The organism is Bradyrhizobium sp. KB893862 SZCCT0404, assembly GCF_018130885.1.
GTDB classification, from domain to species: domain Bacteria; phylum Pseudomonadota; class Alphaproteobacteria; order Rhizobiales; family Xanthobacteraceae; genus Bradyrhizobium; species Bradyrhizobium stylosanthis.
Genome location: NZ_JAFCLT010000005.1, coordinates 1 through 110967, shown reverse-complemented (window position 1 = coordinate 110967; position 110967 = coordinate 1). Strand labels below are relative to the sequence as shown.

At 65.3% G+C, this 110967-nt stretch carries 108 protein-coding genes, 1 tRNA gene and 1 pseudogene (1 of these 110 only partly in view); 53 read left to right on the top strand and 57 right to left on the bottom strand.

Annotated features, from left to right (window positions below):
• Together leuD (JQ617_RS21120) and JQ617_RS21115 are read right to left on the bottom strand one after the other, a co-directional pair.
• On the bottom strand, positions 1-285 hold the 5' portion of the coding sequence (leuD, locus tag JQ617_RS21120; protein ID WP_063685094.1) for a 3-isopropylmalate dehydratase small subunit. It extends 321 nt beyond the left edge of the window; only the first 285 of its 606 coding nucleotides appear in the window; it begins with the start codon at positions 283-285; the stop codon falls past the left edge of the window.
• Positions 286-385: 100 nt separating this feature from the next.
• Positions 386-955: a pyridoxamine 5'-phosphate oxidase family protein gene (locus JQ617_RS21115; protein WP_212027978.1), complete on the bottom strand. Its 570-nt coding sequence runs from the start codon at positions 953-955 to the stop codon at positions 386-388.
• Between the two features lie 83 nt (positions 956-1038).
• Between JQ617_RS21115 and JQ617_RS21110 the strand changes: the two genes are divergently transcribed.
• Positions 1039-1857, top strand: a complete 819-nt coding sequence (locus JQ617_RS21110) for a helix-turn-helix transcriptional regulator (protein WP_212027977.1) — start codon at positions 1039-1041, stop codon at positions 1855-1857.
• Here the strand turns inward: JQ617_RS21110 and JQ617_RS21105 are convergent.
• The gene (locus JQ617_RS21105; protein WP_212027976.1) at positions 1833-2243 is read right to left on the bottom strand and encodes a metallopeptidase family protein; all 411 of its coding nucleotides are present in this window, start codon (positions 2241-2243) and stop codon (positions 1833-1835) included. The two genes, JQ617_RS21110 and JQ617_RS21105, sit on opposite strands and share 25 nt — an antisense overlap.
• A gap of 173 nt (positions 2244-2416) precedes the next feature.
• Between JQ617_RS21105 and JQ617_RS21100 the strand changes: the two genes are divergently transcribed.
• Both JQ617_RS21100 and JQ617_RS21095 read left to right on the top strand, forming a co-directional pair.
• The gene (locus JQ617_RS21100) at positions 2417-2704 is read left to right on the top strand and encodes a hypothetical protein (protein ID WP_212027975.1); all 288 of its coding nucleotides are present in this window, start codon (positions 2417-2419) and stop codon (positions 2702-2704) included.
• A 44-nt stretch (positions 2705-2748) separates the two neighbouring features.
• Positions 2749-3012: a hypothetical protein gene (locus JQ617_RS21095; protein WP_212027974.1), complete on the top strand. Its 264-nt coding sequence runs from the start codon at positions 2749-2751 to the stop codon at positions 3010-3012.
• 4 nt (positions 3013-3016) lie between these two features.
• On the opposite strand, the gene JQ617_RS21090 is transcribed toward JQ617_RS21095, so the two are convergent.
• Complete coding sequence (locus JQ617_RS21090) at positions 3017-3316, bottom strand: DUF1330 domain-containing protein (RefSeq protein ID WP_212027973.1); 300 nt, start codon at positions 3314-3316, stop codon at positions 3017-3019.
• Positions 3317-3476: 160 nt separating this feature from the next.
• Here JQ617_RS21090 and JQ617_RS21085 point away from each other — a divergent pair, with 160 nt between their 5' ends.
• On the top strand, positions 3477-4028 hold the full coding sequence (locus JQ617_RS21085) for a hypothetical protein (protein WP_212027972.1): 552 nt from the start codon (positions 3477-3479) through the stop codon (positions 4026-4028).
• Positions 4029-4184: 156 nt separating this feature from the next.
• Here the strand turns inward: JQ617_RS21085 and JQ617_RS21080 are convergent, their stop codons facing one another.
• The 7 genes from JQ617_RS21080 to ffh form a co-directional block, all read right to left on the bottom strand.
• Entirely contained in the window at positions 4185-4394 is a 210-nt protein-coding gene (locus JQ617_RS21080; protein WP_212027971.1) for a hypothetical protein, read from the bottom strand.
• Between the two features lie 92 nt (positions 4395-4486).
• A complete protein-coding gene (gene leuC / locus JQ617_RS21075; RefSeq protein WP_145657884.1) occupies positions 4487-5893 on the bottom strand; it encodes a 3-isopropylmalate dehydratase large subunit in 1407 nt (468 codons plus the stop codon).
• 408 nt (positions 5894-6301) lie between these two features.
• Positions 6302-6682: a 50S ribosomal protein L19 gene (rplS, locus tag JQ617_RS21070; protein ID WP_063685080.1), complete on the bottom strand. Its 381-nt coding sequence runs from the start codon at positions 6680-6682 to the stop codon at positions 6302-6304.
• Between the two features lie 108 nt (positions 6683-6790).
• A complete protein-coding gene (gene trmD, locus JQ617_RS21065; RefSeq protein ID WP_212027970.1) occupies positions 6791-7546 on the bottom strand; it encodes a tRNA (guanosine(37)-N1)-methyltransferase TrmD in 756 nt (251 codons plus the stop codon).
• Between the two features lie 124 nt (positions 7547-7670).
• Positions 7671-8243 carry a ribosome maturation factor RimM gene (gene rimM, locus JQ617_RS21060; RefSeq protein WP_212027969.1) on the bottom strand — a complete coding sequence of 191 codons (573 nt, stop codon included), beginning with the start codon at positions 8241-8243 and terminating at the stop codon, positions 7671-7673.
• Between the two features lie 9 nt (positions 8244-8252).
• Entirely contained in the window at positions 8253-8585 is a 333-nt protein-coding gene (rpsP, locus tag JQ617_RS21055; RefSeq protein ID WP_063685070.1) for a 30S ribosomal protein S16, read from the bottom strand.
• Positions 8586-8671: 86 nt separating this feature from the next.
• Entirely contained in the window at positions 8672-10216 is a 1545-nt protein-coding gene (gene ffh / locus JQ617_RS21050) for a signal recognition particle protein (RefSeq protein WP_212027968.1), read from the bottom strand.
• A gap of 379 nt (positions 10217-10595) precedes the next feature.
• Here ffh and JQ617_RS21045 point away from each other — a divergent pair, with 379 nt between their 5' ends.
• The gene (locus JQ617_RS21045; RefSeq protein WP_212027967.1) at positions 10596-11660 is read left to right on the top strand and encodes an MBL fold metallo-hydrolase; all 1065 of its coding nucleotides are present in this window, start codon (positions 10596-10598) and stop codon (positions 11658-11660) included.
• Positions 11661-11783: 123 nt separating this feature from the next.
• Here the strand turns inward: JQ617_RS21045 and JQ617_RS21040 are convergent, their stop codons facing one another.
• The gene (locus JQ617_RS21040; RefSeq protein WP_212027966.1) at positions 11784-12485 is read right to left on the bottom strand and encodes an SIMPL domain-containing protein; all 702 of its coding nucleotides are present in this window, start codon (positions 12483-12485) and stop codon (positions 11784-11786) included.
• Positions 12486-12490: 5 nt separating this feature from the next.
• The gene (locus JQ617_RS21035; RefSeq protein WP_212027965.1) at positions 12491-13288 is read right to left on the bottom strand and encodes a GyrI-like domain-containing protein; all 798 of its coding nucleotides are present in this window, start codon (positions 13286-13288) and stop codon (positions 12491-12493) included.
• A gap of 233 nt (positions 13289-13521) precedes the next feature.
• Here JQ617_RS21035 and dapF point away from each other — a divergent pair, with 233 nt between their 5' ends.
• Complete coding sequence (dapF, locus tag JQ617_RS21030) at positions 13522-14397, top strand: diaminopimelate epimerase (RefSeq protein ID WP_212027964.1); 876 nt, start codon at positions 13522-13524, stop codon at positions 14395-14397.
• Positions 14397-15650, top strand: a complete 1254-nt coding sequence (gene mtaB / locus JQ617_RS21025; RefSeq protein WP_212027963.1) for a tRNA (N(6)-L-threonylcarbamoyladenosine(37)-C(2))-methylthiotransferase MtaB — start codon at positions 14397-14399, stop codon at positions 15648-15650. Before dapF ends, mtaB begins: the two co-directional genes overlap by 1 nt.
• A 214-nt stretch (positions 15651-15864) precedes the next feature.
• Here the strand turns inward: mtaB and JQ617_RS21020 are convergent, their stop codons facing one another.
• Both JQ617_RS21020 and JQ617_RS21015 read right to left on the bottom strand, forming a co-directional pair.
• Positions 15865-16974 (bottom strand): DUF2336 domain-containing protein, encoded by a 1110-nt coding sequence (locus JQ617_RS21020; RefSeq protein ID WP_212027962.1) that lies wholly within the window; start codon positions 16972-16974, stop codon positions 15865-15867.
• Positions 16975-17241: 267 nt separating this feature from the next.
• A complete protein-coding gene (locus JQ617_RS21015; RefSeq protein ID WP_063685054.1) occupies positions 17242-17943 on the bottom strand; it encodes an RluA family pseudouridine synthase in 702 nt (233 codons plus the stop codon).
• Positions 17944-17990: 47 nt separating this feature from the next.
• Here JQ617_RS21015 and ftsY point away from each other — a divergent pair, with 47 nt between their 5' ends.
• Both ftsY and JQ617_RS21005 read left to right on the top strand, forming a co-directional pair.
• Positions 17991-18938 carry a signal recognition particle-docking protein FtsY gene (gene ftsY, locus JQ617_RS21010; RefSeq protein ID WP_212027961.1) on the top strand — a complete coding sequence of 316 codons (948 nt, stop codon included), beginning with the start codon at positions 17991-17993 and terminating at the stop codon, positions 18936-18938.
• Between the two features lie 142 nt (positions 18939-19080).
• A complete protein-coding gene (locus JQ617_RS21005) occupies positions 19081-19683 on the top strand; it encodes a septation protein A (protein ID WP_063685050.1) in 603 nt (200 codons plus the stop codon).
• Positions 19684-19830: 147 nt separating this feature from the next.
• On the opposite strand, the gene JQ617_RS21000 is transcribed toward JQ617_RS21005, so the two are convergent.
• From JQ617_RS21000 to ccmA, 5 genes are all read right to left on the bottom strand, one after another.
• Entirely contained in the window at positions 19831-20427 is a 597-nt protein-coding gene (locus tag JQ617_RS21000) for a DsbE family thiol:disulfide interchange protein (protein ID WP_212027960.1), read from the bottom strand.
• A complete protein-coding gene (ccmD, locus tag JQ617_RS20995) occupies positions 20424-20609 on the bottom strand; it encodes a heme exporter protein CcmD (RefSeq protein ID WP_212027959.1) in 186 nt (61 codons plus the stop codon). Before ccmD ends, JQ617_RS21000 begins: the two co-directional genes overlap by 4 nt.
• Positions 20606-21385, bottom strand: coding sequence for a heme ABC transporter permease (locus JQ617_RS20990; RefSeq protein WP_212027958.1), 780 nt, complete (start codon positions 21383-21385; stop codon positions 20606-20608). The genes ccmD and JQ617_RS20990 overlap by 4 nt, the downstream gene beginning before the upstream one ends.
• A 90-nt stretch (positions 21386-21475) precedes the next feature.
• Positions 21476-22144, bottom strand: a complete 669-nt coding sequence (gene ccmB / locus JQ617_RS20985) for a heme exporter protein CcmB (protein WP_063685042.1) — start codon at positions 22142-22144, stop codon at positions 21476-21478.
• A 325-nt stretch (positions 22145-22469) separates the two neighbouring features.
• Positions 22470-23072 (bottom strand): heme ABC exporter ATP-binding protein CcmA, encoded by a 603-nt coding sequence (gene ccmA / locus JQ617_RS20980; RefSeq protein ID WP_212028299.1) that lies wholly within the window; start codon positions 23070-23072, stop codon positions 22470-22472.
• Between the two features lie 241 nt (positions 23073-23313).
• Between ccmA and acnA the strand changes: the two genes are divergently transcribed.
• The 3 genes from acnA to JQ617_RS20965 all read left to right on the top strand — a co-directional run bounded on the left by acnA (position 23314) and on the right by JQ617_RS20965 (position 28012).
• Positions 23314-26034, top strand: coding sequence for an aconitate hydratase AcnA (gene acnA / locus JQ617_RS20975; RefSeq protein ID WP_212027957.1), 2721 nt, complete (start codon positions 23314-23316; stop codon positions 26032-26034).
• Between the two features lie 220 nt (positions 26035-26254).
• Complete coding sequence (locus JQ617_RS20970; RefSeq protein WP_212027956.1) at positions 26255-27034, top strand: DUF1223 domain-containing protein; 780 nt, start codon at positions 26255-26257, stop codon at positions 27032-27034.
• Between the two features lie 606 nt (positions 27035-27640).
• The gene (locus JQ617_RS20965) at positions 27641-28012 is read left to right on the top strand and encodes a DUF2794 domain-containing protein (protein WP_212027955.1); all 372 of its coding nucleotides are present in this window, start codon (positions 27641-27643) and stop codon (positions 28010-28012) included.
• Between the two features lie 328 nt (positions 28013-28340).
• Here the strand turns inward: JQ617_RS20965 and JQ617_RS20960 are convergent, their stop codons facing one another.
• The 4 genes from JQ617_RS20960 to JQ617_RS20945 all read right to left on the bottom strand — a co-directional run bounded on the left by JQ617_RS20960 (position 28341) and on the right by JQ617_RS20945 (position 33507).
• Complete coding sequence (locus tag JQ617_RS20960) at positions 28341-28871, bottom strand: GNAT family N-acetyltransferase (RefSeq protein WP_212027954.1); 531 nt, start codon at positions 28869-28871, stop codon at positions 28341-28343.
• A gap of 287 nt (positions 28872-29158) precedes the next feature.
• Positions 29159-29950, bottom strand: a complete 792-nt coding sequence (locus JQ617_RS20955) for a Bax inhibitor-1/YccA family protein (RefSeq protein WP_063685032.1) — start codon at positions 29948-29950, stop codon at positions 29159-29161.
• A 270-nt stretch (positions 29951-30220) separates the two neighbouring features.
• Positions 30221-32791: an ABC transporter permease gene (locus JQ617_RS20950; protein WP_212027953.1), complete on the bottom strand. Its 2571-nt coding sequence runs from the start codon at positions 32789-32791 to the stop codon at positions 30221-30223.
• Complete coding sequence (locus JQ617_RS20945) at positions 32788-33507, bottom strand: ABC transporter ATP-binding protein (RefSeq protein WP_063685028.1); 720 nt, start codon at positions 33505-33507, stop codon at positions 32788-32790. The genes JQ617_RS20950 and JQ617_RS20945 overlap by 4 nt, the downstream gene beginning before the upstream one ends.
• 55 nt (positions 33508-33562) lie before the next feature.
• On the opposite strand from JQ617_RS20945, the gene JQ617_RS20940 reads away from it, so the two are divergent.
• From JQ617_RS20940 to JQ617_RS20885, 12 genes are all read left to right on the top strand, one after another.
• The gene (locus JQ617_RS20940) at positions 33563-34198 is read left to right on the top strand and encodes an arylesterase (protein WP_212028298.1); all 636 of its coding nucleotides are present in this window, start codon (positions 33563-33565) and stop codon (positions 34196-34198) included.
• 173 nt (positions 34199-34371) lie between these two features.
• Positions 34372-34908: an RNA 2',3'-cyclic phosphodiesterase gene (gene thpR, locus JQ617_RS20935; protein WP_063685026.1), complete on the top strand. Its 537-nt coding sequence runs from the start codon at positions 34372-34374 to the stop codon at positions 34906-34908.
• A 179-nt stretch (positions 34909-35087) separates the two neighbouring features.
• Complete coding sequence (gene zapE, locus JQ617_RS20930; protein WP_212027952.1) at positions 35088-36275, top strand: cell division protein ZapE; 1188 nt, start codon at positions 35088-35090, stop codon at positions 36273-36275.
• Between the two features lie 230 nt (positions 36276-36505).
• The gene (mdh, locus tag JQ617_RS20925; protein ID WP_008145224.1) at positions 36506-37474 is read left to right on the top strand and encodes a malate dehydrogenase; all 969 of its coding nucleotides are present in this window, start codon (positions 36506-36508) and stop codon (positions 37472-37474) included.
• Between the two features lie 211 nt (positions 37475-37685).
• Complete coding sequence (gene sucC, locus JQ617_RS20920) at positions 37686-38882, top strand: ADP-forming succinate--CoA ligase subunit beta (protein ID WP_063685023.1); 1197 nt, start codon at positions 37686-37688, stop codon at positions 38880-38882.
• 4 nt (positions 38883-38886) lie between these two features.
• The gene (locus JQ617_RS20915) at positions 38887-39366 is read left to right on the top strand and encodes a DUF1579 family protein (RefSeq protein ID WP_063685021.1); all 480 of its coding nucleotides are present in this window, start codon (positions 38887-38889) and stop codon (positions 39364-39366) included.
• 36 nt (positions 39367-39402) lie between these two features.
• Positions 39403-40287 (top strand): succinate--CoA ligase subunit alpha, encoded by an 885-nt coding sequence (sucD, locus tag JQ617_RS20910; protein ID WP_035702902.1) that lies wholly within the window; start codon positions 39403-39405, stop codon positions 40285-40287.
• 137 nt (positions 40288-40424) lie between these two features.
• Positions 40425-43382 (top strand): 2-oxoglutarate dehydrogenase E1 component, encoded by a 2958-nt coding sequence (locus JQ617_RS20905; protein ID WP_212027951.1) that lies wholly within the window; start codon positions 40425-40427, stop codon positions 43380-43382.
• A gap of 161 nt (positions 43383-43543) precedes the next feature.
• Entirely contained in the window at positions 43544-44782 is a 1239-nt protein-coding gene (gene odhB / locus JQ617_RS20900) for a 2-oxoglutarate dehydrogenase complex dihydrolipoyllysine-residue succinyltransferase (RefSeq protein WP_212027950.1), read from the top strand.
• A gap of 55 nt (positions 44783-44837) precedes the next feature.
• Positions 44838-45599 (top strand): SDR family oxidoreductase, encoded by a 762-nt coding sequence (locus JQ617_RS20895; RefSeq protein WP_212027949.1) that lies wholly within the window; start codon positions 44838-44840, stop codon positions 45597-45599.
• Positions 45600-45656: 57 nt separating this feature from the next.
• The gene (gene lpdA, locus JQ617_RS20890) at positions 45657-47057 is read left to right on the top strand and encodes a dihydrolipoyl dehydrogenase (protein ID WP_212027948.1); all 1401 of its coding nucleotides are present in this window, start codon (positions 45657-45659) and stop codon (positions 47055-47057) included.
• A 34-nt stretch (positions 47058-47091) separates the two neighbouring features.
• A complete protein-coding gene (locus tag JQ617_RS20885; RefSeq protein WP_212027947.1) occupies positions 47092-47622 on the top strand; it encodes a hypothetical protein in 531 nt (176 codons plus the stop codon).
• 139 nt (positions 47623-47761) lie between these two features.
• Here JQ617_RS20885 and JQ617_RS20880 read toward each other — a convergent pair whose 3' ends face one another.
• A complete protein-coding gene (locus JQ617_RS20880) occupies positions 47762-48352 on the bottom strand; it encodes a DUF4337 domain-containing protein (RefSeq protein ID WP_212027946.1) in 591 nt (196 codons plus the stop codon).
• Positions 48353-48469: 117 nt separating this feature from the next.
• Here JQ617_RS20880 and JQ617_RS20875 point away from each other — a divergent pair, with 117 nt between their 5' ends.
• Entirely contained in the window at positions 48470-49039 is a 570-nt protein-coding gene (locus JQ617_RS20875; RefSeq protein WP_212027945.1) for a hypothetical protein, read from the top strand.
• Between the two features lie 9 nt (positions 49040-49048).
• Here JQ617_RS20875 and JQ617_RS20870 read toward each other — a convergent pair whose 3' ends face one another.
• Entirely contained in the window at positions 49049-50014 is a 966-nt protein-coding gene (locus JQ617_RS20870; RefSeq protein WP_063685005.1) for a tyrosine recombinase XerC, read from the bottom strand.
• A gap of 112 nt (positions 50015-50126) precedes the next feature.
• On the opposite strand from JQ617_RS20870, the gene JQ617_RS20865 reads away from it, so the two are divergent.
• Positions 50127-52337, top strand: a complete 2211-nt coding sequence (locus JQ617_RS20865) for a primosomal protein N' (protein ID WP_212027944.1) — start codon at positions 50127-50129, stop codon at positions 52335-52337.
• A gap of 462 nt (positions 52338-52799) precedes the next feature.
• Here JQ617_RS20865 and JQ617_RS20860 read toward each other — a convergent pair whose 3' ends face one another.
• Entirely contained in the window at positions 52800-53300 is a 501-nt protein-coding gene (locus JQ617_RS20860; RefSeq protein ID WP_063685001.1) for a septal ring lytic transglycosylase RlpA family protein, read from the bottom strand.
• A gap of 649 nt (positions 53301-53949) precedes the next feature.
• Here JQ617_RS20860 and JQ617_RS20855 point away from each other — a divergent pair.
• The 6 genes from JQ617_RS20855 to JQ617_RS20830 all read left to right on the top strand — a co-directional run bounded on the left by JQ617_RS20855 (position 53950) and on the right by JQ617_RS20830 (position 60962).
• A complete protein-coding gene (locus tag JQ617_RS20855) occupies positions 53950-54510 on the top strand; it encodes a F0F1 ATP synthase subunit delta (RefSeq protein ID WP_212027943.1) in 561 nt (186 codons plus the stop codon).
• Positions 54510-56039: a F0F1 ATP synthase subunit alpha gene (gene atpA / locus JQ617_RS20850; RefSeq protein ID WP_212027942.1), complete on the top strand. Its 1530-nt coding sequence runs from the start codon at positions 54510-54512 to the stop codon at positions 56037-56039. The genes JQ617_RS20855 and atpA overlap by 1 nt, the downstream gene beginning before the upstream one ends.
• A gap of 175 nt (positions 56040-56214) precedes the next feature.
• The gene (locus tag JQ617_RS20845) at positions 56215-57090 is read left to right on the top strand and encodes a F0F1 ATP synthase subunit gamma (protein WP_212027941.1); all 876 of its coding nucleotides are present in this window, start codon (positions 56215-56217) and stop codon (positions 57088-57090) included.
• A gap of 51 nt (positions 57091-57141) precedes the next feature.
• Positions 57142-58587, top strand: coding sequence for a F0F1 ATP synthase subunit beta (gene atpD / locus JQ617_RS20840; RefSeq protein WP_212027940.1), 1446 nt, complete (start codon positions 57142-57144; stop codon positions 58585-58587).
• A 139-nt stretch (positions 58588-58726) separates the two neighbouring features.
• Complete coding sequence (locus JQ617_RS20835; protein ID WP_212027939.1) at positions 58727-59134, top strand: F0F1 ATP synthase subunit epsilon; 408 nt, start codon at positions 58727-58729, stop codon at positions 59132-59134.
• 151 nt (positions 59135-59285) lie between these two features.
• Positions 59286-60962, top strand: coding sequence for an adenylate/guanylate cyclase domain-containing protein (locus JQ617_RS20830; protein ID WP_212027938.1), 1677 nt, complete (start codon positions 59286-59288; stop codon positions 60960-60962).
• A 267-nt stretch (positions 60963-61229) separates the two neighbouring features.
• Here the strand turns inward: JQ617_RS20830 and JQ617_RS20825 are convergent, their stop codons facing one another.
• The 10 genes from JQ617_RS20825 to proB all read right to left on the bottom strand — a co-directional run bounded on the left by JQ617_RS20825 (position 61230) and on the right by proB (position 70940).
• Entirely contained in the window at positions 61230-61730 is a 501-nt protein-coding gene (locus JQ617_RS20825; RefSeq protein ID WP_212027937.1) for an RNA pyrophosphohydrolase, read from the bottom strand.
• 63 nt (positions 61731-61793) lie between these two features.
• The gene (locus JQ617_RS20820) at positions 61794-62300 is read right to left on the bottom strand and encodes an RNA pyrophosphohydrolase (RefSeq protein ID WP_212027936.1); all 507 of its coding nucleotides are present in this window, start codon (positions 62298-62300) and stop codon (positions 61794-61796) included.
• A gap of 75 nt (positions 62301-62375) precedes the next feature.
• Positions 62376-63596, bottom strand: coding sequence for a divergent polysaccharide deacetylase family protein (locus tag JQ617_RS20815; protein WP_212027935.1), 1221 nt, complete (start codon positions 63594-63596; stop codon positions 62376-62378).
• 160 nt (positions 63597-63756) lie between these two features.
• Positions 63757-65112 (bottom strand): S41 family peptidase, encoded by a 1356-nt coding sequence (locus JQ617_RS20810; RefSeq protein WP_212027934.1) that lies wholly within the window; start codon positions 65110-65112, stop codon positions 63757-63759.
• The gene (locus JQ617_RS20805; RefSeq protein ID WP_212027933.1) at positions 65109-66476 is read right to left on the bottom strand and encodes a murein hydrolase activator EnvC family protein; all 1368 of its coding nucleotides are present in this window, start codon (positions 66474-66476) and stop codon (positions 65109-65111) included. Before JQ617_RS20805 ends, JQ617_RS20810 begins: the two co-directional genes overlap by 4 nt.
• Positions 66477-66508: 32 nt before the next feature.
• Positions 66509-66991 (bottom strand): 23S rRNA (pseudouridine(1915)-N(3))-methyltransferase RlmH, encoded by a 483-nt coding sequence (gene rlmH / locus JQ617_RS20800; protein ID WP_145657928.1) that lies wholly within the window; start codon positions 66989-66991, stop codon positions 66509-66511.
• Between the two features lie 96 nt (positions 66992-67087).
• The gene (gene rsfS / locus JQ617_RS20795) at positions 67088-67444 is read right to left on the bottom strand and encodes a ribosome silencing factor (protein WP_063684975.1); all 357 of its coding nucleotides are present in this window, start codon (positions 67442-67444) and stop codon (positions 67088-67090) included.
• A 197-nt stretch (positions 67445-67641) separates the two neighbouring features.
• A complete protein-coding gene (locus JQ617_RS20790) occupies positions 67642-68286 on the bottom strand; it encodes a nicotinate-nucleotide adenylyltransferase (protein ID WP_212027932.1) in 645 nt (214 codons plus the stop codon).
• Between the two features lie 21 nt (positions 68287-68307).
• The gene (locus JQ617_RS20785; protein ID WP_212027931.1) at positions 68308-69603 is read right to left on the bottom strand and encodes a glutamate-5-semialdehyde dehydrogenase; all 1296 of its coding nucleotides are present in this window, start codon (positions 69601-69603) and stop codon (positions 68308-68310) included.
• 215 nt (positions 69604-69818) lie between these two features.
• Positions 69819-70940: a glutamate 5-kinase gene (proB, locus tag JQ617_RS20780; RefSeq protein WP_063684969.1), complete on the bottom strand. Its 1122-nt coding sequence runs from the start codon at positions 70938-70940 to the stop codon at positions 69819-69821.
• A 203-nt stretch (positions 70941-71143) separates the two neighbouring features.
• Here proB and JQ617_RS20775 point away from each other — a divergent pair, with 203 nt between their 5' ends.
• Positions 71144-72103 (top strand): Bug family tripartite tricarboxylate transporter substrate binding protein, encoded by a 960-nt coding sequence (locus tag JQ617_RS20775; RefSeq protein ID WP_212027930.1) that lies wholly within the window; start codon positions 71144-71146, stop codon positions 72101-72103.
• Between the two features lie 148 nt (positions 72104-72251).
• On the opposite strand, the gene JQ617_RS20770 is transcribed toward JQ617_RS20775, so the two are convergent.
• The 4 genes from JQ617_RS20770 to JQ617_RS20755 all read right to left on the bottom strand — a co-directional run bounded on the left by JQ617_RS20770 (position 72252) and on the right by JQ617_RS20755 (position 76582).
• Positions 72252-73883: an alkaline phosphatase family protein gene (locus JQ617_RS20770; RefSeq protein WP_212027929.1), complete on the bottom strand. Its 1632-nt coding sequence runs from the start codon at positions 73881-73883 to the stop codon at positions 72252-72254.
• Between the two features lie 246 nt (positions 73884-74129).
• A complete protein-coding gene (obgE, locus tag JQ617_RS20765; protein WP_212027928.1) occupies positions 74130-75170 on the bottom strand; it encodes a GTPase ObgE in 1041 nt (346 codons plus the stop codon).
• Positions 75171-75280: 110 nt separating this feature from the next.
• A complete protein-coding gene (locus JQ617_RS20760) occupies positions 75281-75997 on the bottom strand; it encodes an ATP-dependent Clp protease adaptor ClpS (protein ID WP_283842077.1) in 717 nt (238 codons plus the stop codon).
• A gap of 105 nt (positions 75998-76102) precedes the next feature.
• Positions 76103-76582, bottom strand: coding sequence for a MaoC family dehydratase (locus JQ617_RS20755; RefSeq protein ID WP_212027927.1), 480 nt, complete (start codon positions 76580-76582; stop codon positions 76103-76105).
• A gap of 119 nt (positions 76583-76701) precedes the next feature.
• Between JQ617_RS20755 and JQ617_RS20750 the strand changes: the two genes are divergently transcribed.
• Positions 76702-77616: a DMT family transporter gene (locus JQ617_RS20750; RefSeq protein ID WP_212027926.1), complete on the top strand. Its 915-nt coding sequence runs from the start codon at positions 76702-76704 to the stop codon at positions 77614-77616.
• An 86-nt stretch (positions 77617-77702) separates the two neighbouring features.
• Here JQ617_RS20750 and JQ617_RS20745 read toward each other — a convergent pair whose 3' ends face one another.
• The 3 genes from JQ617_RS20745 to rplU form a co-directional block, all read right to left on the bottom strand.
• Positions 77703-78296, bottom strand: a complete 594-nt coding sequence (locus JQ617_RS20745) for a GNAT family N-acetyltransferase (protein WP_212027925.1) — start codon at positions 78294-78296, stop codon at positions 77703-77705.
• A 151-nt stretch (positions 78297-78447) separates the two neighbouring features.
• The gene (gene rpmA / locus JQ617_RS20740) at positions 78448-78717 is read right to left on the bottom strand and encodes a 50S ribosomal protein L27 (protein WP_024338898.1); all 270 of its coding nucleotides are present in this window, start codon (positions 78715-78717) and stop codon (positions 78448-78450) included.
• 103 nt (positions 78718-78820) lie between these two features.
• Entirely contained in the window at positions 78821-79195 is a 375-nt protein-coding gene (gene rplU, locus JQ617_RS20735) for a 50S ribosomal protein L21 (protein ID WP_063684958.1), read from the bottom strand.
• A 329-nt stretch (positions 79196-79524) separates the two neighbouring features.
• Between rplU and JQ617_RS20730 the strand changes: the two genes are divergently transcribed.
• A complete protein-coding gene (locus tag JQ617_RS20730) occupies positions 79525-80667 on the top strand; it encodes an ROK family protein (protein WP_212027924.1) in 1143 nt (380 codons plus the stop codon).
• Positions 80668-81236: 569 nt separating this feature from the next.
• On the opposite strand, the gene JQ617_RS20725 is transcribed toward JQ617_RS20730, so the two are convergent.
• Complete coding sequence (locus JQ617_RS20725) at positions 81237-82100, bottom strand: alpha/beta fold hydrolase (protein WP_212027923.1); 864 nt, start codon at positions 82098-82100, stop codon at positions 81237-81239.
• Positions 82101-82327: 227 nt separating this feature from the next.
• Between JQ617_RS20725 and JQ617_RS20720 the strand changes: the two genes are divergently transcribed.
• The 4 genes from JQ617_RS20720 to JQ617_RS20705 all read left to right on the top strand — a co-directional run bounded on the left by JQ617_RS20720 (position 82328) and on the right by JQ617_RS20705 (position 85567).
• Positions 82328-82417 (top strand) — tRNA-Ser (locus tag JQ617_RS20720).
• A gap of 348 nt (positions 82418-82765) precedes the next feature.
• Positions 82766-84082 carry a DUF4365 domain-containing protein gene (locus tag JQ617_RS20715; RefSeq protein ID WP_212027922.1) on the top strand — a complete coding sequence of 439 codons (1317 nt, stop codon included), beginning with the start codon at positions 82766-82768 and terminating at the stop codon, positions 84080-84082.
• Positions 84069-84998 carry an argonaute/piwi family protein gene (locus tag JQ617_RS20710; RefSeq protein WP_212027921.1) on the top strand — a complete coding sequence of 310 codons (930 nt, stop codon included), beginning with the start codon at positions 84069-84071 and terminating at the stop codon, positions 84996-84998. The genes JQ617_RS20715 and JQ617_RS20710 overlap by 14 nt, the downstream gene beginning before the upstream one ends.
• A gap of 26 nt (positions 84999-85024) precedes the next feature.
• Positions 85025-85567: an argonaute/piwi family protein gene (locus tag JQ617_RS20705; protein WP_212027920.1), complete on the top strand. Its 543-nt coding sequence runs from the start codon at positions 85025-85027 to the stop codon at positions 85565-85567.
• Between the two features lie 27 nt (positions 85568-85594).
• Here the strand turns inward: JQ617_RS20705 and JQ617_RS20700 are convergent, their stop codons facing one another.
• Positions 85595-86551: a hypothetical protein gene (locus tag JQ617_RS20700; RefSeq protein WP_212027919.1), complete on the bottom strand. Its 957-nt coding sequence runs from the start codon at positions 86549-86551 to the stop codon at positions 85595-85597.
• 146 nt (positions 86552-86697) lie between these two features.
• Here JQ617_RS20700 and JQ617_RS20695 point away from each other — a divergent pair, with 146 nt between their 5' ends.
• Complete coding sequence (locus JQ617_RS20695) at positions 86698-87600, top strand: hypothetical protein (RefSeq protein WP_249157341.1); 903 nt, start codon at positions 86698-86700, stop codon at positions 87598-87600.
• Between the two features lie 139 nt (positions 87601-87739).
• On the opposite strand, the gene JQ617_RS40260 is transcribed toward JQ617_RS20695, so the two are convergent.
• Together JQ617_RS40260 and JQ617_RS20690 are read right to left on the bottom strand one after the other, a co-directional pair.
• Positions 87740-87874, bottom strand: a complete 135-nt coding sequence (locus tag JQ617_RS40260; protein WP_283842076.1) for a hypothetical protein — start codon at positions 87872-87874, stop codon at positions 87740-87742.
• A gap of 13 nt (positions 87875-87887) precedes the next feature.
• Complete coding sequence (locus JQ617_RS20690; RefSeq protein ID WP_249157340.1) at positions 87888-88979, bottom strand: Bug family tripartite tricarboxylate transporter substrate binding protein; 1092 nt, start codon at positions 88977-88979, stop codon at positions 87888-87890.
• A 438-nt stretch (positions 88980-89417) separates the two neighbouring features.
• Between JQ617_RS20690 and JQ617_RS20685 the strand changes: the two genes are divergently transcribed.
• The 7 genes from JQ617_RS20685 (at position 89418) to JQ617_RS20655 (ending at position 96484) form a co-directional block, all read left to right on the top strand.
• On the top strand, positions 89418-90371 hold the full coding sequence (locus tag JQ617_RS20685) for a LysR family transcriptional regulator (RefSeq protein WP_212027918.1): 954 nt from the start codon (positions 89418-89420) through the stop codon (positions 90369-90371).
• Between the two features lie 142 nt (positions 90372-90513).
• The gene (gene leuC / locus JQ617_RS20680; protein WP_212027917.1) at positions 90514-91947 is read left to right on the top strand and encodes a 3-isopropylmalate dehydratase large subunit; all 1434 of its coding nucleotides are present in this window, start codon (positions 90514-90516) and stop codon (positions 91945-91947) included.
• Positions 91948-92574: a 3-isopropylmalate dehydratase small subunit gene (gene leuD / locus JQ617_RS20675; protein WP_212027916.1), complete on the top strand. Its 627-nt coding sequence runs from the start codon at positions 91948-91950 to the stop codon at positions 92572-92574.
• 19 nt (positions 92575-92593) lie between these two features.
• Positions 92594-93733: a 3-isopropylmalate dehydrogenase gene (gene leuB, locus JQ617_RS20670; RefSeq protein ID WP_212027915.1), complete on the top strand. Its 1140-nt coding sequence runs from the start codon at positions 92594-92596 to the stop codon at positions 93731-93733.
• Positions 93733-94782, top strand: coding sequence for an ABC transporter substrate-binding protein (locus tag JQ617_RS20665; RefSeq protein ID WP_212027914.1), 1050 nt, complete (start codon positions 93733-93735; stop codon positions 94780-94782). The genes leuB and JQ617_RS20665 overlap by 1 nt, the downstream gene beginning before the upstream one ends.
• Positions 94779-95612, top strand: a complete 834-nt coding sequence (locus tag JQ617_RS20660; RefSeq protein ID WP_212027913.1) for an ABC transporter ATP-binding protein — start codon at positions 94779-94781, stop codon at positions 95610-95612. Before JQ617_RS20665 ends, JQ617_RS20660 begins: the two co-directional genes overlap by 4 nt.
• Entirely contained in the window at positions 95609-96484 is an 876-nt protein-coding gene (locus JQ617_RS20655) for an ABC transporter permease (RefSeq protein WP_212027912.1), read from the top strand. Before JQ617_RS20660 ends, JQ617_RS20655 begins: the two co-directional genes overlap by 4 nt.
• Positions 96485-96490: 6 nt before the next feature.
• Here JQ617_RS20655 and JQ617_RS20650 read toward each other — a convergent pair whose 3' ends face one another.
• On the bottom strand, positions 96491-97384 hold the full coding sequence (locus JQ617_RS20650; protein ID WP_212027911.1) for a LysR family transcriptional regulator: 894 nt from the start codon (positions 97382-97384) through the stop codon (positions 96491-96493).
• Between the two features lie 108 nt (positions 97385-97492).
• Between JQ617_RS20650 and JQ617_RS20645 the strand changes: the two genes are divergently transcribed.
• Complete coding sequence (locus tag JQ617_RS20645) at positions 97493-99133, top strand: FAD-dependent oxidoreductase (protein WP_212027910.1); 1641 nt, start codon at positions 97493-97495, stop codon at positions 99131-99133.
• 78 nt (positions 99134-99211) lie between these two features.
• Entirely contained in the window at positions 99212-100192 is a 981-nt protein-coding gene (locus JQ617_RS20640; RefSeq protein ID WP_212027909.1) for a Bug family tripartite tricarboxylate transporter substrate binding protein, read from the top strand.
• A gap of 27 nt (positions 100193-100219) precedes the next feature.
• Here JQ617_RS20640 and JQ617_RS20635 read toward each other — a convergent pair whose 3' ends face one another.
• Positions 100220-101584: an aminotransferase-like domain-containing protein gene (locus JQ617_RS20635; protein ID WP_212028294.1), complete on the bottom strand. Its 1365-nt coding sequence runs from the start codon at positions 101582-101584 to the stop codon at positions 100220-100222.
• A 156-nt stretch (positions 101585-101740) separates the two neighbouring features.
• On the opposite strand from JQ617_RS20635, the gene JQ617_RS20630 reads away from it, so the two are divergent.
• The gene (locus tag JQ617_RS20630) at positions 101741-102601 is read left to right on the top strand and encodes a DMT family transporter (protein ID WP_212027908.1); all 861 of its coding nucleotides are present in this window, start codon (positions 101741-101743) and stop codon (positions 102599-102601) included.
• 10 nt (positions 102602-102611) lie between these two features.
• Here the strand turns inward: JQ617_RS20630 and JQ617_RS20625 are convergent, their stop codons facing one another.
• The 3 genes from JQ617_RS20625 to JQ617_RS20615 form a co-directional block, all read right to left on the bottom strand.
• Positions 102612-103826, bottom strand: coding sequence for an EAL domain-containing response regulator (locus tag JQ617_RS20625; RefSeq protein WP_212027907.1), 1215 nt, complete (start codon positions 103824-103826; stop codon positions 102612-102614).
• A gap of 283 nt (positions 103827-104109) precedes the next feature.
• Positions 104110-104535 carry a hypothetical protein gene (locus JQ617_RS20620; RefSeq protein WP_063684942.1) on the bottom strand — a complete coding sequence of 142 codons (426 nt, stop codon included), beginning with the start codon at positions 104533-104535 and terminating at the stop codon, positions 104110-104112.
• Between the two features lie 356 nt (positions 104536-104891).
• A complete protein-coding gene (locus JQ617_RS20615) occupies positions 104892-106055 on the bottom strand; it encodes a hypothetical protein (protein ID WP_212027906.1) in 1164 nt (387 codons plus the stop codon).
• Between the two features lie 339 nt (positions 106056-106394).
• Between JQ617_RS20615 and JQ617_RS20610 the strand changes: the two genes are divergently transcribed.
• Entirely contained in the window at positions 106395-107018 is a 624-nt protein-coding gene (locus tag JQ617_RS20610; RefSeq protein ID WP_063684940.1) for a helix-turn-helix domain-containing protein, read from the top strand.
• Between the two features lie 48 nt (positions 107019-107066).
• On the opposite strand, the gene JQ617_RS20605 is transcribed toward JQ617_RS20610, so the two are convergent.
• The 4 genes from JQ617_RS20605 to JQ617_RS20590 form a co-directional block, all read right to left on the bottom strand.
• Positions 107067-107315, bottom strand: coding sequence for a hypothetical protein (locus JQ617_RS20605; RefSeq protein WP_212027905.1), 249 nt, complete (start codon positions 107313-107315; stop codon positions 107067-107069).
• Between the two features lie 96 nt (positions 107316-107411).
• On the bottom strand, positions 107412-107789 hold the full coding sequence (locus JQ617_RS20600; RefSeq protein WP_212027904.1) for an Hpt domain-containing protein: 378 nt from the start codon (positions 107787-107789) through the stop codon (positions 107412-107414).
• 149 nt (positions 107790-107938) lie between these two features.
• Positions 107939-108637, bottom strand: coding sequence for a Crp/Fnr family transcriptional regulator (locus JQ617_RS20595; protein WP_212028293.1), 699 nt, complete (start codon positions 108635-108637; stop codon positions 107939-107941).
• 189 nt (positions 108638-108826) lie between these two features.
• Entirely contained in the window at positions 108827-109534 is a 708-nt protein-coding gene (locus JQ617_RS20590; RefSeq protein WP_212027903.1) for a Crp/Fnr family transcriptional regulator, read from the bottom strand.
• A gap of 224 nt (positions 109535-109758) precedes the next feature.
• Here JQ617_RS20590 and JQ617_RS20585 point away from each other — a divergent pair, with 224 nt between their 5' ends.
• Both JQ617_RS20585 and JQ617_RS20580 read left to right on the top strand, forming a co-directional pair.
• Positions 109759-109965, top strand: a complete 207-nt coding sequence (locus JQ617_RS20585) for a hypothetical protein (RefSeq protein WP_212027902.1) — start codon at positions 109759-109761, stop codon at positions 109963-109965.
• An 81-nt stretch (positions 109966-110046) separates the two neighbouring features.
• Positions 110047-110455 (top strand): annotated as a pseudogene (locus tag JQ617_RS20580) (response regulator).
• Positions 110456-110967: the final 512 nt, after the last annotated feature.

Below are 110967 nucleotides of genomic sequence, written 5' to 3'. Positions count from 1 at the left end.
GATGCCGAAGTCGAGCAGCGCCCAGGGGGCGTGCTCGCGGCTCGAGCCGCAACCGAAATTGTCGCCGGCGACCAGCACCTTCGTGTTGCGATAGGCGGGCTGGTTGAGGACGAAATCCGGGTTCTCGCTGCCGTCGTCCTTGTAGCGCTGCTCGGAGAACAGCCCCTTGCCAAGGCCGGTGCGCTTGATGGTCTTGAGGTACTGCTTCGGAATGATCATGTCGGTGTCGACATTGATGATCTTCAGCGGCGCCGCGACGCCTTCCAGCGTGGTGAACTTGTCCATCTTGGGCTTCCCGGTTTGTCGTCAGGGAGGGCTGTTTAGCCCGGTTAGCAGGTAAATCCTAGGCCGGATTCGGCAATCTTGGTCTGTCAGACCTGATCTGTCAGCCCTGCGGAGCCATGCTGTCAGGGACAAAGCCGGTCGGCAGGCCGTCGATGCTCTTGGTGTTCTTCAGGCCCCAGTATTTTCGCAAATTGTCGACGCTCCGCGCCGCCCAGTAGCGCACGAGGCTGCCGCGCTCTTGCTTGTAGTCGAACAGCGGCACGCCCATGCCGCATGAGGTCTGCACGAGGTCCACCGAGAGGCGTACGATCTGGCGGGCGCCGGCAATCTCCTCGAACTGCGGAACGAGATCGGCGTATTCCGGCGTACCACGCATCAGCGATCGGCCCTGGCCATAGAGCCGCAAAATCATCGGCGGGCCTTCGAAAGCGCAGAACATGATGGTCAACCGCCTGTCGTCCGAGGCCATCAGGTGCGCGCGGGTCTCGCTGCCGCTGCCCGTGCAGTCGAGGTAGGCGACATCGGTGTCTCCGAGGACCCGGAACGACGATAGGCCCTTGGGGGACACGTTGATGCGTCCCTTTGGCGGGGCGCTCGCGACGAAGAACATCTTCTGCCGCTCGATGAAAGCTTGGTGCTCGGGTTCGATCCTGCCGAATTGCTTGCCCATGTCTGCTCATCCTTTCCGGACCGACTCTAACATGCTGAAGGTACCAGTTTAAGAAGACTAGTTATGCTGGTATAAGAACCACCATGAAGGGACAGGTTCCACCCGCTCCGGCTCTCTCGCTCAGCGCATTCCTGCGGGCGCTCCGGGAGCGCCAGTCGCCGGCAGAATTCGGCCTCGCCGCCGGACCACGACGACGCACGCCCGGCCTCCGGCGTGAGGAGGTCGCTCAGCTCTGCGGATTGAGCGTCACCTGGTACACCTGGATCGAGCAGGGGCGCGATGTGTCCGTCTCTGCTCCCGCGCTTGCGCGCCTCGCCCGCGGACTGCGCCTGTCACCGGCCGAGCGCAGCTATCTGTTCGAAGTCGCAGGCAAGCGCGATCCCGAGCGGCCGGGCCACAGAGATGATCCACCCGAGGAGATCCTGGCCTGCGTCGACGCGATCGACGGTCCCGCCTACATCCTCGATCGCACATGGCGCGCACGTCGCTGGAATGCGAAAGCGTCGCTGCTGTTTGCAGGATGGCTCGATGCAGACGGCGAAAAAAATCTGCTGCGCTACATCTTCCTCAGGCCTGAAGCCAAAACCCTGATCCTCGACTGGACCTCCCGTGCGCGTCGCGTCGTGGCAGAGTTCCGCGCTGCGGTGACCGCCTATTCCGACGATCCCGAGATTCGCCGTCTCGTGGAGGAACTGAGACTGGGAAGCACTGATTTCGAACGATGCTGGGACACCCAGGGCGTTCTGGCCCGCGAAGGCGGCGAGCGTGCGTTCAACCATCCGACGATGGGGCTGCTGCATTATCAGCAGGTGTCGCTGTCTCTCGCGGGCTGGCCCGACTATCGGCTGACGATGCTTCTCTCTGCACAACGCCTTGATCAATCCGCGTCCTGTTCTGCCTGAGCCTCGATCGCGGCCATGTCGTCGTCCGAGAGGCCGAAATGGTGGCCGATCTCGTGGATCAGGACGTGGCGGACGATATGGCCGAGGCTTTCGTCGTGCTCGGCCCAATAATCCAGGATCGGCCGGCGGTAGAGCCAGACCATATTGGGCAGCCGCGCCACGTCGCCAAGACTCTGCTGGGGCAGGCCGACGCCCTGGAACAGGCCGAGCAGGTCGAACTCGCTCTCGCATTCCATCTCGTCCAGCACTTCCTCGGTGGGGAAGTCGTCGACACGGAGAATCACGCCCTCGCAGAGGCCGCGAAATTCCGCCGGCAGGCGCTCGAACACGTCATGGGCCATCGCTTCCATCTCGGCCAGCGAGGGCGCTTTCAATTCCGTCCACATGGCTTTTGTCTTACCGCGGGTTCCGCAGCGATGCATCCCGCTTTATAAGACCTCGCCAAGAAGGAGCGTTGACGTCGCGCGCGAAAACGAGGAGCGTACGGCGCATCAAGGGGATGGCTCAGGCCAGTGGTGATGTGATGCGGGCGGGAACAGCAGTACCGGTTCTACTGTGCATGGGGTTGTTTTCGACTTTTTTTGTCGGCACCGAGGCCAAAGCCCAGACGGCCGGGCCCGAGATCCGGCTGGCCCAGGCGGTCTTGCCCGACGATGTCCCCCCGCCGCGCAGGCGGCCTCCGGCGCGCTTGCGCGTCACACCCTATTACACGCCTGACGGCGTCTATCCGCGCTACAATCCCGGCCCTGACGCTGTGCGCGAATGCAATGTCGCCTATGTCCAGGAACACCGGCCCAGCGGCACCGTGATCACGCCGCATATGAGCTGCTACTGGCGCCGGGGCTGACGCCCGAGGCCAACGCGCAGCGTGGAGGCCTCGTGAGGGTCGTCATGGCGAGATGGATTGCACTGGCCGTCGTTGCCGTCGCGCTTGCCGCGGGCCTGCCTCGCGCCTCCGCTGCGCACAGGGCGACGATACCCGAGGCGTCGGCGGGCATCGCGGTTTTCGATGCGCGGCGACATCCGCGGGCCCACGTCGTCGTGCGGCCTGCCGTGCGCCGTGATCCCCGCTATTACGCGCGGCCTGTCTATTACCGTCCCTATCCCTACGGCGTGCCCACGCCCTTCGTGTTCGGCTACGGGCCGTTCTGGTGACGCTCTAGCCGCCCGGCGCAAATCCCTTGACCAGCAGCACCGTCGCCTGCGCGCCCGCCTTGCGATCGCGCGAGATGTCTTCGTATTCGGGCGAGTTCGAGAAGGCGAGAAACGAGGCCTCGTCCGGAAACGACATCATGACAAGCTTGTCGTGCGGCCATGCGCCCTCGAGCACGCGCGGATTTTCGTCGGCCGCGAGCAGTCGCCCGTTGTGCTGCCTGAACACGTCGAAGAAGCGCGCCTGATAGCGGTCATAGGCCGCGCGGTCAGTCATCTTCAATTGCGCAATCGCATAGACGGTCATCTCGAAATTCCCTGTGGCACCACGTCGCGGCGGAAACGCATTCATTCATGAGGCATTCACGTCGCTGTCCGTAACTTAATCTCGGGAGCGACTGCAAATGAACAGAGGCGGCGCGCGACGCTGCGCCACAATGCCGCTGTCCAAATTCAGGGAGAAGTCCATGCTGAGGAGTTTGGGTCTCAGGGCAAGCCCGATGCGCTTGCTCGGGATTGCGGCGGCCGCGACGCTGATGCTGTCGGCCGGGAGTGCGCAGCGCGCTGAAGCGCTCACCTTGATCAATCCGGCAACGTCACCCGCGACGAAAGCAGCAACCGACGATCTCGTCACGCAGGTCCGGCATGGTGGCGGCGGCGGCGGGCATGGCGGTGGCGGACATTTTCACGGCGGCGGTGGCTTCCGCGGTGGCGGAGCACATTTCGGCGGCTTCCGCGGCGGCGGCTTTCATGGCGGCGGTTTCCGCGCCGCGCCGGCCTTTCATGGCGGCGGCATTCGTTACGGCGGGTTTCGTCATTACGGCGGCTATCACCGCCACTGGGGCTATCGCCCCCATTTCGGCTATCGCCACTTCCACCGGCGCTATTACGGCGGTTACTATCCCTACTATCACTATCCGCGCCGCTGCCGGGTCATCTGGACCTATTACGGCCCGCGCCGCATCTGCCGCTGGCACCATTGGCACCGCTGGCACAATCCGTACCGCTACTATTGGTGATGTGAGCTGCTAGCTCCGCACTCGTCATGGCCGGGCTTGTCCCGGCCATTCACGTTTTTGGAGCTTGCTGAAAAGTTCGTGGATGCCCGGGACATAGGCGAGCGGAAGCGACGCCGTCCTGCGGACGGCTATGCCCGGGCATGACAGAGAGAGTTGCTAGAGCCAATCCTTCAGCTTCCACGACGAAGCCTTCCACCGCGTCAGGTTCTCCAGCTTCCACTGCTTGAATATGGCCGGCGGCCAGCGGCTGAGCTTCGAAGTCTCCTCAGGCTCAGGCTTTGCAACGACGCGCAGCGGTGTCGCGCGCCGGCGGTGCTGGCGCGTCGCCTCGCTGATCAGATCGACATATTCAGGCTTGTTGGCCATGAGGCATCCTCGCGAAACCGTCGCGAGGACGCAGTGTCGTTGCCGGCGATTAACGGCGGTTTGCCGCGATCGCTACAATTGCAGGGAGCAGCTTAGCGCCAGTCCCGGACGTCGACGAAGTGGCCCGCGATCGCCGCGGCCGCGGCCATTGCCGGCGACACCAGATGCGTGCGGCCCTTGAAGCCCTGGCGGCCCTCGAAATTGCGGTTCGAGGTCGAGGCGCAGCGCTCTTCCGGCTTCAGCTTGTCCGGGTTCATGGCAAGGCACATCGAGCAGCCCGGCTCGCGCCATTCGAAGCCGGCCTTGATGAAGATCTTGTCGAGACCCTCGGCTTCCGCCTGCTCCTTCACGATGCCGGAGCCCGGCACCACCATGGCGTTGACGCTCGCCGAAACGGTCTTGCCTTCCGCGATCTTCGCCGCCGCGCGCAAATCTTCGATGCGGCCGTTGGTGCAGGAGCCGATGAAGACGCGGTCGAGCTTGATGTCGGTGATCTTCGTGCCCGCGGTCAGGCCCATGTACTTCAGCGCCCGATGCTTGGAGAGGCGCTTGGCCTCGTCCGCGATCTTGTCGGGATCGGGCACGATGCCGGTCACGGAGATCACGTCCTCGGGCGAGGTGCCCCAGGTCACGATCGGCGGCAGCTTTGCAGCATCGAGGCGCAGCTCGTGGTCGAAATGCGCGCCTTCGTCGGAGCGCAGCTTCTCCCAGTAGCGCATCGCCGCGTCCCAGGCCGCGCCCTTCGGCGACTTCGGACGGTCGCGCAGGAAGTCGTAGGCCTTCTGGTCGGGCGCGACGAGGCCGGCGCGGGCGCCGCCTTCGATCGACATGTTGCAGACCGTCATGCGGCCTTCCATGCTGAGCGCGCGGATCGCATCGCCGGCGTATTCCAGCACGTAGCCGGTGCCGCCCGCGGTGCCGATCTCGCCGATGATGGCCAGGATGATGTCCTTGCCGGTCACGCCGTCAGGCAATTTGCCGTCGACGGTGACGCGCATGTTCTTGGCCTTCTTCTGGATCAGCGTCTGCGTCGCCAGAACGTGCTCGACCTCGGAGGTGCCGATGCCGTGCGCGAGCGCGCCGAACGCGCCGTGCGTCGAGGTGTGGCTGTCACCGCAGACGATGGTGGTGCCGGGCAACGTAAAACCCTGCTCGGGGCCGATGACGTGGACGATGCCCTGGCGCTTGTCGAACTCGTTGTAATATTCGATGCCGAATTCCTTGGCGTTCTCGGCCAGCGCCTTGATCTGCTCGATGCTCTCGGGGTCGGGATTCGGCTTGGTGCGGTCGGTGGTCGGCACGTTGTGGTCGACGACGGCGAGCGTCTTCTCGGGCGCGTGGACCTTGCGGCCCGTGGCGCGCAGGCCTTCGAACGCCTGCGGCGAGGTCACCTCGTGCACCAGATGACGGTCGATATAGAGCAGGCAGGTGCCGTCCTCGGCTTCGTGCACCAGGTGGTCGTTCCAGATCTTGTCGTACAATGTGGTCGGCTTGGACATGAGCTTAAGCTCCGGAGAATGTGTGAAGGCGATGAGCGCGGCTTGCGCGCGGGCAACAAAATCGTCAGCGCAGCTTTTAGGCTGCGCGCGTAAGCTCTGACGTTGCCGAGGTCGCGAAGCGTCCGAAGAACCGGCCAGGCAGCCGCGAGCGATCGTCGATGACGATGCGCTGGACGGGGGCGAAGCTGGTCAGATCTGGAAACATTCTAGAAGCTATATAGCACGCGGAAGTTAAAGCGCGAGAGTTTCAGCCGTCATTGCGAGCGCAGCGAAGCAATCCAGAAATGCATCCGCGGAGCCGGTCTGGATTGCTTCGTCGCAAGGGCTCGTCGCAATGACAGCGGAGCCAAACAAAAAAGCGCGGAGCCGAGCCCCGCGCTTTCGAAAGACGTAGCCTGGTGGCGAAGCTTACTCGCCGACGGCCGCCTGGCGGTCCTGCTTCTCGACGATGCGGGCCGACTTGCCGCGAAGGTTGCGGAGGTAATAGAGCTTGGCGCGACGCACCTTGCCGCGGCGCACCACCTTGATCGAGTCGATCATCGGGGAGAGCAGCGGGAACACGCGCTCGACGCCCTCGCCATAGGAGATCTTGCGGACGGTGAAGCTCTCGTTGAGGCCACCGCCGGAACGGCCGATGCAGACGCCTTCATAGGCCTGCACGCGGGTGCGGTCGCCTTCGACGACCTTCACGTTGACGATCACGGTGTCGCCGGGGGCGAATTCCGGGATTTCCTTGGTAGCGGAGAGCTTGTCGAACTGCTCTTTTTCAAGCTGTTGGATCAGGTTCATGGGGTAATCTCCATCGGCGCGCCCAGCCGCAGATCGGGGGCTGCGCGAAATTCGTCTATCCAGCTATTGCGGATTTGGCCGCTCCTATAAGGCAAGCCGGAGCGTTTGTCACCCGTCTGTCTTGTTTTTTGGCGTTTTTTGGCGACCGGCCCGATTCGGGGGCTTAGGCGGGATTTGGGCCCATAAATCAGGCCGCCGGGCCGCCGTCAGGGCCTCCGATTGTGCCCGCCGCCAGCTCGCAACCTTGGCGTGGTCGCCCGAGGTCAGGATTTCCGGGATCGGGGCCCCCTCGAACAGCTGCGGGCGGGTGTATTGGGGGTATTCGAGCAGGCCGTCCGAAAAGCTCTCCTCGGTTCCCGAGGCTTCCTTGCCCATCACCCCCGGCAGCAGCCGGACGCAGGCATCGATCAGGGCCAGGGCGGCGATCTCGCCCCCGGACAGCACGTAATCGCCGATCGAGACCTCCTCCAGGCCGCGTCCGTCGATCACCCGCTGGTCGATCCCTTCGAACCGCCCGCAGACGATCAGCGGGCCGGGGCCCTGCGCGAGTTCGCTGACGCGGGCCTGGGTCAATGGCCGACCCCTGGGGCTCATGAGCAGGCGCGGCCGCTCCGGGGTGATCCCGGCGGCATCGATCGCGGCGGCCAGAACATCCGCTCGCAGCACCATGCCCGGGCCGCCGCCGGCCGGCGTGTCGTCGACGCTGCGGTGGCGATCGGTGGCGGAGGCCCGGATGTCCCGCGCCTCGATCTCCCACAGCCCGGAAGCCAGCGCCCGGCCGGCCAGGCTCACGCCGAGCGGCCCCGGAAACATCTCCGGGAATAGCGTCAGCACGGTCGCGCGCCAGGGGGAGGGGTTGGTCATTCGATCTCAGTTGCTGTCGTCCCGGCCTAGTGCGCAAAGCGCACGGGGGCCGGGACCTATAGCCACCGCACTTCGTTTTGCGATGGCTGGAGCGATCAGCTTAGCGAAAAATTCCGGCCTGTGGTTATGGGTCCCGGCCCCCGTGCGCTTTGCGCACTAGGCCGGGACGACTCGGGGCTTCGTCCTCGTCCCGGTCGCCCTCGATCTCCTGCGGCAGCGCGATCACCACGCGTTCGCCTTTGAGGTCGACCTCGGGCACCACTGCATTCGAGAACGGCAGCAGCATCGTCGCGCCCTTGAGAGGTGCGATCTCGATGATGTCGCCGGCGCCGAAATTGTGGATCGCGAGCACGCGGCCGAGCGGCTCGCCATCCGTGGTGACGGCGGCGAGCCCGATCAGGTCGGTGTGGTAATATTCGTCCTCGTCCGTCGCGGGCAGTCTTTCGCGCGGGACGTAGAGCTCGATGCCGTTGAGGCGCTCGGCGTCATCGCGGGTTGCGACGCCCTTGAACGTCGCGACCAGATGGTCCTTGGCCTCGCGCGCCGTCGCGACCTCGAACTGGCGCTTGCCGTCCTTGGACAGCAGCGGACCATAGCGGCGCACGGCAAACGGATCCTCCGTGAAGGTCCACAGCTTGACCGCACCGCGCACACCATGCGCGGCGCCGATCCGCGCGACGCAGACCAGCGCCGACATGATCTAGCCTTAGCCCTTCGCGGCGGCTTCGGCCTGCGCCTTGCGCTCCTTGCGCGGCACGGCCTTCTCGGGGTTGTTGCGCGCTTCGCGCTTCTTGACGCCGGCGGCGTCGAGGAAACGCATCACGCGGTCCGACGGCTGCGCGCCCTTGGCGAGCCAGGACTTCACCTTCTCCATGTCGAGCTTGAGACGGGTCTCGTTGTCCTTCGGCAGCAGCGGGTTGAAATAGCCGAGACGCTCGATGAAGCGGCCATCGCGGGGGAAACGCGAGTCGGCGACGACGACGTGATAGACGGGACGCTTCTTGGTGCCTGCGCGGGCGAGGCGGATAACGACGGACATTCAGTTCTCCTTCAAAGTACGTTTTGTTCGGTTGATTGGTATTCCGCGTCACACAAGACCGGTTGCGATCCCGTGCGACGAATTCCTCATTTCTTCTTGCCGGGGAAACCGCCGAGGCCCGGCAATGTCGGCTTGCCGCTCAGCCCGGTCAGTCCGGGGACATTCGGCAGGCCGCCGCGAAGACCGGCCGGCAGATCCTTCGGCAGATTCGGCAAGCCTTGGCCGCCGCTCTGCATCTTCTCCTGCAGCGCCTTCATCTCTTCCGGCGAGGGCATCTTCATGCCGCCGCCAAAGCCCATCGCCTGCGCGATGCCGGCGAGCGGGCCGCGCTTGCCCGAGCCCATGGCCTTCATCACGTCGGCCATGTTCCGGTGCATCTTGAGCAGCTTGTTGACGTGCTCGACACTCTGGCCGCTGCCGGCCGCGATGCGCTTCTTGCGGCTTGCTTTGAGCACGTCAGGATGACGGCGCTCGTCGCGCGTCATGGAGTCGATGATCGCGACCTGACGCTTCAGGATCTTGTCGTCGATGCCGGCCGCCGCGATCTGGTTCTTCATCTTGGAGATGCCGGGCATCATGCCCATCAGGCCGCTGATGCCGCCCATGTTGGACATCTGCAGCAGCTGCTCGCGCATGTCGTTGAGGTCGAACTGACCCTTGCGCATGCGCTCGGCGGTGCGCGCGGCCTTCTCGGCGTCGATATTGGCTGCTGCGCGCTCGACCAGCGAGACCACGTCGCCCATGCCGAGGATGCGGCCGGCGATACGATCGGGGTGGAAATCCTCCAGCGCGTCGGTCTTCTCACCGGTGCCGATCAGCTTGATCGGCTTGCCGGTGACGGCGCGCATCGACAGCGCGGCGCCGCCGCGGCCGTCGCCGTCCACACGAGTGAGTACGATGCCGGTGAGGCCGACGCGCTGATCGAACGCGCGCGCGAGATTCACCGCGTCCTGGCCGGTGAGGCTATCCGCGACCAGCAGAACTTCATGCGGGTTCGCTGCAGCTTTGATCGCCGCGGCTTCCGCCATCATCTCTTCGTCGAGCGTGGTGCGGCCGGCGGTGTCGAGCAGCACGATGTCGTAGCCGCCGAGCTTGCCGGCTTCCAGCGCACGCTTGGCGATCTGCGGCGGCTGCTGGCCGGCGACGATCGGAAGCGTCGGAATATCGAGGTCGCGGCCGAGCACGGCCAGCTGCTCCATCGCCGCCGGACGATAGACGTCGAGCGAGGCCATCAGCACCTTGCGCTTGTCGCGCTGGACCATGCGGCGGGCGAGCTTTGCGGTGGTGGTGGTCTTACCGGAGCCCTGCAGGCCGACCATCATGATCGGCACCGGCGGCACGGAATTGACGTCGATGGTCTGGCCTTCGGCGCCGAGCGTGTTGATCAGCTCGTCATGGACGATCTTGACCACCATCTGGCCGGGGGTGACCGACTTGACGACGGTCGCGCCGATCGCCTGCTCGCGGACGCGCTCGGTGAAGCTGCGAACGACCTCGAGCGCGACGTCGGCCTCCAGCAGCGCGCGGCGCACCTCGCGCATCGCGGCGTCGACGTCCTTTTCGGTCAGCGCACCGCGCCCCGTCAGACGATCGAGAATGCCACCAAGCCGTTCCGACAGATTGTCGAACAATGCCGTTGTCCCTTGTCCTGCTCGCGCAGGGTTGCCGCGTTCACCACTGTCATGCCCCGCCTTCGCGGGGGATGACGCCACTTCCCTGGCCGAACGATCTTCCAAACACCTTTGCGCCCGAGGGCGCATCGCGCTGTCGGGCGTTGACCTCCGGCCTCCAGGGCCGGTCGGCGGGTCGAAAAGAAAGCCTTTCCGAGAAAGTGGCGGGGTTAAACGCCGCTCCCGCCCAAAAGTCAAGGAAAGTTAGGGCGAGGGCCGGCCCCTGCCAGGGCAAGGTCTTGAAAATGCGTCTTTTTTTGCGACGGGTTCCTTTTCACGCCGCCCGGCCCATATAGACGGTGATGTCTTACCGCCCCCTCCATCCCTAGAAGCCCTGCCCGTGCCGGTCACCCGCCGCCGCTTTTTCGGACTGCTTGCCGGAACCGGGGCTCTGGTCGGTGTTCCCTCCCTCTGGATGTCCAGCATGAAGACCTATGACGGACCTGCCTCCGACCATTTCAACGGCCTGCACTTCTTCGATCCGGATGGGGCGCCGCCGAAATCGCTTCGTCAGGTGCTGCGCTGGCAGCTCGGCGGCAAGCGGCAGCGGGCGGCCTGGCCGGACTGGGTCCCGAACCCGCATGCCGACACCCCGCCGCAGCGGGTCGATGGCGGCAAGGTGCGCCTCTCCTTCGTCGGGCACGCGAGCTGGCTGATTCAGACCGGCGGGCTCAACATCCTCGTCGACCCCGTCTGGTCGTCGCGGGTGTCGCCGGTCAGCTTCGCCGGGCCGAAGCGGCACAACGATCCCGGCATCGCCTTCGAGAAGCTGCCGAAGATCGACGTCGTGCTGGTCTCGCACGGGCACTACGATCACCTCGACATGGCGACGCTGTCGCGGCTCGCGAAGAATTTCGCCCCGCGCGTGGTCACCCCGCTCGGCAACGACGTGACGATGCGCGGCGCCGATCCCACCATCAAGGCCGAGGCCTTCGACTGGCACGACCGTGTCGAGCTCGGCGGCGGCATCGCCGTAAACCTGGTGCCGACCCGGCACTGGACCGCCCGCGGCATGTTCGATCGCAACAAGGCGCTGTGGGCGAGCTTTGTCTTGGAAACGCCGGCCGGGAAAATCTACGTCGTCTGCGATTCCGGTTATGGCGACGGCCGGCATTTCCGCCGCGTCGCCGAGAAGCACGGGGCCCTGCGCCTCGCGATCCTCCCGATCGGCGCCTACGAGCCGCGCTGGTTCATGCGCGACCAGCACATGAACCCGGAAGACGCGGTGAAGGCTTTGGCGGATTGCGGCGCCGAGGCCGCGCTCGGACACCACCACGGCACGTTCCAGCTGACGGATGAAGCGATCGACGCGCCGGCCAAGGCACTGGTGGAAGCGCTCGATGCGGCAAGTATCCCGCAGGAGCGGTTCGTGGCGATGCAGCCGGGGCAGGTGGTGGAGATTTAGGTCGCGCCGCATCCCCCGCTCGTGCCCCGGACGCGGCGCAGCGTCTCTTCGACGGCAGCCTTCTGGGTCCCGGCTCTGCGCAGCGTCACTGCGTGCCGCAGCGCGTCCGGGACACGAGACTTATTATTCCTTCGCCTTGATCGCCCAGCTCACATTCACCGTCACCGACAGCGTTTCCTCGCCCGGCGCAACCGCTGCGGGCGCGGCCATCGGGGCCGTTGCCATCCGCGCCTTGAACAGCGGCACCGGAGCGCCGCCCTCCGACACGCTGAGCGGTGCGCCCAGCGTTACGCCGGTGGCCTTCGCATAGATCTCCGCCTTGCGCCGCGCATCGGCCACCGCCTGCTCGCGCGCATCGTCGAGCAGCTTCGAGGCTTGCGTGACCTCGAACGAGATGTTGCCGATGTCGTTGGCGCCGGCGCTGACCAGCGTGTCGATGATGCCGGCAACCTTGCTCACGTCACGGAGCTTGACGGTGACGCGGTTGGAGGCGCGGAATCCGACCACGGGCGAGGCCCCGGTAGATTTGTTCTGGCCGTATTGCGGCTGCAGCGACAGGCGCGAGGTCTGGTAATCCTTCTCGGCGATGCCGGTGCCCTTCAGCGCCAGCAGCACCTTGCCCATCGCCGCGTTGTTGGCATCGGACGCTTCCTTCGCCGTCTTGGCGTCATTGGCGACACCGGCGTCGATCTGCGCGAGGTCGGGCGCGACCGACACGGAGGCTTCGCCGCTCACGGAGATCGCGGAGGGAAAATCGTCGGCGCGCGCGGGCGCTGCCAGCAGCGTGGTGGCAAGGACGGCGGCGAGTACGGCAGGCTTTTTCATCACTCTCACTTCAGCGGTACGAAAACATTGATCACGAGCTTGTCCTCCGCCGTCTTCAGGGGATCGGTGAGGTACTCCTCGATGAAGGTGTCCTTGGCTTCCAGTCGCTTGTCGTCGAGGTGATTGGTGATCGCCTCATAGGTGTTGTCCATGTTGTCGTAGGAGCCGCGATGGACGAATTTCAGCGCCTTGCCCTCCGGCGATTTGCCGATGCTCATGTCCTTGGGCAGGTTCTTCGGATCCTGGTCGACCGGGATCTCGGCGAGGAAGGTGAAGCCGGTGTCGTCGGTCGAGGTGTAGACGATCATCGAGTTGCCGGCGTGCTTGATGCCCTGCTTGTCCAGCAGCGTGTTCAGCGCCTTGAAGGCATCGACCAGCGTATCGAAGGCCGAGTCCCAATTGGCGGTGCCCTTGACCATCACGACCTTCTTGGGCTCGAGCGTGGTCTCGAGACCAAAGGGATCGGCCGTCTGCACCGGCGCGGGGGTGGCGGCCGCAGCGGGCGGCGGGGCCTGCGGGCTGGGCGAGGCGCTGGCGGCGGGTGACGGCGAGGCTGCAGGCGCGGGCGAGGCGCTGGCCGCCGGCGACGGTGTCGCGACAGGGGCGGGCGATGCACTCGCGGCCGGGGCGGGCGAGGCCGATGGCGCAGGCGAAGGGCTTGCCGAGGCAGCCGGCGCCGGGCTCGGCGACTGCGCCAGGGCGCCTGACAGCCCAAGCGGCGTCAGGCCAAACGACATCAGGCCAAACGACATGGCCGCTGCCGGGATCAGCGCGGCCAGAGCGAGACGACGAAAACTGGTCATTCTATTCTCCCCGAGGCCCTGCTTCGTCAGGGCCCTAATTCATCAAGACCTTACCCACCAAGGCCTTAACCTGGCCGCGCGTCCCGGTTCGCGCGAACCGCGCCGTTCTAACACGCGAGCGCCGAATTCGTCCCATGACAGATGCGTCATGGCAGGTCCCGGCTGCCGGCGGCAAATCACTGGCCAAGCGGGCAAGGATCGCCATATAAGACGGGCGAAATTCGGGAATTTTCATGAGCGCGCTGGCCAACCATGCATTTGCCAAGATGAACGGCATCGGCAACGAGATCGTCGTTGTCGACATGCGCGATTCCGCGGGCAAGGTCACGCCGGACGATGCCCGCGCAGTGGCGTCCGCGCAGGGCGGCGTGGCTTACGACCAGCTCATGGTGCTGCAGAAGCCGCGGCTCGACGGCACCGAGGCCTTCATCAGCATCTACAATAATGACGGCTCCGAAGCCGGTGCCTGCGGCAACGGCATGCGCTGCGTGGTCCGCCGCATCTTCGAGAAGACCGGACAGGCCACGGCGACGTTCGAGACGGCCGCTGGCCTGCTCAATGCCTGGCAGGGTCCGGCGCCGGACCTCTACACCGTCGACATGGGCGCGCCGAAGTTCGGCTGGCAGGACATTCCGCTGGCCGAAGAGTTTCGCGACACCCGCTACATCGAATTGCAGATCGGGCCGATCGACAATCCGATCCTGCATTCGCCCGCTGTCGTGAGCATGGGCAATCCGCACGCCGTGTTCTGGGTCGACGACGTCAACGCCTACGATCTCGGGCGCTTCGGTCCGCTCTTGGAAAACCACCCGATCTTCCCCGAGCGCGCCAACATCACGCTGGCCCATATCGTCGACCGCGAGCACATCACGATCCGCACCTGGGAGCGCGGCGCGGGCCTGACCCGGGCCTGCGGCTCGGCGGCCTGCGCCACGGCCGTGGCGGCCGCACGGCTGAAGCGCGCCGAGCGCAAGGTCGAGATCACGCTGCCCGGCGGCAAGCTCGGCATCGAATGGCGCGAGCGCGACGACCACGTGCTGATGACGGGCACGGCGACCTTCGAATATGAGGGCAATTTCGATCCGGCGCTGTTCGCGCCGGTCGGGTAATGCCTGTCGACATCGTCACCTTCGGCTGCCGCCTCAATGCCTTCGAGGCCGAGGTGATCCGCCGCGAAGCCGAAGGCGCGGGACTTTCCGACACCATCGTCATCAACAGCTGCGCCGTCACCAACGAGGCGGTGGCGCAGGCGCGCCAGTCGATCCGCAAGTTGAAGCGCGAGCGCCCCTCGGCGCGCATCGTCGTCACCGGCTGCGCGGCGCAGACGCAAAGCGCGATGTTCGCCGACATGGCCGAGGTCGATCGCGTCGTCGGCAATGACGACAAGATGCGCGGCGAAGCGTGGCGCGAGACGCGCGATGCGTTCGACATCGGAGCGAGCGAAAAGATCGCCGTCAGCGACATCATGGCCGTGAAGGAGATGGCGCCGCATCTGATCGACGGTTTTGCGAGCAGGCTGCCGCGGGTGTTCGTGCAGGTGCAGAACGGCTGCGACCATCGCTGCACCTTCTGCATCATCCCGTTCGGCCGCGGCAATTCACGTTCGGTGCCGATGGGCGCCGTGGTCGAGCAGGTGCGGGCGCTCACCGAGCGCGGCCATGCCGAGATCGTGCTGACCGGCGTCGATCTCACCAGCTATGGCACTGATCTGCCCGGCGCACCGAAGCTCGGCATGCTGACGAAGCAGATCCTGCGGCATGTGCCGGAGCTCAAGCGCCTGCGCATCTCCTCGATCGATTCGATCGAGGCGGACAGCGACCTGCTCGATGCCATCGCCGAGGATGCGCGGCTGATGCCGCATCTGCATTTGTCGCTGCAGTCCGGCGACGACATGATCCTGAAGCGCATGAAGCGGCGGCATTTGCGCAGCGATGCGATCGCATTCTGCGACCAGGTCCGCCGCCTGCGTCCCGATGTTGCGTTTGGCGCCGACATCATCGCGGGCTTTCCGACCGAGACCGAGGAGATGTTCTCGCGCTCGCTCGATCTCGTCGAGGAATGCGGCCTGACCTTCCTGCACGTCTTCCCATACTCCCCGCGCCCCGGCACACCCGCCGCGCGGATGCCGCAGGTTGCGGGCAATGTCATCAAGGAGCGCGCGAAGCGGCTGCGGGCCGCGGGTGAAGCCGCGCTGCGCCGCCGGCTGCAAGCGGAGATCGGCGCGACACGCGATGTGCTGATCGAAAGCGAAGGGCAGGGGCGGACGGAGCACTATCTGCCGGTGGCGATTGCGGGCGAGCGGGTGGGGAGTGTGGTGCCGCGCAGGATCGCCGGGAGTGATGGCGAGCGGCTGCGGACGTAATCGGTTGCGGTGAGTTGCGCCGCCGCATCTCCAACGTCGTCCCGGCGAAGGCCGGGACCCATACCGCGTGATCTATGGATGATGCGCGGTGCCTGTCCCAACAAAGCAGAGTAACTGCCGGCCCTCGCCAAACTGCTCCCTGTGGTTATGGGTCCCGGCCTTCGCCGGGACGACAGCGGAGTATTTGGCCGCAGTGCGCGCCAAATGCGCTCCCCTACGACGCCCGCACCTGCCAGAACCGCAGCGTGCGCCGCGCGTTCTCCGGCGTCATCCTCGCAAAGTGCCCTTGCGCCCTCGCCACGTCCGCGGGCTTCATCGCGCCTGTCGCGAAACGGGATTCGAGCACGGCGACGGTCGTGTCCCAGCTGAGCTGCGCCGCCTTGCACGGCACCAACAGGCCATCCTCGCGCAGGCTCTGCATCAGCGGACGAATCACCTCGACGGTCGATCCGGAGAGCGCCGCGAGGGCCGCGGCGGTCTCTTCATAGCGCCGCTGCCTGGCGAAGCCGAGCAGCATGGCCTCGTTGAGCTGGCCGGTGGCCTTGAGGCCTGCGATGGCGCGCTTGGCGCCTTCGAAGTCACGGACGGCAGACATCTCGCGCTCGACGCCGACGGTGACGGCGGCGATCGCGGTCTGGATCTCCTCGAACAAGTGCGGCGGCGCGCGCGACAGCAGACGCGTGCGCACCGCGTCGGTCGCCGAGCGCAGCAACCGGCGGCGCAGCTCCGACGGCAGGTCGACACGGACGCCGACGCTGATTGCGAGCTCGGGATCGCTCTCGGCCTGCCCGACGATGAGGGAAAATCCATTGCCCGACACGCGTGCGCCGGGATTGGCGGCGAGGCGCCGGCTGACACTGGGATAGCGGCGCGCCAGCAGCGCGTCGGTGACGATCTCCTTCAGCCACCAGCGGCCGGCGACCGCGAGCAGATGCGGCTCGCCTTTGCTGGAGGCGATCTTCACCAGTTCGCCGTCGTCGAGGCGCGCGGATTCCTGCAGCACGGGACCGGCGATGCGGATCTCGTCATTGTTGGCGAGGCGGCGGATCACCGAGGGCGGCGCCTGCGCGATCGGCGCAAGCTGCGTGCTGATCTCGGCCAGCGCCACGCGCGCGCCCATGTCGGCGATCGCGCGCAGCTCGATGGTGCCGATCAGGCGATCGAGCACGTCGTCGAACAGCGCGATCTGCTCGTCGTCAAAGCTGCCGGCGGAGGAGAGGAACAGGTCGGTGACGCGCCGGGCCGTTTCGAGGCCCTTCTCCGCCGAGCCGAGTCGAATGGCGGATTCGACCTCGTCGATAATCGATAACTCGGCCTTGGACATGACGCGCGGCTCGTCCTGAGCGATTGACGGAAGCTTGTTCTAAGCAACCGCTATCATTAGAGGCGAGCACTGAACGTTTCGTAAACCATGGAGCCATGACAACGAGGTGTGGCCGCGGTGGAGCTGCGCTCCCTACCCCGCTTGCGGGGGAGGGGTGGGGAGATGGTGTCTCCACAAAGGGACAATCCCCCAGAGGAAAGAGCCCTCACCCGGCGCTACGCGCCGACCTCTCCCGCAAGCGGGAGAGGTGCATCGAACTTGCGGCGCCTACTCCCCGTTCCACCCGCAGGCACGGAGCTTCTCGTGCATATGCGGCGGCGCCGGGGCCACGACGCGGACCGGCTCCTTGTTCCGGGAGATCGGCACCACGATCTCACGGGAGTGCAAATGCAGCTTCGGCTCGCCAAAGCGCGGGCCGTTGCCGTAAATGTTATCGCCGAAGATCGGCCAGCCGGTCGCCGAGGAATGCACGCGCAATTGATGGGTCCGCCCGGTCACGGGTTCCATGGCGAGCCAGGTGAAACCGTCGCCCCGGCCCATCACCTTCCAGTTGGTGACCGCCTTCTGGCCTTCCGGATCCGGTTTCTGCCACCAGCCGCGCTCGGCATTGAGCCGTCCGAGCGGCATGTCGATGGTGCCTTCGTCCTCGGCAGGCCCGCCTTCGACCACGGTCCAGTAGGTCTTGCCGATCTTGCCGTGCTTGAACAGCAGGCCCAGCGAGGCGGTCGCCTTGCGATGGCGGCCGAGCACGAGGCAACCTGAGGTGTCCTTGTCCAGCCGGTGGGCCAGCACCGGCGGCCGCGGCAGGCCGAAGCGCAGCGCGTCGAAGGAATCCTCCAGATTGGCGCCGCCCTTGGGTCCGCGATGCACCGGCAGGCCGGCCGGCTTGTCGATGATCAGCATCAGCCCGTCGCGATGGAGCACGCGGGCCATGATCTCGTCGGCGGTCAATTGGGGAACATCGAGCAATTGCAAGACTTTCGTTTAAGGGCGGGAACGGCTAACACACCCCCGCCATGAACGATACCACGTCAGATCCCCCCAAGCTGAGCTGGTGGCGCCGCCTGTCCAACGGGCTGAAGCGGACCTCGTCCTCGCTCGGGACCGCGGTCGCCGACCTCGTCACCAAGCGCAAGCTCGACCGCGCCATGCTCGATGACATCGAGGACGTGCTGCTGCGCGCCGACCTCGGCACCTCGGTCGCGGTGCGGATCGCGGACGCCGTCGGCACCGGGCGCTACGACAAGGCGATCTCGGCCGACGAGGTCAAGGATGTCGTCGCCACCGAAGTCGAGAAGGTGCTGGCGCCGGTGGCAAAGCCGCTCGTGATCGACGCGGGCAAGAAGCCGTTCGTGATCCTCGTGGTCGGCGTCAACGGCTCCGGCAAGACCACCACCATCGGCAAGCTCTCGCAGAAATTCGCCGGCGAAGGCCGCAAGGTGATGCTCGCCGCCGGCGACACGTTTCGTGCCGCGGCCATCGAGCAGCTCAAGGTCTGGGGCGAGCGGACGAAGACGCCGGTCATCGCGGGTGCGCAAGGTTCCGATTCGGCCAGTCTTGCCTTCAATGCGCTCACCGCGGCGAAGGAGCAGGGCATCGACGTTCTCCTGATCGACACCGCCGGCCGCCTGCAGAACAAGGCCGAGCTGATGAACGAGCTCGAAAAGGTCGTGCGCGTGATCCGCAAGGTGGATGACACTGCGCCGCATGCCGTGCTGCTGGTGCTGGATGCTACTGTCGGCCAGAACGCGCTGTCGCAGGTCGAGGCCTTCCATCGCACCGCCGGAGTCACCGGCCTCGTGATGACCAAGCTCGACGGCACGGCGCGCGGCGGCATCCTGGTGGCGCTCGCGGAGAAGTTCAAGCTGCCGGTGCACTTCATCGGCGTCGGCGAAGGCGTCGACGATCTCGCGCCGTTCACCGCGCGCGATTTCGCCCGCGCCATCGCCGGAATCGAATCGTAGGTTTCTCGTCATGCCCCGCCTAGTGCGCAATTGCGCACGGGGGCGGGCATCTAGTACGCCGCAGCGTTCGTTGCAGATCACTGGCGTCTCGGAATACTGGATCCCCCGCCTTCGCGGGGGATGACGTAAAAAAGGGTACGTAATGGACAAGACCCAGCCGCATCCGCTGTTCAAGCTTGCGACCGAGCTCGGACCGCTGCTCGTGTTCTTCTTCGTCAATGCGAAGTTCAATCTGTTCGCCGCGACCGGCGCCTTCATGGTCGCGATCGTCGCGGCGATGGCCGCCTCCTATGTGGTGACGCGCCACATCCCGATCATGGCGATCGTGACGGGCGTGATCGTGCTGGTGTTCGGCACGCTGACGCTGGTGCTGCACGACGAGACCTTCATCAAGGTCAAGCCGACCATCATCTACGGCCTGTTCGCCGCGATCCTCGGCGGCGGCCTGCTGTTCGGCCGCTCCTTCATCGCCGTGATGTTCGACCAGATGTTCAATCTGACGCCGCAGGGCTGGCGCATCCTGACCCTGCGCTGGGCGCTGTTCTTCGCCGGCATGGCGGTGCTGAACGAGATCGTCTGGCGCACCCAGAGCACGGACTTCTGGGTGAACTTCAAGGTGTTCGGCGTCACCCCGATCACCATGATCTTCGCCATCGCCCAGATGCCGCTGACCAAGCGCTACGGCATCGAGCCGGCATCGCTGGAGGCGAGCGAGGCCGAGGCGGGGGATGTCAGGAAGGGGTAGTTAGGTCTCGTGTCCCGGACGCGCTGCAGCGCTATTGCGCTGCTGCGCAGAGCCGGGACCCAGAAGGCAACACGTCGCGCAGTGACATGGGCCCCGGCTCTGCAGCGCATCACTTCGTGCTGCGCAGCGTCCGGGGCACGAACGGCGCTAAGATCCGGCCGCCTTCAACGCCTTCTCGATCTGCGGCAACAACACCGTCCGGTAATTGTCCGGCGTGATCGGCCCGACCAGCTTGTAGACGATGGTGCCCTCGCGTCCGACGACGAACGTCTCGGGCACGCCATAGACGCCCCATTCGATCGAGGCGCGGCCGTTGGCGTCGACGCCGACGCGGCCGAACGGGTTGCCGTAGCGCCCGAGGAAGCGCCGCGCATTGTCGGCCGCATCCTTGTAGTTGATGCCGACGAGCTCGAAGCGCTTGTCCTTCGCCAGCTCCGTCAGCAGCGGCGCTTCGTCATGGCAAGGCACGCACCAGGACGCCCAGACATTGACCAGACTGACCTTGCCCTTGAAGGCGGCGGGATCGAGCCCGGGCACCTGCGTGCCGTTGTCCTGCAGGCCCTCGAGCGGCGGCAGCATGGTTTGCGGCGCCGGCCGGCCGATCAGCGCGGAGGGAATCCGCGAGGGATCGCCGCTGCCGAGCCGGAACCAGAACAGCACGGCGAGGCCGATGAAGGCGATCAGCGGCAGCACCATCAGGAAGGTGCGGCGCTGCGCCGGCGCGGAGGTCGATTGATCGCTCATGACGCGTCCACCGCGCTGCGTCCCGAGCGGCGGGTGACGCCGCTACGGTCGAGCTCGCGCAGACGCTCCGTCTGGCTGCGATAGTCGAGCGCGATCCAGCCGATCAGGATCGCGACCACCAGCGCCACAGCGGCGTAGGACGTCACGATGAAGGACGCGTAGGGACCGAGCGACATCATCACGTGGCCCCGACTTCTTTCGACGCGCCGTCTTCGCGAGCGCCGCTCGAAAACGCGACGCGGCTCGCCTGCATCATCTGCAGCGAGCGGACGCGCCGGCGCAGAATCTCGTTGCGCATCGCGGCGAGGTGCAGCGTCACGAACAGCAGCGTGAACGCGATCGCCATCAGCAGCAGCGGAACCAGAAAGGATTTGTCGAGCGTCGAGCCGCCCATGCGCATCACCGAGGCCGGCTGGTGCAGCGTGTTCCACCAGTCGACGGAGAACTTGATGATCGGCAGATTGATCGCGCCGACCAGCGTCAGCACCGCGGCGGCGCGGGCCGCGCGCGAGGGATCGTCGACCGCGCGCCACAGCGCCATCAGACCGAGATACATCAGGAACAGGATCAGCACCGAGGTCAGGCGCGCGTCCCATTCCCAATAGGTGCCCCACATCGGCCGGCCCCACAGCGAGCCCGTCAGCAGCGCGAGGAAGGTGAAGCTGGCGCCGATCGGGGCGGCCGCCTTCGCGGCGACATCGGCGAGCGGATGCCGCCACACCAGCGTGCCGAGCGAGGCGATGCTCATCACGCCCCACACGAACATCGACAGCCAGGCATTGGGCACGTGGATGAACATGATCTTGACGGTCGCGCCCTGCTGGTAGTCGTCGGGCGCCAGCGCCGCCTGATAGAGGCCGATGGCGAGCAGGACCACGGTCGCACCCGCAAGCCACGGCAGAAGGCGCGCCGTCAGCGCGAGGAACCGTGTGGGATTGGCGAGGTCGATCAGCGTCATGGTATCTTGATAATCACCGGTTGATGCTCACGCAATCAGCATAAAAGCGCGCCACGAAAGTTGATCGGGGTCAAGGCGGCCGCGCTCATCTCAGTCGAGGCCATGCCGCAGGCTCGCCGCCGCCGCGAACGGGCCGACCACGAGGCTGACCAGCGACAGCGCGCACAGGATCGAGAATGGCGCGCCGAACGTCATGGGACCGACGATCACGGCCTGCGAGGCCGCGACGCCGAAGATCAGCACCGGAATCGACAGCGGCAGCACCAGCACGGCCATCAAAAGTCCGCCCCGATGCAGCGTCACCGCCAGCGCCGCGCCGATCATGCCCGTGAACGTCAGCGCGGGCGTGCCGGCCAGCAGCGTCAGCGCCACCGCGCCGGTCGCGACCATGTCGAGGTTCAGCAAGAGGCCCAGCACGGGGGTTGCGACAATCAGCGGCAGGCCGGCCGCCAGCCAGTGCGCCAGCGCCTTGGCTGCGCAGGCGAGTTCCAGGGGCGTCCGGCTCATCGTGATCAGGTCGAGCGAGCCGTCCTCATGGTCGGCCATGAACAGCCGGTCGAGCGTCAGCAGGCTCGCCAGCAGCGCCCCGAGCCACAGGATCGCCGGCCCCAGCCGCGACAGCAGCGCCAGATCCGGTCCGACCGCGAACGGCATCAGGACCACCACGGTCAGGAAGAACAGCACGCCGATCAGCGCCCCGCCGCCGACGCGGAGCGCGATCCGGATGTCCCGGCGGATGAGGGCGGCAAGGGCGGTCATGGGGTGGCCCTTCCGTAGGCGCAGCTATGGAAGCCCGGCTCGCGCTCCAAGCAAACTGCGCTCCCTCCCCCCTTGCGGGGGAGGGCGGGGGAGAGGGGTAGCCCCGGGCGAGATGCGCGTTTGGTGCGAGTCATCAGCAGCAGTGCGCCTGCCTTCCCAACGCTAGAACCGAAACGTCCTGCCGTGTGGCACCCCCCTCCCTGGCCCTCCCCCGCAAGGGGGGAGGGAACGGAGAGAGCGGAGCTCGGTATCACGTGACCCCTATAGAGCTCGGGTTGCGCCGCCGAACGCTGCACGCGCGAGAAAAGCTGAGGGTCGGAATGCCTCACGCCGCCCCCCCGATCCGCAGCTCCCGCGAATCAATCCCCAGCGGGGCATGGGTGGCCGCGATGATCATGCCGCCCCGGGAAAGATGCTCCCGCATCAGGCTGCCGAACATGTCCTGTCCCGCCACATCCAGTGCGTTGGTGGGCTCGTCCAGCAGCCAGACCGGCCGGCGCACGGTCAGCAGCCTGGCCAGCGAGAGGCGGCGGCGCTGGCCGGCCGACAGGAAGCCGGCGGGCAGATGGGTGGCATGGTCGAGGCCGACGGTGGCAAGGCTCTCGGCGGCCTCGAAACGCTCGCCGCCCAGAAAATCGGCCCAGAATGCCAGATTTTCCGCCACGCTCAGCGCCGGCTTCAGGGCGTCGCGATGGCCGAGATAGTGGCACTGCTCGGGCAGCGTCATCTCGGCGTCGCCGCCGTCCAGTACGATCGTGCCGCCGGCCGGAATGAGCAGGCCCGCGATCAGCCGCAGCAGCGAGGTCTTGCCCGCGCCGTTGCGCCCCACGACCGATACGGCCTCGCCGGAGGCCGCCGCGAAATCGAGCCCGGAAAACACTTCGCGCCCGCCGCGCACGCAGGTGACCCCGCGTCCGGACAGCTGCATCTTGGCTCGGTTCAATCCGCTCAAAGCCAGGCCTCAGGAAATCTTGGGGTAGCGCATGGGAATTTTTGGCTCGGCAATTGCTGCGGCACGATTGTGGCTGTGGCGGCGCGGTTAGAAAGCTTCTATAAGCCCGGAACTACTTGATGCAGCAACTCAACCTGCCCCTGCAAGCGACCCAGCCTGCTATGCTGACGGTGTTAAAATACCCTGCCGGGTATAACTAACAATTGGGATTTCCTACATGACCTCGCTCGACAGCTTCAAATGCAAAAAGACCCTCAAGGTCGGCGCCAAGACCTATGTCTATTACAGCCTGCCCACGGCCGAGAAGAATGGTCTGAAGGGAATTTCGAAACTCCCCTATTCGATGAAGGTCCTGCTCGAGAACCTCCTCCGCAACGAGGACGGCCGCTCGGTCAAGAAGGAAGACATCGTCGCGGTGTCGAAGTGGCTGCGCAAGAAGTCGCTGGAGCATGAGATCGCCTTCCGCCCGGCCCGCGTGCTGATGCAGGATTTTACGGGCGTTCCCGCGGTGGTCGATCTGGCCGCCATGCGCAATGCCATGCAGAAGCTCGGCGGCGACGCCGAGAAGATCAACCCGCTGGTCCCCGTCGATCTCGTCATCGACCACTCCGTGATCGTGAACTTCTTCGGCGACAACAAGGCTTTCGCCAAGAACGTCACTGAAGAGTACAAGCAGAACCAGGAGCGCTACGAGTTCCTGAAGTGGGGCCAGAAGGCGTTCTCAAACTTCTCCGTCGTGCCGCCCGGCACCGGCATCTGCCACCAGGTCAATCTCGAATACCTCTCCCAGACGGTCTGGACCAAGAAGGAGAAGATGACGGTCGGCAAGAAGACCGGCACCTTCGAGGTCGCCTATCCCGACTCGCTCGTCGGCACCGACTCCCACACCACCATGGTCAACGGTCTCGCCGTGCTCGGCTGGGGCGTCGGCGGCATCGAGGCGGAAGCCTGCATGCTCGGCCAGCCGCTGTCGATGCTGCTGCCCAATGTCGTCGGCTTCAAGCTGAAGGGCGCGATGAAGGAAGGCGTCACCGCCACCGACCTCGTGCTCACGGTCACGCAGATGCTGCGCAAGCTCGGCGTCGTCGGCAAGTTCGTCGAGTTCTTCGGTCCGGGCCTCGACAATCTCTCCGTCGCCGACAAGGCCACCATCGCCAACATGGCGCCGGAATACGGCGCGACCTGCGGCTTCTTCCCCGTTGACGCGGCCGCGATCGACTACCTCAAGACCTCGGGCCGCGCTCCGGCGCGCGTCGCGCTGGTGCAGGCCTATGCGAAGGCGCAAGGGCTGTTCCGCACCGCCAAGTCGGCCGATCCGGTGTTCACGGAAACGCTGACGCTCGACCTCGCCGACGTCGTGCCGTCGATGGCCGGCCCGAAGCGTCCGGAAGGCCGCATCGCGCTGCCGTCGGTCGCCGAAGGTTTCTCGCTCGCACTCGGCACCGAGTACAAGAAGGCCGAGGAGCCCAACAAGCGCTTCGCCGTCGAAGGCAAGAAGTACGAGATCGGCCATGGCGACGTCGTCATCGCCGCCATCACCTCCTGCACCAACACCTCGAACCCGAGCGTGCTGATCGGCGCCGGCCTGCTCGCGCGCAACGCTGCCGCCAAGGGCCTCAAGGCCAAGCCGTGGGTGAAGACCTCGCTGGCTCCGGGCAGCCAGGTCGTCGCGGGCTATCTCGCGGACTCCGGCCTGCAGGCCGATCTCGACAAGGTCGGCTTCAACCTGGTCGGCTTCGGCTGCACCACCTGCATCGGCAATTCCGGTCCGCTGCCGGAGGAGATCTCGAAGTCGATCAACGACAACGGCATCGTCGCCGCCGCCGTGCTCTCCGGTAACCGCAACTTCGAAGGCCGCGTCTCGCCGGACGTGCAGGCGAACTATCTGGCCTCGCCGCCGCTGGTCGTCGCCCACGCGCTCGCGGGCAGCGTGACCAAGAACCTCGCCGTCGAGCCGCTCGGCGAAGGCAAGGACGGCAAGCCGGTGTACCTCAAGGACATCTGGCCGACGACGAAGGAGATCAACGCCTTCATGAAGAAGTTCGTGACCGCGTCGATCTTCAAGAAGAAGTACGCCGACGTGTTCAAGGGCGACACCAACTGGCGCAAGATCAAGACCGTCGAGAGCGAGACCTATCGCTGGAACATGTCGTCGACCTACGTGCAGAACCCGCCTTACTTCGACGGCATGAAGAAGGAGCCGGAGCCGGTCACCGACATCGTCGAGGCGCGCATCCTCGCCATGTTCGGCGACAAGATCACCACCGACCACATCTCGCCGGCCGGTTCGATCAAGCTCACCTCGCCCGCCGGAAAGTATCTCAGCGAGCACCAGGTGCGCCCCGCCGACTTCAACCAGTACGGCACGCGCCGCGGCAACCACGAAGTCATGATGCGCGGCACCTTCGCCAACATCCGCATCAAGAACTTCATGCTCAAGGGCGCTGACGGCAACATTCCGGAAGGCGGCCTCACCAAGCACTGGCCCGACGGCGAGCAGATGTCGATCTACGACGCCGCGATGAAGTACCAGCAGGAGCAGGTGCCGCTGGTCGTGTTCGCCGGCGCCGAATACGGCAACGGTTCCTCGCGCGACTGGGCTGCGAAGGGCACGCGTCTGCTCGGCGTTCGCGCCGTGATCTGCCAGAGCTTCGAGCGCATCCATCGCTCGAACCTGGTCGGCATGGGCGTGCTGCCGCTGACCTTCGAAGAGGGCACCTCGTGGTCGTCGCTCGGCCTCAAGGGCGACGAGAAGGTCACGCTGCGTGGCCTGGTCGGCGACCTCAAGCCGCGCCAGAAGCTGACCGCGGAAATCGTCTCCGGCGACGGTTCGTTGCAGCGCGTTTCGCTGCTCTGCCGCATCGATACGCTGGACGAGCTCGACTACTACCGGAACGGCGGCATTCTGCACTACGTGCTGCGCAAGCTCGCGGCCTAAGCGCGAATTTGTGAACGGTGGCTCACTGCGACGTGAGTAGAAGGTTAAACGAAGGCGGCCTATCACAAGGCCGCCTTCGCGCGTTTGCGGCATGATTCAGATGGGCCCGTCCGGCGGAAAATCGCATTGGACGGTTGAGCGTGCCGCGCCCCGTAAGACTACGGTGACCATCAGGCGATAAGATTCCCCCTTCCACGGACTTTGGTGTGCGGCGTTCGACATGACGACAATGACGGCTTCTCATCTGATTTCACGTTGGTCCGGCGCTCTCTGGTCGGGAGCACTCGGCATCTGCGCAATCGTCGCCGTCATCCGTCCCGCCCACGCCGATCCCCGCGCCGTTGTCGAATTGTTTACCTCGCAGGGCTGCTCGTCCTGCCCGCCCGCCGACAAGATCATCGGCGATCTCTCCAGCGATCCCTCGATCATCGCGCTGAGCATGCCGATCGATTATTGGGACTATCTCGGCTGGAAGGACACGCTGGCGGATTCGCGTTTCTCCGCACGGCAGCGGGCCTATTCGCGCATGCGCGGTGACCGCGAGGTCTACACGCCGCAGGTCGTGGTGAACGGCTCGACGCATGTCATCGGCAGCGATCGCGCCGGCATCGAAAGCGCGATCGGCAAGACCGACAAGGGCACCGGCGTGATGAGCGTGCCGGTGTCGATGTCGCTCTCGGGCAAGCAGATCAACGTGTCGGTGGCCGCGAGCAAGGAGCCGGTGGGGGTCTCGCATGGCGAGGTCTGGATCTGCTCCATCGCCAAGTCGGTGCCGATCGCGATCAGCCGCGGCGAAAATCGCGGGCAGCAGGTCACCTATCACAACGTGGTGCGCAACCTGCTCAAGGTCGGCGACTGGACCGGGCGTCCCGAAAGCTGGACGGTGCCGCTGGAGAACCTCACGCGCGACGGCGTCGACGGCGCGGTGGTCTACATCCAGGACGGCAGCCGCGACAAGCCGGGCCCGATGTTAGGTGCGGCGTACACCTCGCTGCACTGATTCGATTTCCGTCTCTCTCAAGCGTCGTAGTCACTTTCACTCCTCATGGTGAGGAGGCGCGTCAGCGCCGTCTCGAACCATGCAGGCCGTGTGCGCTGACGCAGCTCGGCCTCGATCCTTCGAGACGCCGCTTCGCGGCTCCTCGGGATGAGGGGTGAGAATCTTCGCGCGGATGTTCGGAGAGAGGGGCGTCGCGCCGGAAACAGTCCGACACAAACAAAAAAGGACCAACTCGCGTTGGCCCTCCTTGTCGCGCGTACAGACCCGATCCTGTTCGACCCCGGGGGGCTGGGGGCTGAGGAATCCGGAACCGAAAGGACCGGGTCAACGCACACACGTCTTTTCGCAATGCAGGGCGGCAGGCGCTTGGCGGAAAAGCGGCGAGACTAAGATTCTTGAGCACGATCCCGTGACGCTTCGTCGCGAGGAAGTTCCACCCCTGCGTGTAGGGTGATTCGCACCCGATTCCATGGGTTGAGCGGGCGAGTTCCATCGAGGGCCTTGCGGCGGGGAACGGTTGGCGCAATCATGCAACTGTCATGATCCGCCGTTCCGGGGACGGTCTTCGCGGACGCGGGTCGTGCTGTGCAATGAGGAGCGCTTCCCATGAGTCTGACGCCGGAGGATGCTGATCCGAGCGGGCAGCGCGCGGCGGCGCATCCCGCCGCTGCGAGCGCGCAGGCGAACCGGGTGACGTTCAACCGGCTCGAGCTGCACCGCATTCTCAATCTCTACGGCCGCATGGTGGCCGACGGCGAGTGGCGCGACTATGCCATCGACTTCCTGAGGGACCGGGCAGTGTTTTCGGTCTATCGCCGCGCCTCGGAAGTTCCGATCTATCGCATCGAGAAGGACCCGCGCCTCGCGCGCAAGCAGGGCATGTACAGCGTGATCTCGGCGACCGGCCTGATCCTGCGCCGCGGCCACGAGCTCGAGCGCGTGCTGCTGGCGATCGACCGCAAGCTGGCGGTGGTGTAGCGGCAGTCCCGTAGCCCGGATGGAGCGCAGCGCAATCCGGGGCCGCTGTATCCACAGAGGAACCTGTCCCGGATTTCGCCGCGCTCCATCCGGGCTACGGGAGCCAGCGGCACGACCGGTGCCGTAGGGTGGGCAAAGGCGCGCAGCGCCGTGCCCACGTTCTTTTTCGATCGCCGGGATTTGGTGGGCACGCTTCCGCTTTGCCCACCCTACGGGACCTGTGATGTGGCGATCTTTGTAGCCCGGCGAAGCGACATCCGGGACTTTGCTTGCCGTGTTCCCGGGTATCGCTGCGCTCTACCCATCCTACAGGATCCCCTCGCGGGCCCTACTTCCCCGGCACCGTCTTCGCGCCCTCGCCGAGGTCGCGCTGCATCATCACCGTGTCCAGCCAGCGGCCGAATTTCAGCCCGACATTGGGATGCGTGCCGATCATCTTGAAGCCGCCCCTGGTGTGGACGCCGATCGAGCCGGCATTGGCGGAATCGCCGATCACGGCGATCATCTGGCGGAAGCCGCGCGCCTCGCATTCGGTGACCAGCCGGTCCAGCAGCAGGGAGCCGATGCCGCGGCGGTGGAAGGACGGATCGAGATAGATCGAGTTCTCGACCGTGAAGCGGTAGGCCGGCCGCGGCCGGTAGGCGCCGGCATAGGCATAGCCGGCCACGCGCCCGTCGAGGATCGCGACGAAATAGGGATAGCCGCCGTCCACCAGCGCGCGGTAGCGGCGCGTCATCTCGGCAAGGTCGGGCGGATCCAGCTCGAACGTCGCGGTGCCCTCGCGGACGGCCTGCTGGTAGATGGCGGTGATGGCGGGAAGGTCGGCCTCGGTCGTGGGCCTGATGTCAGGTGCGGTCATGGGGGAAGATTAGGGCGTTCGCCCGGCCGCTGGAAGGGGCAACGCTGCTTCCCCATCGTCATTGCGAGCGCAGCGAAGCAATCCAGAAATGCGTCCGTGGAGGGACTATTGAATTGCCCGCGTAGCCCGGATGAAGCGCAGCGAAATCCGGGGGCAGGTGCATCCGCGGGCCCGATCGTCCCGGATTGCGCTTCGCTCCATCCGGGCTACGGGAGCACGTCCCCACCGGCCCAAACAAAAACCCCGGCCTCTCGGCCGGGGTTCGTGTCCGTTCTCTCGTCGATCGCTTAATCGCGCTGGCCGAGGAGCTGCAGGAGCAGCGTGAACAGGTTGATGAAGTTCAGGTACAGCGACAGCGCGCCGGTGATGGCCGCACGCTCTGCGATTTCACCGCCGGCCGAAGCGTAGCCGTAGATGTAATCGTTCTTCAGGCGCTGCGTATCCCAGGCGGTGAGGCCCGCGAACACCAGCACGCCGACCACCGACACGATGAACTGCAGCATCGAGCTCGCCAGGAACAGGTTGACCAGGCTCGCGATGATGATGCCGATCAGGCCCATGAACAGGAACGAGCCCATGCCGGTCAGGTCACGTTTGGTGGTGTAGCCGTAGAGGCTCAGCGCACCGAACGTCGCCGCGGTGATGAAGAACACCCGCACGATCGAGGTGTGGGTGAACACCAGGAAGATCGACGACAGCGAGATACCCATCAGCGCCGCGAACACCCAGAACAGGATCTGGGCGGTCGAGGGGGCGAGACGGTTGATACCCGCCGAGATCACGAACACCATCGCGAGCGGCGCGAGCATGAACAGCCACTTCAGGGGGCTGACGAACATCGCGTAGCCGAACGGCGTCAGGAAGATCTTGCCGACGCGAACGGCGTCCGCGGTCGGGACGTCAGTCACGGCAGCCATGTAGACACCGAGCGCGGCAAGGCCGGTGATGGCCAGGCCGATGCTCATGTAATTGTAGATGCGCAGCATATAGGCGCGCAGGCCGGCATCGACCGTCGCGGCGTCGACACGCCCGGCGGCCCTGCCGAAAGGAGAAGCGTAGTTACGGTCTAGGTCCGACATGGTCGAAATCCCGTTGGTTGGTCCGGTCCGGCATGAGGGTCGCCATGCCGCCGGTACGTCAAATTCTATCTCGGATACCGATGCCTGCCGACTAAATTTTGGCTAACAATCGGGGCTCCGAACCCATTCGATATGTGGGAAACTAACACATTCGCTGCAACCGTCCACGCGCGGCTGAATGTCGCCCTCGCCCACAATCCAGACGAGCGGTCGTGGTTAATCGCAGGAATCGTGCGATTTCGCTCCTGCGCCGCCCGCCGCTACCTTTTGTCACAAATTGCGCAACACGGTAGCGGGCTTTTTGTTCAATGCGAGCAGCGTTCCCGCGAGCCCGAGGCCGACGGTGACGACCAGGGCGGCCGCCACCACGCCCGCCGCGCTGCCCGCCTGCCAGACGAAGCTGAGCGTCATCAGCCGCGTCACGATCATCCAGGCGGCGACGCTGCCGGCGATCACGCCGAACACCGCGGTGGCAAGCCCGATCAGGAGGTATTCGAGCGCATAGGCGCCGAGCAGCCGCAGCCGCGTCGCGCCCAGGGTCTTGAGGATTACCGCATCGTAGACCCGGTGACGGTGGCCGGCGGCCAGCGCCCCGCCCAGCACCAGGATGGCCGAGATCAGGGTCACCGCGCTGGCGCCGCGGATCGCCAGCGCCAGGTTTGTCACGACAGAGCCGACGGTCTCCATCACCTCGCGCACCCGCACGCTGGTCACCATGGGGTAGGCGTCGGCCACCTGCTTGATGATCTTGCCGTCGCCGGCGGCATCGCCGCCGGCCTCGGTCAGCGTCGCGATGTGGGTGTGCGGGGCGCCCTTGAAGGCATTGGGCGAGAACACCAGGACGAAATTGATGCCCATCCCCTGCCAGTCGATGTTGCGCAGATTGCTGATCTTCGCCGGGATGTCGCGGCCGAGCACGTTGACCACGACCTCGTCGCCGAGCTTGAGGCCGAGCCCGTCGGCGATCTTCTTCTCCATCGAGACCAGCGGCGGGCCGGAATAGTCCGCGCTCCACCACTCGCCCTCGACCACCTTGGACCCCTTCGGCATCTCGGCCGTGTAGGTCAGGCCGCGGTCGCTCTGCAGCACCCATTCGGAATCCGTGGTGGGCCTGAGCTCCTCGGCGCGCACCCCGCGCGCGGCGACGATGCGGCCGCGCAGCATCGGCACGTCCTCGACCTTGGCGCCGGGCGCGATCTTTTGCAGATAGCCGTCGAACTGCTCGGCCTGGGTGCTCGGGATGTCGATGAAGAAGAACGAGGGGGCGCGGTCGGGCAGGGCGGCGAGGAACTGCCGCCGCAGATTGCCGTCGATCTGGGTGATGGTGACCAGCACGGCGAGCCCGAGGCCCAGCGACAGCACCACCGACGGCGTCAGCGCGCCCGGCCGGTGGATGTTGGCGATCGCCAGCCGCAGCATCGGCAGCCGGGTCCGCGGCAGCCGGCGCGCGATCGTCATCAGCAGGGCGGCGATGCCGCGAAGCAGGGCGAACACGACGACGGAGGAGGCCACGAACACCGCGGCGATGCGCTTGTCGAAGGAGAGCCCGATCACGACCGCGATGAGCAGCGCGATCACGACCGCCATGAACACGAGGTAGCTCGCGCGCGGCCGGTGCCATTCGGAGCTGATGGTGTCGCGGAACAGCGCGGCCACCGGCACGTCGTGCACGCGGGCGAGCGGCCACAGGCCGAAGGCGAGCGCGGTGAGCAGGCCGTAGACGAAGGACAGCGCGAGCTCGTCGGCATGCACGGCCGGCACCACCGGCAGCGGCAGCAGCTTGCCGAACAGCCCGACGATGGCGAACGGCATGGCGGCGCCGAGCGCAAGGCCGATCACCGAGCCGATCGCGGCGAGCAGGACCACCTGCGCCAGATAGATCCCGAACACGTCGCGCCCCGTCGCACCGACGGCCTTGAACGCCGCGATCACCTCGAGCTTGCGGTCGATGTGGCTCTTGACGGCATTGGCGACGCCGACGCCGCCGACCAGCAGCGCGGCGAGGCCGACCAGCGTCAGGAACTGCGTGAAGCGGTTGATGTTGCGCTCGAGCTGCGGCGAGGCATTGGAGCGGCTGCGGATCTCCCAGCCGGCCTGCGGCGCGGCATTGCGCGCGTCCGCGATGAAGGTCTCGGTGGCGCGCTCGCTGTTGGCGGTATCGGGCAGCTTCACCCGGTACACCCAGCGCACCAGGCTGCCGGGCTGGATCAGCCCGGTGGCCTTCAGGCCGGCCTCGCTGATCAGGAAGCGGGGACCAAAGCCGATGCCGCCGGCGAGCTTGTCGGGCTCGGCCTCGACGGTAGCGCGGATCTGGAACGTTGCGCTGCCGATGGTGACGCGGTCGCCGGTCTTGAGGGAGAGCCGTGCGAGCAGCGTCGGATCGGCGGCGGCGCCGAATGCGCCATCGCGCATCGCGAGCAGATCGGACATCGGCATGGGCGGCGCAAGCGTCAGCTGGCCCAGCATCGGATAGCTGTCGTCGACGGCCTTCATCTCGACCAGCGCGAGCTGGCCGTCGGCCGCACGCGCCATGCCGCGCAGCGTGGCGGCGGTCGAGACCGTGCCGCGCGAGCGCAGGAATGCGACCTCGTCAGGCTTGGCCTCGCGCTGGAACAGCACGAACGAGACGTCGCCGCCGAGCAGGGTGCGGCCCTCGCGGGCGAGGCCGTCGGACAGGCTCGCCGAGACCGAGCCGACGCCGGCGATCGCCATCACGCCGAGCGCGATGCAGGCGATGAAGACGTAGAAGCCGCGCAAGCCCCCGCGCAATTCGCGCAAGGCATAGCGCAGCGACAGCGCGACGGCGCTCGGCCTCGCGAACGGTTCGCTAGCTGCGCTCATGCCGGCGCGGTCTGCGTGTCGATGCGCCCGGAGCGCAGGCGGATGACGCGATCGCAGCGATGCGCGAGCGAGGAATCGTGCGTCACCAGCACCAGCGTCATGCCGCGCTCGGCATGCTTGGTGAAGAGCAGGTCGACGATCTGCTTTCCGGTGGCCTCGTCGAGATTGCCGGTCGGCTCGTCGGCGACGAGGATCGCGGGATCGGGCGCCAGCGCACGGGCGAGCGCGACGCGCTGCTGCTCGCCGCCGGAGAGCTGCGTCGGATAATGATGCAGGCGATCTCCGAGGCCGACCGAGTGCAGCTCCTGCGCCGCGCGCTTTGCGGCGTCGGGATTGCCGGCGAGCTCGAGCGGCACGGCGACGTTCTCCAGCGCCGTCATGGTCGGGATCAGATGGAAGGACTGGAAGACGATGCCGACCTGGCGGCCGCGGAAGCGCGCGAGCGCATCCTCGTCGAGGGCATTGAAAGGCGTGCCCGATACCACCACCTCTCCGCTATCAGGACGCTCCAGCCCCGCCATCACCATCAGCAGCGTGGATTTGCCCGAGCCTGACGGGCCGATCAGGCCGATCGTCTCGCCCGAGGCGACGCGCAGGCTGATATCCTTGAGGATGTGAACGCGTGCCGCGCCTGTGCCCAATGAGAGATTGACGTTGGAGATGGCAATGGTGTCCGCGGCAGCGGCGAGGGAAGAGGGTTCGATGCGAGTGTCCATGGTCCGGTCATATGGCAAGTCCGATGGCGCGGTCGAGAGGCGTTACGGAATGTTCATGCACATAGCCGTGTTGATGCTCGCTTTGATGACGATGGCGACCCCGGCTTGGGCGGAGGCGACAAAACCGCTGAAGCTTGTCGTCCTCGGCGATTCCTTGAGCGCCGGCCTTGGCCTCCCGGCCCAGGATGCGTTCCCCACGAAGCTCCAAAAAGCCTTGCAAACCAAAGGCATAGCGGTCGACATGACCAATGCCGGGGTGTCCGGCGACACCTCCTCCGGCGGCCGCGACCGGCTCGACTGGTCGGTGCCCGACGGAACCGATGGCGTCATCGTCGAGCTCGGCGCCAACGACGCGCTGCGCGGCATCGATCCCGCCCTGACGCGCACCGCGCTCACCGACATCGTCCAGCGTCTCAAGGCGCGCAGGATTCCGGTGATGCTGTGCGGCATGGTGGCGCCGCCGAATTACGGCGCCGATTACGCGGCGCGCTTCAATTCGATTTATCCGGATCTGGCGAAAAAATTCGACGTGCCGCTCTATCCGTTCTTCCTCGAGGGCGTTGCCGCCGACGCCAAGCTCAACCAGGCCGACGGCATCCATCCGACCGCGGCGGGCGTCGACATCATCGTCGGCAACATCATGCCCACGGTGGAGGCATTCCTTGGCACGATAACCGAGCACCGGCGTTGAAAAGCAGGCAGTGCTAACCCTAATTCCCAGGGTTTTCCCGGGGTCAGGCGCGCGATGCTTCGCAGAGTCACACAACTGCGATAGGAATCAGGGTACCGGTGATTCGTCGCCGGCTCTAATTTGGATATGGTTCTCGCTCGAGGGCCGTGCCCAAGCATCGGGAGTGCGAAACGATGCCGCGTTTGTTCACTGGTCTGGAAATTCCGGCCGAGATCGGCCAGTCGCTTTCCAACTTGCGGGGCGGCCTTCCCGGCGCCCGGTGGATCGATCCCGAAAATTATCACGTCACCCTGCGCTTCATCGGCGATATCGACGGCGTCTCCGCCAACGAGATCGCATCGATGCTGTTTCGCGTCGACCGCAAACCGTTCGAGGTGAAGGTGCAGGGGCTGACAAGTTTTGGTGGTCGCAAGCCGCGCGCAGTGGTCGCGACCATCGCGCCGAGCAAGCCGCTGATGGAATTGCAGGCCGAGCTCGAACGCATGATGCAGCGGATCGGTCTCGATCCCGAGGGACGCAAGTTCATCCCTCACGTCACGCTGGCCCGTCTGCACGACGCCTCCGACCGCGACGTCGCCGACTATCTCTCGATCCGCGGCTACTTCCCGAGCAAGGCGTTCATGGCCGAGCGTTTTGTCTTGTTCTCGTCGCGCGCATCGACGGGCGGTGGCCCCTATGTCGTCGAGGACGCCTACGAGCTGTGTGAGTAGCTGCGCTCTCGTGCCCCGGCCGTAGAGCCGGGGCCCAGCATTCCGCGATGAACGAAATAGTGGGTCCCGGCTCTGCGCAGCAGCGTTACACGCTGCAGCGCGTCCGGGACACGGAACGCATAGCGCCCCGCACCAATTCACGGCTTGCAATTTCCGCCCATCTCTGGCGGTAAAGGGCCATGCTCTCCACCCCAGAATCCTCATTCCGCGAGGCATACCAGGCTGAAATCGCATCCGGTGCGATCGAGCCGGATGCTGCGCAGGCCGAGGTCGCCGAGGCTTATGCGGCGCTCGACCAGCGGCTCGCGACCTACAAGCCCGCGCGCAAGCAGGGCCTGCTCAGCCGCCTGTTCAGCAGCAGCGACAAGGACGATGCGCCGCACGGGCTCTACATCCATGGCGAGGTCGGCCGCGGCAAGACCATGCTGATGGATCTGTTCTTCCAGCACGCGAGCGTCGAGCACAAGCGTCGCGCGCATTTCCACGAATTCATGGCCGAGGCGCATGAGCGCATCTACGATTATCGCCAGGCCATCGCGCGCGGCGAGATCGCAGACAGCGACGTCATCGCGCTGACCGCGACGGCGATCTTCGAGGAGAGCTGGCTGCTCTGCTTCGACGAATTCCACGTCACCGACATCGCCGACGCGATGATCCTGGGGCGCCTGTTCGCTAAGTTGTTCGAGCTCGGCACCGTCGTGGTTGCGACCTCCAACGTCGCGCCCGACGATCTCTACAAGGGCGGCCTCAACCGTTCGCTGTTCCTGCCCTTCATCAAGCAGATCACCGATCACATGGACGTCGCGCGGCTCGATGCGCGCACCGACTTCCGGCTGGAGAAGCTGCAGGGCGTGCCGATGTGGCTGACGCCGGCCGACGGCGATGCCGATGCCGCGCTCAACCGCGCCTGGGTGAAGATGACCGGCAATGCCAAGTGCAAGTCGCGCGACATCACGATCAAGGGCCGCATCTTGCACGTGCCGTGCTCGGCCCATGGCGTGGCGCGGTTCGCCTTCGCCGATCTCTGCGAGAAGCCGCTCGGTGCATCCGACTACCTCAGGCTCGCGCACGACTATCACACCATCCTGGTCGACCATATTCCAGTGATGGATTTCTCCCAGCGCAACGCCGCCAAGCGCTTCATCACGCTGATCGATACGCTCTATGACAATGCCGTGAAGCTGATGGCCTCCGCCGACGCCAACCCGATCTCGCTCTACCTCGCCACCGAGGGCAACGAGGCCATGGAGTTCAAGCGGACCGCCTCGCGCCTGATCGAGATGAGCTCGGAATCCTATCTGGCGCTGGCGCACGGCCGCAAGGATTCCACCGCCAGCGGCTCCACCAAGGGCCTGGTGGAGACTTAAGTCCTATTTGCCAGCGCTGTCATTCCGCACCCCTCCGCTGTCGCGGGCGAGGGCGAAATCCGGTGCGTGACTTTCGGGTTAACGGCGCGCAAGCGGGCAGGAATGACAGGGATGCGCTTGTATACGCGGCAAGCCCGACAAATGGGCATCCCCCGACTTGAACGGGGGAGACGAAAGGGATAACCACCCATCAGTTTTTCCCTCCTTGGATGTCTAAAGGACAGGTTCACATGGCGCGCGACAAGATTGCTTTGATTGGCTCCGGTCAGATCGGCGGAACGCTGGCTCACCTCATCGGCCTGAAAGAACTGGGCGACGTCGTGATGTTCGACATCGCCGAGGGCGTTCCCCAGGGCAAGGCGCTCGACATCGCGCAGTCCTCGCCGGTTGACGGCTTCGACGCCCACTACACCGGCGCAAACTCCTACGAGGCGCTCGACAATGCCAAGGTCTGCATCGTCACCGCCGGCGTGCCGCGCAAGCCCGGCATGAGCCGCGACGACCTCCTCTCCATCAACCTCAAGGTCATGGAGCAGGTCGGTGCCGGCATCAAGAAGTACGCCCCCGACGCCTTCGTCATCTGCATCACCAACCCGCTCGACGCGATGGTCTGGGCGCTGCAGAAGGCCTCGGGCCTGCCGCACAAGAAGGTCGTCGGCATGGCCGGCGTGCTCGACTCCGCGCGCTTCCGCTACTTCCTGGCTGACGAGTTCAACGTCTCGGTCGAAGACGTCACCGCCTTCGTGCTCGGCGGCCACGGCGACACCATGGTGCCGCTGGTGAAGTACTCCACCGTCGCCGGCATCCCGCTGCCCGACCTCGTCAAGATGGGCTGGACCTCGCAGGCACGCCTCGACGAGATCGTCGACCGCACCCGCAACGGCGGCGCCGAGATCGTCAACCTGCTCAAGACCGGCTCGGCCTTCTACGCCCCCGCCGCTTCCGCGATCGCGATGGCCGAGAGCTATCTGCGTGACAAGAAGCGCGTGCTGCCGTCGGCCGCGTACCTCAACGGCGAATACGGCGTGAAGGACATGTATGTCGGCGTGCCCGTCGTGATCGGCTCCAAGGGCGTCGAGCGTGTCGTCGAGATCGAGCTCGCCGGCAAGGACCGCGAGGCCTTCGACAAGTCGGTCGGCGCGGTGCAGGGCCTGGTAGACGCCTGCAAGAAGATCGCCCCCGATCTTCTCGGCCGCTAAGGCGCAAGCAACACCCCGCCGAAGATCGAAAAACCGGTCTTCGGCGGTTTCACTTCCGGAGCCCTTCTGACCGGGGCGGGCCTCCGGTTCGGTAGTCCAGATTTCCGATGTCAAAGAATCCGGGTTGCAGTTCCTGTGGTATATGGTATGCCAGCCACAAGACTGAGGTGGGCCCAAGAGGTCACCGCCCGCGGGTTCAGGGAGCGACCATATGAATATCCATGAATATCAGGCCAAAGCGTTGCTGGGTGAGTTCGGCGTGCCGATCTCCAAGGGCGTCCCGGTTCTCAAGGCCGCCGACGCGGAAGCTGCTGCCAAGGCGCTGCCCGGTCCGGTCTATGTGGTGAAGAGCCAGATCCATGCCGGCGGCCGCGGCAAGGGCAAGTTCAAGGAAGCCTCGGCCGGCGACAAGGGCGGCGTCCGCATCGCCAAGTCGGCCGCAGAGGTCTCCGAGTTCGCCAAGCAGATGCTCGGCGCGACCCTCGTGACGATCCAGACCGGCCCCGCCGGCAAGCAGGTCAACCGCCTCTACATCGAGGACGGCTCCGACATCGACAAGGAGTTCTACCTCTCGCTCCTGGTCGACCGCGAGACCTCGCGCGTCTCGTTCGTCGTCTCGACCGAAGGCGGCGTCAACATCGAGGACGTCGCGCACAACAATCCCGAGAAGATCGTCACCTTCTCCGTCGATCCCGCCACCGGCATCATGGGCCATCACGGCCGCACCGTCGCCAACGCGCTGAAGCTCTCCGGCGACCTCGCCAAGCAGGCCGAGAAGCTCACCGCGCAGCTGTTCACGGCCTTCGTCGCCAAGGACATGGCGATGCTGGAGATCAACCCGCTGGTCGTGACCAAGCAGGGCCAGCTCCGTGTGCTCGACGCCAAGGTGTCGTTCGACGACAACGCGCTGTTCCGTCATCCCGAGGTGCTCGCGCTGCGCGACGAGACCGAGGAAGACGCCAAGGAAATCGAGGCGTCGAAGTACGACCTCAACTACGTCACCCTCGACGGCAACATCGGCTGCATGGTCAACGGCGCCGGTCTCGCCATGGCGACGATGGACATCATCAAGCTCTACGGCATGGCGCCGGCGAACTTCCTCGACGTCGGCGGCAGCGCCAGCAAGGAGAAGGTCGCGGCCGCCTTCAAGATCATCACCGCCGATCCCAACGTGAAGGGCATCCTGGTCAACATCTTCGGCGGCATCATGAAGTGCGACGTGATCGCCGAGGGCGTCACGGCTGCGGTTCGCGAAGTCGGCCTCAGCGTGCCGCTGGTGGTCCGCCTCGAAGGTACCAATGTCGAGCTCGGCAAGAAGATCATCCGTGAATCCGGACTGAACGTGGTGCCCGCCGACAATCTCGACGACGCCGCGCAGAAGATCGTGAAGGCCGTCAAGGGAGGCTAAGGCCATGACCCAGGACCATCTCGCCGCATCATCTCCGCTCACCGAACATGCGCGCCTCGCCGCGTTCGCCGGCGAATGGGATGGTGAGGAGGTGGTCTTCCCGTCGCGCTGGACGGCGGGCGGTTCGGCAACCTCGCACGTCGTCGCGCGCATGGACCTCAACGGATTTTACCTGATCCAGGATGCGGTCCAGATGCGCGACGGCAAGCAGAGCTTCGCCACCCACGGCCTCTTCACCTACGACCGCGACGACCGGACCTACAAATTGTTCTGGTACGATTCGCTCGGTTACACGCCGCCCTCGCCCGCCTCCGGCGGCTGGGTCGGCAAGACCCTGACTCTGGTGCGCGGCTCGCTCCGCGGCAATGCGCGCCACGTCTACGAGATCATCGACGACCAATCCTACTCGTTGAAGATCCAGTTCTCGCCGGACGCGGAAGGCTGGGCTGACGTCCTCACCGGCGTCTACCGCCGCATCCACTGACCCTTTCACTCTGTTAGTTTCGCGAAAGCAGACCTCATGTCCATCCTGATCGACAAGAACACCAAGGTCATCTGCCAGGGCTTCACCGGCAAGAACGGCACCTTCCACTCCGAGGCCGCGATCGCCTACGGCACCAAGATGGTCGGCGGCACCTCGCCGGGCAAAGGCGGCTCGACGCATCTGGGCCTGCCGGTGTTCGACACCGTGCGCGATGCGCGTGAGAAGACCGGCGCCGACGCCTCGGTGATCTACGTGCCGCCGCCGGGCGCGGCCGACGCGATCTGCGAAGCCATCGACGCCGAGATCCCGCTGATCGTCTGCATCACCGAGGGCATTCCCGTGATCGACATGGTCCGCGTGAAGCGCTCGCTGGCCGGCTCCAAGTCGCGCCTGATCGGGCCGAACTGCCCGGGCGTCATGACCGCCGGCGAGTGCAAGATCGGCATCATGCCCGCCAACATCTTCAAGACCGGCTCGGTCGGCATCGTCTCCCGCTCGGGCACGCTGACCTATGAAGCCGTGTTCCAGACCTCCCAGGAAGGCCTCGGCCAGACCACCGCGGTCGGCATCGGCGGCGACCCGGTCAAGGGCACCGAGTTCATCGACGTCCTGGAAATGCTCCTGGCCGACCCCAAGACCGAGTCGATCATCATGATCGGCGAGATCGGCGGTTCCGCCGAGGAGGACGCCGCCCAGTTCCTCAAGGACGAAGCCAAGCGTGGCCGCAAGAAGCCGATGGTCGGCTTCATCGCCGGCGTCACCGCACCTCCCGGCCGCCGTATGGGCCATGCCGGCGCGATCATTTCGGGCGGCAAGGGCGACGCGGGTTCCAAGACCGAGGCGATGAAATCGGCAGGGATTACAGTGTCCCCGTCGCCCGCCCGCCTCGGGCACACGCTTGCCGAAAAGTTGAAGGGCTAATTCACTTCTTCGTGCTTTTCCGGGCGAAGTTTCGCAGCAAATAGGGTAAAGGGTGCCTGTCGCGTCGAGCCTCTGCCGGGGAGCTCGACGCCAGCGCCGTTTGTTATGCGCGAACCGAAATCGCCAGGAACTCAAGTATGTCTCGCCAGGACGCGAACGCAGCCTTTGCCCTGTCATCCTTTTTGCAGGGCACCAACGCCACCTACATCGACGAAATCTACGCCCGCTACGAGAAGGACCCGTCCTCGGTCGACGCCGAGTGGCAGGAGTTCTTCAAGAGCCTCAACGACCAGCCCGCCGACGTCCGGAAGAACGCCGAGGGCCCGTCCTGGGAACGCGACAACTGGCCGCTCACCCCGAAGGATGACCTGACCTCCGCCCTCGACGGCAACTGGGCCGAAGTCGAGAAGGCGGTCGGCGCCAAGATCGTCGCCAAGGCGCAGGCCAAGGGCGCCGACATCTCCTCCGCCGACGTGCTCCAGGCCACGCGCGACTCCGTCCGCGCCCTGATGCTGATCCGCTCCTACCGCATGCGCGGTCACTTCCACGCCAAGCTCGATCCGCTCGGCATCGAAGCCCAGCGCAACCGCGAGGAGCTCGACCCGCGCACCTACGGCTTCAGCGAAGCCGATTTCGACCGCAAGATCTTCCTCGATCACGTGCTCGGCCTCGAATACGGCACCTTGCGCGAGATCACCGCGATCTGCGAGCGCACCTACTGCCAGACGCTCGGCGTCGAGTTCATGCATATCAGCAACGCCGCGCAGAAGGCCTGGATCCAGGAGCGCATCGAGGGGCCGGACAAGGAGATCTCGTTCACCCGCGAAGGCCGTCGCGCCATCCTGATGAAGCTGGTCGAGACCGAAGGCTTCGAGAAGTTCTGCGACACCAAGTTCACCGGCACCAAGCGCTTCGGCCTCGACGGCGGTGAATCGCTGATCCCCGCGCTCGAGCAGATCATCAAGCGCGGCGGCAATCTCGGCGTGAAGGAGATCGTGCTGGGCATGCCGCATCGCGGCCGCCTCAACGTGCTCACGCAAGTGATGGGCAAGGCGCACCGCGCCCTGTTCCACGAGTTCAAGGGCGGCTCGGCCAATCCCGACGCGGTCGAAGGCTCCGGCGACGTCAAGTATCACCTCGGCGCCTCTTCGGACCGTGAGTTCGACGGCAACCGTATCCATCTGTCGCTGACCGCCAATCCCTCGCATCTCGAGATCGTCGATCCCGTCGTACTCGGCAAGGTGCGTGCGAAGCAGGACCAGCATGGCGATCCGCCGGACATGCGTATCTCGGTGCTGCCGCTCCTGATGCACGGCGACGCCGCGTTCGCCGGCCAGGGCGTGGTCGCCGAATGCTTCGGCCTGTCCGACCTGAAGGGCTACCGCACCGGCGGCTCCGTGCACTTCATCGTCAACAACCAGATCGGCTTCACCACCTATCCGCGCTATTCCCGTTCTTCGCCTTACCCGTCCGACGTCGCGAAGATGATCGACGCGCCGATCTTCCACGTGAACGGCGACGATCCGGAAGCGGTGGTGTTCGCGGCCAAGGTCGCGATCGAGTTCCGGCAGAAATTCCACAAGCCCGTCGTCATCGACATGTGGTGCTATCGCCGCTACGGCCACAACGAGGGCGACGAGCCCGCGTTCACCCAGCCGGTGATGTACAAGCGGATCGCGGCCCATCCCTCGACCCTCACGCTCTACTCCAAGCGCCTGATCGCCGAAGGCGTGGTCACCGAGGGCGAGGTCGACAAGCTCAAGGCCGACTGGCGCGCCCGGCTCGACGCCGAGTTCGAGGCCGGCACCTCCTACAAGCCGAACAAGGCCGACTGGCTCGACGGCAAGTGGTCCGGCTTCAAGATCGCCGACCAGGAGGAGGACGCGCGCCGCGGCGTCACCGGCGTTGATCTCCCTGTTCTCAAGGACATCGGCCGCAAGATCACCAAGGTGCCGGACGGCTTCCGCGTCCACCGCACCATCCAGCGCTTTCTCGACAATCGCGCCAAGGCAATCGACACCGGCGTCGGCATCGACTGGGCGACCGGCGAGGCGCTGGCGTTCTGCACGCTGCTCAACGAGAACCATCATGTCCGCCTGTCGGGACAGGATTCGGAGCGCGGCACCTTCTCGCAGCGTCACTCCGTCCTGATCGACCAGGAAGACGAGAGCCGCTACACGCCGTTCAATCACCTCGGCCACGAGCAGGGCCATTACGAGGTCATCAACTCGCTGCTGTCGGAAGAAGCGGTGCTCGGCTTCGAATACGGCTATTCGCTCGCCGAGCCGAACACGCTGACGCTGTGGGAAGCCCAGTTCGGCGACTTCGCCAACGGTGCGCAGGTCGTGTTCGACCAGTTCATCTCTTCGGGCGAACGCAAATGGCTGCGCATGTCCGGCCTCGTCTGCCTGCTGCCGCACGGCTATGAGGGCCAGGGACCGGAGCACTCCTCGGCGCGTCTGGAGCGTTATCTCCAGATGTCCGCCGAAGACAACATGCAGGTGGTCTACCCGACCACGCCGGCGAACTACTTCCATGCGCTGCGCCGCCAGCTGCATCGCGAGATCCGCAAGCCGCTGATCATGATGACGCCGAAGTCGCTGCTGCGCCACAAGCGGGCGGTCTCGCGTCTCGAGGAGCTCGCGAAGGGAACGACCTTCCACCGCATCCTGTACGATGACGCCCAGATGTTGCCGAACGAGGCGATCAAGCTCGTCCCCGACGAGAAGGTCCGCCGCATCGTGCTGTGCTCCGGCAAGGTCTATTACGACCTCTACGAGGAGCGCGAGAAGCGCGGTATCGACGACATCTATTTGATGCGCGTCGAGCAGCTCTATCCGGTGCCGCTGAAGGCGCTGGTGACCGAGCTGTCGCGCTTCAAGAAGGCCGAAGTGGTGTGGTGCCAGGAAGAGCCCCGCAACATGGGTGCCTGGCACTTCATCGAGCCCTATCTGGAGTGGGTGCTGAACCAGGTGAACGGCGCGAGCCGGCGTCCGCGTTATGTCGGCCGCGCCGCTTCCGCCGCGACCGCTACGGGTCTGATGTCGAAGCATCAGGCTCAGCTGAAGGCATTCCTGGACGAAGCACTGAGCTGAACTTTCTGAACTGCGTCATGCCCCGCCGAAAGGCGGGTCATCCAGTACTTCGCGGCGCTCGTGCTGATCACTGACGTCTCGGCGTACTGGATCGCCCGCTTTGGCGGGCGATGGCATTTGAAATTCATGACCGCACCGGCGATCTCCTTAAGGAAAAGACCATGACTGAAATTCGTGTGCCGACGCTCGGCGAATCCGTCACCGAGGCCACCATCGGCCGCTGGTTCAAGAAGGCTGGCGACCCGGTCGCCGTCGACGAGCCCTTGGTGGAGCTCGAGACCGACAAGGTCACCATCGAAGTCCCCGCGCCGTCGGCGGGCACGCTGAGCGAGATCATCGCCGCCGATGGCGCCACCGTTGCGGTCGGTGCGCTGCTCGGCCAGATCACCGATGGCGTCGGCGCTGCCAAGCCCGCCGCTGCGCCCGCCAAGCCCGCTGCTGCTGCGCCGGCTGCTGCCGCTGCGGCTCCGGCTGCTGCGCCGAAGGCGCCGCCGGCCGATGCGCCGCTTGCCCCGTCTGTCCGCAAGCTCTCCGCCGAGAGCGGTGTCGACGCCTCGACCGTTCCGGGCTCCGGCAAGGATGGCCGCGTCACCAAGGGCGACATGCTCGCCGCGATCGAGCGCGCCGCCTCCGCGCCGACCCCGGTGAACCAGCCCGCCGCCGCCGTTCAGGTCCGCGCGCCGTCGCCGGCCGATGACGCCGCCCGCGAAGAGCGCGTCAAGATGACCCGCCTGCGCCAGACCATCGCGCGCCGCCTCAAGGACGTGCAGAACACCGCCGCCATGCTCACGACCTTCAACGAGGTCGACATGACCAACGTCATGGCGCTGCGCGCGCACTACAAGGATGCGTTCGAGAAGAAGCACGGCAGCAAGCTCGGCTTCATGGGCTTCTTCACCAAGGCCGTCGTGCAGGCGCTGAAGGACATCCCGGCCGTCAACGCCGAGATCGACGGCACCGACCTGATCTACAAGAACTACTATCACATCGGCGTCGCCGTCGGCACCGACAAGGGCCTCGTCGTGCCTGTCGTGCGCGACTGCGACCACAAGTCGATCGCCGACATCGAGAAGGGCATCGCCGATTTCGGTCGCCGCGCCCGTGACGGCCAGCTCAAGATCGACGAGATGCAGGGCGGCACCTTCACCATCACCAATGGCGGCATCTACGGCTCGCTGATGTCGACCCCGATCCTGAACGCGCCGCAGTCCGGCATCCTCGGCATGCACAAGATACAGGAGCGGCCGATGGTGATCGGCGGCAAGATCGAGGTCCGCCCGATGATGTATCTGGCGCTGTCCTACGATCACCGCGTCATCGACGGCAAGGAAGCCGTCACCTTCCTGGTTCGCGTCAAGGAGAGCCTGGAAGATCCGGCGCGCCTGGTGCTCGATCTCTGATTCCTGATGCTCTGCGAGCGCCGTCGCCTCCCTGCGCGACGGCGCATGTCGAACCATGGAGGCGCGCGTGACGGATAGAGTCGTTGTGATCACCGGCGGCAGCCGCGGCATCGGGCGGGCGACCGCGATTGCGGCGGCTGCGCGCGGCTATCGCGTCGTGGTCGGCTATGCCAGCAACAAGAAGGCCGCCGATGAGGTTGTCGCCCAGATCGAGGCCGGCAACGGCAAGGCGATCGCGGTGAAATGCGATGTCGCCGAGGAGGGCGACATCCTCGATCTGTTCAAGCAGGCCGACAAGTTCGGCACGTTGGCCGCGCTCGTCAACAATGGCGGTATCGTCGGCACCAGCGGCGTGCGGGTCGACGAGATGTCGGCCGAACGCATCCAGCGCGTGCTCGCGGTCAACGTCACCGGCTCCATCCTCTGTGCGCGCGAGGCCGTGAAGCGGATGTCCACCAAGCACGGCGGCAAGGGTGGCGTCATCGTCAACCTGTCCTCGGTCGCGGCGCGTCTCGGCGCGCCCAACACCTATGTCGACTATGCCGCGTCCAAGGGCGCGATCGATTCCTTCACCACCGGCCTCGGCTATGAGGTCGCGGGCGAAGGCATTCGTGTCGCCGGCATCCGGCCGGGCCTGATCGATACGGAAATTCACGCCGCCGGCGGCGAGCCCGACCGCGCCCATCGTCTGGCCCATATGGTGCCGATGAAGCGCGTCGGCACCGCCGATGAAATCGCCAATGCCATCGTCTGGCTGATGTCGGACGAGGCTTCCTACATCACCGCAGCAACTCTCGATGTGTCCGGCGGACGCTGACGCGCCGCGCGGACGCTGACACATCCCCATCACGCTAAACCTACGGGACTTTCTCTCATGGCTACCTACGATCTCGTCGTCATCGGCACCGGACCGGGCGGTTATGTCTGCGCAGTGCGCGCCAGCCAGCTCGGCATGAAAGTCGCCGTGATCGAAAAGAACGCAACGCTCGGCGGCACCTGCCTGAACGTCGGCTGCATGCCGTCCAAGGCGCTGCTGCACGCCTCCGAGATGTTCGAGGAAGCCGGGCATTCCTTCGCCAAGATGGGCGTGAGCGTTTCGTCGCCGAAGCTCGATCTTCCCGCGATGATGAACTTCAAGCAGCAGGGCATCGACGGCAACGTCAAGGGCGTCGAGTTCCTGATGAAGAAGAACAAGGTCGACGTGCTCAAGGGCACCGGCAAGATCCTGGGCACCGGCAAGGTCGAAGTCTCCGCCGACGGCAAGTCGCAAGTGGTCGAGACCAAGAACATCGTGATCGCCACCGGCTCCGACATCGCGCGCCTCAAGGGCATCGAGATCGACGAGAAGCGCATCGTGTCGTCGACCGGCGCGCTGTCGCTGGACAAGGTCCCCGGCAAGCTCCTCATCGTGGGCGCCGGCGTGATCGGCCTCGAGCTCGGCTCGGTGTGGAAGCGCCTCGGTGCCGAAGTCGTGGTCGTGGAATTCCTCGACCGCATCCTGCCCGGCATGGACGGCGAAATTGCAAAACAATTCCAGCGCATCCTCGAGAAGCAGGGCTTTGCGTTCAAGCTCGGCGCCAAGGTCACCGGCGTCGACACCTCCGGCAAGACGCTGAAGGCGACCGTCGAGCCCGCCGCCGGCGGCGCCGCCGAGACGCTGGAAGCCGACGTCGTTCTCGTCTGCATAGGCCGCGTGCCCTACACCGAAAGCCTCGGCCTGAAGGAAGCCGGCGTGGCGCTGGACAATCGCGGCCGCGTCCAGATCGATCCGCATTTCGCCACCAGCCTGAAGGGCGTCTATGCCATCGGCGACGTCGTCGCCGGCCCGATGCTCGCGCACAAGGCCGAGGACGAGGGCGTTGCGGTTGCCGAGATCATCGCCGGCCAGGCCGGCCACGTGAACTACGACGTGATCCCGGGCGTCGTGTATACCACGCCGGAAGTGTCCTCCGTCGGCAAGACCGAGGAAGAACTGAAGCAGGCGGGCGTCGCCTATACCGTCGGGAAGTTTCCCTTTACCGCCAACGGCCGCTCCAAGGTCAACCAGACCACCGATGGTTTCGTGAAGATTCTCGCAGATGCGAAGACCGATCGCGTGCTCGGGGTGCACATAATCGGCATTGAGGCCGGCGAAATGATCCATGAAGCCTGTGTTCTCATGGAATTTGGGGGCAGTGCGGAAGATCTGGCGCGGACCTGCCACGCCCATCCGACCCGCTCGGAGGCCGTCAAGGAGGCCGCGCTTGCAGTCGGCAAGCGGGCCATCCATATGTAGGCTCGCGCCCAGCGACGAATCGGGCGGGAAACACATGCTGCGCCGCCTATTGCAACCGGTTTGGGTCCTGCTTGCGATCATCTTCCTGATCGAAGCATGGCTATGGGACCATCTCGAGCCGATCGTCGCGCGGGTTGTCGCAGCCATCCCGCTCGCGCGCTTCAAGCAATGGCTGTCGGACCGCGTCGACGCGCTGTCGCCGTCGATGACGCTGATCATCTTCGCGGTGCCGATCATCCCGCTGTTTCCGCTCAAGCTGGTCGGCCTGTGGCTGCTCGCTCACGAATACTGGTTCAGCGGCGTGTCCACGTTCCTGTTCGCGAAGATGCTCGGCGTCGGCGTCACCGCCTTCGTGTTCGACGTCACGCGCGACAAGCTTCTGGAGATGCACTGGTTCGAGCGGATCTACGAACTCGTGCTGAAGGTGCGCGCCAAGGCGCACGAGATGGTCGACCCGATCAAGCGCCGCATCCGCGAGCTGATCGCCGGCAACGGCGAAGGCTGGTCGTCACGCACGCTGCGCCTGATCCAGCGTTTCAGGAAGAGCGTGCACGAGGCGCGCTGAGCTGGCGGAGGCACGCGCCTCTGTCCTCCGTCATTGCGAGCGCAGCGAAGCAATCCAGAATCTTTCCGCGGAGGCAGTCTGGATTGCTTCGTCGCAAGGGCTCCTCGCAATGACGCGCCGAGAACCCTGCCTCAGCCCCTCAATGCAAATGCACCAGGTGCGGCCACCACAGGCCGAGCGCGGTCATGAGCAGGCCGGCGAGGGTCAGGATGCCGCCGACATAGGCGAGCGCGATCATGCCGGTGATGATGGTGGCCGAGGCCAGCACGATGCCGATCTGGAAGGCGGCGGAGGCCAGCTCGAAATGATGGTACTTCGCGGTCGCCTCGTCGCGCTCGTGCTCGGCATGCTTGGCCTTCTCGGCGAGCTGCTCGGTGCCTTCGCCGGTCTCGGGCTCGGAGCGGTAGCGCGCCGCGGTCTTGGTCCAGTCGTCGACCTGCTTCTGCACGAGCGCCTTCTGGGCGTCGTCGGTCGCACCGGCCAGCGTCAGCTTGCCCTGCTCGGAGGCGGTCAGCACCACGGTGCGGCGGATGGTCTTGGCCTGGAAGAACGCCCAGAGATTGGCGGCCTCGACGTTCTTGCTGATCGATTCGGTCTGGGCGCCCTTGCCGAGCGTTTCCGAGATCGCCAGGAACAGCGCCAGCACGGCGATCAGGAGCGCGATCTTCTTGTTCGATCCGGACGCGTGCTCGGCGTGCTCGGCATGCTCCATGCTTTCATGTGCGCTCATAAATCCCTCCTGCTCATTTACCAACGATTGACCGAACCGCGCGACGGGCGCAAGTGCCAAGCGCCAAGGCGGTTGCAATTAATGGTCTGGCGTTCAGGGCTGCTCTAGTCCTGTCCCATGAGCACCGCGGAATTCATCGCAGCCTGCTTCTGGCCGTTCATTGTCCTCGCGGCCCTTGCGCTATGGAGGGCCCGCAACAGCGCGGCTTTCCCGTTCATCGGCAAGATCGTCTTGGTGGTCTGCGCGATCTATCTCGGCCTGTTGCTGTTTTATGACAAGAGCTCGATCATCGCCGTCAATGACGTTCATGTCGGCCTCGTCGTTTTCGGCCTCGCGATGATCGGCTCGCAGCTGCGACAGCCGCTTTACGGCTCATGGCGCGACAGGGCGAAGCCGCTCGCGTTCATGATCCTGATCGTGCTGCTCGGCGCCGGCCTTGCTTTGTATGCCGGACGAATGCTGGTGCTCGATCACCTCACGTCGCGGATCGTGATCGAAGGCCGCGTCGATCGTGCGTGGAGGTCGACCGGCAGCAGACGGGTGGACTATCTCATCCGCATCGCAGGTCAGACGGTGAAGGTCACGGCGCCGCTGTACGAACGGCTGGAGAGATTCAAACCGGTGGTCAGCGTCGAGGTCGGACGTGGCTCGAACTACGTCTACGGGATCGAATATCTCGGCAACTGAGCCGCCATGTCAGCGCCGCGGATGCGCGCTCGCATAGACTTCCAGCAGGCGCTCGGAATCGATGCCGGTATAGATCTGCGTGGTCGAGAGCGAGGAATGGCCGAGCAATTCCTGGATGGCGCGCAGATCGCCGCCGCGCGAGAGCAGATGCGTGGCGAAGGAGTGGCGGAGCGCGTGCGGCGTGGCGCTGTCGGGCAGACCGAGCGCGCCGCGCAGCCGCTCCATCGCGAGCTGGATGATGCGCGGCGAGAGCGGGCCGCCGCGCGCGCCGACGAAGATCGGCCCTTCCGCCGGTAGCGGGTAGGGGCACATCGCCACGTATTCCTGCACCAGCTCCAGCACGTTCTGCAGCACCGGCACCATGCGGGTCTTGTTGCCTTTGCCCGTCACGACCAGCACGTCGCCTTCGCCGGGCTTCGGCACCTCGCGGCGCTTCAACCCCAACGCTTCGGAGATACGCAGGCCCGAGCCGTACAGCAGCGCCATCACAGCGGCGTCGCGCGCGAGGATCCAGGTCTCGCGTTCCTCGCCGGCGCGCTCGTCGGCATCGGCAAGACGCTTTGCGGAGGCCATCGGCAGCGGCTTCGGCAGGCTTTTTGCGACCTTCGGTGCGCGGATGGCGGAGAGCGCGCCGACCTTGCCCTTGCCTTCGCGTTCGAGGAAGCGGCCGAAGGAACGAAGGCCCGCCAGCGCGCGCATCAGTGAACGGCCGGCAATGTCGTCGGCGCGGCGCATCGCCATGAAGGCGCGCACATCGGTCGCTTCCAGCGCGGCGAAGCGGTCGAGCGTCACGCGCTCGCCCCAATGGGCACAGAGGAAATCCAGGCACTGCCGCAAATCGCGGCCATAGGCTTCCAGCGTCTTCGGCGACAGCCGCCGCTCGGCGCCGAGATGCGACAGCCAGCGCGCCATCTCCTGCGCGATCGAGGGATCGGCGCTGGCGAGCTCGATCTGGGGGGCGGCCGCTTTGCTCATGCGCTCTGGACGTAATGATTCCGCACAGTATATCGCATCACATCCGTTTACCGTTCGCTAAGGCCGCCCCGCGGCGCTAGCCTGAAGGCCCCAAGGTTCCGATTCTCTCCTCATGGATCATACCTCGCGCAGCAACGCCGCCCCCGCCAACGCGACCCGCATGGTCGACGTGCTGGTGCCGGTCGCGCTCGACCAGACCTATTCCTACAAGATCCCGCGCGGCATGGAGCTGAAGGCGGGCGATCTCGTCGGTGTGCCGCTCGGGCCGCGCGAGGTGCTGGGCGTGGTCTGGGGCGAAAACGCCAATCCCGATCCGCGGCTGCACAATCGCCTGAAGGAGGTCAGCGAGAAGCTCGATCTCCCGCCGCTCAAGCCCGAGCTGCGTTCCGTGGTCGACTGGGTCGCCAATTACACGCTGAGCCCGCGCGGCATGGTGCTGCGCATGTGCCTGCGGATGGGCGAAAATCTCGGCCCGGAGCGGGTGCGCCCCGGCGTGCGGCTGACAGGCGATCCCCCCAAGCGGCTGACGCCGGCGCGGGCGCGCGTGATCGAGGTGCTGTCGGACCGGCTGCTGCACGGCAAGTCCGAGGCGGCGAAGGAAGCGGGCGTCTCCGCCGGCGTGATCGACGGCCTCGTTGATGAAGGCACGCTCACGGTCGAGCCGATGCCGCCGCCTGCGCCGCCGCCGGCTCCCGATCCGGAATTCGGCCGACCGGATTTCTCGCCGCTGCAGCGTGCCGGCGTCGATGCGATGCGCGCGCTCGCGGCCAACGGCACCTTCCACGTCGCGCTGCTCGACGGCGTCACCGGCTCGGGCAAGACCGAGGTCTATTTCGAGGCCGTCGCGGAAGTCATGCGCCGCGGCAAGCAGGCGCTGATCCTGATGCCGGAGATCGCGCTCACCGGCCAGTTCCTCGACCGCTTCGCGCTGCGCTTCGGCGTGCGCCCGATCGAATGGCATTCCGAACTCACCCCGCGCACCCGCGCGCGCAACTGGGCTGCGATCTCCGACGGAAGCGCGCCTGTCGTGGTCGGCGCGCGCTCGGCGCTGTTTCTGCCTTACGCCAATCTCGGCCTCATCGTGGTCGATGAAGAGCACGACCAGGCCTACAAGCAGGACGAGGGCGTGCATTACCACGCCCGCGACATGGCGGTGGTGCGCGGGCACATCGCAAAAATTCCGGTCGTGCTGGCCTCCGCCACGCCGTCGGTGGAATCCGAGGTCAATGCGCGCAAGAACCGCTATCAGCGCGTCGCGCTGCCCTCGCGCTTCGGCGGCCAGCACATGCCGCATATCGAGGCCATCGACATGCGCCGCGAGCCGCCTGCGCGTGGCCGCTATATCTCGCCACGGCTTGCAGGCGAGATCAAGAAGGCGATCGAGAAGCGCGAGCAGGCGCTGCTGTTCCTCAATCGCCGCGGCTATGCGCCGCTGACGCTGTGCCGCGGCTGTGGTCATCGCTTCGCCTGCACCATCTGCGATGCCTGGCTGGTCGATCACCGCTTCCGCCAGCGCCTCGTCTGTCACCATTGCGGCTTCTCGATGCCGCGCCCGCATCTCTGCCCGCACTGCTCGGCCGAGGAATCGCTGGTCGCAGTCGGCCCCGGCGTCGAGCGCCTGCAGGAAGAGGCCGCCGCGCTGTTCCCGGACGCGCGCACCATGGTGCTGTCGAGCGATCTCATCACCTCGATCGAGACGATGCGCTCGGAACTTGCCGAGATCGCCGAGGGCCGCGTCGACATCATCATCGGCACCCAGCTCGTCGCCAAGGGCCACAATTTCCCGCGGCTCAATCTCGTCGGCGTGGTCGACGCGGATCTGGGTTTGAGCAATGGCGATCCGCGCGCGGCGGAGCGCACCTGGCAATTGCTCAACCAGGTGATCGGCCGTGCCGGCCGCGAGCAGGGCCGCGGCGTCGGCTATCTGCAGACCCATCAGCCCGATCATCCCGTGATGAAGGCGCTGATCGCCTGCGATCGCGAGGCCTTCTACGACAGCGAGATCGACCTGCGCGAGCGCACGCTCTATCCGCCGTTCGGCCGCCTCGCGAGCCTGATCATTTCCGCAGGCGACCGCCCGAACGCGGAGGGCTTTGGCCGCAGGCTGGTGGCGCTCGCCCCGCGCGACGAGCGCGTCGTGGTGCTCGGTCCGGCCGAAGCCCCGCTCGCGGTGATCAAGGGTCGCTACCGGTTCCGCATCCTGGTGAAATCGGCGCGCGGATTCGACCTGTCGGACTATTTGCGCAACTGGCTCGCGGTGTGCCCGAAGACGACTGGTAATCTGAAGCTCGAGGTCGACGTCGACCCGCAGAGCTTTTTGTAAACCTCGAGCTCTCGTAGGGTGGGCAAAGCGAAGCGTGCCCACGAATTCTTCCCATCCCGAGAAATCGTGGGCACGGCGCTCCGCGCCTTTGCCCACCCTACGGCACTTCTTGTAGGGTCCCCCGCTCTCTCCCCGTCATTGCGAGCGAAGCGAAGCAATCCAGAGTGTTCCGCGCAGGCAGTCTGGATTGCTTCGTCGCAAGGGCTCCTCGCAATGACGGGGGAGAGAGCGCCCGTAGCCCGGATGGAGCGAAGCGCAATCCGGGGCGGTCTTTCCGCAGGTGGCACTTTCCCGGATTTCGCTGCGCTCCATCCGGGCTACGAAATCGCTCACGAAGACAAACAAAAAGCCCGCCGTCCCCCAAGACGGCGGGCTTGTTTCACCCGGGCTGATCCCGCCGCTCACAATGTCCGCGGACGATGACGGGAACTGCGCTGGTCGGTAGAGGCGCTTTAGCGCCCCTTAGGAGACGACTTCCGCGGTGACGCGGCCGACGCCGGCACCGGTGAGGCCGATGGCGCGGGCAGCGCCCGTGGAGAGGTCGAGCACGCGGCCGCGGATGAACGGGCCACGGTCATTGATGGTGACGATGACGCTCTGGCCGCCATGGGTGACGCGGAGCTTGGTGCCGAACGGCAGCGAACGGTGCGCTGCGGTCATGGCGTTCTGGTTGAAGCGCTGGCCCGAGGCGGTCCGGCTGCCGGACTCGTTGCCGTAATAGGAGGCCATGCCGGAGAAGCTGCGGCCGGTGCCCTGCGACGGCGTCATCGCGGCGTTGGCATTGCGCCAATCGGAAGTCGCGTTGGTATCGGCCTGGGCGTGGTGGCGGTGATGATGATGGCGGTGATGCCGGGATTTGGCGGAAGCCTCGGTGGCAGTTCCACCGACGATGAGAGTTGCGGCAACGAAAGCGATCGCCGTGCGCGGCCGGGTCACAGAGCCCAGCGTCTTCAAAGACAGCATTTAGTGGTCCCTAAGCTAGTATTGCCACACATGTGGCTAGTGGAGCCCCCGTAAGTTTGTGAGCGGTTTGGCGTTTCGATTCCCAATGCGGCGTGAATTGGGCAGTAAATCCGTTACGTGTCGCTCTGTAATATCTTGTGACTGGCACCGATATTGCAGCCGATGTTCCGTAATCTTTCTCTTTAAGGATTCTTTAACCAGTTCAATACTTGCGAATACTGTAGAATGAAGTCATCACACCTGGCGTTTAGAATTGGGTAAGTATTCGGGAAGAGCTGGCAGTCCGGTCCGAGTCACGGCTCAGCGATCCGTGTTCATGGCCGCTATGCGCTGAGGGCGGGAACGAAACGGCGCGATGCCGCCGTAAGGCTCACGGCAATTCCGTGACGTGGCAGGCCGTCGCCCGGATCACCCAAGAAGTGTCGTGGACTGCGACGAACTGGCGACAGAACGTCATGCCTTTAATTTGGCGTCATGTTGCACGTGCGCGCCTGCTATGTTAGCAAAGCCGCGATTTTAACGGACCCGGCACTTCCCGTGTCGGCCGGAAATCAAAGTCCCGCTTGAATTCCAAGGGCTTGGATCGCTAGGCGCCGCTTTGTGGCGACGGTTTTTCCCTTGCGAATTTGACAGCTAAAAGAGCGCGTCTGTGGCTGCAGAAGATACGTCCGTTTCAGGTGTGTCCGGCCGTTATGCAACGGCCTTGTTTGAACTGGCCCGCGACCAGAAAATGGTCGACGAGGTCAAAGCCGATCTCGACAAGTTCGAGGGTCTGCTGAACGAAAGCGCTGATCTCAAGCGCCTCGTCCGCAGTCCGGTGTTTGCGGCCGATGCCCAGTCCAAGGCCCTCTCGGCCGTGCTGGCCAAGGCCGGCATCGCCGGCATCTCCGCCAATTTCCTCAAAGTGCTGACCGCCAACCGCCGCCTGTTCGCGGTGGCCGACGTCATCCGCGCCTATCGCGTCCTTGTCGCCAAGTTCAAGGGCGAGACGACGGCCGATGTCACGGTGGCGGAAGCGCTCTCTGACAAGAATCTCGACGCCCTCAAGGTTGCCCTGAAGTCGGTGACCGGCAAGGACGTCGCGCTGAACGTGAAAGTCGATCCCTCGATCATCGGTGGCCTCGTCGTCAAGCTTGGCAGCCGCATGGTGGATGGTTCGCTTCGCACCAAACTCAATTCGATCAAGCACGCGATGAAAGAGGCAGGCTGATGGACATCCGCGCCGCGGAAATTTCCGCGATCCTCAAGGACCAGATCAAGAATTTCGGCCAGGAAGCTGAAGTCTCCGAAGTCGGACAGGTGTTGTCCGTCGGCGACGGCATCGCCCGCGTCTACGGTCTGGACAACGTCCAGGCCGGTGAAATGGTCGAGTTCGAGAACGGCACCCGCGGCATGGCGCTGAACCTCGAAACCGACAACGTCGGTGTCGTTATTTTCGGTGCCGACCGCGAGATCAAGGAAGGCCAGACCGTCAAGCGTACCCGCGCCATCGTGGACGCGCCGGTCGGCAAGGGCCTGCTCGGCCGCGTCGTCGACGCGCTCGGCAACCCGATCGACGGCAAGGGCCCGATCCAGGCCGACAAGCGCATGCGCGTCGACGTCAAGGCGCCCGGCATCATTCCGCGCAAGTCGGTGAACGAGCCGATGGCGACCGGCCTCAAGGCGATCGACGCCCTGATCCCGATCGGCCGCGGCCAGCGCGAGCTGATCATCGGCGACCGTCAGACCGGCAAGACCGCGATCGCGCTCGACACCATCCTGAACCAGAAGCCGCTGAACGCGCAGCCCGACGAGAACATCAAGCTGTACTGCGTCTACGTCGCGGTCGGCCAGAAGCGTTCGACCGTCGCGCAGTTCGTGAAGGTGCTGGAAGAGCAGGGCGCGCTCGAATATTCGATCGTCGTCGCTGCCACCGCGTCCGATCCGGCGCCGATGCAGTACATCGCGCCCTTCACCGGCTGCACCATGGGCGAGTACTTCCGCGACAACGGCATGCACGCGGTCATCATCTATGACGACCTTTCGAAGCAGGCCGTCGCCTACCGCCAGATGTCGCTGCTGCTGCGCCGCCCGCCGGGCCGCGAAGCCTATCCCGGCGACGTGTTCTATCTGCACTCCCGCCTGCTCGAGCGCGCGGCGAAGCTGAACAAGGACCAGGGCTCGGGCTCGCTGACGGCGCTGCCGGTCATCGAAACCCAGGCCAACGACGTGTCGGCCTACATCCCGACCAACGTCATCTCGATCACCGACGGCCAGATCTTCCTGGAAACCGACCTGTTCTTCCAGGGCATCCGTCCCGCGGTGAACGTCGGTCTGTCGGTGTCGCGCGTCGGTTCGTCGGCGCAGACCAAGGCCACCAAGAAGGTCGCCGGCAAGATCAAGGGCGAGCTCGCGCAGTACCGCGAAATGGCGGCGTTCGCGCAGTTCGGCTCCGACCTCGACGCCTCGACCCAGCGCCTGCTGAACCGCGGCTCGCGCCTCACCGAGCTTCTGAAGCAGCCGCAGTTCTCGCCGCTGAAGATGGAAGAGCAGGTCTGCGTGATCTGGGCCGGCACCAACGGCTATCTCGACCCGCTTCCGGTCAGCAAGGTACGTGCGTTCGAGGACGGCCTGCTGTCGCTGCTGCGCGGCAAGAACGCCGACATCCTCAATTCGATCCGCGACACCCGCGATCTCTCCGACGACGTCGCTGCCAAGCTGAAGTCGGTGGTCGAAGGCTTCGCGAAGAGCTTTGCTTAAACGCCGACGTGGCCGGGCTAAAGCGCGAAGCGCGTCTTCGCAACTGATGTCCCGGCCATCCACGTCTTGTGCGTGGACGACGGAGAACGTGGATGCCCGGGACGAGCCCGGGCATGACGACAGGGATAGGCTAGTGGCTTGGCCGTAAGGGTCGAACCGCCGGGGTGAACGAAGAATGGCGTCACTTAAAGACATGCGCGTGCGCATCGCCTCCACCAAGGCGACGCAAAAGATCACCAAGGCCATGCAGATGGTCGCTGCGTCCAGGTTGCGCCGCGCCCAGCAGGCGGCCGAAGCTGCACGCCCCTACGCCGACAAGATGAGTGCGGTGATCTCAAACATCGCCAGCGCAGCCGCGGGTTCGCCCGGCGCGCCGACGCTGCTTGGCGGCACCGGCAAGGACCAGGTTCACCTGCTGCTGGTCTGCACCGGCGAGCGCGGCCTGTCCGGCGCCTTCAACTCCTCGATCGTGCGTCTCGCGCGCGAGCGCGCCCAGTCGCTGATGGCGCAGGGCAAGGACGTGAAGTTCTTCTGCGTCGGCCGCAAGGGCTACGAGCAGCTCCGCCGTCTGTTCGACAAGCAGATCGTCGAGCATCTCGACCTGCGCAGCGTTCGTCAGCTCGGCTTCGTCAACGCCGAGGACATCGCCAAGAAGGTCCTGGCCCGTTTCGAGAACGGCGAGTTCGACGTCTGCACGCTGTTCTACGCGCAGTTCAAGTCGGTGATCGCCCAGGTCCCGACCGCGCAGCAGCTCATTCCGCTGGTGGTGGAAGAGAAGGCGGCGAATGCGCCGTCGACCTCCTACGAATACGAGCCGGAAGAAGACGAACTCCTTTCGGGCCTGCTGCCGCGCAACATCGCGGTGCAGATCTTCCGCGCGCTGCTCGAGAACAACGCTTCGTTCTACGGCGCGCAGATGAGCTCGATGGACAACGCCACCCGCAATGCCGGCGAAATGATCCGCAAGCAAACCCAGATCTACAACCGAACCCGTCAAGCCCAGATCACCAAGGAGCTGATCGAGATCATCTCCGGCGCCGAGGCGGTCTGACGCACGAACTCACGACGGTCGTTCAAGTAAAGAATTTCGAAGGAGAGCTTCATGGCTACAGCAGCTAACCCGGTCGGTCGCGTCACCCAGGTGATGGGCGCCGTTGTCGACGTTCAGTTCGACGGCGGCCACCTCCCGGCCATTCTCAATTCGCTGGAAACCAGGAACGGCAACATCCGCCTCGTGCTGGAAGTTGCGCAGCATCTCGGTGAGTCCACCGTGCGCACGATCGCGATGGACGTGACCGAAGGTCTGGTCCGCGGCCAGGAAGTGACCGACACCGGCGAGCCGATCCGCGTTCCCGTCGGCGAAGGTACGCTCGGCCGCATCATCAACGTCATCGGCGAGCCGATCGACGAAGCCGGCCCGGTGACGGCCGAAGCCCTGCGCCCGATCCACGCGGAAGCGCCGACCTACACCGACCAGTCGACCGAAGCTGAAATTCTCGTCACCGGCATCAAGGTCGTCGATCTTCTTGCTCCGTATGCGAAGGGTGGCAAGATCGGCCTGTTCGGCGGCGCCGGCGTCGGCAAGACCGTGCTGATTCAGGAGCTGATCAACAACGTCGCGAAGGCGCACGGTGGTTACTCCGTGTTCGCCGGCGTCGGCGAGCGCACCCGCGAGGGCAACGACCTCTATCACGAGTTCATCGAGTCCAAGGTCAACGCCGATCCGAAGAATCCGGATCCGAGCGTGAAGTCGAAGTGCGCGCTGGTGTTCGGCCAGATGAACGAGCCCCCGGGCGCCCGCGCCCGCGTCGCGCTGACCGGTCTGACCATCGCGGAAGACTTCCGCGACAAGGGCCAGGACGTGCTGTTCTTCGTCGACAACATCTTCCGCTTCACCCAGGCCGGCTCGGAAGTGTCGGCGCTGCTGGGTCGTATTCCGAGCGCCGTGGGTTATCAGCCGACGCTCGCGACCGACATGGGCGCGCTGCAGGAGCGCATCACCACCACGCAGAAGGGCTCGATCACCTCGGTGCAGGCCATCTACGTTCCGGCCGACGACTTGACCGACCCGGCGCCCGCGACCTCGTTCGCGCACTTGGACGCGACCACCACGCTGTCGCGCTCGATCGCTGAAAAGGGCATCTATCCGGCGGTGGATCCGCTCGACTCGACCTCGCGCATGCTCTCCCCGCTGGTCGTCGGCGAAGAGCACTACGCGGTTGCCCGTCAGGTCCAGCAGGTGCTGCAGCGCTACAAGGCGCTCCAGGACATCATCGCCATTCTCGGCATGGACGAGCTTTCGGAAGAGGACAAGCTGACCGTGGCCCGCGCCCGCAAGGTCGAGCGCTTCATGTCGCAGCCGTTCCACGTCGCCGAAATCTTCACGGGCTCGCCGGGCAAGTTCGTCGACCTCGCCGACACCATCAAGGGTTTCAAGGGCCTGGTGGAAGGCAAGTACGACCACCTGCCGGAAGCCGCCTTCTACATGGTCGGCACCATCGAAGAGGCGGTCGAGAAGGGCAAGAAGCTGGCGGCGGAAGCGGCCTAAGCATCTCGTCATTGCCGGGCTAAAGCGCGAAGCGTGTCTTCAAGCTAAAGTCCCGGCGATCCATCGAGAGAGAACTTTCGTTGATTGATGGACCCGCGGGTCGAGCCCGCGGGTGACAAGCGAAGCAAGCGGAAACACCATGGCCACCTTCCACTTCGATCTCGTCTCGCCGGAAAAGCTCGCCTTCTCGGGTGAGGTCGACCAGGTCGACATCCCCGGCGTCGAGGGTGATTTCGGCGTGCTGGCAGGGCATGCTCCGGTCGTGGCTGCGATCCGGCCCGGCATTCTCACCATCACCGCCGGCGGCCGTCATGAGAAGGTCATCGTGCTCGGCGGCCTCGCCGAAGTGTCCGAGAGCGGCCTGACCGTGCTCGCCGACGTCGCGACCTCGCTCGACGAGCTCGATCGCGCCCAGTTCGCCGAGACCATCGCCGAGATGGAAGAAGGCCTGAAGGAGCACGAGGGCGGCGAGCTCGATCACGCCATCGAGCGGCTCGACCACTACAAGAGCATCCAGCAGCAGCTCAACTCGACGGCTATGCACTAAGCCCCGGCGCAGCCGCTCCGGGGCTCAAGCTCAAATTCCTGAACAGGTTCAGCGCTCGTCACAGACCCGTGGCGGGCGCTGAAACTTTGTTGCACCGCGCCGGAGATAGCGGCATTCTCCCCCCCGCGAATTTGTTCCGGGGCGGTCACAGATGAAACGCAAGATCGCGGCGATTTTCGCAGCCGATATTGCCGGGTATTCGAGGCTGGTCGCGGAAGACGAAGAGGAGACGCTGCGGCGTCTGGCCTCCTACCGCGAAGTCATCGATGATTTCATCGCCAAGGCGAACGGCCGCATCTTCAACACCGCGGGCGATGCCGTGCTCGCGGAATTTCCAAGTGCGGTCGATGCCGTGCGCTGCGCGATCGACATCCAGGAGAGCCTGCGAACCCGCAACATGGCCTATCCGCCGAGCCGGCAGATGTCGTTCCGCATCGGCATCACCATCGGCGACGTGGTCGAGCGCAACGGCGATCTCCTGGGCGACGGCGTCAACATCGCAGCAAGGCTGGAGGGCCTTGCCGAGGTCGGCGGCATCTGCGTCTCCCGCGCCGTGCACGAGCAGGTCGCCAACAAGCTGTCCGTGCAGTTCGCCGATATCGGCGCGCAGGAGGTGAAGAACATCCCGACGCCGGTGCACGCCTACATGGTGGCGATGCGGCGCGAGGACGGCACCTATTCCAAACCGCAGGTGAAGAAGGCCGCCTCGAAGGTGGCCGCGGCGCCGGTGTGGATGTGGCCGCTGGTGGTTGCGGTCGTCTCGGTCGTCGCCATCGTCGTCTCGGGCTTCCTCTACAACACCAAGCTCAAGCAGACCGTCACCGCAGCAGTCGCACCCGCGGCACCGAGCGCGTCGCCGAGCCCGACACCGACGGCCGCCGCCATGGCGCCGAGCCCGATGCCGGCCCAGATGGCCAAGGCGCCGATGGCCCCGATGGCTCCGTCGAATGCCGGCGCTGCGATGGCGCCGATGCCCACCCCGTCACCGTCCGCCGCGCCGATGACAGGCAAGCTCGCCGCCGACAGCGTTCCCTTCATCAACGAGCGCGTCCGCAACTATCTCGCCGGCGACTATTCCGCGGCCGGCGACTACAAGGCCTTCGCGCTCAATGTCGGCGGCTTCACCGGCTCGGTGTTGAACCAGCCGAGCGAGGAAGCCGCGCGCAACGGCGCGATCGAGCAGTGCCAGAAGCGCGCCGATGCCGCGCAATCGCCGCGGCGCTGCGAGCTCTATGCGGTCGGCAACAACGTCGTCTACAGCCACGGCAAGCCACCGATGCCGCCCGCGCCCTATTTCCGGCATGACACCATGACCGAGCGGGCCTTCGCGTCGAAGGACTTTCCGATCGTGCGCGATCCGCAGAAAGTCCGGCTCGAGAACATGTTCGTGCCGGCGGCAAAATCACGCTCGGTCGCGCTCGGACCGGGCGGACAATATTTCATGGTGCTGGGCGCGTCGTCCGCCGAGGACGCGGCCCGGCGTTCACTGGAGTCGTGCGGCGCGATCGCCGGCGTCGCCTGCATGGTCATCGCGATCGACGACAATTTCGTCGTGCCGATCCCGGCCCTGCTCAGGATCACCGGCTTCTTCCGTGCGGCGAGCAATGCCTCGATCATCGCCGACCAGCGCGACGAGGTCGTGCGCAAGCTCGGCGAAGCCATGGGCTGGAACGCCGTCGCCGTCGGCACCGCCGGCCGCCCCGGCCTCGGCCTGAAAGCCGCCGACGAGCAGACCGCCGTCAACACCGCGCTCGCCGACTGCGCCAAACGCGACAGCGACTGCCACGTCATCGCGATCGGCCCGTTCACGGTGGGCCCGATCAATTAGCTCAAGCTCAGATTGGGCCAGATCGCGACCGAGAGCGAGATGCGCTCCCTCTCCCGCTTGCGGGGGAGGGCTGGGGTGGGGGTCCCTCCACAGCGGGACACTCCCTGGGTGGAGAGAACCCCACCCGGCGCTTCGCGCCGACCTCCCCCCGCAAGCGGGAGAGGTTGGGCACCTGTGATGGATTGCGCACCGTCGCCCCGACGGCGCTCGAAATTCCGTAATGACTTCAACCCCAGTTCTACTGTGCATGGGGTTGTTTTCGCTCTTTCAGTTTGCGAACGCCGCGAACTGCTTTGCCACGCCCTGATAAACCTCGCGCCGGAACGGCACCACGAGGTCGCCGACGCGGTCGAGGCGCTCCCAGCGCCAGGCGTCGAACTCCGCGGGCTGGCCGTTGCGCGGCGTCAGCGGATCGATCTCGTCGTCCTTGCCGGTGAAGCGCAGCGCGAACCACTTCTGGCGCTGGCCGCGAAACTTTGCGAGGCGATGCGTCTGCGGGCCGTCGTAGGGCGGAAACTCGTAGGTGAACCAATCGGTCTCGCCGAGATAGTCGGCGCTGACGACGCTGGTCTCTTCCCAGAGCTCGCGCATCGCGGCATCGCGCAGGTTCTCGCCCTCGTCGACGCCGCCCTGCGGCATCTGCCAGTCGAGGCCCGGCAGGATGATCTCGGGCCCGTCACCCTTGAACCGGTGCCCGATCAGCACGCGGCCTTCGGCGTTGAACAGGGCAATGCCCACGTTGGGGCGGTAGGGCTTTTCAGTGGTCACGCGCGGATCTCTCGTTGTCACTCCGGCGATGGCTTAGCATCGAACCCGGGGTGACAATTTGATTTAGTCGTCCGCAAGCGACGAAAATTCCTTCACGACGCGCTCATAGACCGGGCGCTTGAACGGGATGATCAGCTCGGTCAGGTTCTTCATCGGCTCCCAGCGCCAGCTGACGAATTCGGCCTTGTGGCCGCCGCCGCCGGGCTTCTCGACGTTGATCTCGCTGTCCTTGCCGGTGAAGCGGACCGCGAACCATTTCTGGCGCTGGCCGCGGTAGCGGCCCTTCCAGGCGCGGCCGGCGACGGTGCGCGGGATGTCGTAGATCAGCCAGTCCGGCACCTCCCCGAGCCGCTCGACCGAGCGCACGCTGGTCTCCTCGTAGAGCTCGCGCTTGGCGGCTTCCCAGGTGTCCTCGCCGGGATCGACGCCGCCTTGCGGCATCTGCCAGACATGGGTGTCGTCGACATGCTCGATGCCGCCGGCACGGCGGCCGATGAACACCAGGCCCTTGTTGTTGATCAGCATCACACCGACGCAGGTCCGGTAGGGCAGATCCTCGTAACGCGCCATTCCGCCAGACCTCTTGCGTGCACTTGGTGGGGCATTTTAGGCCCCGTAGGACCCGCGCCGTACCAATCCGTTGATTTAGCTGGATTTTGATTTCAGCATCGCGGTTGTCAATGGCACCAAAAGGATACCTCGGTCGCCCAATGTCTTGGTCCAGGCGCTGACGCGGTCGATCGAGACCGGCAGGGCCGAGGCGGTGCCGACGGCGACGCCGCGCTCGCGGGCCGCCGATTCCAGCTTGGTCAGGGCGCGGTCGATCTCGGCCGGGGTCGGCACCACGTCGATGGCGATGTCGCCCTTGCCGAACGGCACCGACGCATTCGCCGCCGCCTGCGGCGCGATGCTGCGCGGCGAGGAGCCGTCGTCGAAGAAGCCGAGACCGCGCTTGGCCGCCTCGCGGATGATCGGCTGCATTGCCGGCTCCGTGGCGATGAAGCGGGCGCCCATGAAATTGGTCAGGCCGGCATAGCCCTGCATCCGGCTGAGGTGCCAGTACAGACGGTCCATGTTCTGGTCGGGGCTAAGCGAGGTCAGCAGCGTCTGCGGGCCCGGATCGTTGTCCGGGAAGTCGTAGGGCTCCATCGGGAGCTGCAGGAAGATCTCGTGGCGCTGGGCGCGGGCCCGTTCGGCGAGCTTGCCGGGATCGGCGCCATAGGGCGTGAAGGCCAGCGTCACCGCGGCCGGAAGCTTCATGATCGCGTCGGTGGTCTTGGCGGCGCCGACGCCGAGCCCGCCGATCACGATGGCGACCACCGGCATCTTGGCGGCCTTGGCGCGGTCGGCATCCGCCGCATAGACGTTGAACGGCTTCAGGTCGCCGGAGATTGCGGGGATCATGCCGTAGCGCGACTTCTCCAGCAGCTTCGGGTCGATCCCGGCCATGACGGGCGGCGGCGCGGATGCCGCCTCGCCCTTGTCGGCGGCATCGCCGGCGCCGATCACCACGTCGTGGCGCGCGCCGGTGGAGCCGTCGATCATGGTGACGGTCTTCTGCTCGCCCGCCTGCTTGGGCGCTTCCTTGGCCTCGTGCTTGCCCTCCGGCTTGCTCTCGGAGCCATGGCCGGCGGCAGCCGGCTTCTCGTCCGCGGCCTTGCTGGGCTCGCGGATCGCGATCCGCGTCATCGGCTCGCCGCCGAGCGGGTCCTTGTTGAAGATGGCGAAGCCGGCAAAGGTGACCAGGAACAGGCCGAGCAGGACGGCCAGCAGCTGCATGGCCGTGAACGGCAGCCGCGGCCGCCGTTTCCGGCGCGGCTTGTCCTGTCCGAGCGGGGCGCTCAGATCATCGGCCGTTTCAGTCATGCGCGATCCCGAATCACTGATCCCGACGATACCACGCCGAGGTCAAGCGGCGGCAGGCCGGGATAGGCCGGGGGCGGCAGGAGTTCCAAGCAAAAAGGGCGGCTCGAGGAGCCGCCCTTTTCGGAAGATCGCGCGTGGCGCCGACTTTAGTTCGCCGACCTTAGTTCGCTGCTTTGGGCTTGTCGGTCGCGGCCTTGTCGGTGCCCGGAGTGGGCGCGGCGGAGGCGCTGTTCTTGATGCCGTGGAGCAGATCGTCGGCGAGCTTGAGCGCCTTGTCGTCCTTGGCGTCCGGCGGGACGTAGGACTGCGAGCCGGTCTTCTCGTCGCCGTCGTTCTTGAGGTGGCCGCGCAGCGAAGCTTCGCCCTTGGTGTCGGTGCGCGACTTCAGCTCGTCCGGCACGTCCTGCAGCACTTCGATGTCGGGCACGATGCCCTTGGCCTGGATCGACTTGCCCGACGGCGTGTAGTAGCGCGCGGTGGTCAGGCGCAGCGCGCCGTTGCCGCTGCCGAGCGGGATGATGGTCTGCACCGAGCCCTTGCCGAACGAGCGCGTGCCGACGATGGTCGCGCGCTTGTGGTCCTGCAGCGCGCCGGCGACGATTTCCGACGCCGAGGCCGAACCGCCGTTGACCAGCACGATGACCGGCTTGCCCTTGGTGAGGTCGCCCGCATGCGCGGTGCGGCGCTGGGTCTCCTCGGCGTTGCGGCCGCGGGTCGAGACGATCTCGCCCTTCTCCAGGAACGAGTCGGAGACGGTGACCGCTTCCTCGAGCAGGCCGCCCGGGTTGTTGCGCAGGTCGATGATGTAGCCCTTGAGCTTGTCGCCGATCTGATTCGAGAGGTTGGCGACCTCGCGCTTCAGGCCTTCGGTGGTCTGCTCGTTGAAGGTGGTGATGCGGATATAGGCGATGTCGTCGGCCTCGACGCGCGCGCGCACCGAGCGGACGCGGATGTTGTCGCGCACCAGCGTGACGTCGAGCGGATTGTCCTGGCCCTTGCGGATGATCTTGAGCTTGATCTTGGTGTTGACCGGGCCGCGCATCTTCTCGACCGCCTGGTTCAGGGTCAGGCCCTGCACCGCCTCGTCGTCGAGGTTGGTGATGATGTCGTTGGCCATGATGCCGGCGCGCGAAGCGGGCGTGTCGTCGATCGGCGAGACCACCTTGATCAGGCCGTCCTCCATCGTGACCTCGATGCCGAGACCGCCGAACTCACCGCGGGTCTGCACCTGCATGTCGCGGAAGCTCTTGGCGTCCATGTAGCTCGAATGCGGATCGAGGCCGGTGAGCATGCCGCTGATGGCGGATTCGATCAGCTTGGTGTCGTCGGGCTTCTCGACATAGTCGGAGCGCACGCGCTCGAAGACGTCGCCGAACAGATTGAGCTGGCGATAGGTGTCCGCAGTGGCAGCGCGCGCGCTGGAGCCCATGAAGACCGCGCGCGGCTGGGTCGCGAACAGCGTCAGCGCCGCACCGGTGGCCGCGCTGAGGAGGATAACTGAAGTCTTGCGCATCATCCGCGAACCTTCTCGCCTTCATTTGCGGCCCACCATGGGCCTGGATCGATTGGAGTGCCGTCTTTGCGGAACTCGACATACAGCACAGGTTGACTCGCGTTCGTGGCGAGAATGGAGGCGACTTGAGAGGTCGACCCCATGGTCGCGACTGGCTCCCCCGTGAGCACAAACTGACCGATGTTGACCGAAATGCGCTCCATCCCGGCGATCAGGACATGATACCCGCCACCGGCATTGAGGATCAAGAGTTGTCCATAGCTGCGGAACGGACCTGAATAGACCACCCAGCCGTCACACGGCGTCGTGACCTGGGAGCCGGGCTTGGTGGCCAGCGAAATGCCCTTCTGGACCCCGCCGACCCCGTCGGAACCGCCAAAGTCCCTGATCTTGTTACCGTTAACCGGAAGAGGCAGGAGCCCCTTGGCCGAGGCGAAGGCAATCGCCGGGATGGTCCGGGAGCGGTCCTTGAAAACAGCGGGGCCGGTCTTGGCGCTTGCGGCTGCATTTGCCGCTGCCAGCTTGGCTTCCTTGGCCTCGGCCTGCCGTGCCGCCTCGGCCGCCTTTTCAGCCGCCTTGGCCGCGCTCTGCAGGTCCTGCTCCATCTTGGTGATCAGGCCCTGGAGGTCGCCGACCTGCCGCGAGAGCGCGATGGCGCGCGAGCTCTCGGCGTCGAGGTCCTTTTCGCGCGCGGACTGCTGGCGCTGCCGCTCGTCGATCAGGGCGGTGAGGCGGGTCTGGTCGCTCCTGACCTTGTCGCGGTCGGCGGCAAGCTGGTCGCGTTCGCTCGCGATGTTCTTGCGCAACGCCACGAGCTCGCCGAGCTCGCCCGCGATCTTCTCGGCGCGGCCGCGCAGCTCCGGCACCACGGCACCGAGCAGCATCGCCGTGCGCAGCGATTGCAGGGCATCCTCGGGGCGCACGAGAAGGGCGGGCGGCGTGCGCCGGCCGGCGCGCTGCAAGGCCGCCAGCACCTCGACGATGTCGGCGCGGCGCGAATCGAGCGACGAGCGCATCTGCTGCTCGCGGCCGTTCAGCGTCTTCAGCCGCGCTTCGGCCTCGTCGATCTTGGTCTCGACGGTGCGCACATTGGCGGCGGTGTCGATCAATTGCTGATTGAGCTGGGTGCGGTCCTGGCCGAGCGTGGTGATTTCCGCCTTCAGCTTGGCCTGGGCTTCCTCCGCGCTCTTCTGCCTGGCGCGCGCCGCTTCCAGCTCCTGCTCGCGCTGCTTGATCGCATCGGGCGAGACGGCCGCGGTCTGGGGCGCCGGCGCTGCGGTCTGAGCTTGCGCGAGGCTTGCGTAAGCTTGCGCGACGCTTGCGCCTGCGAAGCTCGCAACCAGCAGTTTGAGGACAGGCGCTCGCATCGCGTTAGGCAAAGGTGCTCGTGTGGCGCGCATCATGCGCGATGATAGGGATGGCCGGCCAGAATCGTGGCGGCCCGGTAAAGCTGTTCCAGAAGCATGACGCGGACCATTTGATGCGGCCAGGTCGCAGAGCCGAACGCGATCGCGAGCTTGGCCTTACGGCGCAATTCGGGCGAAAGTCCGTCCGCCCCTCCGATCATGAATATTGTATGTCCGGCCCCCTCGTCGCGCCAGCGGCCGAGATGCCGTGCGAATACGGTGGACTCCAGATTCTGCCCGCGCTCGTCCATCGCCACCAGGATCGATTTGTCGGGAATATGCGCCGAGATCGCCGCGGCCTCCTCGGTCATCCTCGTCGCGGCGTCGCGCGCCCGGCTTTCGGGAATCTCGTGGATGCTGAGCTCGCGGAATCCAAGCTTGCGGCCGGCCTCGTCGAACCGCTCGAAATAGCGGTCGGCAAGCTCCCGTTCGGGGCCCTGCTTCAGCCGGCCCACCGCAATGACAGCAACGCGCATGATGTTTCAGGGTCGTGTTTTCGAGGCCGCGCGCAGGTTGCGCGCGCACGACGCTAGCATGCGCGTCAGCCGATTCGAAATCGGCTTCGTCAGCCTCTAGATCGCCTTCGCCGCCCCTGGGCCCTGCGTGTACAATCTCTCGAGATTGTAGAACTCACGGACCTCGGGTCTGAACACGTGCACGATCACGTCGCCGGAATCGATCAGCACCCAGTCGCAATTGGGCAAGCCCTCGACGTGGATGTTCCTGATGCCGGTTTCCTTGAGGCTCTTCGTCACGTTCTCCGCGATCGCGCCGACGTGCCGGTTCACACGGCCGGTGGTGACGATCATGTAGTCGGAGTATGCCGATTTGCCGCGAAGGTCGATGGTGACCGTCTCTTCCGCCTTCATATCCTCGAGGCGGGAGAGGATCAGGCTCAGCGTCTTGTCGGCGTCGGGTTGCGCCTGCAAGGCCGCAGCTTTGGTCGATGTTTTACGCGTAGGCTTAGCAACCTTGGGTAAAACAGACTTGGACAATACAGATGTGGCCAGGGACCATTCCTTTCACTGTATCGCGAGAGCCGAATCCGGCCCTCACGGGTTACACTACATCATGTGGGGTTAAGGGTTTCAATATGCCAGAGAGCCCCAGATCCGCACACGCTGTCTCACGCCGACCCTTTCCAGCTCCCGTCCGGGTTCCGCAGGCCCGTCGAGGATAGGTTCAGCTTCAATCCGGTCAGGAACACCCAGGCCGGCGCCCGCCTGTCCGCAAGCAGCGCTGCCTTGTTCTCGGGCAGACGGTAACGAGATAGCGCTTGGGCGGCGGGTGAGGCGAGGGCGCGAAAACTCTGCGGCGGCCGATCGATCACTGCCATCGGCACCTGGGCAGCGATTCGCCGCCAGTCCTGCCAACGATGGAATTGAGCGAGGTTATCGGCGCCCATGATCCAGACAAAGCGCAGGCCTGGGAAGCGGCGGCGCAAGGTGTTGATCGTGTCGATAGTATAGCGGGTGCGAATGACGGATTCGAGACAGCTCACCTCGATGCGCGGATCGTCGGCAACCTCGCGCGCCGCTCGCATGCGTTCGCCGAGCTCGTGCAGATTGCCGTTCTCCTTGAGCGGATTGCCCGGCGTCACCAGCCACCAGACGCGATCGAGTTGCAATCGCGTCAAGGCGAACCGGCTGATTGCGCGATGCGCCTGATGCGGCGGATTGAACGAGCCGCCGAGCAGGCCGATGCGCATGCCCTCCGTGTGGGGCGGGACCGCTTGCGCCACGAAACGCGGCACGACGAATTTGTTGCTCAATGCCCCGCCTTGCAACGTTACTTACGGCCGCGTCTGTCCGGTGCCGTGAACGCGATACTTGAAGCTCGTCAGTTGCTCGGCGCCGACAGGGCCGCGGGCGTGGAAGCGGCCGGTGGCGATGCCGATCTCGGCGCCGAACCCGAACTCGCCGCCATCGGCGAACTGCGTCGAGGCGTTGTGCAGCACGATCGCGGAATCGACCTCGCTCAGGAATCTTTTCGCAGCGGTCTCATCCGTGCTCACGATCGCATCGGTGTGGTGCGAGCCGTGGTTCTGGATGTGCGCGATGGCGCCGTCGACGCCGTCCACCACCTTCGCCGCGATGATCGCGTCGAGATATTCGGTGTCCCAATCCTCTGCGCTGGCAGGTTTTACGCGCGCATCGATCCCTTGCACGGCTTCATCGCCGCGCACTTCGCAGCCGGCATCGAGCAGCATCTCGACCAGCGGCTTCAAGGCCTTGCCGGCCACGGCGCGATCGACCAGCAGCGTCTCGGCCGCGCCGCAGACGCCGGTGCGGCGCATTTTTGCGTTGAGCACGATCGACTTCGCCATGACGAGGTCGGCGCTGGCATCGACATAGACGTGGTTGACGCCTTCGAGATGCGCGAACACGGGCACGCGCGCTTCCTGCTCGACGCGTGCGACGAGGCTTTTTCCCCCGCGCGGCACGATAACGTCGACGGCGCCGTTCAGCCCTGACAGCATCATGCCGACCGCCGCGCGGTCGCGCGTCGGCACCAGCGTGATCGCGGCTTCGGGCAGCCCGGCTTCGCGCAGGCCCTGCACCAGGCAGTCATGGATGGCGCGGCACGACCGGAAACTGTCGGAGCCGCCGCGCAGGATCACGGCATTGCCCGACTTCAGGCACAGCACGCCGGCATCCGCCGCAACGTTCGGCCGGCTCTCGAAGATCACGCCGACGACGCCGAGCGGCACGCGCACGCGCTCGATGGTCATGCCGTTCGGCCGCTGCCAGCTCTCGGTGACGATGCCGACGGGATCGGCGATGCCGCGCACGATGCCGATGCCCTCGGCCATGCCCTCGACGCGCGCCGGCGTCAGCGTCAGGCGGTCGATGAAGGAGGAGGTCGCACTGCCGGCGGCGCGCGCTTCCGCCACGTCCTCGGCATTGGCCGCGAGGATCGCCGCAGCGTTGGCACGGATCGCACGCGCCATGGCCTCCAGCGCCCGGTTCTTCTGCTCCGGCGGCGCCAGCGCCAGCACGCGCGCGGCGGCGCGGGCACGGGTTCCGAGATCGGACATCAGCGCCTGGAGATCGGCATTGCCGTCAACGGCTTTGAGGGGGGCGGCCATGGGGTCAACCTTCTGCTAAGGCGGTGTCCTAGCACGGAAATCCCGCTTTTGCGAAGGGCGGGGAGGGTATGGCAGGGCTTCGGCGGGTGAGGTGGGGCTCGGCCATTGACCCAGCCCCCGGCGTCATGGCCGGGCTTGTCCAGGCCATCCACGACCTTCGCGCGGCACCAAGAACGTGGATGCCCGGGACAAGCCAGGGCATGACGGAAAAAGCCCTACCCGCCCACCACCAGATCGTCGCGGTGGATCATCTCGGCCCGGCCGCTGATGCCGAGGATGGCCATCACGTCAGGGGAGGAGCGGCCCTTGATGCGTTCGGCGTCTTCGGCGTCATAGGCGATCAGGCCGCGGCCGATCTCGCTGGTGTCGGGGCCGCGCACGACCACGGCATCGCCGCGGGCGAACTGGCCCTCGACCTTGATCACGCCGGCCGGCAGCAGGCTGGCGCCGGCGCGCAGCGCCGTCACCGCGCCGGCATCGATGGTCAGCGTGCCCTTCGGCTCCAGCGTGCCCGCGATCCAGCGCTTGCGCGAGGTGATGGGATTGGCCGGCGTCAGGAACCAGGTGCAGCGGCCGCCATCGGCGATCGCCTGCAGCGGGTGCTCGATCTTGCCGGAGGCGATCAGCATGTGGGTGCCGCCCGTCGTCGCGATCTTGGCGGCCTCGACCTTGGTGCGCATGCCGCCGCGCGACAGCTCGGATTCGGCATCTCCCGCCACCGCCTCGATCTCCGAGGAGATGCTGTCGACGACGGGAATGAGCTTGGCGTTCGGGTTGTTCTTCGGCGGGGCGTCGTAGAGCCCGTCGATGTCGGACAGCAGCACCAGCAAGTCGGCGCTCGCCATGGTGGCGACGCGCGCGGCGAGGCGGTCATTGTCGCCGTAGCGGATTTCGGTGGTCGCGACCGTGTCGTTCTCGTTGATCACGGGGATCGCGCGCCACTCCAGAAGCTTGCCGATGGTGGAGCGGGCGTTGAGATAGCGGCGGCGCTCCTCAGTGTCCTGGAGCGTGACCAGGATCTGGCCGGCGTCGATGCCGTGCGCTCCCAGCACCTCCGACCAGATCCGCGCCAGCGCGATCTGGCCGACGGCGGCCGCGGCCTGGCTCTCCTCGAGCTTCAGCGGGCCGCGCGGCAGTTTGAGCCGGCTGCGGCCGAGCGCGATCGAGCCGGAGGACACGACGAGCACGTCGCGTCCCTCCTTGTGCAGCTTGGCCATGTCGTCGGCGAGCGCGGCGAGCCAGGACGCCCGCACCTCGCCCCTGTCGGAATCGACCAGCAGCGCGGAGCCAACCTTGACGACGATGCGGCGGAATTGACTGAGTTCGGGGCTGGCCATGGCGCGCTTGGACGATCTGCTCTGCGTTGGAAACGGCGGAGCGAGAGGGCGGCGCCGATAAGGCCTGCTTTTGCAGCAGGACGATGGCCGGCGCAAGGCGGCCAGGATGGCAACAGGATGGTAAACGGCGAAGGTCGGCCTTGTCCGGGACGCTTCTCTGGTCCTAACTGCGGCCAAGCAAAATGGGGCTGGAGGGGAAACGCATGGATCGCCGCACATTCATGGCCGGATGCCTGGGATTGCCGCTGCTGACGCAGGCGGGCGGGGCGCAGGCCGGGCTGTCGAAGATCATCTTCCCGTTCGCGGCGGGGGCCGGCGGCGACACGCTGTGCCGGCTGATCGCGCAGGAGATGGCGCCGGTGCTGCAACGGACCCTCGTGGTCGAAAACCGCACCGGCGGCGACGGCCTGATCGGCATCAAGGCGGTGAAGGGCGCAAGCCCCGACGGCAGCATGGTGCTGGTGACGACAGGGCCCACGATGTATCTGCTGCCGATGGTGGAGGCGGCGCCGAGCTTCGACACGGCGAAGGATTTCATGCCGGTGTCGCTGCTGGCGCGGTTCGAGTTCGCCCTCGTGCTGGGGCCGGGGACCGATGCTGCCGATTTCAAAGCCTTCGTGGCGTGGCTGAAGGCGCATCCGGACAAGACTTCGTTCGGCGTGCCCAGCAACGGCACCATTCCGCATTTCATGGGCTCCAAGCTCGAAAAGGATATCGGCATTCCCCTGACGCGCGTGCCCTATCGCGGCAGCGCGCCGATCCTCAACGACCTCGTCGGCGGCCATATCTCGTTCGGCATCACGACGCTGGCCGATGCATTGCCGCAGCACCGCGCCAAGGGCGTGAAGATCATCGCGGTCTCGAGCGCGGAACGCTCGCCCTTCGCGCCCGAGGTACCGACGCTGAAGGAGAGCGGCATTGATCTCGTCGCGGACGCCTGGTACGGCATGTGGCTCCCCGCCGGCAGCCCGCCGGAGTTCGCGAGCAAGCTCGGCGCCGCCGCGAGCGCCGCGCTCGCCAAGCCCGAGGTAAGGGAGAAGCTCACCGCGATCGGCCTGATCCCGGTGGGCAGCAATGCGGAAGGACTGTCGAAGGAGCTCGCCGCGAATACCGCGTTCTGGCAGCCGATCGTCAAGGCGACGGGATACAAGATCGAGAATTAATCTCTCCTCCCGTCATTGCGAGGAGCCCTTGCGACGAAGCAATCCAGAATCTCTCCGTGGAAAGAATCTGGATTGCTTCGCTGCGCTCGCAATGACGGCGCGGATGGTTGTTCGATTGTGTCGATGAGGCCGACTCGCGGAGAGCGCCCTACATCTTCGCGCGCTGCGCGATGCCGTCCTTGATCGCAGCGAGTTCCTTCTCGTCCCAGATGCCGATCAAGACGCCGCCCTTCACCTGCAGCTGATTGTCCGCATAGGCCGCGATCTTCTCGCGCGGCGTGGTGATGTGGTCGTTGGGATGCAGCGCCCAGTCGAACAGCTCGGCCTGCAACCGGGCGATGATGCCGGCGCATTCGGGGTCATCGCCGCGATCCAGATACTCCTCCGGATCGGTTTCGAGATCGTACAGCATCGGACGGAAGCCGGAGGCGTGGATGTATTTCCAGCGGCCGTCGAACACCATGAACAGGCGGCAGCGCTCGATCGGCTGGTTCAGCTTCAGCCGCACGTCCTGCATGGCATAGTCGTACTCGGAGAATGCGACCTTGCGCCATTCCGGCTTCTCGCCGCGTAGCAGGGGCAGCAGCGAACGTCCCTCGAGGATGTGGCCGGGCACCTTGCCGCCGAAATAATCGACGAAGGTCGGCGCGAGGTCGATGCCTTCGACCAGCGCATCGCTGCGCGTGCCGCGCGTCGCATCCGCTTCCCTGGAGGGATCGATGATGATCAGTGGAATCTTCGCCGACTGCTCGTGGAACAGGTCCTTCTCGCCCATCCAGTGATCGCCGAGATAATCGCCGTGATCGGAAGTGAACACGATCATGGTGGTTTCCAAGAGGCCGCGCGCCTCCAGGAACTGCATCAGCACGCCCATCTGGTCGTCGATCTGGGTGATCAGGCCCATATAGGTCGGGATCACCTTCTCGCGGGCATCGTCGCGCGCCATGTTGCGGGAGTAGCGCATGTCCATGTAGGCGCCGAACACCGGATGCGGGTTCTGCCGCTCGCGCTCGGAGCGGATCACCGGGATCATGTCGTCGGTCGAGTACATGCTGGCATAGGGCTCTGGCGCGATATAGGGCCAGTGCGGCTTGATGTAGGACAGATGCAGGCACCACGGCTTGCCATCCGTCTCGGCCTCGCTGATGAAGTCCATCGCGCGCCGCGTCATGTAGGGCGTCTCGGAATGCTCCTCCGGCACGCGCGCGGCCTTGTCGGCATGCACCAGCAGCCAGCCGTTCTGCAATGAGCCGTCATCGGCCGCGCCTGAATTGGCCCAGTGCTCCCAGGGATTGGTGGCTTCAAAACCTTGGCTGCGCAGATATTCATCGTATTTCGGGCGTGGCCGTCCGGTCGGGTGCAGGCCGTCGTCGCGCTCGTAAGGTTCAAAACCGCATTCGGAGACGTGGACGCCGATGACAGATTCCGGCGGGATGCCGAGCGCCTTCATGCCTTCGAGATCGGGGGCCATGTGGGTCTTGCCGACGAGCACGTTGCGCACGCCGATCTTGCTCAGATGATCGCCGAGCGTGGGCTCGCCGACACGCAGCGGCCAGCCGTTCCAGTGCGAGCCGTGCGAGCGCATGTAGCGCCCGGTGTAGAACGACATCCGCGACGGACCGCAGATCGGGGATTGGACGTAAGCCTTGGTGAACAGCACGCCGCGCTTCGCCATCGCGTCGATGTTCGGCGTCTTCAGCGTGGGATGACCGGTGCAGCCGAGGTAATCATAGCGAAGCTGGTCGCACATGATCCAGAGAACGTTCTTCGCGCGCGCCATGGGTTATCCCTGTCGTTTCTTGATTTTTGATGCTGCGATATTCGAGCGCCGGTGACAACCTGCCAGTGATGCGCGCGCGTGCGGCCACACATTCAGTGTCGTCCCGGCGAAGGCCGGGACCCATAACCACAGGGAGACGTTTGGCGAAGACTCGTCGTTCGGTACTTCTACCGAGCGCAACCGATAGATCACGCGGTATGGGTCCCGGCCCCCCGTGCGCAATTGCGCACGAGGCCGGGACGACGGCTACGCCGACCACGGCTCCGCTTCGGCGGCGCTCTTGGCCTTGGCCGACACCGGGGCCTCACCGATCACATCCACGAGCGCGCGCAAGGCTTCCTTCACGCCCTGGCCGGTGACGCCGGAGAGCAGCAGCGGGGTCTTCTTGGCGGCGCGCTTCAGGCGGTCTTTCTGCTTCTTCAATTCGTCCGGCTCGACCGCGTCGATCTTGTTCAGCGCGACGATCTCGATCTTGTCGGTGAGTTGCCCGCCATAGGCGTCGAGCTCCTTGCGCACCGTCTTGTAGGCCTTGCCGGCATGCTCGCAGGTCGCGTCGATCAGATGCAGCAGCACGCGGCAGCGCTCGACATGGCCGAGGAAGCGATCGCCCAGGCCAGTGCCTTCATGCGCGCCTTCGATCAGCCCGGGAATGTCGGCGAGCACGAATTCGCGGCCGTCGGCATTCACGACGCCGAGCTGCGGATGCAGCGTGGTGAAGGGATAGTCGGCGATCTTCGGCTTTGCCGCGCTGACCTTGGACAGGAAGGTCGATTTGCCGGCATTGGGCATGCCGACCAGGCCGGCGTCCGCGATCAGCTTCAGCCGCAGCCAGATCCAGCGCTCCTCGCCGGGCTGGCCGGGATTGGCGTTGCGCGGCGCGCGGTTGGTCGAGGATTTGAAATGCGCGTTGCCGAAGCCACCATTGCCGCCTTCGGCCAGCACGAACTTCTCGCCGACCTTGGTGAAGTCGTGGATCAGCGTCTCGCGATCCTCGTCGAAGATCTGCGTGCCCATGGGCACCTTCAGCACGATGTTCTTGCCGTTGGCACCGTGGCGGTCCGAGCCCATGCCGTTCTCGCCCTTCTGGGCCTTGAAGTGCTGCTGGTAGCGGTAGTCGATCAGCGTGTTGAGGCCATCCGCGACTTCGAGGATGACATTGCCGCCGCGGCCGCCATTGCCGCCGGAGGGACCGCCGAATTCGATGAACTTCTCGCGGCGGAACGCCACGCAGCCGTTCCCGCCGTCACCGGAGCGGATATAGACCTTTGCTTCGTCGAGGAATTTCATGGGGCATAGGTAGGCCAGCCGGGCACGCCCGGCAACCCGGACTTACCCGCAAATCGGCTGAATTTCCGCGAATTTCGGCCCTTGCTTAACCCCCAACTCCCGCTCTTGCCTCAATTTGGCAATGGTCGGTCGTGGCCCGGGGTGTCGGCGACCGGCAGCAGAACGCAGCGGAGCGGATGCTGGCGGGCCGCCGCGAGATTCCGGATTTTTTCGCGTAGCGCCGCGGCCTCGGCGCGGGGGAAGATCCCGCAGGAGCCGCGCTTGCGCGCATGGGTCGCAAACACGATCGCGATTGCGCGCTCCCGGTCCATCCCGAAGACGTGTTCCAGAACGAAGGTCACGAACTCCGATGGCGTGTAGGGGTCGTTCAGCAGCACGACCTCCAGGCGGGAGGCCTCGCCGTGATCGGCTTCGATATCAGGCGCTGCGCCCTTGGCGATGCCGTGGCTCAGATAGACCAGGGCGTCGTAGCGCGTTGCGCCCTGCGCCGAAAGAAAGCGGCCGGCCGGGTCGGCGAACAGCTCGACGAGCATGTCGGCGCCCGTCACGACCGTCCGTTCCGACAGCTGGGCCTCGTTGAAGGCACTCTGAAGCAGATGACCGAGGCCCGTCGTCGGCGCGCTCGCGCCAGTGGCCTCGACATCCCGCCGCAAGCGCGCCAGATCGATGCCGCAGGCCTGCATCACCGGCGCTGCGTCCTCGTCCTCGATCAGGGCCATCAGCAGATCCTGCGGGCCGGGATGCGCGCGTCCCTTCGCCCGGGCGGCCGACGTCGCGCGCTGCAGCGAACGCTTGAATGTCTCGGAGCAGGGCGGAAGCAGTGTCATTGCGGGCCATCATGATGCGGAGCGTGCACCGGCTTTGTCGGCACTTTCTCCGCCGCGGTTCATGCGGTTCCGCGTGCTCCGCCCGTGCTCCGCGAGACGGCTTCGCTAGCCCGGCCGCCGCCGGATCAGGAATTTCTGCATCCCCTCCAGCACCAGCTCCTTGCGCTGGTTGAAGATCGTGCTCCGCAGCGTCACCGCGCCGGTCGTGCGCCCCGGCACCAGCTCGGTGACCTCGAGCGCGGGATAGATCGTATCGTCGGCGTAGACGGGCTTGAGGAACCGGCTCGACTGCTCGAGGAAGCCGACCAGGGAGTCCTCGACCATGAACGGAAACAGGCCGGCTCCGGGTGCAGTGTGGATCAGGGTCTGGAAGCCGTGGGCCAGCAGATGCGGCATGCCGCGGCTGCGGCAATATTCCACGTCGTAGTGCACGGGATGGGTGTCGCCGCTCGCGGTCTGGAAGGCCGCGAACACCGCGGTGGTCTGGGTCCGGCTCGGCAGCACGAAGCGTTCGCCGACGACGAAATCCTCAAACCAGCGTTGCGTGGGGATCATGCGGTGCTGGGTCGGATCGAAGTCGGTCATGTCAGAGCTCTTTTCCCGGTGTGGCCTCTATCGCTACCGCGACGCGAGGAGTGCGACAATCCGTTCAATTCGGCGTAGCGGGCTTGTCCCGGTGGCCCATGCCATTACAACGGCGCTCAATGTCCCTGTTCAAGAATCTCTCCGCCTATGACGACCGCTCCGCGCGCCTTTCCGGCATCGCGCTCATGGTGCTGTCGATCTTCATGTTCTCGTTCGGCGACGCCATGGGCAAGTTCCTGGTCGGGACCTACTCGGTGGGGCAGCTGCTGTTTCTGCGCGCCGTTGCCGCGCTGCTCCTGCTGTCGCCGCTGATCTGGAAGCAGCGTCACCAGTTCCTGCATCTGGAGCGGCCGGGCCTGCAGCTGTTTCGCGTCGTGCTCTCGACGCTGGAGGTCGCGGCCTTCTTCCTCGCTACCGTCTATCTGCCGCTCGCCGACGTCATCACCTATTATCTCGCCGGTCCGATCTTCGTCACCGCGATGTCGGCGATCTTTCTGGGCGAGAAGGTCGGCTGGCGGCGCTGGACGGCGATCCTGATCGGCTTCTGCGGCGTCTTGATCGCGCTGCGGCCGTCGGCGCAGACCGTCAGCCTGCCGGCGCTGATCGCGCTCGGCGGCAGTCTGTCCTTTGCGACGCTGATGCTGATCACGCGCAGCCTGCGCAAGACGCCCGACATCGTGATGGCATCGTCGCAATTCGTCGGCACGTTCTCGCTGGGCGCGGTGCTGTCGGTCTTCAACTGGGTGCCGCCGACACCGGGCAGCCTCGTGTTCTTCGCGCTGGCGGGGCTGATCTCGGTGACCGCGCTGTTCTGCGTCAACCGCTCGCTCAAGCTCGCGCCGGCCAGCGTCGTGGTGCCGTATCAGTATTCGATGATCGTCTGGGCGGTGATCTTCGGCTTCGTCGTGTTCGGCGATGTGCCACAGATCGCGACCATCGTCGGCGCCGCGATCATCATCGGCGCCGGGTTCTATATTTACTTGCGGGAGCGCGATCTTGGCCGCGCAAGTGAAGAGGTCAATCCGCCGGCGTAGCCGCGCCCACACTGTCGTCCCGGGCTCGCGACTTCGTCGCGCCCCGGGACGACAGCGGAGAATGCAGCAGCGCTTAGCGTCCTAACTCACCTCATCCGTCGCGCGCTGCTCCAGCTCTTCAGCGAGGCCCAGACGCCGCGCGAGAGGCGGAAGCAGTCGACGGGCGTCGAGGAGCCCAGCGCCAGGAAGCGGTGCAGCTGCACGCCGCTCCACTGGAAGCCGCACTTCTCCAGCACGTTGCGTGAGGCCGGGTTGGTGACGCGCGCGCCGGCATAGAGATGCTCGTCCTCGAACTCCTCGAAGAAGAAGTCGATCGCGCCGCGCGCGGCTTCCGTGGCAAAGCCCCGGCCCCAATGCTCGACGCCGAGCCAGTAGCCGAGCTCGGCATTGCCAGGCGTGGAGCAGTCGATCCCGACCATGCCGATCGGGCCGCTGTCGTGCTCGATCAGGAACACGGTCTCGCTGCCGAGCTCGGAGGTGGCGCGAATGAAGTCGACGGCGTCGTCCTGCGAATAGGGATGGGGGAGGCGGCGTGTGTTCTCGGCGACGCGGCGGTCGTTGGCGAGCTGGGAGATGGTCCTGACGTCGGCGAGGGTCGGCCGCCGCAACGTCAGCCGCTCGGTGGCGACGACGCTCGGTCTCGCCTCCCGCAAGGTCGCGCTCGAGAAATCCTGCAACATGTCCGGCTCCTGAAAGTCACTAAGTCAAAGTGAGCAAGTCAAAGAAAAGGGGAGGCCGGTTTCCCGCCTCCCTTGGAGCCTTCGATCTCTTGAGATCTTTAGGACTCCGCCGGTTTGGTAGGACCCGGCGGACTCCAATTTGATCCACCGTCTATTCAGCCGCCTCTGCGATCGGGAGTACCGATACGAATGTGCGGCCGTTGGCTTTGGCCTGGAACGCAACACGACCTTCGATCTTGGCGAACAAAGTGTGGTCCGTGCCCATGCCGACATTAAGGCCGGGGTGCCAGGTGGTGCCGCGCTGACGCGCAATGATGTTGCCGGGAGTGACAACCTCCCCGCCGAACGCCTTGATGCCGAGGCGCTTACCCTTGGAATCGCGACCGTTGCGCGATGAACCGCCTGCTTTTTTGTGAGCCATGGCTCGTCTCCGAAATCCTGCGTATTTCTAGATCAATTCCTTGACGGAATCATTTCACGATTTCTCACGCATCAATTCGTGAATTGGGCGTGATCAAATCTCGTTATTCGGCGGCTTCCTTCACCACCTTCTCCTTCTTCGGACGCGGGCCCTTGGTGGGCTTGGCGCCGTCGGCCAGGATCTCGGAGATGCGGAGGACCGTGATCTCGTCGCGATAGCCGCGCTTGCGGCGCGAATTCTTGCGGCGGCGCTTCTTGAACGCGATGACCTTGGGGCCACGCTTGTGGTCGAGCACTTCGACCGCAACGGAGGCGCCGGCCACCGTGGGAACGCCGAGCACCGGCGTGTCACCGCCGAGCACCAGAACTTCATTCAACTGCACGATCGAGCCGACTTCGCCTTCGATCTTGCCAACTTCGAGAACATCATCCGGCACGACGCGGTATTGCTTGCCGCCGGTTTTGATGACTGCGAACATCGTTTTTTTCTCCGTGTTCAATCCCGGCCTCGGGACGAGCATCGTCCGGGTCGGCTTTTTGTCAGTCGCTATGGGTTAATGCGTTTTGTGCGGGCGGGAGTTATCCCATTGAAAACCCACGCAAAAACAAGCGGCGCGAGAAACGCCTCGCGCCGGCTGTGGGACTTATAGCCGCCGGGCGCGCCGAGTCAAGGAAAACCGCCGAAAATGGCCCGGATTTGAAGGATTTGGCCGGGCGGGCAGCCTTCCGCTGAATCTCGACCGGCCCTGCAACAAACGGGTTCCCCCGCCGTTGTCCCCGCCGAAACAGGTACGCGGCGAGGGCTCCCATGGCAACAGACGAACTGGTCAAGACGACGGGCATCGCCCATCACGGCGCCGGGCGGCTGCCGTCGGTGGACGTGGACAGCTTCAACATCGAGATGAAGGACGAGGACGGTTTTCTCGGCGATCGCGCCAGCAAGGGCGCCTTCCGCGAGATCCTCGAACGCTGGCGAAAGCCGCTGCGCAAAACGGGCGAGGATCCGTTCGGCAAGGAGCCGTCGGAGAACATCAGCAAGAAGACGCTGGATGCGATCCTGGTCGGCGACGATACCGAAGCCTCCGCGGTGGTGCACAGCGCCATCGAGGACTTTGCGCAGGAGCTCGCCTACGTCACGCGCCGTTTCCTCAAGACAAAAGCGTGGGCCAAGACCGAGCGCATCGTGGTCGGCGGCGGCTTTCGCGATTCAAGGCTCGGCGAGCTTGCGATCGCGCGCACCGAGATCATCCTGAAATCCGAGGATTTCAGGATCGACCTGCAGCCGATCCGCCATCACCCCGATGAAGCCGGCCTGATCGGCGCGCTGCATCTGGCGCCGTCGTGGATCTTCGAGGCCTATGACAGCATCCTCGCCGTCGACATCGGCGGCACCAACATCCGCTGCGGCCTGGTGGAAACGAGCTGGAAAAAGGCAAAGGACCTGTCCAAGGCCAAGGTCGTCAAATCCGAGCTGTGGCGTCACGCCGACGACGAGCCGACGCGCGAAGGCGCGGTGAAGCGGCTCACCAAGATGCTGAAGGGGCTGATCACCGAGGCCGAAACCGACGGCTTCAAGCTCGCGCCCTTCATCGGCATCGCCTGTCCCGGCGTCATCAACGAGGACGGCTCCATCGAGAAGGGCGCGCAGAACCTGCCGGGCAATTGGGAGAGCAGCAAGTTCAATCTGCCGGCGAGCCTGATCGAGGGCATCCCCGTGATCGGCGAGCACGACACCGCGATCCTGATGCACAATGACGGCGTGGTTCAGGGCCTCTCCGAGGTGCCGTTCATGCAGGACGTCGATCGCTGGGGCGTGCTGACCATCGGCACCGGGCTCGGCAATGCCCGCTTCACCAACCGCCGCAAGGAAAAGGACAAGGACAGGGAGACTACGGAGAACGGCAAGAAAAAAGCCAAGGAAAACAACAAGGATGGCGGCAAATCCGACTAGAAAGCGTTTTCGAGCGAAGTGGAGACCGGTTCGCGTCAAGAAAACGCGTCAAAAACAACAATCCAGAGCCCCGTTCCGGCTTCGCCGGAACGGAAACGGCTCTGGAGTAACCTTGACTGGTTAGGTTAAGGACCGGATTGCGTTGCGGCGCATCAGCCGCACGCTAGGGTCGAATCGTCGTCTCACCTGGCAGGCGAAGCCGCCCTTCCCAGCCAGTATTTCAATGAGCGGCACCGGGACCGCCAGTGTTTACCGCGTCTGGCGGTCCCACCCGTTTTTCAAAACATGATCGGATGCGACGCGTGCCTTGATGAAGGTGCGCTCCCTCCCCCGCCTGCGGGGGAGGGTCGGGGAGAGGGTGTCTCCGCGTTGGGATTGCCAGGAATTTGCCGAGTATGTCCCTGCGTGGTGAGAGCCCTCACCCGCCGCGCGCGGGACGATGCTTCGCATCGCCCGGGGCGCGATAGCCGAGGCTTTGCCTCGGCGTTTTCTTAGGACGGCCGCCAGCGGGCGGCCTATGCTCTCCCGCAAGCGGGAGAGGCGGAGCAAGCCGCCGGTCCGACTTCATCTCAGCTCCAGCCGATGCGCTGAAAGAACGCGGCGATCTCGCTCGCGGCGTGATCCGGATCCTCCCGATGCGGGAAGTGGCCGACGCCGGGAAACATTGCGAGATCGAGATCGGCAAAGGTCTCTCCCAGCCGATCGGTCCACGCAAAGGGAAACAGCGGATCGTGCTCCGCCCAGCGCACGCAGGTCGGTACCTCGATCGGCGGAAGCCGTGGCGCCTCGCCCTTCATCATCGCGACCCGCCCTTCATGCGAGGCCCGGTAATGCGCAAAGCCGCCGGCAAGATTGCCCGGCTTGAAGAAATTGTCGGCGAAGACGTCGAGCACGTCGTCGAAGGCGTCCTTCCGATGCGCCCAACCCCTCAGGAAGTGGCCGATATAGAGCCTGCAGCTCTCGCGGCTCGCCCCGACCAGCGCCGGCGCCATCTCCATCTGGTGGAAAGATTGATACCAGATGTGGTTGAGCCGGTCGGGCGCGGCCATCCGCGGCCCGATGCCGGGATAGACGAAATCGAAGAAGAACAGCCCGGCGAGCCGCCCCGCCGCCTGCCGCGCCAGCGGCTGCATCACGGCGCCGCCGACGTCATGGCCGACCACGCCGAATCGGTCGACACGAAGCGCCTCCATCAGCGCCAGCATGTCGGCGGCATGGCCGTCCGGCCCGTAAGGCCCATCCGGCTTGTCGCTGTCGCCAAACCCGCGCAGATCGGGCGCGATCAGGGTGAAACGGTCGATGAGCCTCGCCATCACCGGCGCCCAGGTCAGCCAGAATTCCGGCCACCCATGCAGCAAGAGCAGCGGTTTGCCCGTTCCGGCGCGGACCACGTGGAATTCGGCGCCGTTGGCCGTGACCGTCAGGTGCTCCATGGCAGTTCCTCACCCAGGGCTTTCAAGCGAAGCGGACGCCCGCTCGCGCCAGGAAAACGCGTCAAAACAGCAATCCCCGGAGTCCCATTCCCATGGGAACGGAGCCCCAGGCTGGCGCGGGGCTGAAAGAGGCAGCGGATTTTCCCCTTTCGCGCCTTGTCTGGCCCGCCATCCTCGCCTATTAACGCCCCCAACCACAGGGGCCCTGCCTCTATATGGCGCCTTCAGGAGAGGTGGCAGAGTGGTTGAATGCACCGCACTCGAAATGCGGCATAGGTGCAAGCCTATCGGGGGTTCGAATCCCTCCCTCTCCGCCATGTCGAACTCCGGAAGCCCCGAAACTTCGGCTTTACGTAAAAGGCTCGTGGTACACGTTGGGACCGCGACCTGTCCCAGATGCGAGCAGGAGCATCGGCCCTTTCTCATCTGAGCCCCGCCTTTGACCATGAATCCCGGTCGCCGCCGTGCCGCGCTGCGTCTCGATGCCCGCGGAAGGTCTGCCCGAATGGTTGGGATCAGAGCCGATTGACAACACCCCCGAGCAGGCATCTTGCGTAGCCGCCAAAGGCGACTACAGGGCTTTTCTGTGGAGAGGATGCCTTCCGGGCTGGACTCTCGTTTTCGTTGCGCCACCGCTACAATGTGTAGGTTCGGGCGAGTCGGTGATGGCGAAGAAGATTTCCGAGCAACAGCGGATCGGCCAGCAGGGCGTTCACCTCCTGGGGATGCGACTGCTGTCGGTCGGTTTGAGTTTCCAGCCGAACGGTCCGCTCGACGCTGGCATCGACGGCTTCCTTGAATTGAGGGATTCGGAAACCGGCGAGGTCCGGGCGCAGTGGATCACTGCGCAGTTGAAGACGCAGAGGGAGGGTCGCCTCGCCGAGGAGACCGACGAAAGCTTTAGCTATCTTTGCAGACAGGAGGATCTAGATTACTGGCTCGGCTCCAACGTGCCTGTCGTCCTCTTCTTCGCCCGCCTCAGCGACGAACGTATCTTCTGGAAGCCGCTTCACACCTGGTTCGCGGACGCCGACCGCAGGCGCTCCCGCAAGGTGATCTTTGACAAAACGAAGGATGCCGTGAACGAGGCCGCCCTGCCGGGTCTGGCAGCCGCCGTCGCCAGCTTCTCCGCACCGGGACGGGTGGTGCCCTCGACCCGCGTTAAAGAGTCGCTCAACACCAACCTGCTCAAGGTTGCCTTCCCGACGACGCTGCACGTGGCCGAAACGACGTTGAACTATTCGGAGGTCCGGGAGTCTCTGGTCGAGCGTTATCAAAGCGTGCCCGTCGACTGGATCCTGTACGGCAAGCGGATCTACAGCTTCCGCGACATCTCGAGGCCACCATTCCGCGACGTGATCGAGGAAGGCAGCGAGGAGACGATCGAGACTCTGCAGTGGACCGAATCCGAGGGCGAAGTGACGCGGCGGCTCTTCGTCGAACTGCTGAACAAGACGCTCGGCGAGATGGTCCGCGAGCCTCTGGCCTACTGGCGGGACGGTCGGTACCTGTTCTGGAAGCTCGGCAAAGGCAAACTGAGCAGGATCTATCCCTATCGTTCGTTCGAGAAGAACACGTCGCGCGGCGTCGTAAAGTCCTACAAGCGCAAGGACGACGACAAGCCATCCTATTTTCGGCACGACGCCTTTCACGCCCACTTCCTCCGGATCGGCGAAGAGTGGCACTTGGCGGTCGAGCCGACCTATCACTTCACCTCCGACGGCTACCACGAGTCCCGATACTCCGCCGAGAGGATGAGCGGCATTAAGCGGTTGGAGACGAACCAGAGCGTCCGCGGCCACATCGGCATGTGGACGGCTTTCCTCGTCCGGCAGCCGGACCTGCTGCGCAAGGATCCGCTCGTCTTCACCACGATCCCGGCGCCCGGCCTGCCATTCGGCCTCAACGACGATCTGTGGCGGGAGAACGAGGACGAGGAGGAAAAGACAAGAATGGAAAAGGCACAGCTTGAGCTCCTTTGACCTCTCCCACCTTCCCGAACCGCTTCTCGAATTCGCCGCCAACGGCCGGCACATCGACGTGCGCTTCGGCCTGATGCACTACGGTCCCGTCGACTTCTCCACCGAACGGACGAAGGAGATTCGCCTCGGTGTGGTCGGCTCGTCCCAGACCGTCGGAAAGCTCGGTGACTGGTTGCGCCGCTGCGAATCCGGAATCCCCGCGAAGAACAGCCGTCAACCGAACCTCTTCCCTGAATTCCCCGGCAGCACCATTTTGGGGCCGTTTCGCTGCAGCTTCGAGGTCGGCCCGCGTCACGTCCGGACGCTATCGCAGTCCGTGATCTCGCGCATTGTCTCGGAGAAGGATGACGACACGGCCGTGTCGCTGGCGGTCGAAGTCTTCACGAACGAGGTCAAGGACCTCGCCGAGCAGGACCAACCGCCCCAGGTCGTCATCTGCGCACTCCCGGTCGAGATCATCGAGCGGGTAAGTAACATGAGGATCCAACCGTCGGAAGACGACCTGGAGGGCGTTCCTGCCGACGAGAAGGAGCCCGAGGACGCGCCGGTGACCGACCGGGAGATCGAAAACTTTCGGGGCGCGCTGAAGGCCACGACACTCGCGCTTCGGATTCCGATCCAGATCGTCTGGCCCACAACCTACGACAACGACGCCGTTGTGAAGCGTAAGCTTGCCGAACTGTCCACGCGTAAGGTGCAGGACGAGGCGACGCGTGCCTGGAATTTCTTCTGCGCCCTCTACTACAAAGGAGGCGGCACGCCCTGGCGCATGGTGCGCGACCAGCGCGAGTATTCGGCCACGTTCATGGGCGTCAGCTTCTTCGAAGGTCTCGACGGGACGTCGCTACAGACGAGTTCGGCTCAACTGTTTGACGAGCGCGGCGAAGGGTTGATCCTCAAAGGGGGCCGGGCCTGAAGGACAAGGCGGACCGGCAGCCCTATTTGTCGTCGCTGGACGCCTTTAACCTGACACGCACGGCTCTGCAGAGCTACAAGAAGGAGCACGGCAACTATCCTGCCCGCCTGGTCATTCACAAGACGTCGCGCTTCCACCCCGAAGAGCGTGAGGGCTTCCAGAGGGCCATCGAACAATCCGAGATCGAGATCGCGGACTTTATCTGGATGCCGCGCCGCTCGCCGATCCGGCTCTTCCGCAACGGTGTCTACCCGCCTCTGCGAGGGACAGCGATGCGGCTCGACGATGCCCAGACCATCCTTTACACGCGCGGCAGCGTTGACTTTTTCCGGACCTACCCGGGTCTCTACGTTCCCAACCCGCTATTACTGCACGCGCAGCGTCGAGACACGCCGGACTGGAATCTGCTGCTCAAGGAGACGCTCGCTTTGACCAAGATGAACTGGAACGGCACGCAGTTCGACGGTGCGCTACCGATCACGTTGAAGGCGGCGAGACAGGTCGGTGACATCCTCAAGTATGTGCTCGACGGCACGACGCCGGATCCGCGGTATCGCTTCTACATGTGATCATAGAGATTTCGGGCGGATGGCTTTTCAACCGACCTGCGATCCTTTCGATGCGCTTTTTGAGGTGCCGGGGATCGCAGCAGCTCTTGCTTCACCTTCCGCCACGAACTTGGCAACAAGGCCCTTCGTCCCCTTGATTTTCTGCGTGTCGAGCGAGATGCGGATGGCTGTCCCTGTGAATGAACATGCTTCGGTTCGCTCCCTGTCGGCGGACAAGGCCAATGCTGAGCTACCACTGAAAAACCAGAAATTGCCGAAATGGGCGGCGAGTCGGCTCGTCAGGTAAAGTCCATATCCTGAGTTTTCCCACCTGTTGTTCTCATCGCGGGCCATTCCTTCGTACATCTTACCCGAGATGCCGGGCCTGAGGGCGAGCCGCAAAGCCGCCAAATCTGTTTCGATGCGCAAGTGCGGGTTGCGCTCCAAGCTCCTTCGGATGCCGATTCCGCAATCGAGAAGCGCCAGATGGACCCGGGCTTTGGTTGGCCAGTGTTGAAGGCAAAACCGCACGTCCGGAGCCTCGCTGTGCTCGGCGACATTTCGTATGATCTCGCGCAGCGAGTAGGAAAGCGCGTCGAATATGTCGCCCTTGTCGGTGCGGGCAAGACGTTCCGCCATTCGTTCCGCGTCACGCTGGATGACATCACCAAGCTGGACTTCCTGAAGCTCAGCCTTTCGCCTTAACGCTGCGACGTTCATCGAAGTCATGGGCAGGTAGTTTTCCCCGCCTGCGGCGTCACCCGGTTTGTTGCCGTGCTCGATACCGATCGCCTGGAAGAATCCCATGTGGCTCTGATATCCACACCCCTGGAGATTTTGGGCCGCCACGCGAGCGCCGCGCCGAGCAAGAAATTCCTGGATGATAGCTGCGGCGAACAGCATCCCGAACGGCTCAGCGTGTCCAAAATGCGAGAAGTCGAACACGTATTCGTCGGCTTGAGGCAATTCCTCCAGGGACTTCCCAAGCTTCAGGACACCATCCATGTCCAACCGCCTCGGAAAGTTCATTGTTGTTGCCGGCACAAGCTCCTCCGCGGTACGTACTACCGTTACGCGGATAATAGATTCGTTAGCCGCTTCCAACGCGATTGATGGCATGGTCGAGCGATATCGAAACCGAGATTTCGCACATGGATACCCGGAAAGGCAGACCTAAGGGCCCGGAAATCGGGCTTCACCAGGCCATGCGTCTCTGCCAGCTCAACCACCGCCAGCGGCTCGAATTCCTTGCCGAGGGACTGCCAATCATACTCCAAAGCGCGCAAGGCTTCTGGCAGTCGTCGCAGCAACTCCGCGAGGCGCACGGGCGCGAAGCGCAGGTGCTTGAAGGATTCGCGAAGGAGGAGGCCGCGAAGATCCTGATCCTCATGGACGCCGTGCGCTGCCCGCGCAAGCTGATCGCGTCGAAACTGAACCGTATCGTGGGCTGGTTCTACGATCATCTGGCCCGTCTGATCTATGCGGAAGCGGTCTCCTGGAGGCCGATGCACCTCGCAGAACTCCGCGAGTACGTTGATCAACAGCGGCGTGGCCACTTTCTTGAAGGACACGCGGGTGAATACATTTTGCCCAACTGGACGATCTATCAGCGCGAAAGCAGGCTCTATGTCGACATCGAGGCCTATCAGGACGGCGAGTTGAATTGGAACGCGCCGCGTCATTCGTACACTGGCTTTCCTATCCTCGACACCTTCGTGCCGCCCGCCTTGCAAGTCGTCGGCGCAATGGAGCAGGTCGGCATGTTTACTGTTAGTGGTCTACAGGCTGTGTCCGACATCTGGGGAAGCCTGGAGTACAAGGACAGGGAAGATCATCACGACGGCGAGAAATTGACCGAGCGGCTACTGCGCAGGCTTCTTGCTGAGGGCCTCATGCTCGACACGGCCGAGGAAAAAGATCTCGCCTTGCTTTATCGGAGCTGGCAGATACCGATGTACAACCTGGACTTCTCGCTCATTCCCGTGTCGCTCGAAGAGCTCGAAGCCGCGCAGGAGCGCGAATACTGGTCAATGGTGGGCGATCCGCGATATTAATCGACGTTTACCAGACATCCGCCTATCGTCGAGCAGTATCACTTCGGGATCGAAGGCGAGCGTCGTTGATGATGGCGACGCGCTGGCGCATGCAGCCGGTGAGCGCCGCGGGTTTGGCGTGCTCGAAGCCGGAGAGGCCTTAAGTCTGGATTAGCTCCAGCGCGATCTCGCGCGCCGGCGGCTTCGGCGTTTTGCGGATCTCCAGCCTGAGCATGACGTCGTCGAGCACGTTTCGCCACGCAGCCAACCGCTCCTTCACGTGCGCGCCATCCACGCCCGTCCCCCGGCTACCGCTCCCCGATCCCCGCACTTTCGATCACCCGCTTATACCGCGCCGTCTCCTCCACGATGAACGGGACCATCTCGGCCTGTCCCTTGTCGGCGATCGACACCTGGCCGTTGGTGGTGAGGTCGGCGACGATGCCGGGGTCGGCGAGCACGGCGGCCATCGCCTCGGAGAGCTTGCCCACGATTTTCGGGTCGGTCCCGGCGGGGACCGAGACCCAGGTCGAGCCGGCATTGACGGCGTCGGGGTAGCCGGCCTCGAGCACACTGGGCGCATCGGGCAGCGCGGCCATCCGCGCCGCGCCGGTGGTGCCGAGCACCTTGACCTTGCCGGTGTCGATCAGCGGCCTCAGCACGGTGAGGTAGTCGAAGGAGACGTCCAGGATGCCCGACATCATGTCGGTCATCTGGCTCGAGCCCGACTTGTAGGGCACGTGGGTCAGCTTGATGCCGGCGGCCGCCTGGAACATCTCGCCGGCGAGGTGCTGGGCGGTGCCGGGGCCGGGGGAGCCGAAATTGACCTTGCCCGGGTTGGCCTTCGCGTAGGCGACGAACTCGGCCAGCGTGTTGTAGGGCGCAGCCGCGGTCGCGACGAGCACCTGGTTCGACGAGCTCACGCCGCGGACGTGGACATAGCCCTTGAGCGGATCGTAGTTGAGCTTCGTCAGCCCCAAATTCGGCTGGATCGTCATCGGCCCGCCGGAGGCGTAGAGCACGGTGTAGCCGTCCGCTTGCGCCCGGGCCACGAACTCCGTCCCGATGGTCCCGCCGGCGCCGGGCCGGTTCTCCACCACCACGGGCTGCCCAAGCCGCGTCCGCAGCAGCTCCGCGATCTTGCGCGAGACGAGATCGGTGACGCCGCCGGCCCCGAACGGCACCACCCAGGTGATCGCGCGGTTCGGCCAGGAAGCCGCAGCCGAGTCCGCGGCCGTCTGCGCCCGCGCGGTGCTCGCCTGGAGCGCCAGAATCGTCGCGGCGACGAGACATAGCAACGCTTTTGGCAGCGCTCTCGTCACCGTCGATCCGGAGCGCCCCTGTCGCGCGGTCTCATGATCACCGCGCTGCTGCGCCAGCACGAAGACGCCGAACGCCATGGATGCAGTCCTCCCTCGTTTCAGTCTGGCCGTTATGGCCACGTTGAGCGAAGGCTACAGTCTTGAGACTCTCCCAACCATTGGCGCAGTCCGAGCATCACTTTTGCAAAATATGAAAAGATCGATGGATCGCCTTCGGGGCGTGAAACTGCTTGCCGGCACCGTCTGCGAGGGCGGCTTCGCGGCGACCGGCCGCCGCGCGAGCGCCGGACAGGCGAGCCAAACCCGCGATTCCCTCTCGTTTTGCCCTTGAAACGCTGCGAGAGGCGTCACCGATTCCGGCCCGCGCCTAAGTCATTGATCTTGCAGTGGTGGGCTACTGTGCATGGGGTTGTTTTCGACCTTTTTGTTTGATCGACTACGGACGCCGCGCGCCGGTCTGTTGTCACTGGCTGCGGCTGAAGAAGGCTACAATGGCCCCGCGCGAGGATCTCTCCGATGACCGCCAAGATCGATCTCCTGACGCTGCAGCTGTTCGTGGCGATCGTGGAGGAGCAGAGCATCGCGAAGGCGGCGGAGAAGAAGAACATCGCGGCCTCCGCGGTCAGCCGGCGCATCTCCGACATCGAGGAGCGCTTCCAGGTCGAGCTGCTGCATCGCCATTCCAAGGGGATCGAGCCGACGCCGGCCGGCTTCGCCCTGCTCGAGCATGCCCGCATCATCCTCGGCAACCTCTCCAGGCTCGAAAGCGAGCTGACGGGATACCGGCAGGGCAAGCGCGGGCTGATCCGGGTCTGCGCCAACAAGTCCGCGATCCTCGAAGCCCTAGCCGACGAGCTCAGCCTGTTCCTGGAGCGGCATCCGCTGGTCCACATCGACATCGAGGAGGATTTGAGCCCCGCGATCGTGCGCGCGGTGATGGAGAACCGGGCCGACATTGGCATTTTCGGCGGCAACATCGACGGGCAGGACCTGGAGCTGTTGTCTTATCGCAGCGACAGCCTGGTCGCGCTGGTCCCGCGCGACCACCCGCTGGCGGGGCGGAGCAGCGTCCGCTTCCGCGAACTGGTCGATTTCGACTTCGTCAGCCTCGAGAAGGGCAGCTCGATCGAGACGCTGTGCGTCCGCGCAGCCGCGGCGCTCGGGCAGCATCTCAAGGTCCGCATCCGCGTCAGCAGCTTCGATGCGCTGTTTCGGGTGATCGATGCCAGGATGGGGGTGGGCGTCGTGCCGCTCGAGATCGTGCGCGGCCGCTACGGCGTCGACAGCCTCGTCACCGTTCCGCTCGATGAGTCCTGGGCGCGGCGCGAGCTGGTGATGGGCGTGCGCGATTACAAATCGCTGCCGCCGGTGACCAAGCTGCTGGTGGACCATTTGCGCAACCCTGACGAGGCGGGTCTCACCACGAGCAGCGTCTCCGACCGGCTGACTTTGGTTCGCAACAGGGGCTGACATCGCAGGTCGCGACGGCCAGCCATCGCCTGCCGCGATGGCACCCTGCCGAACCGTCACTGCACATTCGCGCGACGCGCTTCTATCCTGCTTCCCAACATCGTGGCCGGTCGGCATGATCGGCGGCAACACGGCACACGAGATGCCGAATACGGGAGGACGGATCGTGGACACGCACGGTCGTACGCTGCTGGCCAAAATCTGGGACCAGCATGTCATTGCTGCGGTCAGCGATGACACCGATCTGCTGCATGTGGATCGCCATCTGCTGCACGACCTCGGCGGCTCGCGCGGCCTGATCGACCTCAAAAGCCGCAACATTCCGGTCCACAATCCCGAGCTGACCTTCGCAACGCCCGATCACGCGATTTCGACGGCGTCGGCGCGTGCCGGCACGATCAAGACCGGATGGGAGCTACTGGCGGCGCTGCGGACCGAGACATCCGCAAGCAACATCAAGCTGTTCGATCTCGACCAGCCGGGGCAGGGGATCGTCCATGTCATCGGACCCGAGCTCGGCCTCAGCCTGCCCGGCTGCCTGATCGTCTGCGGCGACAGCCATACCTGCACCCATGGCGGGCTCGGCGCGCTCGCCTTCGGCATCGGCTCCAGCGAGCTCACCCATGTGCTGGCGACCCAGACCATCATCCAGCGCCGGCCGAAAACCATGCGCGTGACGTTCGACGGCAAGCTGCCGTTCGGCGTCACGGCGAAGGATCTCATCCTCGCTTTGATCGGCCATGTCGGCGCCGCCGGCGGCACCGGCTATGCCGTCGAATATGCCGGCAGCGCCATCAGGGACATGCCGATCGAAGGGCGGCTCACCATCTGCAATCTGTCGGTCGAGCTCGGCGCCAAGATGGGGCTGATCGCGCCGGACCAGACGACGTTCGATTATATCCGCGGCCGTCCCTATGCGCCGGAAGGCGAGATGTGGGAGCAGGCCGTCGCGGCGTGGCGGACGCTGCGGAGCGACAGCGACGCCGTATTCGATCGCGAGGTCACGATCGATGTCGGCACGATCATTCCGCAGATCACCTGGGGCACCAGCCCCGAGCATGTGCTCGGTGTCGATGGCCGCATCCCGGATCCCGCTGACATCGCCGATCCCGCCCGTCGCGGCGCGATCGAGATCGCGCTCGATTATATGGGCCTGACGCCGGGCGCGCCGATCGCGGGCACGAAGGTGGATTGGGTCTTCATCGGCTCCTGCACCAACAGCCGTCTCAGCGATCTCAGAGCCGCAGCGGAGGTCGCGCGCGGCCGCAAGGTTGCGCCGGGCGTGCGCGCCTGGGTCGTGCCGGGCTCGGAGACCGTCAAGCGCGATGCGGTGGCCGAAGGGCTCGACAAGATCTTCACCGAGGCGGGCTTCGAATGGCGCGAGCCCGGATGCTCGATGTGCCTCGCCGCCAACGGCGAGACCGTGCCACCCGGCCAACGCTCGGTGTCCACCTCGAACCGGAATTTCATCGGCCGGCAGGGGCCGCGTGCCCGCACTCATCTGGCGAGCCCGGCAATGGCCGTGGCGGCGGCGATCTCCGGCGCCATCGCCGACGTCCGGACCATGGAGCGCTAGATGGCGGAGCCCTTCAACAAGCTGACCGCGATTGCCGCGCCGATCATGCGCACCAACGTCGATACCGACGTCATCATCAGCATCAACCGCATGATCGGAAATTCCGTCCGCGGCCATCTCGGCAAATGGGCGTTCGGATCGCTACGCTATCTGCCCGACGGCTCTGACAATCCCGAGTTCATCCTCAACCGCGAGCCGTATCGCGCGGCGGAAATCCTGGTCACGGGGCCGAATTTCGGCTGCGGCTCCTCGCGCGAGGCGGCGGTGTGGTCGCTGCAGGAGATGGGCATCCGCGCCATCATCGGCTCCGGCTTCGGCGACATCTTCTTCGCCAATTGCTTCCAGAACGGCATCCTGCCGGTGGTGCTGGACAAGGCGGTCATCGACAGCCTCGCCGCGGAGATCGAAGCGAGCCAGGGCGCGGGACGTCTCAGCGTCGATCTGGTGGAGCAGACGGTCACCTCGCCGTCGGGCACACGGCACGTCTTCGAGATCGATCCGCGCCGGCGCGCAGGCCTGCTCGAAGGCCTGGACGAGATTTCGCTGACCTTGCGGCGCGACCAGGAGATCCGCGCTTTCCAGGCATCGGACCGCACCGCGCGGCCGTGGATTCACTTTGCACGATAATCGTCAGGACACATCAGGCATGAACACGCTCTCGAACATGATCAAGGTCGCCGTGGTCGGCGGCGAAGGCATCGGCCCTGAGGTGACCGACCAGTCCCATCGCATCCTCAAATGGTTTTCGGCCCGGCGCGGCGTTCCCGTCGCGCTGCGCGAAGCGCAATACGGACTCATCCCTTACCTCGCGACAGGCAAGGTATTGCCTGATGACACCGTCGAGGCGATGGAGGAGGCCGACGCGATCCTCTGGGGCGCGACCGGCGGCCCCGAGACCACGGAGGTTCCGCCGGCCGCGCGCAAGGCCGGCAGCCTGCTGTCGCTGCGCAGCAAGTACGATCTCTATGCCAATCTCCGGCCTATCGTCGCAAGTCCAGCGCTGGCGGACTCGGCGCCGCTCAAGGCCTCGGTGCTGAAGGATGTCGACTTCATCATCATCCGCGAGCTCACCAGCGGCATCTATTTCGGCGAGCCGCGCGGCATCGAAACGCTGCCGGACGGCCAGCGCCGCGGCTTCAACACCCAGCAATACACCACCAGCCAGATCCGCCGGGTGGCACGAACCGCGTTCGAGCTGGCGCGGACGCGCAAGGGCCGGGTCTGCTCCGTCGACAAGGCCAACGTGCTGGAAACCAGCGTGCTGTGGCGCGAGGAGGTCATTGCGCTGCATCAGGCGGAATTCTCCGATGTCGAGCTGACGCATCTTTATGTCGACAACGCCGCGATGCAGATCGTGCGGGCACCCTCGCAGTTCGACGTCATGGTGACCTGCAACATCTTCGGCGACATTCTCTCCGATTGTGCGGCAATGGCGTCGGGCTCGCTCGGCATGCTGCCGTCGGTCTCGCTCGGGCCGCCTGATCGGCTCGGGCGCCGCAAGGCGCTCTATGAGCCGGTCCATGGCAGCGCGCCCGACATTGCCGGCAAGGGCATCGCCAATCCGCTCGGCTCGATCCTCAGCGTCGCAATGATGTTGCGCATCACCCTCAATCGGCCTGATGATGCCGTGCTGCTGGAGAAGGCCGTGGATGCGGCCCTCGCCAGCGGTGCAAGAACGGCCGATATCGCCGAACCCGGCGCAAGAAGACTGTCGACCCAGGAAATGGGCGATGCGGTGCTGAACGCGCTCGATAAAGTGGCGGGCAAAGAGAGGGAGCACGCGTGATGAGGACTGGGATCACCAGACGGTCTGCGCTGACGATTGTCGCCGGCGCCGGTGCCACCATGGCTGCGGGGCGGGCCTGGGCGGACAATCCGTCCGGCCGCGTGATCTATCCGGTGGCCATTCCGGTCTATCAGTCGCAGTTCGTCGCCGACCGCATCGGCTTTTTCAAGGAGGCCGGCCTCGACTGCAAGCTGATCCAGGGCGGCAGCGGCGTGAAGACCCGCGAGATCATTGCGTCGTCGCAAGGCGATATCGGCATCGGCGACATCACCCACCCGATGCAGCTCAGCAACCACGGCCGCGCCGCGCGCGTGCTGATGCCCGTCGATACCCGCAGCAACGCGGCGATCTTCATCATCCGTAAGGATCTGTTCGACCAGGGCATCACCACGCTGGAAGCGCTGGCGAAGTGGAAGCGGCCTGATGGACGCAAGCCGATCGTTTCGGTGTCCTCGCTCGGCGGCACCAACCACGTCTGGGCGTCCTACTACATGGAAACCATGGGACTCGACGACAAGGTGACCTGGATCGGCACCGGCAATGTCGACACCATGATGGGCACGCTGAAAACCAAGCAGGTCGACGTTCTCATCAACTCGCCTTCGATCCTGAAGGATTCGGTCGAGCAGGGCTGGGGCGCGCTGCTGTTCGACGGAACGGACGAGGCGGTCTGGGCCAAATATATCGGCGGCAAGGTTCCCGTGACCTCGCATTTCTGCCTGCAGTCGAGCATCGACAAGGACCCCAAGAAGATGCAGGCGTTCGTCACGGCGCTGTGGCGCGCGACCCAGTGGATCAAGGGACACTCGCCCGAAGAGATCTATGACGCGATCGAGCCCTATGTCGGGAGCACGTCGCGCGATGCGAACATTTTCGACTGCGGCGTCATGAAGAAGGTCACCGACTACGATTGCGTCATCGATGCGGCCAGCTTCGAACGTGGCCAGAAGGTCTGGTTCCGCGAGATGACCGGCATCAAGCCGCTTGCGATGGCCGACGTCGTCAACACGACCTTCATCGAAGCCGCGCGCAAGGCCTATCCCGCTTGAGCGTGCGGGCCCTCCACGCGCCTGAGGTCGACGCGCCGCCCGACGCGCGGCGCATCGACGTGCGTGGATTGTGCAAGACGTTCCAGCTGGCGGGGACCGCGATCGAGGCGGTGCGCGACGTTTCCTTCAACGTCCGGCGCGGCGAGTTCGTCGCTCTTCTCGGGCCCTCCGGCTCGGGCAAGAGCACCGTCCTCAACATGATCGCGACGCTGCTCAAGCCGACCAGCGGCCAGATCCTGATTGACGGGACGCCCGTCATTCACGGGCAGGCGACGCCTGACGTCGGCTATGTGTTCCAGCGCGATACCCTGTTTCCCTGGCGCACCGTTGCCGACAACATCGGCTACGGCCTCGAGCTCGCCGGCGTCCCGGTGGCGGAGCGGAAGGATCGCGTCAATGCCTGCCTGAAGCAGGCCGGGCTGGAGGGTTTCGGCAATGCCTATCCTTCCGCCTTGTCGGGCGGGATGCGCCAGCGCGCCGCCCTGATGCGAACGCTGGTCGTCGAGCCGCAGGTCCTGCTGATGGACGAGCCGTTCGGCGCGCTCGACACCCACACCAAGATCGACATGCACGACGTGCTGCTGCGCATCTGGGAGCGCGAGCAGCAGACCGTGCTGTTCGTGACGCATGACCTCGGCGAGGCCCTGACGCTGGCGGACCGCATCATCCTGTTCTCTGCGCGGCCCGGCCGGATCAAGGAGAGCTTCGAGGTGGATTTTGCCCGCCCGCGCAACGCCGTGAAAATCCGGGAGACGCCGCGCTATGCCGAGCTGTTCCAGCTGATCTGGCACTCGCTCGGCGAGGAATTCATCAAGGGCCGCAAGCCATGAGACGCGCGCGCCACGCCGGCAGGACCTTCGCCTGGCAGATGTTGATCTGCGTCTGCTTCCTGGCGATCTGGCAATGGGGATACGCGCTGCACGACCGCCTTCCCTGGCTCGTGCCTGATCTGCTCGATCCCTACTTCATCTCCAGGCCCTCGGACATCTTCGAGCATTTCCTGATCCTGAGCTGCCTCAAGTCCAAGCTCGGCGTGTTCAACGGCTGGTTCAATGGCGAGTTCGCCCGCTGCATGGCGCGATCCGAGAACAATCTCTGGATCGCGACCGCGGTCACGCTGAAGAACACGTTCTTCGGCTTCGTGACCGGTGTCAGCAGCGGCTTCGCCGCGGGCCTCGTGCTCGGCCGTTCCGACAAGCTGAGCGCGATTTTCCAGCCGTTCATCACCGCGGTGAATTCGATTCCCCGCATCGCGCTGGCGCCGATCATCGTGCTGGCCTTCGGCATCGGCGATACCTCGAAGGTGGTGACGTCGTGGATCGTGGTCGTCTTCCTGGTGTTCTTCAATACGTTCGAAGGCGCGCGCTCGATCGACGAAGGCTTCATCAACGCGGCGCGGCTGCTCGGCGCCAGCGAGTGGCAGATCACTCGCACGGTGGTGATCCCCTCGACCATGGCCTGGGTGTTCGCTTCGCTGACGCCCGCGATTTCTTTCGCTCTGATCGGCGTGATCGTCGGCGAGTTCATCGGCGCGGAGCGCGGCATCGGGCGTCTGATCATCGAATCCGAGGCGCGCGCCGAAGCTTCGGGCATGATGGTCGCCGTCGTCGTGCTGATGCTGGTCGGCGTGGCGCTGTCCGCGCTGATCTGGCGATTGCAGGCCTATCTGCTGCGCTGGCAACAGCACAATCTCGCGGAGTAGTCCCGGTCACGGCCCTGCCAGCACCGCCCGCGCGGTTGCCACAAACGCCTGCGCCGCCGGCGACAGCGTCCGTCCCTGCCGCTGCAGCAGCGACACCGGCCGCGTGATGGCCGGCCGCACCAGCGGCCTTGCGATCAGTGTCGGGAACTGGTCGGCCGGCAGCATCGTCGCGGGCAGGATGGCGAGGCCGAGGCCTTGGGCGGTCATGGCGAGCGCGGTGTTGATCAGCGTCACCTCATAGGTCGGATCGAGGCGCTTGCCCTGGGCGCCCAGGGCCTGGTCGATCTGCATGCGGATCCGCGTCTCGCGCCGCATCGCGATCGTCGGCGACTGCGCCAGCTCGTCCCATGTCAGCGCGCGCCGCGCGGCGAAGTCCGCGGTGCGGCGACCGATCGCGCTGAGGCGGCCGCGGGTCAGCGTCTCGATCGTCATGTCGGCGAATTCGCCCTCCACGCTGCCGATCGCGAACTCGGCATCGGTCGCGCCGAGGCGCGGAACGAGATCGTCGGCGGCGACATCCCGCATGTCGATCTCGATGTCGGGATGGGCCGCACGGAATTTCGCCAGCACCGACGGCATCAGCGCCGATGCGGCGCCGGCCGATGCCAGAAATACGACGCGGCCGGCGCGCGCCTGCGCGAGGTCGCGCATGCGGCGCGACAGGCCCAGCGCATCGCTCAGCATGCGTTCGGCGGCGTGGAACGCCTCGTCGGCGGCCAGCGTCGGCTGCACCGAGCGCGTGGAGCGGTCGAACAGTTTTACGCCGAGCTGGCTCTCCAGCTGCTGGATCAGCAGGCTCGCGGCCGACTGCGTGATCCCGAGCTCGCGCGCGGCCCGCGTGATGCTGCGTGTCCGATACACGCCGGTGAAGGCGCGCAATTGGCGCAAGGTGACATTCATAGGAAATGCTCATGAATTGATGAGTTCTTTCTGGCTTATCTTATAAGCGAGCCTGCAATAAAATGCATGCTGCGGGTCAACGAATCCGCGGCGACAGAGGAAACGAGCATGAGGACGCAGGTGCTGGTCGTGGGCGCCGGGCCCGTAGGATTGACCGCGGCCATGGACCTGGCCTCACGCGGGATCGACGTCGTCGTCGCGGAGATCCGCCATGCCGGCGATCCGCCCAGCGTCAAGTGCAATCACGTCTCGGCGCGCTCGATGGAGATTTTTCGCCGGCTCGGCGTCGCTGCCAAGCTGCGCGACGCAGGGCTGCCCGCCGACTTCCCGAACGACTGCTCCTACCGGACCACGGCGACCGGCATCGAGCTCTGCCGCATCGACATTCCCTCGCGTGCGCGCCGCTATAGCGCGACCGGCGGTCCCGACACCTGGTGGCCGACGCCCGAGCCGCCGCACCGGATCAACCAGATCTATCTCGAGCCGATCCTGTTCAGCCATGCCGCGGCGCAGCCGCGCATCAAGATCCTGGCGCGCACCGAAATCACTGAGATCGAGCAGCACGACGACCACGTCGTCGCGCTGGCGCGCGATCTCGATAGCGGAAGCTCGCTCCGCATCGAGGCGTCGTTCGTGATCGGGTGCGACGGCAGCCGTTCTCTCGTTCGCAAATGGATCGGCGCCAACCTCTCCGGCACGCCGGTGATCCAGCGCGTGCAATCGACCTTCATCGAGGCCCCGCAGCTCCGGGAATTGATGGGTGCGCACAAGCCGGCCTGGATGGTGCTCTCGCTCAATCCGCGGCGCTCGGGCACGACGGTCGCGATCGACGGCCGCGACCGCTGGCTGATCCACAACCATCTGAGACCCGACGAGCCCGAGTTCGACTCGGTCGATCGCGATTGGTCCATCCGCGCCATTCTCGGCGTCGACGAGCGTTTCGAATACAAGGTCCTCAGCAAGGAGGACTGGGTGGGGCGTCGCCTCGTCGCCGATCGCTTCCGTGACCGCAGGGTCTTCATCTGCGGCGACGCCGCGCATCTGTGGATGCCCTATGCGGGCTACGGCATGAATGCGGGGATTGCCGACGCCGTCGACCTCTCCTGGCAATTGGCGGCGCATCTGAACGGCTGGGCGCCGGCCTCGATCCTCGATGCCTATGAGGCGGAGCGCCAGCCCATCACCGAGCAGGTGTCGCGCTTTGCGATGGAGCACGCGATGAAGCTGATGGCGCAGCGCGGCGGCGTGCCTGCGGAGATCGAGGACGCTACGCCGCGCGGCCAGGCGGCACGTGCGACGCTGGCCAAAGCGGCCTACGAGCTCAACGTGCAGCAATATTGCTGCGCCGGATTGAACTTTGGCTATTACTACGATGCGTCGCCGATCATCGCCTATGACGGCGAGACTCCGCCGCCTTACGCGATGGGCAGCTTCACGCCGTCCACCGTGCCCGGCGCCCGCGCGCCGCATCTGTTCCTGCGCGACGGACGATCGCTCTATGATGCCTTCGGCGCCGGCTACACATTGTTGCGGTTCGACCCGGCGATCGACGTGACGGGGCTGCGATCGGCGGCGCAGGAACGCGGCGTGCCGCTCGCGCTGGTCGACATTGCGCCGGACGAGGCCAATGGCGCCTATGCCGAAAAGCTGGTGCTGGCGCGGCCCGATCAGCACATCGCCTGGCGCGGGCAGGTCGTGCCTGACAATCCAGTGAGCCTGCTGGCGCGCATCACCGGCGACGCGGCGTAGGGCGACTTCGAGCATGCGGCCCGTGGCGCAGGCCGCCGGCCGGACTTCAATGACAAGAACGCACCGGGGAGGAAGAACGTGTTTCACGTTGCAAGGCGCCACATCCTGGCCGTGCTGGCGGCCGCGGCTATCGCAGTGCTGCCGCTGCAGGCGAGCCGTGCTGCCTATCCGGAGCAGTTGATCAAGGTCATCGTGACCTTCCCGCCCGGCGGCAGCGCCGACACCGTCATCCGCGCGCTCGAGCCGCTCGTCACCGCCGAGCTCAAGCAGAGCCTCGTGATCGAGAATCGCGCCGGCGCCGGCGGCAATATCGGCATGGCCGCGGTGGCGCAGGCCAAGCCCGACGGCTACACCCTCGGCGTTGCCCCCGCGGGCGCGCTGACGGTGAACCCGCATCTCAATTCATCGATGCCGTTCGAGCTGAAGGACCTCGCGCCCATCACCCTGCTCGCGGAGATTCCCTTCGTGCTGGTCGCGTCAGCGAATATCCCCGCGCACAGCACCGCGGAGACGGTCGCGCTCGCCAAGGCCAAGCCGGGTGCGCTGTCGATCGGACACGGCGGCAACTCCACGGCCATGCATCTGACCGCCGCGCTGTTCACGCAGAAGACCGGGATTGCGATGGAGCTGGTCCCCTATCGCGGGACGGCGCCTGCGACGGTCGATGTCCTCGCGGGGCACGTCCCTTTCGCGGTGCTGGATATTCCGGCGTCGCGGCAATTGATCCTCGACGGCAAGCTCAACGCGATCGGCGTGTCCTCGGCGCGCCGCCTTCCGTCCCTGCCCGACGTGCCGACGCTCGCCGAGAGCGGCATCGCCGGCTTCGAATCTGTTGGCTGGTTCGGCCTCGTCGCGCCGGCCGGCACGCCTTCGGACATCGTCGGCAGATTGAACGAAGCTTTCACGAAAGCCCTGAAGGACCCGTCGGTGGTCGAGAAGATCCGGACCCTCGGCGCAGAGCCGGCGCCGATGTCGCCGGAACAGTTCGGCCGCTTCATCCAGAGCGAGAGCGCGAAATGGAGCAAGCTCATCAGCGAGGCCGGCATCAAGGCGAACTAGGCGAGGCTGGCGGCCCCGGGCGGCCGATCATTTGGCGCTCGCCTTCAGTGCCCTGCGCAGCACATCCCACATCCGCGGTTCGCTCATATGCGCCACGTTGAACCGCATGAAATCCGCCGCCGTCTGCGCCACGCTGAACACGTTGCCCGGCGCCAGCACCACGTCCTCCTCGAGCGCGGCGCGCGCGACCGCGGTGGCGTCCTTCCCGCCCGCGAGGCGGCACCAGAGGAAGAAGCCGCCGCGCGGCATCAGCCAGGGCTCGACGCCTAACGCTTGGAGTTTCCGCGCCACGTCCCTCCGTGTCCGCGTCAGCCTTTGCCGGAGTTCGTCCATGTGCTTGCGGTAGCCGCCGCCGGCCAGGATATTGGCGATGATGTCGGTCGCGGCCGGGCTCGGGCCGCCAAAGCTGGTTGCGACCTGGAGGTCGACGAGATGCTCGATCCAGTCGGCGCGGGCGGCGATGTAGCCGCAGCGCACCGAGGCCGACAGCGTCTTGGAGAAGCTGCCGATACGGATCACCCGATTCAGGCCATCGAGCGCGGCAAGCCGCGGCGAGCGCTCCGGCTCGAAATCGCCGAAGATGTCGTCTTCGATGATGGTGAGGTCGTGCGCGGCGGCCGCGGTCAGGAGCCGATGTGCGGTCTGCAGCGAGAGCGTTGTGCCGGTCGGGTTGTGCAGCGCTGAATTGGTGATGTAGAGCCGCGGCCGCTCGCTGCCGAGGATCTCTTCGAAGCGCGCGACGTCCGGGCCGGACGCGGTATAGGGCACGCTGACGATTTTGGCCTGATGCGCCCGCAGCAGCGCGCGGAAATTGAAGTAGCAGGGATCGTCGACCAGCACCGTGTCGCCGGGACGAAGCAGGAAGCGGCAGAGGAGGTCGGTGGCTTGCGTGCCCGAACCCGTCAGCATCAGCTGGTCGACCGACGCCTCGACCGCATCCTCCGCGAGGCGCGCCAGCAGCAGCCGGCGCAGCGCGAGGGCGCCGGATGTCGAGCCGTAATTGGTCAGGACGCTCGCATCGTTGCGGGCAAGCGCGCGCGCCGCGCGGCGCAGCGCGTCCTCCGGCATCCAGTCCGGCGGCAGCCAGCCGCAGCCGGGCTTGAGCACGCTCTCGTCGGCGTCGAGCGATTGCCTGGAGACCCAGAACGGATCGACTGCGCGGTCGCGGCGCGGTTCGGCCTCGGTCAGCGCGAGTGGCGGCGTGACCGTCGGGGAGACGTAGAAGCCCGAGCCGCGGCGGGCGCGGATCAGGCCTTCGGCCGCGAGGCGATCATAGGCTTCCACCACCGTGGAGGGCGAAACGCCCATCGTCGCGGCAAGGCTGCGAATGGACGGCAGCCGGTCGCCGGCACCGAGCGCGCGGCCGGCGATCTTGGCGCGGATCGCGTCCATGACGTCGATGGTGCGCGTTCCGGCGCGGCCTTTCACTTCGCCATCCAAGTGTATGACCTTCCATACCCATACAGTTTTGCCGGATTGTATTGGATTGTGACTGGTCCCGCCAGCGCGGAAAGCCGAGTGTCGCGTCTCAAGGAGAATGGGACGGACATGCATTCTGCAGGCAGCGGCTGGGGCAACGGGCTTCTCGGCGTCATCATCTTCAGCGGCTCGCTGCCGGCGACGCGCGTCGCGGTCGGCGGCTTCTCCGCGCTGTTCCTGACCTCGGCGCGCGCGGTAATCGCCGCGCTGATCGGCGCGGCGGTCCTCTTCGTTATCCGTCAGGCGCAGCCGCAGCGGAGCGACCTCGCTTCGCTCGCCATCGTCTCTGTCGGTGTCGTGGTCGGCTTCCCCCTGCTGACCGCGCTCGCGCTCCAGCACATCACCTCCGCGCATTCGATCGTTTTCATCGGCCTGCTGCCGCTGTCGACGGCCGTCTTCGCCGTGCTGCGCGGCGGCGAGCGGCCGCGGCCGCTGTTCTGGCTGTTCGCGGTGCTCGGCAGCGCCACGGTGGCCGGCTTCGCGTTCTCCGCTGACGGCTCGGCCTCGCTCACCGGCGATCTCCTGATGGTCGCGGCGATCGTGCTGTGCGGGCTCGGCTATGCCGAAGGCGCTGCGCTGTCGCGCCGCCTCGGCGGCTGGCAGGTGATCTCCTGGGCGCTGCTGCTCGCGCTGCCGTTGATGGTGCCGCTCGCGCTGCTGACCTGGCCCTCGTCGTGGAACGGCGTAGGCGCGCCCGCCTGGATCGGGCTTGCCTATGTCTCGGTCTTCAGCATGTTCGTGGGCTTCATCTTCTGGTACCGCGGGCTCGCCGTCGGCGGCATCGCCCGCGTCGGCCAGCTGCAGCAGTTGCAGCCGTTCTTCGGCCTCGCGCTCGCCGGTTTCCTGCTGCACGAGCCGGTCGCCTGGAGCATGATCGCCGCGACCGCGCTCGTGGTCGTCTGCGTCTTCTTCGCGCGCAGGTATGCGTGAGGCTTGCGCCTCACGCCTGGTCCAGCACCGTCCGCGTCAGCGCGCTCCTTGCGAACTTCTTCAGCGGCATCGGCTTGCCGAACAGGAAGCCCTGCACGAGATCGAAGCCGAGCTCGTTGGCGGCGACGAGATCGGCGCGGCTCTCGACGCCTTCGGCGATGGCACCGACGCCGTAGCCTTGCGCAAGCTCGACGATGTGGCGGCACACCGTGCGCTTCAACCGGTCATCGCCGCTGCCGGTGACGAAGTGCCGGTCGGCCTTGAGCTTGATGAAGGGGATCTTGCCGAGATCCATCAGCTCCGGCCAGTTGGCGCCGAGATTGTCGATCGACAGGCCGATATTGTGCAGACGCACCTCGCGCGCGACCTCGGCGAGGTGATCGAGGTCGCGGATCGCCTCCTCGCTGTCGATCTCGATCGTCAGCCCGCCGAAGGCCGGATGCGTCGGCACGCGGCGGCAGAGATCGTGCACGGCGTGCGGCTCCTTCAGATAGGACGCCGGCAGGTTGATCGAGAGATCGACCGGGCTCTGGTGCTCGAGCAGATAGTGCCAGTCCTGCACGGCGCGCTCGATCACGAACTCCGAGAGGTCGCGCAAGTGCGGATCGTGCGCCTCGGGAATGAAATAGGCCGGCGGCACCACGCCCCAGGTCGGATGCCGCATCCGCACCAAGGCTTCGGCGCCGCTGCGGATCAGCGTCCGCGCGTCGATCTTGGGTTGGTACCAGAGCTCGAGCCAGCCGGCATGCAGGGCTTCGCCGACATGCACGGCGGGGCTCGGCGCCGGCTCTTCCGGCAGCAGCATCGCGACGCGCTCGCGCAGCGTCTCCGCGGCGAAGGGCGTCGTCAGCGGCGGCAGCATCGCAAGGCCATATTCCTCGCCGACCTGCTGCACGGCCCTGACGATGATCGACTCGCGCGCGCCGACGGCCAGCACCTTGCCGTCGAAGGCCTCGCGCACCAGCGTCTCCAGAAATTTCCCGGGCTCGATGCCGTCGGCGGAGATGCCGAGCAGGATCAGGTCCGGCAATTCGCTCGTCAGCACCGTTTGAAGCTCGTCCGCGCTGGCGCATTCGCTGGTGACGAAGCCGAGATCTTCCAGCACTTCAGCGAGGAAAGCGCGCAGGTGGCGCTTGCCGTCAGCGACGCACGCGCGCGGCGTCACCTTTCGCCGTCCGAAGGTCTTGGGCCTTCGCGCGGCGAGTTCAACAATTTCGTCGTTCATCGCAAACCACTCCCGTTCCGCGACAGGTGTTAGCGACGGGAGCAGTTTCAAATAAGGAAGGCTTCAGCCGATTGTTGAATTATCTGGGTAACGTTAAAGCGCGCACCACGTCTAAAATTGTTCGGATCTCTTTGCGGAAGTTTTCACGCCTGTGGCGGGTGACGGTTGCGTGACACCGCCAGCGTCGAAGATTCGCGAGCATCACGGCCGACGCAAGCGCGCGGCCGGTGTCCTGCATCAGGACGCAGACGTTCGCGTTTCGCCCAATTGAATAATGGACGCCTCAATTGCTCGTGGCCTTGTCGTGTTGCGCCATCCCGACCGCCTTGTAGTCGTAGGTCGGATAGAATTCGGTGCGATAGGGACCCCACGCAGTGTCCTCGATGATGCGATTGACTTCGCGCAGCCGCGAGGCCGGCAGGCGCAGCGTGATCACCTGGCCGATGCCCATCATGACGTACCAGCTCACGACCTCGACGCCGGGCGGCGGGAAGGATTTGTAGTAGCCCTGCTTCTCGAGCTGCGCATTCAGCTCGTTCAGCGGCCGCGACTGGTCGTGCTTGAGGAAGACGGTAAGCAGCACGGCATTGTCGGCGGTCGGAGCCGCGCTCCCCTGCGGCGGCGAGGTCTGCGCCATCGTCGTCGACGTGAGCGCCAGCGCGCCCGCCAGCAGTGCCGCCATCGTCATTGTCCGTCGGGTCGATCTCATCGCGGTTTCCTTCCCATGCGCGTGCGATGGGCCGGAGGATAGACGCGGCGCCTGCGGGCGAAGAACTCATATTCGCGCGATACGCGCATGTTCCGCTGCCGCTCGTGACGGTTCTGCGACAATGCGCGCGGCCGCGACGGCGAAAGTGTGAACCGCATCACATGTGCATTGCCGCAACTGGGCTATTGCTCCGCCATAGCCGGGTGGTGGGCTGTCGAGGATTACAGCTATGTCGATGCGGCGAGTGATGTATTGGTGGTTCAGATTCGTGGTGTCAGGGCGATTCATGGATCGCTTCCTGTGCCTGCCGCGCTAGCCGCGCTGCTCAAGGCGGCCGCTCGCGGCCGAACCCCGATCTAGGTCTGTCCGATCAATTTGCGAAACGCCGCCGCGCCGTCCTGCATGGCGTCACGGCCCTTCCAGGCGAGGTAGGAGAGCTTGCCGCCGAGCGTGTCGTGGCTGCGCAGCCGGCGCGAGCCGAGGATGTGGCCGACATTGGACGGGAAGCGGCTCACCTCGGCGGAGACCAGCGCCGCGATCGCGTCCATCAATTGCTGCAGGCGGATGCCCCACTCGGTGGCCTCGATGCCGTCGATGCGGACCTTGAGCGCATATTCGGTCTCGTAGATCTCGCTGAGCAGGTCGCGGGCAACCAGCACCCGATTGTGCCGGAGCGCGATCCTAAGTGCGAGGCGCTTGTCGTCGAGCCGGTCGAGCACCATGGGAACGACGCAGGCATAGGGCGTGGCGGCGACGTCGGCGGCGGCCTTGCTCGGGGCGGCCTTGGTGGCGAGGCGCACCAATTCCCAGGACGTCTTCAGCCGCCGCGCCACCAGCGCCAGCGCGAAGGGCAGCGCATCGGGATGGGCCTTCTTGAAGGCGTCGAGCTGTGCGGTGATCTGGGTGACCTTGCCGTCGTCGAATTTCGCGATCTTCTCGGGCAGCTTTTCGTTGAACTTCGGCAGCGCATCGCCGGCGCGCAGCACGTGCTGCATCTTCCTCACGTCGTCGAAGGCGGTGCGCGACGCCGTATATTGCGCGAGCTTGCCGCGGGCGAATTCGGTGCTCTCCGCCGAGCTAAGGGTGTTCTCGAGGACCTTGATGACCTTGGTCTGGAAGACGGACGCGATCTTCTGCACTTCCTTCGGGTTGTTGGCGGTCACCTGGTCGTTGATCGCCTTGACGTAGTCGCGCGCCATGGTCGGCAGCAGGTCGCGGCAGATCCACTCCCAGATCGGCGTGAGCGTGTTGCGCGAGATCCGCCCTGCATTGGCATGCTCGGGTGCGCCGTCGATCAGCAGCAGCTCGAGCGGTGCGAAGAAATAGCGGGACGGGCTGGTGGCGCGCGCCTGGGTGGATCCGTCCTTGCGGAACTCGGCGCGCAGGCGCGACTGGATCTCGGTCGAGCCCGGCATGTCGATGCCGCACAGCTCGAGACGCTCGAGCTCGCTGAGCAGGCAGCTGCGCGACAGCGGCGTCAGCCTCTGCAAGAATTCCGACAGCCGGTCGATCTCGTTCATGGCACGCAATCTTCCGCAACGATTCCAGCTGGCCTACCGGCCCAATGCGTGGAGGCATTTGCGCGCTCTCAATCGTGCCCTAGAGAAGCAAGTCGCCGTTAATTAATCCGTAAAATCCGGGGGTGGCGGACGCCGGGGCGGAAGGGCGGATTAAGGAAATCGAGCCTGTCTGCCCGGAATCGGGGCGAAATCCTCAACCCCTGCATGGTCGCCGCAAGCTTCGCGCAAGCATAAATTGTGCCGATGCCGATGTTTTAGCGCAAAACCGCCAAAATCACCGTAGTCTTACGGAGCAAAAAGTTAACCACAGACCCGCCCCGGTTCCGCTAAACAGGTCACATGGGGTCACAGAATGATACGGCCGCCGATTCGCGGCCGTCGGAATGGTACGAAACCGGCACTGCTCCAACCGAAGAGCTCGATTTCGTCCGTCTGAACGCCGCCCGGGCCAAAGCGGCAGACGAAATGGCGGCCGCCATCGCCCGCGAGCTGAACGGTCCCCTCACCGCGCTCCTGCTCTACATGGGCGAGATCAAGCATCACAGCGATCAGCTCGCCCCTGTCGCCGGCGACCGCGTCTACCTTCAGCGGGTGGTGGAGAACGCGCTGGCGCAGACCGAGCGCGTTTGCGGCCTGGTCAAGCAGCTCGCCGGTCCCCACAAGGGCGGCTCGGCGCTTCCGCCCCGGATCGAAGACGCCGAAGCGAGCGTTGCGCGCGTACAGCAAGTCCAGCGCGTGCCGAGCGCCGAACTCCTCGGCCTGTCGGGCCAGAAGCGGCTCACCAAGCGCGAACGCGAGGTGCTGCGTCTGATCAGCGAGGGTTATTCGAACAAGCAGGGTGCGCTGCGGATGCAGATCAGCCCGCGCACCTTCGAGAGCCATCGCGCCGAGGCGATGCGCAAGCTTGGCGCGCGCAACACCGCCGATCTCGTCCGCGCGGCGCTGCTGCATTCGATCGATTGAGGCCTCGTCTTGTGCCGCCGATGCGCGGCGCGGACCGGAAAATCGCGCTCAGAAATAGTCTTCGGCGAAGGGACGCAGGCGCGGGGAGGGCCGCAGCGGCTTGAGCTCTTCCTTCGCCGCGTTCGGGATGATCGTGATGGTCCAGCGGGGAGGGGTGGTCGATTCCTGCTCCAGCACCGAGCGCACGAAGCCAGTCACCGTGGACTCGCCGGATTTCACGGTCGCCATGCGGCCGTTGAATTGAGCGATGCGGAAGCGACGGACTTCTTTCTGGTCCGCAGTCTCGTAGGTGAACATGGAAACCCTCCTGGTTTCCCGCGACTATCGCCACCTATCATTAGCCATCTCTAAAAATCACAAACCGTAGAAGTACGGCGGGCTTAGCGCGGTCCGCTAGCCCTGCGGCTCCTGCGCGCGGGCGGCGCCGTAGGCAGCGTCCATCTGCGCCAGGAGCTCGTGGAATTCGGCATCGCCGAGCGACGCTGCGGTCTTCTCCAGCCGCAGAGCCAGGCCCGCGAGCCTGACATAGCCGAACGTCCCGGCCGCGCTCTTCAGCGAATGGGCCTCGCGCGCGATCCTGGCGTGCTGCTGCGCCAGCGAGAGCGTGCGGAACAGTTGCAGGCGGGCGCTGGTCTCGCTCCAGAACACGGCGCGCACCTCGCCGGCGCCGTCCTCGCCGATCTCGTGCACCAGTGCCGCATAGGCGGCGGGCTCGCGCGCCGGCTCGAATTCGAAGGCTCCCTGCGCGGGCGCGACGGTCGCTTCAAACATGGGTCTGCCTGTCCTGGTCACGGGTCGTTGGTCGCGCGGCGCTCACGGCGCGGCTCGGCCCATCTCTACGGCATTCGAATTTCCGTTCCGGTAGCAGGACGATGCGGGTTTGCAGGCCTGGATTAGCCGCAGGTTTACCAAGCCAGCGGTCAGCGCTGGCTGACCAGCCGGTCGTACTGCGCCTTCACGATCCCATAGCATTCGCATGCCGTCTGGCGCAGGCCATCCAGGTTCAGGATCTGGATGTGGCCACGGCTGTAGTGGATGAAATTGGCGTGTTGCAAGGTATTGGCGACCAGTGACACGCTGTTGCGCCGCGCCCCGATCATCTGCGCCATCGCCTCCTGGGTCAGCAGCAGCCGGTAGTCGCCCGACAGGTCATGGGTGTGCAGCAGGCAGCGCGACAGCCGCGATTCCACGGGATGCGCGGCGTTGCAGCCTGCGGTCTGCTGGACCTGCGCGTAGACCGCGAGCCCATGGCGCGTGAGCTGTGTCCGCAGGGTGGGGCTCTGGTCGGCCGCGATGCGCAGCCGGTCGAGGTCCATCATGGACGCGACGCCGGGAACCAGCACGATCGCCGTATTCAGCGCGAACGCGTCGCCCATGGTCGAGAGCGTCCCGAGCAGGCTGTCGCGGCCGATCATGGCAACCTGCACATGCTCGCCCTTGGCGAGCTTCACCACCAGCGAGATGACGCCGCGGTGGGGAAAGTAGGCGCGCTTGAGCGTCTCGCCCGTTTCGACCAGCACGGCCTCGTGCGGCAGTTCGACCGTACGCAGGTAGGGCCGGAGTAGCTCAAAGTCATCCGCCGCCAGCGCGGACAGGAAACCGTTGGATGGACGCACCATCGTTTCCAAAATTGCCTCCCGTCTCCTGACTCAGGACGTCGCGGCAAGCGACATCGATTCCGGCACGGGCAAATTCCATCATGTTCACGCCGGGATATATTGGCAATTGGGACAGGTCCGGCTGCGGCGGTCGCTCCCCCGGGGCTGTGTTCACCGCGGCATGCAGGCGGTTGCACCCGGCAGACGTCGCTACGGGGGTCCGAGCAGGCGCGAATGCGAGGCCTTCACCGCCGAATAGCAGTCGCACGAGGTCGCCTTCAGCGCCGGCAGATCGATGATTTCGATCTGCCCGCGGCTGTAGCGAATGATGCCGGCCCGCTGCAGCGCATGCGCAACGAGCGAGATGGCGTTCCGCCGCACGCCGATCATCTGTGCCAGCGTTTCCTGCGTCAGCGGCAGGTTGGCGTTGTCGGACAGGTCGCGGGCCCGCAGCAGCCAGCGCGCCAGTCGTGCCTCGACCGGGTGCATCGTATTGCAGAGCAACGACTGCTGCGCATGCGCAAGCAGAACCTGCTCATGACGCATGATCAGGCCTCGAAACGAAAGACTTGTGGCGGCGATCGTCCGGAACGCTGCGATTTCCAGCGCAGATGCAGTGCCGGGGAAGAGCACGACCGCGTCCGCCGGTGCAATGCCGTCGGCAAGCGCCGCGCCGCCGCCGACCACGCTGTCGCGCCCCAGCATCGCGACCTCGATCGTCTGTCCGTCGGACAAGCTCACGGTGATCGAAACGGAACCGCCATGCGGGAAGTAAACATGTCTCAGAGCGGAACCGGCCTCGCCCAAGACAGATTGCCTGACCATTTCGACCGTCGCCAGATGCGGGCGCAGCAGATCGAAATCCGCAGCATCGAGCATCTGCAGCAACTGATTGGACGGGCGGCCGCTCGTGGTCATGCAGGATCATTCCCATGCGTTCGAGCCAGGATCGGCGCCGCGCCCCTCCATCACTCAGTTGCGCAGCCACAAAAGACTATTGTAGAGGTTGTGGTGCTGTCCATATACCCGTTGCAGGGCAGACAGGCCGAAGCATTTGCGGCGGAAATAAGAATCGCGTGCTGATTCGCGCGCGACCGGCGCCAACTACGTGTCGGTCGGGAAGAACCGGCAAGGGGGTCTTGATGAGCCGGAAGCTTTCGGTGGGCGGCAGACATTGCTTTTCCAATGCCATCGGGCGTCGCTCGATCCGCGCCGCCTCCCTTGCCCGCCACCTTTCATCCACCATCCGCGACTGCTTCGCGCCTTTCCGCGACGCCGCCACATATTTCGCAGTCGTCGCCGCCATTTCCCCGGCTACGCCATTGGCGTCCGCAACCGTCGATATTTGATCCAGATCAGAGGAGAACGGCGTGTCCCACGGTTCATTTTTTGAATCGCCGAAACGGGAAACTCAAACGGGGACAGAAGGTCTGCGCCACATTCTCGTTGTCGACGACGACCCGATGGTGTGCATGGCCATCGAGATCTATCTCCAGCGCAACGATTTTCGGGTGACGATCGCCGATGGCGGCGAAGCGGGACTGCGCGCGCTCGAGCACGAACAGTTCGATCTGATGATCATCGACGCACATGCGCGGCTTCGAATCGATCAGGATCTTTCACGAGCGCGCGCCCACCATTCCGCTGATCGCGATGTCCGGCTACGCGTTCGCGGATCTGAATTCACCTGCGCCCGACTTCCTCCGGATGGCGCTGGAGCTTGGCGCGGCACGCTGTCTGCGCAAGCCGTTCACGCCGGATGCGCTGCTCGCCGCCATCAACGCCTGCCTCGCGGAGCACCGTCCCGACAATGTCGCCGCGGCCGCGCGCCTCGGTTAGCGCGGCACCGGCTGCATCGGCCGCGGGGTAAGCGTTCGTTTACCACGACTGCAGGCCCGGCCGATCGCGGCACGGCATGATGCGATGATCGCGCGAGCGCTGCCGGCCGTGGCCGGTCTCGCCCAAGCCGCGCCTATCGCCCTTCACGGGCAGAACTTTTTCGCGCGTGCCGGGCCGCCCTTAGCGGGATGTTTACCGAACGCTTCCGTTTGTCACGGCGCGGCTCCGGTCTTGCCGAAAAGCGCTGGCGTACGCGGGCAAAGCGCAAACTTCTCTTCAATATCCGTATTAGCACGGAGGATGAAATTAACGGGACCGTGAAAGGGGTTGTCTAACGATCCAGAGAGGAGACTTCCGCCGAATTCCGGGCGCGGCCCAGGCGTCGAAGTCCAGCTCAGTAAGGCGTATCCGATGGATGATCTGTTGCGGGAGTTCTTGACGGAGACCAGCGAGAGCCTGGACACCGTCGACAATCAGCTGGTGAAGTTCGAGCAGGAGCCGAACAACGCCAA

Excerpts from the sequence above, each read along its gene's own strand:
- JQ617_RS21115 (WP_212027978.1), bottom strand. The coding sequence starts at position 955 with ATGGGCAAGCAATTCGGCAGGATCGAACCCGAGCACCAAGCTTTCATC.
- JQ617_RS21110 (WP_212027977.1), top strand. The coding sequence starts at position 1,039 with ATGAAGGGACAGGTTCCACCCGCTCCGGCTCTCTCGCTCAGCGCATTC.
- JQ617_RS21105 (WP_212027976.1), bottom strand. The coding sequence starts at position 2,243 with ATGTGGACGGAATTGAAAGCGCCCTCGCTGGCCGAGATGGAAGCGATG.
- JQ617_RS21100 (WP_212027975.1), top strand. The coding sequence starts at position 2,417 with ATGGGGTTGTTTTCGACTTTTTTTGTCGGCACCGAGGCCAAAGCCCAG.
- JQ617_RS21095 (WP_212027974.1), top strand. The coding sequence starts at position 2,749 with ATGGCGAGATGGATTGCACTGGCCGTCGTTGCCGTCGCGCTTGCCGCG.
- JQ617_RS21090 (WP_212027973.1), bottom strand. The coding sequence starts at position 3,316 with ATGACCGTCTATGCGATTGCGCAATTGAAGATGACTGACCGCGCGGCC.
- JQ617_RS21085 (WP_212027972.1), top strand. The coding sequence starts at position 3,477 with ATGCTGAGGAGTTTGGGTCTCAGGGCAAGCCCGATGCGCTTGCTCGGG.
- JQ617_RS21080 (WP_212027971.1), bottom strand. The coding sequence starts at position 4,394 with ATGGCCAACAAGCCTGAATATGTCGATCTGATCAGCGAGGCGACGCGC.
- leuC (WP_145657884.1), bottom strand. The coding sequence starts at position 5,893 with ATGTCCAAGCCGACCACATTGTACGACAAGATCTGGAACGACCACCTG.
- rplS (WP_063685080.1), bottom strand. The coding sequence starts at position 6,682 with ATGAACCTGATCCAACAGCTTGAAAAAGAGCAGTTCGACAAGCTCTCC.
- trmD (WP_212027970.1), bottom strand. The coding sequence starts at position 7,546 with ATGACCAACCCCTCCCCCTGGCGCGCGACCGTGCTGACGCTATTCCCG.
- rimM (WP_212027969.1), bottom strand. The coding sequence starts at position 8,243 with ATGTCGGCGCTGGTCTGCGTCGCGCGGATCGGCGCCGCGCATGGTGTG.
- rpsP (WP_063685070.1), bottom strand. The coding sequence starts at position 8,585 with ATGTCCGTCGTTATCCGCCTCGCCCGCGCAGGCACCAAGAAGCGTCCC.
- JQ617_RS21040 (WP_212027966.1), bottom strand. The coding sequence starts at position 12,485 with ATGAAAAAGCCTGCCGTACTCGCCGCCGTCCTTGCCACCACGCTGCTG.
- JQ617_RS21035 (WP_212027965.1), bottom strand. The coding sequence starts at position 13,288 with ATGACCAGTTTTCGTCGTCTCGCTCTGGCCGCGCTGATCCCGGCAGCG.
- dapF (WP_212027964.1), top strand. The coding sequence starts at position 13,522 with ATGAGCGCGCTGGCCAACCATGCATTTGCCAAGATGAACGGCATCGGC.
- mtaB (WP_212027963.1), top strand. The coding sequence starts at position 14,397 with ATGCCTGTCGACATCGTCACCTTCGGCTGCCGCCTCAATGCCTTCGAG.
- JQ617_RS21020 (WP_212027962.1), bottom strand. The coding sequence starts at position 16,974 with ATGTCCAAGGCCGAGTTATCGATTATCGACGAGGTCGAATCCGCCATT.
- ftsY (WP_212027961.1), top strand. The coding sequence starts at position 17,991 with ATGAACGATACCACGTCAGATCCCCCCAAGCTGAGCTGGTGGCGCCGC.
- JQ617_RS21005 (WP_063685050.1), top strand. The coding sequence starts at position 19,081 with ATGGACAAGACCCAGCCGCATCCGCTGTTCAAGCTTGCGACCGAGCTC.
- JQ617_RS21000 (WP_212027960.1), bottom strand. The coding sequence starts at position 20,427 with ATGAGCGATCAATCGACCTCCGCGCCGGCGCAGCGCCGCACCTTCCTG.
- JQ617_RS20990 (WP_212027958.1), bottom strand. The coding sequence starts at position 21,385 with ATGACGCTGATCGACCTCGCCAATCCCACACGGTTCCTCGCGCTGACG.
- ccmB (WP_063685042.1), bottom strand. The coding sequence starts at position 22,144 with ATGACCGCCCTTGCCGCCCTCATCCGCCGGGACATCCGGATCGCGCTC.
- ccmA (WP_212028299.1), bottom strand. The coding sequence starts at position 23,072 with ATGCAGCTGTCCGGACGCGGGGTCACCTGCGTGCGCGGCGGGCGCGAA.
- acnA (WP_212027957.1), top strand. The coding sequence starts at position 23,314 with ATGACCTCGCTCGACAGCTTCAAATGCAAAAAGACCCTCAAGGTCGGC.
- JQ617_RS20970 (WP_212027956.1), top strand. The coding sequence starts at position 26,255 with ATGACGACAATGACGGCTTCTCATCTGATTTCACGTTGGTCCGGCGCT.
- JQ617_RS20965 (WP_212027955.1), top strand. The coding sequence starts at position 27,641 with ATGAGTCTGACGCCGGAGGATGCTGATCCGAGCGGGCAGCGCGCGGCG.
- JQ617_RS20960 (WP_212027954.1), bottom strand. The coding sequence starts at position 28,871 with ATGACCGCACCTGACATCAGGCCCACGACCGAGGCCGACCTTCCCGCC.
- JQ617_RS20955 (WP_063685032.1), bottom strand. The coding sequence starts at position 29,950 with ATGTCGGACCTAGACCGTAACTACGCTTCTCCTTTCGGCAGGGCCGCC.
- JQ617_RS20950 (WP_212027953.1), bottom strand. The coding sequence starts at position 32,791 with ATGAGCGCAGCTAGCGAACCGTTCGCGAGGCCGAGCGCCGTCGCGCTG.
- JQ617_RS20945 (WP_063685028.1), bottom strand. The coding sequence starts at position 33,507 with ATGGACACTCGCATCGAACCCTCTTCCCTCGCCGCTGCCGCGGACACC.
- JQ617_RS20940 (WP_212028298.1), top strand. The coding sequence starts at position 33,563 with ATGCACATAGCCGTGTTGATGCTCGCTTTGATGACGATGGCGACCCCG.
- thpR (WP_063685026.1), top strand. The coding sequence starts at position 34,372 with ATGCCGCGTTTGTTCACTGGTCTGGAAATTCCGGCCGAGATCGGCCAG.
- zapE (WP_212027952.1), top strand. The coding sequence starts at position 35,088 with ATGCTCTCCACCCCAGAATCCTCATTCCGCGAGGCATACCAGGCTGAA.
- mdh (WP_008145224.1), top strand. The coding sequence starts at position 36,506 with ATGGCGCGCGACAAGATTGCTTTGATTGGCTCCGGTCAGATCGGCGGA.
- sucC (WP_063685023.1), top strand. The coding sequence starts at position 37,686 with ATGAATATCCATGAATATCAGGCCAAAGCGTTGCTGGGTGAGTTCGGC.
- JQ617_RS20915 (WP_063685021.1), top strand. The coding sequence starts at position 38,887 with ATGACCCAGGACCATCTCGCCGCATCATCTCCGCTCACCGAACATGCG.
- sucD (WP_035702902.1), top strand. The coding sequence starts at position 39,403 with ATGTCCATCCTGATCGACAAGAACACCAAGGTCATCTGCCAGGGCTTC.
- JQ617_RS20905 (WP_212027951.1), top strand. The coding sequence starts at position 40,425 with ATGTCTCGCCAGGACGCGAACGCAGCCTTTGCCCTGTCATCCTTTTTG.
- odhB (WP_212027950.1), top strand. The coding sequence starts at position 43,544 with ATGACTGAAATTCGTGTGCCGACGCTCGGCGAATCCGTCACCGAGGCC.
- JQ617_RS20895 (WP_212027949.1), top strand. The coding sequence starts at position 44,838 with ATGGAGGCGCGCGTGACGGATAGAGTCGTTGTGATCACCGGCGGCAGC.
- lpdA (WP_212027948.1), top strand. The coding sequence starts at position 45,657 with ATGGCTACCTACGATCTCGTCGTCATCGGCACCGGACCGGGCGGTTAT.
- JQ617_RS20885 (WP_212027947.1), top strand. The coding sequence starts at position 47,092 with ATGCTGCGCCGCCTATTGCAACCGGTTTGGGTCCTGCTTGCGATCATC.
- JQ617_RS20880 (WP_212027946.1), bottom strand. The coding sequence starts at position 48,352 with ATGAGCGCACATGAAAGCATGGAGCATGCCGAGCACGCCGAGCACGCG.
- JQ617_RS20875 (WP_212027945.1), top strand. The coding sequence starts at position 48,470 with ATGAGCACCGCGGAATTCATCGCAGCCTGCTTCTGGCCGTTCATTGTC.
- JQ617_RS20870 (WP_063685005.1), bottom strand. The coding sequence starts at position 50,014 with ATGAGCAAAGCGGCCGCCCCCCAGATCGAGCTCGCCAGCGCCGATCCC.
- JQ617_RS20865 (WP_212027944.1), top strand. The coding sequence starts at position 50,127 with ATGGATCATACCTCGCGCAGCAACGCCGCCCCCGCCAACGCGACCCGC.
- JQ617_RS20860 (WP_063685001.1), bottom strand. The coding sequence starts at position 53,300 with ATGCTGTCTTTGAAGACGCTGGGCTCTGTGACCCGGCCGCGCACGGCG.
- atpA (WP_212027942.1), top strand. The coding sequence starts at position 54,510 with ATGGACATCCGCGCCGCGGAAATTTCCGCGATCCTCAAGGACCAGATC.
- JQ617_RS20845 (WP_212027941.1), top strand. The coding sequence starts at position 56,215 with ATGGCGTCACTTAAAGACATGCGCGTGCGCATCGCCTCCACCAAGGCG.
- atpD (WP_212027940.1), top strand. The coding sequence starts at position 57,142 with ATGGCTACAGCAGCTAACCCGGTCGGTCGCGTCACCCAGGTGATGGGC.
- JQ617_RS20835 (WP_212027939.1), top strand. The coding sequence starts at position 58,727 with ATGGCCACCTTCCACTTCGATCTCGTCTCGCCGGAAAAGCTCGCCTTC.
- JQ617_RS20830 (WP_212027938.1), top strand. The coding sequence starts at position 59,286 with ATGAAACGCAAGATCGCGGCGATTTTCGCAGCCGATATTGCCGGGTAT.
- JQ617_RS20820 (WP_212027936.1), bottom strand. The coding sequence starts at position 62,300 with ATGGCGCGTTACGAGGATCTGCCCTACCGGACCTGCGTCGGTGTGATG.
- JQ617_RS20815 (WP_212027935.1), bottom strand. The coding sequence starts at position 63,596 with ATGACTGAAACGGCCGATGATCTGAGCGCCCCGCTCGGACAGGACAAG.
- JQ617_RS20810 (WP_212027934.1), bottom strand. The coding sequence starts at position 65,112 with ATGATGCGCAAGACTTCAGTTATCCTCCTCAGCGCGGCCACCGGTGCG.
- JQ617_RS20805 (WP_212027933.1), bottom strand. The coding sequence starts at position 66,476 with ATGCGAGCGCCTGTCCTCAAACTGCTGGTTGCGAGCTTCGCAGGCGCA.
- rlmH (WP_145657928.1), bottom strand. The coding sequence starts at position 66,991 with ATGCGCGTTGCTGTCATTGCGGTGGGCCGGCTGAAGCAGGGCCCCGAA.
- JQ617_RS20785 (WP_212027931.1), bottom strand. The coding sequence starts at position 69,603 with ATGGCCGCCCCCCTCAAAGCCGTTGACGGCAATGCCGATCTCCAGGCG.
- proB (WP_063684969.1), bottom strand. The coding sequence starts at position 70,940 with ATGGCCAGCCCCGAACTCAGTCAATTCCGCCGCATCGTCGTCAAGGTT.
- JQ617_RS20775 (WP_212027930.1), top strand. The coding sequence starts at position 71,144 with ATGGATCGCCGCACATTCATGGCCGGATGCCTGGGATTGCCGCTGCTG.
- JQ617_RS20770 (WP_212027929.1), bottom strand. The coding sequence starts at position 73,883 with ATGGCGCGCGCGAAGAACGTTCTCTGGATCATGTGCGACCAGCTTCGC.
- obgE (WP_212027928.1), bottom strand. The coding sequence starts at position 75,170 with ATGAAATTCCTCGACGAAGCAAAGGTCTATATCCGCTCCGGTGACGGC.
- JQ617_RS20760 (WP_283842077.1), bottom strand. The coding sequence starts at position 75,997 with ATGACACTGCTTCCGCCCTGCTCCGAGACATTCAAGCGTTCGCTGCAG.
- JQ617_RS20755 (WP_212027927.1), bottom strand. The coding sequence starts at position 76,582 with ATGACCGACTTCGATCCGACCCAGCACCGCATGATCCCCACGCAACGC.
- JQ617_RS20750 (WP_212027926.1), top strand. The coding sequence starts at position 76,702 with ATGTCCCTGTTCAAGAATCTCTCCGCCTATGACGACCGCTCCGCGCGC.
- JQ617_RS20745 (WP_212027925.1), bottom strand. The coding sequence starts at position 78,296 with ATGTTGCAGGATTTCTCGAGCGCGACCTTGCGGGAGGCGAGACCGAGC.
- rpmA (WP_024338898.1), bottom strand. The coding sequence starts at position 78,717 with ATGGCTCACAAAAAAGCAGGCGGTTCATCGCGCAACGGTCGCGATTCC.
- rplU (WP_063684958.1), bottom strand. The coding sequence starts at position 79,195 with ATGTTCGCAGTCATCAAAACCGGCGGCAAGCAATACCGCGTCGTGCCG.
- JQ617_RS20730 (WP_212027924.1), top strand. The coding sequence starts at position 79,525 with ATGGCAACAGACGAACTGGTCAAGACGACGGGCATCGCCCATCACGGC.
- JQ617_RS20725 (WP_212027923.1), bottom strand. The coding sequence starts at position 82,100 with ATGGAGCACCTGACGGTCACGGCCAACGGCGCCGAATTCCACGTGGTC.
- JQ617_RS20715 (WP_212027922.1), top strand. The coding sequence starts at position 82,766 with ATGGCGAAGAAGATTTCCGAGCAACAGCGGATCGGCCAGCAGGGCGTT.
- JQ617_RS20700 (WP_212027919.1), bottom strand. The coding sequence starts at position 86,551 with ATGGATGGTGTCCTGAAGCTTGGGAAGTCCCTGGAGGAATTGCCTCAA.
- JQ617_RS20695 (WP_249157341.1), top strand. The coding sequence starts at position 86,698 with ATGGATACCCGGAAAGGCAGACCTAAGGGCCCGGAAATCGGGCTTCAC.
- JQ617_RS20690 (WP_249157340.1), bottom strand. The coding sequence starts at position 88,979 with ATGGCGTTCGGCGTCTTCGTGCTGGCGCAGCAGCGCGGTGATCATGAG.
- JQ617_RS20685 (WP_212027918.1), top strand. The coding sequence starts at position 89,418 with ATGACCGCCAAGATCGATCTCCTGACGCTGCAGCTGTTCGTGGCGATC.
- leuC (WP_212027917.1), top strand. The coding sequence starts at position 90,514 with ATGCCGAATACGGGAGGACGGATCGTGGACACGCACGGTCGTACGCTG.
- leuD (WP_212027916.1), top strand. The coding sequence starts at position 91,948 with ATGGCGGAGCCCTTCAACAAGCTGACCGCGATTGCCGCGCCGATCATG.
- leuB (WP_212027915.1), top strand. The coding sequence starts at position 92,594 with ATGAACACGCTCTCGAACATGATCAAGGTCGCCGTGGTCGGCGGCGAA.
- JQ617_RS20665 (WP_212027914.1), top strand. The coding sequence starts at position 93,733 with ATGAGGACTGGGATCACCAGACGGTCTGCGCTGACGATTGTCGCCGGC.
- JQ617_RS20655 (WP_212027912.1), top strand. The coding sequence starts at position 95,609 with ATGAGACGCGCGCGCCACGCCGGCAGGACCTTCGCCTGGCAGATGTTG.
- JQ617_RS20650 (WP_212027911.1), bottom strand. The coding sequence starts at position 97,384 with ATGAATGTCACCTTGCGCCAATTGCGCGCCTTCACCGGCGTGTATCGG.
- JQ617_RS20645 (WP_212027910.1), top strand. The coding sequence starts at position 97,493 with ATGAGGACGCAGGTGCTGGTCGTGGGCGCCGGGCCCGTAGGATTGACC.
- JQ617_RS20635 (WP_212028294.1), bottom strand. The coding sequence starts at position 101,584 with ATGGACGCGATCCGCGCCAAGATCGCCGGCCGCGCGCTCGGTGCCGGC.
- JQ617_RS20630 (WP_212027908.1), top strand. The coding sequence starts at position 101,741 with ATGCATTCTGCAGGCAGCGGCTGGGGCAACGGGCTTCTCGGCGTCATC.
- JQ617_RS20625 (WP_212027907.1), bottom strand. The coding sequence starts at position 103,826 with ATGAACGACGAAATTGTTGAACTCGCCGCGCGAAGGCCCAAGACCTTC.
- JQ617_RS20620 (WP_063684942.1), bottom strand. The coding sequence starts at position 104,535 with ATGAGATCGACCCGACGGACAATGACGATGGCGGCACTGCTGGCGGGC.
- JQ617_RS20615 (WP_212027906.1), bottom strand. The coding sequence starts at position 106,055 with ATGAACGAGATCGACCGGCTGTCGGAATTCTTGCAGAGGCTGACGCCG.
- JQ617_RS20610 (WP_063684940.1), top strand. The coding sequence starts at position 106,395 with ATGGGGTCACAGAATGATACGGCCGCCGATTCGCGGCCGTCGGAATGG.
- JQ617_RS20605 (WP_212027905.1), bottom strand. The coding sequence starts at position 107,315 with ATGTTCACCTACGAGACTGCGGACCAGAAAGAAGTCCGTCGCTTCCGC.
- JQ617_RS20600 (WP_212027904.1), bottom strand. The coding sequence starts at position 107,789 with ATGTTTGAAGCGACCGTCGCGCCCGCGCAGGGAGCCTTCGAATTCGAG.
- JQ617_RS20595 (WP_212028293.1), bottom strand. The coding sequence starts at position 108,637 with ATGGTGCGTCCATCCAACGGTTTCCTGTCCGCGCTGGCGGCGGATGAC.
- JQ617_RS20590 (WP_212027903.1), bottom strand. The coding sequence starts at position 109,534 with ATGACCACGAGCGGCCGCCCGTCCAATCAGTTGCTGCAGATGCTCGAT.
- JQ617_RS20585 (WP_212027902.1), top strand. The coding sequence starts at position 109,759 with ATGAGCCGGAAGCTTTCGGTGGGCGGCAGACATTGCTTTTCCAATGCC.